At 72.0% G+C, this 104,809-nt stretch carries 97 protein-coding genes, 5 tRNA genes and 1 pseudogene; 81 read left to right on the top strand and 22 right to left on the bottom strand.

Features of this window, described 5'->3' with window-relative positions; genetic code table 11:
* Nucleotides 1-47 precede the first annotated feature (47 nt).
* The 3 genes from ACIA8O_RS37935 to ACIA8O_RS37925 are packed head-to-tail and all read right to left on the bottom strand — an operon-like array spanning nucleotide 48 to nucleotide 4,700.
* On the bottom strand, nucleotides 48-473 hold the full coding sequence (locus ACIA8O_RS37935; RefSeq protein ID WP_396298622.1) for a DUF742 domain-containing protein: 426 nt from the start codon (nucleotides 471-473) through the stop codon (nucleotides 48-50).
* Between the two features lie 53 nt (nucleotides 474-526).
* A complete protein-coding gene (locus tag ACIA8O_RS37930) occupies nucleotides 527-940 on the bottom strand; it encodes a roadblock/LC7 domain-containing protein (protein WP_345289569.1) in 414 nt (137 codons plus the stop codon).
* 10 nt (nucleotides 941-950) lie between these two features.
* Nucleotides 951-4,700 carry a nitrate- and nitrite sensing domain-containing protein gene (locus ACIA8O_RS37925; protein ID WP_396298621.1) on the bottom strand — a complete coding sequence of 1,250 codons (3,750 nt, stop codon included), beginning with the start codon at nucleotides 4,698-4,700 and terminating at the stop codon, nucleotides 951-953.
* A gap of 560 nt (nucleotides 4,701-5,260) precedes the next feature.
* On the opposite strand from ACIA8O_RS37925, the gene ACIA8O_RS37920 reads away from it, so the two are divergent.
* From ACIA8O_RS37920 to ACIA8O_RS37885, 8 genes are all read left to right on the top strand, one after another.
* The gene (locus ACIA8O_RS37920; protein ID WP_396298620.1) at nucleotides 5,261-5,455 is read left to right on the top strand and encodes a hypothetical protein; all 195 of its coding nucleotides are present in this window, start codon (nucleotides 5,261-5,263) and stop codon (nucleotides 5,453-5,455) included.
* Between the two features lie 129 nt (nucleotides 5,456-5,584).
* The gene (locus tag ACIA8O_RS37915) at nucleotides 5,585-6,385 is read left to right on the top strand and encodes a fumarylacetoacetate hydrolase family protein (protein WP_396298619.1); all 801 of its coding nucleotides are present in this window, start codon (nucleotides 5,585-5,587) and stop codon (nucleotides 6,383-6,385) included.
* The gene (gene gltX, locus ACIA8O_RS37910; RefSeq protein WP_396298618.1) at nucleotides 6,378-7,883 is read left to right on the top strand and encodes a glutamate--tRNA ligase; all 1,506 of its coding nucleotides are present in this window, start codon (nucleotides 6,378-6,380) and stop codon (nucleotides 7,881-7,883) included. Before ACIA8O_RS37915 ends, gltX begins: the two co-directional genes overlap by 8 nt.
* Nucleotides 7,884-8,089: 206 nt before the next feature.
* Nucleotides 8,090-8,161: transfer RNA gene (locus tag ACIA8O_RS37905), tRNA-Gln, on the top strand.
* Between the two features lie 29 nt (nucleotides 8,162-8,190).
* A tRNA-Glu gene (locus ACIA8O_RS37900) sits at nucleotides 8,191-8,263 on the top strand.
* Between the two features lie 18 nt (nucleotides 8,264-8,281).
* A tRNA-Glu gene (locus ACIA8O_RS37895) sits at nucleotides 8,282-8,357 on the top strand.
* Between the two features lie 70 nt (nucleotides 8,358-8,427).
* Nucleotides 8,428-8,503 (top strand) — tRNA-Glu (locus ACIA8O_RS37890).
* 48 nt (nucleotides 8,504-8,551) lie between these two features.
* A tRNA-Gln gene (locus ACIA8O_RS37885) sits at nucleotides 8,552-8,626 on the top strand.
* Nucleotides 8,627-8,736: 110 nt separating this feature from the next.
* Here the strand turns inward: ACIA8O_RS37885 and ndgR are convergent.
* Nucleotides 8,737-9,450, bottom strand: coding sequence for an IclR family transcriptional regulator NdgR (ndgR, locus tag ACIA8O_RS37880; RefSeq protein ID WP_030275730.1), 714 nt, complete (start codon nucleotides 9,448-9,450; stop codon nucleotides 8,737-8,739).
* A gap of 170 nt (nucleotides 9,451-9,620) precedes the next feature.
* Between ndgR and leuC the strand changes: the two genes are divergently transcribed.
* The 4 genes from leuC to ACIA8O_RS37860 all read left to right on the top strand — a co-directional run bounded on the left by leuC (nucleotide 9,621) and on the right by ACIA8O_RS37860 (nucleotide 12,952).
* The gene (gene leuC, locus ACIA8O_RS37875) at nucleotides 9,621-11,042 is read left to right on the top strand and encodes a 3-isopropylmalate dehydratase large subunit (RefSeq protein ID WP_396298617.1); all 1,422 of its coding nucleotides are present in this window, start codon (nucleotides 9,621-9,623) and stop codon (nucleotides 11,040-11,042) included.
* Nucleotides 11,043-11,047: 5 nt separating this feature from the next.
* Complete coding sequence (gene leuD / locus ACIA8O_RS37870) at nucleotides 11,048-11,644, top strand: 3-isopropylmalate dehydratase small subunit (RefSeq protein WP_396298616.1); 597 nt, start codon at nucleotides 11,048-11,050, stop codon at nucleotides 11,642-11,644.
* 134 nt (nucleotides 11,645-11,778) lie between these two features.
* Complete coding sequence (locus tag ACIA8O_RS37865; RefSeq protein ID WP_396298615.1) at nucleotides 11,779-12,060, top strand: hypothetical protein; 282 nt, start codon at nucleotides 11,779-11,781, stop codon at nucleotides 12,058-12,060.
* Nucleotides 12,061-12,193: 133 nt separating this feature from the next.
* Complete coding sequence (locus ACIA8O_RS37860) at nucleotides 12,194-12,952, top strand: HU family DNA-binding protein (RefSeq protein WP_396298614.1); 759 nt, start codon at nucleotides 12,194-12,196, stop codon at nucleotides 12,950-12,952.
* A gap of 126 nt (nucleotides 12,953-13,078) precedes the next feature.
* Here the strand turns inward: ACIA8O_RS37860 and ACIA8O_RS37855 are convergent, their stop codons facing one another.
* A complete protein-coding gene (locus ACIA8O_RS37855; protein WP_396298613.1) occupies nucleotides 13,079-13,837 on the bottom strand; it encodes a GntR family transcriptional regulator in 759 nt (252 codons plus the stop codon).
* Nucleotides 13,838-13,977: 140 nt separating this feature from the next.
* Between ACIA8O_RS37855 and ACIA8O_RS37850 the strand changes: the two genes are divergently transcribed.
* Both ACIA8O_RS37850 and ACIA8O_RS37845 read left to right on the top strand, forming a co-directional pair.
* The gene (locus tag ACIA8O_RS37850; RefSeq protein ID WP_396298612.1) at nucleotides 13,978-14,223 is read left to right on the top strand and encodes a hypothetical protein; all 246 of its coding nucleotides are present in this window, start codon (nucleotides 13,978-13,980) and stop codon (nucleotides 14,221-14,223) included.
* A complete protein-coding gene (locus ACIA8O_RS37845) occupies nucleotides 14,220-14,492 on the top strand; it encodes a hypothetical protein (RefSeq protein WP_396298611.1) in 273 nt (90 codons plus the stop codon). Before ACIA8O_RS37850 ends, ACIA8O_RS37845 begins: the two co-directional genes overlap by 4 nt.
* Before the next feature lie 7 nt (nucleotides 14,493-14,499).
* Here the strand turns inward: ACIA8O_RS37845 and ACIA8O_RS37840 are convergent, their stop codons facing one another.
* Together ACIA8O_RS37840 and cofC are read right to left on the bottom strand one after the other, a co-directional pair.
* Nucleotides 14,500-14,727 (bottom strand): hypothetical protein, encoded by a 228-nt coding sequence (locus ACIA8O_RS37840; protein ID WP_396298610.1) that lies wholly within the window; start codon nucleotides 14,725-14,727, stop codon nucleotides 14,500-14,502.
* A 91-nt stretch (nucleotides 14,728-14,818) separates the two neighbouring features.
* Nucleotides 14,819-15,556, bottom strand: a complete 738-nt coding sequence (gene cofC, locus ACIA8O_RS37835) for a 2-phospho-L-lactate guanylyltransferase (protein ID WP_396298609.1) — start codon at nucleotides 15,554-15,556, stop codon at nucleotides 14,819-14,821.
* Between the two features lie 158 nt (nucleotides 15,557-15,714).
* On the opposite strand from cofC, the gene ACIA8O_RS37830 reads away from it, so the two are divergent.
* The 3 genes from ACIA8O_RS37830 to ACIA8O_RS37820 all read left to right on the top strand — a co-directional run bounded on the left by ACIA8O_RS37830 (nucleotide 15,715) and on the right by ACIA8O_RS37820 (nucleotide 18,748).
* On the top strand, nucleotides 15,715-16,527 hold the full coding sequence (locus tag ACIA8O_RS37830) for a lysophospholipid acyltransferase family protein (protein WP_396298608.1): 813 nt from the start codon (nucleotides 15,715-15,717) through the stop codon (nucleotides 16,525-16,527).
* Entirely contained in the window at nucleotides 16,524-17,525 is a 1,002-nt protein-coding gene (locus ACIA8O_RS37825; RefSeq protein WP_396298607.1) for an NAD(P)H-dependent glycerol-3-phosphate dehydrogenase, read from the top strand. Before ACIA8O_RS37830 ends, ACIA8O_RS37825 begins: the two co-directional genes overlap by 4 nt.
* 83 nt (nucleotides 17,526-17,608) lie before the next feature.
* Nucleotides 17,609-18,748, top strand: a complete 1,140-nt coding sequence (locus tag ACIA8O_RS37820) for a D-alanine--D-alanine ligase family protein (protein ID WP_396298606.1) — start codon at nucleotides 17,609-17,611, stop codon at nucleotides 18,746-18,748.
* On the opposite strand, the gene ACIA8O_RS37815 is transcribed toward ACIA8O_RS37820, so the two are convergent.
* Together ACIA8O_RS37815 and ACIA8O_RS37810 are read right to left on the bottom strand one after the other, a co-directional pair.
* On the bottom strand, nucleotides 18,745-19,266 hold the full coding sequence (locus ACIA8O_RS37815) for a DUF3515 domain-containing protein (protein ID WP_396298605.1): 522 nt from the start codon (nucleotides 19,264-19,266) through the stop codon (nucleotides 18,745-18,747). The genes ACIA8O_RS37820 and ACIA8O_RS37815 overlap by 4 nt on opposite strands.
* A gap of 19 nt (nucleotides 19,267-19,285) precedes the next feature.
* Nucleotides 19,286-19,519 (bottom strand): Lrp/AsnC family transcriptional regulator, encoded by a 234-nt coding sequence (locus ACIA8O_RS37810; RefSeq protein ID WP_396298604.1) that lies wholly within the window; start codon nucleotides 19,517-19,519, stop codon nucleotides 19,286-19,288.
* A gap of 139 nt (nucleotides 19,520-19,658) precedes the next feature.
* Between ACIA8O_RS37810 and ACIA8O_RS37805 the strand changes: the two genes are divergently transcribed.
* The 3 genes from ACIA8O_RS37805 (at nucleotide 19,659) to thiD (ending at nucleotide 22,609) form a co-directional block, all read left to right on the top strand.
* A complete protein-coding gene (locus ACIA8O_RS37805; RefSeq protein ID WP_396298603.1) occupies nucleotides 19,659-20,630 on the top strand; it encodes a thiamine-phosphate kinase in 972 nt (323 codons plus the stop codon).
* Between the two features lie 134 nt (nucleotides 20,631-20,764).
* Nucleotides 20,765-21,790: a 6-phosphofructokinase gene (locus ACIA8O_RS37800; RefSeq protein ID WP_396298602.1), complete on the top strand. Its 1,026-nt coding sequence runs from the start codon at nucleotides 20,765-20,767 to the stop codon at nucleotides 21,788-21,790.
* 24 nt (nucleotides 21,791-21,814) lie between these two features.
* Nucleotides 21,815-22,609 carry a bifunctional hydroxymethylpyrimidine kinase/phosphomethylpyrimidine kinase gene (gene thiD, locus ACIA8O_RS37795; protein WP_396298601.1) on the top strand — a complete coding sequence of 265 codons (795 nt, stop codon included), beginning with the start codon at nucleotides 21,815-21,817 and terminating at the stop codon, nucleotides 22,607-22,609.
* Nucleotides 22,610-22,733: 124 nt separating this feature from the next.
* Here the strand turns inward: thiD and rpmB are convergent, their stop codons facing one another.
* Nucleotides 22,734-22,919, bottom strand: a complete 186-nt coding sequence (gene rpmB, locus ACIA8O_RS37790; RefSeq protein ID WP_082598345.1) for a 50S ribosomal protein L28 — start codon at nucleotides 22,917-22,919, stop codon at nucleotides 22,734-22,736.
* A 268-nt stretch (nucleotides 22,920-23,187) separates the two neighbouring features.
* Between rpmB and ACIA8O_RS37785 the strand changes: the two genes are divergently transcribed.
* The 10 genes from ACIA8O_RS37785 to mutM all read left to right on the top strand — a co-directional run bounded on the left by ACIA8O_RS37785 (nucleotide 23,188) and on the right by mutM (nucleotide 33,077).
* Nucleotides 23,188-24,816 (top strand): DAK2 domain-containing protein, encoded by a 1,629-nt coding sequence (locus tag ACIA8O_RS37785; protein WP_396298600.1) that lies wholly within the window; start codon nucleotides 23,188-23,190, stop codon nucleotides 24,814-24,816.
* A 196-nt stretch (nucleotides 24,817-25,012) separates the two neighbouring features.
* On the top strand, nucleotides 25,013-27,220 hold the full coding sequence (gene recG, locus ACIA8O_RS37780; RefSeq protein WP_396298599.1) for an ATP-dependent DNA helicase RecG: 2,208 nt from the start codon (nucleotides 25,013-25,015) through the stop codon (nucleotides 27,218-27,220).
* A 119-nt stretch (nucleotides 27,221-27,339) separates the two neighbouring features.
* On the top strand, nucleotides 27,340-27,846 hold the full coding sequence (locus ACIA8O_RS37775; protein ID WP_345285497.1) for a hypothetical protein: 507 nt from the start codon (nucleotides 27,340-27,342) through the stop codon (nucleotides 27,844-27,846).
* 127 nt (nucleotides 27,847-27,973) lie between these two features.
* Nucleotides 27,974-28,567, top strand: a complete 594-nt coding sequence (rsmD, locus tag ACIA8O_RS37770; RefSeq protein WP_396298598.1) for a 16S rRNA (guanine(966)-N(2))-methyltransferase RsmD — start codon at nucleotides 27,974-27,976, stop codon at nucleotides 28,565-28,567.
* Between the two features lie 38 nt (nucleotides 28,568-28,605).
* Nucleotides 28,606-29,091, top strand: coding sequence for a pantetheine-phosphate adenylyltransferase (gene coaD, locus ACIA8O_RS37765; protein WP_396298597.1), 486 nt, complete (start codon nucleotides 28,606-28,608; stop codon nucleotides 29,089-29,091).
* A 185-nt stretch (nucleotides 29,092-29,276) separates the two neighbouring features.
* Nucleotides 29,277-30,416, top strand: a complete 1,140-nt coding sequence (locus ACIA8O_RS37760; protein WP_396298596.1) for a cell division initiation protein — start codon at nucleotides 29,277-29,279, stop codon at nucleotides 30,414-30,416.
* A 154-nt stretch (nucleotides 30,417-30,570) separates the two neighbouring features.
* The gene (locus tag ACIA8O_RS37755; RefSeq protein WP_396298595.1) at nucleotides 30,571-31,215 is read left to right on the top strand and encodes a YceD family protein; all 645 of its coding nucleotides are present in this window, start codon (nucleotides 30,571-30,573) and stop codon (nucleotides 31,213-31,215) included.
* Nucleotides 31,216-31,217: 2 nt separating this feature from the next.
* Nucleotides 31,218-31,391, top strand: a complete 174-nt coding sequence (gene rpmF, locus ACIA8O_RS37750) for a 50S ribosomal protein L32 (RefSeq protein WP_030056747.1) — start codon at nucleotides 31,218-31,220, stop codon at nucleotides 31,389-31,391.
* A 20-nt stretch (nucleotides 31,392-31,411) separates the two neighbouring features.
* The gene (rnc, locus tag ACIA8O_RS37745) at nucleotides 31,412-32,197 is read left to right on the top strand and encodes a ribonuclease III (protein ID WP_396298594.1); all 786 of its coding nucleotides are present in this window, start codon (nucleotides 31,412-31,414) and stop codon (nucleotides 32,195-32,197) included.
* Nucleotides 32,198-32,222: 25 nt separating this feature from the next.
* A complete protein-coding gene (gene mutM / locus ACIA8O_RS37740; RefSeq protein WP_396298593.1) occupies nucleotides 32,223-33,077 on the top strand; it encodes a bifunctional DNA-formamidopyrimidine glycosylase/DNA-(apurinic or apyrimidinic site) lyase in 855 nt (284 codons plus the stop codon).
* Between the two features lie 22 nt (nucleotides 33,078-33,099).
* Here the strand turns inward: mutM and ACIA8O_RS37735 are convergent, their stop codons facing one another.
* On the bottom strand, nucleotides 33,100-34,023 hold the full coding sequence (locus ACIA8O_RS37735) for a hypothetical protein (RefSeq protein ID WP_396298592.1): 924 nt from the start codon (nucleotides 34,021-34,023) through the stop codon (nucleotides 33,100-33,102).
* A gap of 172 nt (nucleotides 34,024-34,195) precedes the next feature.
* Between ACIA8O_RS37735 and ACIA8O_RS37730 the strand changes: the two genes are divergently transcribed.
* The 7 genes from ACIA8O_RS37730 to smc all read left to right on the top strand — a co-directional run bounded on the left by ACIA8O_RS37730 (nucleotide 34,196) and on the right by smc (nucleotide 42,371).
* The gene (locus ACIA8O_RS37730) at nucleotides 34,196-35,539 is read left to right on the top strand and encodes a hypothetical protein (protein WP_396298591.1); all 1,344 of its coding nucleotides are present in this window, start codon (nucleotides 34,196-34,198) and stop codon (nucleotides 35,537-35,539) included.
* Between the two features lie 87 nt (nucleotides 35,540-35,626).
* Nucleotides 35,627-35,941 (top strand): WXG100 family type VII secretion target, encoded by a 315-nt coding sequence (locus tag ACIA8O_RS37725; RefSeq protein WP_396298590.1) that lies wholly within the window; start codon nucleotides 35,627-35,629, stop codon nucleotides 35,939-35,941.
* On the top strand, nucleotides 35,938-36,960 hold the full coding sequence (locus ACIA8O_RS37720; RefSeq protein ID WP_396298589.1) for a WXG100 family type VII secretion target: 1,023 nt from the start codon (nucleotides 35,938-35,940) through the stop codon (nucleotides 36,958-36,960). The genes ACIA8O_RS37725 and ACIA8O_RS37720 overlap by 4 nt, the downstream gene beginning before the upstream one ends.
* Complete coding sequence (locus ACIA8O_RS37715) at nucleotides 36,957-37,550, top strand: hypothetical protein (protein WP_396298588.1); 594 nt, start codon at nucleotides 36,957-36,959, stop codon at nucleotides 37,548-37,550. Before ACIA8O_RS37720 ends, ACIA8O_RS37715 begins: the two co-directional genes overlap by 4 nt.
* A gap of 45 nt (nucleotides 37,551-37,595) precedes the next feature.
* A complete protein-coding gene (locus ACIA8O_RS37710; RefSeq protein WP_396298587.1) occupies nucleotides 37,596-37,883 on the top strand; it encodes an acylphosphatase in 288 nt (95 codons plus the stop codon).
* Between the two features lie 451 nt (nucleotides 37,884-38,334).
* Nucleotides 38,335-38,538 carry a hypothetical protein gene (locus ACIA8O_RS37705; protein ID WP_396298586.1) on the top strand — a complete coding sequence of 68 codons (204 nt, stop codon included), beginning with the start codon at nucleotides 38,335-38,337 and terminating at the stop codon, nucleotides 38,536-38,538.
* Between the two features lie 239 nt (nucleotides 38,539-38,777).
* The gene (gene smc / locus ACIA8O_RS37700; RefSeq protein WP_396298585.1) at nucleotides 38,778-42,371 is read left to right on the top strand and encodes a chromosome segregation protein SMC; all 3,594 of its coding nucleotides are present in this window, start codon (nucleotides 38,778-38,780) and stop codon (nucleotides 42,369-42,371) included.
* Here the strand turns inward: smc and ACIA8O_RS37695 are convergent.
* Nucleotides 42,361-43,833 carry a purine-cytosine permease family protein gene (locus ACIA8O_RS37695; RefSeq protein WP_396298584.1) on the bottom strand — a complete coding sequence of 491 codons (1,473 nt, stop codon included), beginning with the start codon at nucleotides 43,831-43,833 and terminating at the stop codon, nucleotides 42,361-42,363. The two genes, smc and ACIA8O_RS37695, sit on opposite strands and share 11 nt — an antisense overlap.
* A 92-nt stretch (nucleotides 43,834-43,925) precedes the next feature.
* On the opposite strand from ACIA8O_RS37695, the gene ftsY reads away from it, so the two are divergent.
* Entirely contained in the window at nucleotides 43,926-45,113 is a 1,188-nt protein-coding gene (gene ftsY / locus ACIA8O_RS37690; RefSeq protein WP_396298583.1) for a signal recognition particle-docking protein FtsY, read from the top strand.
* A gap of 156 nt (nucleotides 45,114-45,269) precedes the next feature.
* Here ftsY and ACIA8O_RS37685 read toward each other — a convergent pair whose 3' ends face one another.
* On the bottom strand, nucleotides 45,270-45,944 hold the full coding sequence (locus ACIA8O_RS37685) for a bifunctional DNA primase/polymerase (protein WP_396298582.1): 675 nt from the start codon (nucleotides 45,942-45,944) through the stop codon (nucleotides 45,270-45,272).
* A gap of 508 nt (nucleotides 45,945-46,452) precedes the next feature.
* Between ACIA8O_RS37685 and ACIA8O_RS37680 the strand changes: the two genes are divergently transcribed.
* The 7 genes from ACIA8O_RS37680 (at nucleotide 46,453) to ftsH (ending at nucleotide 56,916) form a co-directional block, all read left to right on the top strand.
* Nucleotides 46,453-47,907 carry a hypothetical protein gene (locus ACIA8O_RS37680; RefSeq protein WP_396298581.1) on the top strand — a complete coding sequence of 485 codons (1,455 nt, stop codon included), beginning with the start codon at nucleotides 46,453-46,455 and terminating at the stop codon, nucleotides 47,905-47,907.
* A 228-nt stretch (nucleotides 47,908-48,135) separates the two neighbouring features.
* Nucleotides 48,136-49,455: an ammonium transporter gene (locus tag ACIA8O_RS37675; RefSeq protein ID WP_396298580.1), complete on the top strand. Its 1,320-nt coding sequence runs from the start codon at nucleotides 48,136-48,138 to the stop codon at nucleotides 49,453-49,455.
* A complete protein-coding gene (locus ACIA8O_RS37670; protein ID WP_396298579.1) occupies nucleotides 49,455-49,793 on the top strand; it encodes a P-II family nitrogen regulator in 339 nt (112 codons plus the stop codon). The genes ACIA8O_RS37675 and ACIA8O_RS37670 overlap by 1 nt, the downstream gene beginning before the upstream one ends.
* Before the next feature lie 215 nt (nucleotides 49,794-50,008).
* Entirely contained in the window at nucleotides 50,009-52,459 is a 2,451-nt protein-coding gene (locus tag ACIA8O_RS37665; protein WP_396298578.1) for a [protein-PII] uridylyltransferase, read from the top strand.
* Nucleotides 52,460-52,667: 208 nt separating this feature from the next.
* The gene (ffh, locus tag ACIA8O_RS37660; protein ID WP_396298577.1) at nucleotides 52,668-54,239 is read left to right on the top strand and encodes a signal recognition particle protein; all 1,572 of its coding nucleotides are present in this window, start codon (nucleotides 52,668-52,670) and stop codon (nucleotides 54,237-54,239) included.
* 72 nt (nucleotides 54,240-54,311) lie between these two features.
* Complete coding sequence (locus ACIA8O_RS37655; RefSeq protein ID WP_396298576.1) at nucleotides 54,312-54,848, top strand: GNAT family N-acetyltransferase; 537 nt, start codon at nucleotides 54,312-54,314, stop codon at nucleotides 54,846-54,848.
* A gap of 139 nt (nucleotides 54,849-54,987) precedes the next feature.
* On the top strand, nucleotides 54,988-56,916 hold the full coding sequence (gene ftsH, locus ACIA8O_RS37650; RefSeq protein WP_396298575.1) for an ATP-dependent zinc metalloprotease FtsH: 1,929 nt from the start codon (nucleotides 54,988-54,990) through the stop codon (nucleotides 56,914-56,916).
* A gap of 97 nt (nucleotides 56,917-57,013) precedes the next feature.
* On the opposite strand, the gene ACIA8O_RS37645 is transcribed toward ftsH, so the two are convergent.
* Nucleotides 57,014-57,919: an SAM-dependent methyltransferase gene (locus tag ACIA8O_RS37645; protein WP_396298574.1), complete on the bottom strand. Its 906-nt coding sequence runs from the start codon at nucleotides 57,917-57,919 to the stop codon at nucleotides 57,014-57,016.
* A 293-nt stretch (nucleotides 57,920-58,212) separates the two neighbouring features.
* Here ACIA8O_RS37645 and proS point away from each other — a divergent pair, with 293 nt between their 5' ends.
* From proS to ACIA8O_RS37555, 18 genes and pseudogenes are all read left to right on the top strand, one after another.
* Nucleotides 58,213-59,625: a proline--tRNA ligase gene (proS, locus tag ACIA8O_RS37640; RefSeq protein ID WP_396298573.1), complete on the top strand. Its 1,413-nt coding sequence runs from the start codon at nucleotides 58,213-58,215 to the stop codon at nucleotides 59,623-59,625.
* Nucleotides 59,626-60,084: 459 nt separating this feature from the next.
* Nucleotides 60,085-60,663, top strand: a complete 579-nt coding sequence (locus ACIA8O_RS37635; protein WP_396298572.1) for a hypothetical protein — start codon at nucleotides 60,085-60,087, stop codon at nucleotides 60,661-60,663.
* 534 nt (nucleotides 60,664-61,197) lie between these two features.
* Nucleotides 61,198-61,629: a 30S ribosomal protein S16 gene (rpsP, locus tag ACIA8O_RS37630; protein ID WP_396298571.1), complete on the top strand. Its 432-nt coding sequence runs from the start codon at nucleotides 61,198-61,200 to the stop codon at nucleotides 61,627-61,629.
* A 2-nt stretch (nucleotides 61,630-61,631) separates the two neighbouring features.
* A complete protein-coding gene (locus ACIA8O_RS37625) occupies nucleotides 61,632-61,871 on the top strand; it encodes an RNA-binding protein (RefSeq protein ID WP_030306741.1) in 240 nt (79 codons plus the stop codon).
* A gap of 138 nt (nucleotides 61,872-62,009) precedes the next feature.
* On the top strand, nucleotides 62,010-62,645 hold the full coding sequence (gene rimM / locus ACIA8O_RS37620) for a ribosome maturation factor RimM (protein WP_396298570.1): 636 nt from the start codon (nucleotides 62,010-62,012) through the stop codon (nucleotides 62,643-62,645).
* A 5-nt stretch (nucleotides 62,646-62,650) separates the two neighbouring features.
* Complete coding sequence (trmD, locus tag ACIA8O_RS37615) at nucleotides 62,651-63,469, top strand: tRNA (guanosine(37)-N1)-methyltransferase TrmD (RefSeq protein ID WP_396298626.1); 819 nt, start codon at nucleotides 62,651-62,653, stop codon at nucleotides 63,467-63,469.
* Nucleotides 63,470-63,622: 153 nt separating this feature from the next.
* Complete coding sequence (gene rplS, locus ACIA8O_RS37610) at nucleotides 63,623-63,973, top strand: 50S ribosomal protein L19 (protein WP_345285549.1); 351 nt, start codon at nucleotides 63,623-63,625, stop codon at nucleotides 63,971-63,973.
* A 77-nt stretch (nucleotides 63,974-64,050) separates the two neighbouring features.
* Entirely contained in the window at nucleotides 64,051-64,920 is an 870-nt protein-coding gene (gene lepB / locus ACIA8O_RS37605; protein ID WP_396298569.1) for a signal peptidase I, read from the top strand.
* Nucleotides 64,904-65,959, top strand: coding sequence for a signal peptidase I (lepB, locus tag ACIA8O_RS37600; protein WP_396298625.1), 1,056 nt, complete (start codon nucleotides 64,904-64,906; stop codon nucleotides 65,957-65,959). The genes lepB (ACIA8O_RS37605) and lepB (ACIA8O_RS37600) overlap by 17 nt, the downstream gene beginning before the upstream one ends.
* 237 nt (nucleotides 65,960-66,196) lie before the next feature.
* Nucleotides 66,197-67,108, top strand: coding sequence for a signal peptidase I (gene lepB / locus ACIA8O_RS37595; protein WP_396298568.1), 912 nt, complete (start codon nucleotides 66,197-66,199; stop codon nucleotides 67,106-67,108).
* 162 nt (nucleotides 67,109-67,270) lie between these two features.
* Entirely contained in the window at nucleotides 67,271-68,014 is a 744-nt protein-coding gene (lepB, locus tag ACIA8O_RS37590) for a signal peptidase I (protein WP_396298624.1), read from the top strand.
* A gap of 40 nt (nucleotides 68,015-68,054) precedes the next feature.
* Nucleotides 68,055-68,588 carry an NUDIX hydrolase gene (locus ACIA8O_RS37585; RefSeq protein ID WP_396298567.1) on the top strand — a complete coding sequence of 178 codons (534 nt, stop codon included), beginning with the start codon at nucleotides 68,055-68,057 and terminating at the stop codon, nucleotides 68,586-68,588.
* Nucleotides 68,585-68,911, top strand: a complete 327-nt coding sequence (locus tag ACIA8O_RS37580) for a DUF2469 domain-containing protein (protein ID WP_057232326.1) — start codon at nucleotides 68,585-68,587, stop codon at nucleotides 68,909-68,911. The genes ACIA8O_RS37585 and ACIA8O_RS37580 overlap by 4 nt, the downstream gene beginning before the upstream one ends.
* 194 nt (nucleotides 68,912-69,105) lie before the next feature.
* Complete coding sequence (locus ACIA8O_RS37575) at nucleotides 69,106-69,735, top strand: YraN family protein (protein WP_396298566.1); 630 nt, start codon at nucleotides 69,106-69,108, stop codon at nucleotides 69,733-69,735.
* Between the two features lies 1 nt (nucleotide 69,736).
* Entirely contained in the window at nucleotides 69,737-71,389 is a 1,653-nt protein-coding gene (locus ACIA8O_RS37570; RefSeq protein ID WP_396298565.1) for a YifB family Mg chelatase-like AAA ATPase, read from the top strand.
* Nucleotides 71,364-72,794 carry a DNA-processing protein DprA gene (dprA, locus tag ACIA8O_RS37565; protein WP_396298564.1) on the top strand — a complete coding sequence of 477 codons (1,431 nt, stop codon included), beginning with the start codon at nucleotides 71,364-71,366 and terminating at the stop codon, nucleotides 72,792-72,794. Before ACIA8O_RS37570 ends, dprA begins: the two co-directional genes overlap by 26 nt.
* A 273-nt stretch (nucleotides 72,795-73,067) precedes the next feature.
* Nucleotides 73,068-73,967, top strand: coding sequence for an RNA polymerase sigma factor WhiG (whiG, locus tag ACIA8O_RS37560; RefSeq protein WP_396298623.1), 900 nt, complete (start codon nucleotides 73,068-73,070; stop codon nucleotides 73,965-73,967).
* Between the two features lie 190 nt (nucleotides 73,968-74,157).
* Nucleotides 74,158-74,706 (top strand): annotated as a pseudogene (locus tag ACIA8O_RS37555) (TetR/AcrR family transcriptional regulator); the annotation flags it as partial.
* 181 nt (nucleotides 74,707-74,887) lie between these two features.
* Here ACIA8O_RS37555 and ACIA8O_RS37550 read toward each other — a convergent pair.
* Nucleotides 74,888-75,475 carry a M23 family metallopeptidase gene (locus tag ACIA8O_RS37550; protein WP_396298563.1) on the bottom strand — a complete coding sequence of 196 codons (588 nt, stop codon included), beginning with the start codon at nucleotides 75,473-75,475 and terminating at the stop codon, nucleotides 74,888-74,890.
* 809 nt (nucleotides 75,476-76,284) lie between these two features.
* Here ACIA8O_RS37550 and rpsB point away from each other — a divergent pair.
* The 6 genes from rpsB (at nucleotide 76,285) to rlmN (ending at nucleotide 82,064) form a co-directional block, all read left to right on the top strand.
* On the top strand, nucleotides 76,285-77,145 hold the full coding sequence (gene rpsB, locus ACIA8O_RS37545) for a 30S ribosomal protein S2 (RefSeq protein ID WP_396298562.1): 861 nt from the start codon (nucleotides 76,285-76,287) through the stop codon (nucleotides 77,143-77,145).
* Between the two features lie 131 nt (nucleotides 77,146-77,276).
* Complete coding sequence (gene tsf, locus ACIA8O_RS37540; RefSeq protein WP_396298561.1) at nucleotides 77,277-78,116, top strand: translation elongation factor Ts; 840 nt, start codon at nucleotides 77,277-77,279, stop codon at nucleotides 78,114-78,116.
* A gap of 273 nt (nucleotides 78,117-78,389) precedes the next feature.
* Nucleotides 78,390-79,145 carry a UMP kinase gene (pyrH, locus tag ACIA8O_RS37535; protein ID WP_396298560.1) on the top strand — a complete coding sequence of 252 codons (756 nt, stop codon included), beginning with the start codon at nucleotides 78,390-78,392 and terminating at the stop codon, nucleotides 79,143-79,145.
* A gap of 115 nt (nucleotides 79,146-79,260) precedes the next feature.
* On the top strand, nucleotides 79,261-79,818 hold the full coding sequence (frr, locus tag ACIA8O_RS37530) for a ribosome recycling factor (RefSeq protein WP_345285570.1): 558 nt from the start codon (nucleotides 79,261-79,263) through the stop codon (nucleotides 79,816-79,818).
* Nucleotides 79,818-80,867, top strand: coding sequence for a phosphatidate cytidylyltransferase (locus tag ACIA8O_RS37525; RefSeq protein ID WP_396298559.1), 1,050 nt, complete (start codon nucleotides 79,818-79,820; stop codon nucleotides 80,865-80,867). The genes frr and ACIA8O_RS37525 overlap by 1 nt, the downstream gene beginning before the upstream one ends.
* A gap of 96 nt (nucleotides 80,868-80,963) precedes the next feature.
* Entirely contained in the window at nucleotides 80,964-82,064 is a 1,101-nt protein-coding gene (rlmN, locus tag ACIA8O_RS37520; protein ID WP_396298558.1) for a 23S rRNA (adenine(2503)-C(2))-methyltransferase RlmN, read from the top strand.
* An 84-nt stretch (nucleotides 82,065-82,148) separates the two neighbouring features.
* Here rlmN and ACIA8O_RS37515 read toward each other — a convergent pair whose 3' ends face one another.
* The 4 genes from ACIA8O_RS37515 to ACIA8O_RS37500 form a co-directional block, all read right to left on the bottom strand.
* Nucleotides 82,149-83,297 (bottom strand): hypothetical protein, encoded by a 1,149-nt coding sequence (locus tag ACIA8O_RS37515; RefSeq protein WP_396298557.1) that lies wholly within the window; start codon nucleotides 83,295-83,297, stop codon nucleotides 82,149-82,151.
* A gap of 2 nt (nucleotides 83,298-83,299) precedes the next feature.
* The gene (locus ACIA8O_RS37510; RefSeq protein WP_396298556.1) at nucleotides 83,300-84,034 is read right to left on the bottom strand and encodes an ABC transporter ATP-binding protein; all 735 of its coding nucleotides are present in this window, start codon (nucleotides 84,032-84,034) and stop codon (nucleotides 83,300-83,302) included.
* A gap of 209 nt (nucleotides 84,035-84,243) precedes the next feature.
* Nucleotides 84,244-85,620 (bottom strand): aspartate aminotransferase family protein, encoded by a 1,377-nt coding sequence (locus ACIA8O_RS37505; RefSeq protein WP_345285580.1) that lies wholly within the window; start codon nucleotides 85,618-85,620, stop codon nucleotides 84,244-84,246.
* Complete coding sequence (locus ACIA8O_RS37500) at nucleotides 85,617-86,090, bottom strand: Lrp/AsnC family transcriptional regulator (protein WP_057232352.1); 474 nt, start codon at nucleotides 86,088-86,090, stop codon at nucleotides 85,617-85,619. The genes ACIA8O_RS37505 and ACIA8O_RS37500 overlap by 4 nt, the downstream gene beginning before the upstream one ends.
* 270 nt (nucleotides 86,091-86,360) lie before the next feature.
* Between ACIA8O_RS37500 and ACIA8O_RS37495 the strand changes: the two genes are divergently transcribed.
* The 3 genes from ACIA8O_RS37495 (at nucleotide 86,361) to ACIA8O_RS37485 (ending at nucleotide 90,585) form a co-directional block, all read left to right on the top strand.
* Nucleotides 86,361-87,806 carry a gamma-aminobutyraldehyde dehydrogenase gene (locus tag ACIA8O_RS37495; RefSeq protein ID WP_396298555.1) on the top strand — a complete coding sequence of 482 codons (1,446 nt, stop codon included), beginning with the start codon at nucleotides 86,361-86,363 and terminating at the stop codon, nucleotides 87,804-87,806.
* 204 nt (nucleotides 87,807-88,010) lie between these two features.
* Nucleotides 88,011-89,369 (top strand): aspartate aminotransferase family protein, encoded by a 1,359-nt coding sequence (locus ACIA8O_RS37490; protein WP_396298554.1) that lies wholly within the window; start codon nucleotides 88,011-88,013, stop codon nucleotides 89,367-89,369.
* A 64-nt stretch (nucleotides 89,370-89,433) separates the two neighbouring features.
* Complete coding sequence (locus ACIA8O_RS37485) at nucleotides 89,434-90,585, top strand: spermidine/putrescine ABC transporter substrate-binding protein (protein WP_396298553.1); 1,152 nt, start codon at nucleotides 89,434-89,436, stop codon at nucleotides 90,583-90,585.
* A 140-nt stretch (nucleotides 90,586-90,725) separates the two neighbouring features.
* On the opposite strand, the gene ACIA8O_RS37480 is transcribed toward ACIA8O_RS37485, so the two are convergent.
* A complete protein-coding gene (locus ACIA8O_RS37480) occupies nucleotides 90,726-92,381 on the bottom strand; it encodes a PucR family transcriptional regulator (RefSeq protein WP_396298552.1) in 1,656 nt (551 codons plus the stop codon).
* Between the two features lie 324 nt (nucleotides 92,382-92,705).
* Between ACIA8O_RS37480 and ACIA8O_RS37475 the strand changes: the two genes are divergently transcribed.
* From ACIA8O_RS37475 to ACIA8O_RS37435, 9 genes are all read left to right on the top strand, one after another.
* Entirely contained in the window at nucleotides 92,706-94,220 is a 1,515-nt protein-coding gene (locus ACIA8O_RS37475; RefSeq protein WP_396298551.1) for a gamma-aminobutyraldehyde dehydrogenase, read from the top strand.
* 42 nt (nucleotides 94,221-94,262) lie between these two features.
* A complete protein-coding gene (locus tag ACIA8O_RS37470; protein WP_396298550.1) occupies nucleotides 94,263-95,513 on the top strand; it encodes an extracellular solute-binding protein in 1,251 nt (416 codons plus the stop codon).
* A gap of 42 nt (nucleotides 95,514-95,555) precedes the next feature.
* Complete coding sequence (locus ACIA8O_RS37465) at nucleotides 95,556-96,701, top strand: ABC transporter ATP-binding protein (protein WP_396298549.1); 1,146 nt, start codon at nucleotides 95,556-95,558, stop codon at nucleotides 96,699-96,701.
* The gene (locus ACIA8O_RS37460; RefSeq protein ID WP_396298548.1) at nucleotides 96,698-97,621 is read left to right on the top strand and encodes an ABC transporter permease; all 924 of its coding nucleotides are present in this window, start codon (nucleotides 96,698-96,700) and stop codon (nucleotides 97,619-97,621) included. Before ACIA8O_RS37465 ends, ACIA8O_RS37460 begins: the two co-directional genes overlap by 4 nt.
* Entirely contained in the window at nucleotides 97,621-98,424 is an 804-nt protein-coding gene (locus ACIA8O_RS37455) for an ABC transporter permease (RefSeq protein ID WP_396298547.1), read from the top strand. The genes ACIA8O_RS37460 and ACIA8O_RS37455 overlap by 1 nt, the downstream gene beginning before the upstream one ends.
* A 55-nt stretch (nucleotides 98,425-98,479) precedes the next feature.
* Nucleotides 98,480-99,874 (top strand): NAD(P)/FAD-dependent oxidoreductase, encoded by a 1,395-nt coding sequence (locus ACIA8O_RS37450; protein WP_396298546.1) that lies wholly within the window; start codon nucleotides 98,480-98,482, stop codon nucleotides 99,872-99,874.
* A gap of 133 nt (nucleotides 99,875-100,007) precedes the next feature.
* Nucleotides 100,008-100,775, top strand: a complete 768-nt coding sequence (locus ACIA8O_RS37445) for a CDP-alcohol phosphatidyltransferase family protein (protein ID WP_396298545.1) — start codon at nucleotides 100,008-100,010, stop codon at nucleotides 100,773-100,775.
* 142 nt (nucleotides 100,776-100,917) lie between these two features.
* Entirely contained in the window at nucleotides 100,918-101,364 is a 447-nt protein-coding gene (locus ACIA8O_RS37440) for a hypothetical protein (protein WP_396298544.1), read from the top strand.
* Nucleotides 101,365-101,475: 111 nt separating this feature from the next.
* Nucleotides 101,476-102,999: a CoA-acylating methylmalonate-semialdehyde dehydrogenase gene (locus tag ACIA8O_RS37435; RefSeq protein ID WP_396298543.1), complete on the top strand. Its 1,524-nt coding sequence runs from the start codon at nucleotides 101,476-101,478 to the stop codon at nucleotides 102,997-102,999.
* Between the two features lie 125 nt (nucleotides 103,000-103,124).
* On the opposite strand, the gene ACIA8O_RS37430 is transcribed toward ACIA8O_RS37435, so the two are convergent.
* Nucleotides 103,125-103,769 carry a TetR/AcrR family transcriptional regulator gene (locus tag ACIA8O_RS37430; RefSeq protein ID WP_396298542.1) on the bottom strand — a complete coding sequence of 215 codons (645 nt, stop codon included), beginning with the start codon at nucleotides 103,767-103,769 and terminating at the stop codon, nucleotides 103,125-103,127.
* Between the two features lie 91 nt (nucleotides 103,770-103,860).
* Entirely contained in the window at nucleotides 103,861-104,577 is a 717-nt protein-coding gene (locus tag ACIA8O_RS37425) for a DUF4166 domain-containing protein (protein ID WP_396298541.1), read from the bottom strand.
* Nucleotides 104,578-104,809: the final 232 nt, after the last annotated feature.

Below are 104,809 nucleotides of genomic sequence, written 5' to 3'. Positions count from 1 at the left end.
CGACGACGATCTTCGCGGAGGTGGTGGCGCGGCTGGGGGCGGCCGCGTTAGAGCTTGCGAAGTCCACTGAGGACCCTTTCGAGCAGCGTGACGTCCGGCGTTCCGCCCGACTCTCCGGCGGCGGCGGGCTGGTGGATGGCGACGAGACCGGCCTCGGCCAGGTCGGCGACCAGGATGCGGGCGACCCCGAGCGGCACACCGGCCAGCGCGGAGATCTCCGCCACGGACTTGACGTCCCGGCACAGGTTGACGATGCGGGCGTGCTCCGGCAGCAGGCCGCCGGTGCGCTCGGCGGCCGTGGTGGTGGAGATCAGGGCCTCGATCGCCAGCTGGTACCGCGGGCGGGTGCGGCCGCCGGTCATCGCGTACGGGCGGACCAGCGGCTGCTGCTCGTACCCGTCGGACTGGCCGCCGTAGCCGCTGCCGTACCCGCTGCTGCCGTAGGAGCCGCCGGGTGTCGGGGGCGGGGTCATGAGGGTCCTCCTGGATGCTCTGGTCAGTTGCTGCTCTTCGGGTTGGCGGTCCGTCAGTGCAGCAGGCTGCCCTGGAGTTCGGCGCGGAGCGCGGGGGTGAGAACGGCTCCGGCGCGGTCCACCAGGAGAGCCATCTCGTAGCCCACGAGACCGATGTCGGAGTCGGGGGCCGCGAGTACGGCGAGGGAAGATCCGTCGCTGATGGCCATCAGGAAGAGGAAGCCGCGCTCCATCTCCACGACGGTCTGGTTGACCTCGCCGCCCTCGAAGATCCGGCTGGCGCCGGAGGTGAGGGAGGTGAGGCCCGAGGCGACGGCGGCGAGCTGGTCGGCGCGGTCGCGGGGGAAGCCCTCGGACATGGCGAGCAGGAGCCCGTCGGCGGAGACCACCACGGTGTGGGACACCCCAGGGGTGCTGTCCACGAAGCTGGTGATCAGCCAGTTCAGGTTCTGTGCGGCCTGGCTCATCTGGGTCAACTCAACGCTCCTGCTGGTTCGAGCCGTAACCGGGGTTGTCCTGCGCGCCGTGCCCCTGCGGGCCGAAGCCGTCGAAGCGCGGCGGACGGGTCGGCATGCCGCCGCCCTGCGAGGCCGCGTCGGCGCCGGCCTGGCGGCCCTGCTGGATGCCGCGGCGCAGGTTGGTCAGCCGGCCGCGCACCTCCTCGGGGCTGCGGGAGACCTGCGGGCCGGTCAGCGGCGACGCCTCGGCGGTGCCGGAGACCAGGTTGGCCTGCGGGGTCCGGCGGGGGAGGCCGGACATGGTCAGCCCGTCGGTCGAGGGCTCGCGGACCTGCTCCGCGCGCCGCCAGCGCTCGTCGTTGGCGGACGGGCGCCACGGCGCGTCACCCTGGCCGTCCTGGCCCGGGCCGGGCTGGCCGGGCTGCGGCCGGCCCTGCGGCGGCTGCTGCTGGGCGGGCCGGGGCTGAGCCGGGGCCTGCTGCTGCGGGGCCTGCTGCGGCGCCTGAGCCTGCGGGGCCTGGGCCTGGGCCTGGGCCGGAGCCTGCGGGGCCTCGGGCCGCTGGGCGGGCCGGGCCTGCTCGGCGAAGCCCGGAGCGGAGGTGCCGGGGCGCTGCGGCTGGTAGCCGCCCGGACGGCCCTCCTGGCCGCGGCCCGGCAACTCCTGGCCGGGGCCGGGCTGCTGACGGGGCGTCCGCTGCGGGGCCGGGGCGCCGAAGCCGTCCTCGGGCCGCTGCCACTGCACGGTGTCGTCGAGACCCGGGCCGGTCGGCAGCGCCATCGGCTGGGCCTGCGGGGCCACCTGCTGCGGCTGCTGCTGGCCCTGCGGCTGGAAGGCCTGCTGCTGCGGCACCGGGTTGGGCACGCTCGGCAGCACCGGCTCGACCAGACCGAGGCCCAGCGGGTCACGCGGGTCGATCTCGCTGGCCTCGAAGCGCGGCCGGGCGAACTGCGCGGTGGACTCGGCCGGTGCCTCCAGCGGGGCCGGAGCCTGCGGCTGGCCCTGCGGCTGGAAGGACTGCGGCTGCTGCGGCCGGTCCTGCTGCGGGGCGGGCGCCTGCGGCTGGCCCGGACCGAACGGACGGCCCTGCGGCTGCGGACGGCGTCCGGCCTCGGGGTGGCCGGCCCGGCCGTGCTGCGGCTGGTCGTTCCAGCCCTCGGCACCCTGGGCGGCCGGCTCGGGGCGCGGACGCTCCTGGCCGAAGCCCGGCTGCGGCTGGCCCTGGGGCTGACCCTGGCCCGGCCCGCGGCGGGGCAGACCCGCACCCGGACCACCCTGGCCGGGCGCACCCTGACCCGGCGCACCGGCACCCGGGGCACCGGAGGCACCCGGGGTACGGCGCGGCATCAGGCCCTCGGCCGGGTTCTCCCGGAGGGACTGGCCCGAGTCGCGGGTGGGCAGGCCGCCCGCCGGGGCACCGGCGGCGGGGCCGCCGAAGAGGTTGGGGGAGCCACCGGGCGCACCGGCCGGGGCACCCGGACGGCCACCGCCCTGCGGACCCTGGCCGAGCTGCGGCCGGCCGGCCGGAGCACCGCCGGGGCGGCCCTGCGGGCCCTGGCCGAGCGCGGCCGCGCCACGGCCGGCCAGCGCCTCGGCGGCACCGGGACGGCCCTGCTGACGCGGCGTCGGACCGACCCCGCGCTGCGGCGCCTTGCCCGGCCCGCCCGGACGGCCGCCGCCCCGGCGGTCGCCGGAGGTGGTGACGTCGAGCGGGAGCATGACGAGGGCGGTGGTGCCGCCGGAGTCGCTGGGGCGCAGCTGGATGCGGATGCCGTGTCGCAGGGACAGGCGGCCGACCACGAAGAGGCCCATGCGGCGGGAGACCGAGACGTCCACCACCGGGGGGTTGGCGAGGCGCTCGTTGATGTCCGCGAGGTCGTCGGGGGAGAGGCCGATGCCGGTGTCGTGGATCTCGATCAGCACCCGGCCGTCCGGCAGCGCGTGGCCGGTCACCCGGACGCGGGTCTGCGGGCTGGAGAACGAGGTCGCGTTCTCGAGCAGCTCGGCGAGCAGGTGGACGAGGTCGTTGACGACGCGGCCGGCCACCTCGGCCGACGGCACCGAGGCCAGCTCGATGCGCTCGTACTGCTCCACCTCGGAGGCGGCGGCGCGGAGCACGTCGACCAGCGGGACGGGACGGGTCCAACGGCGGCCCGGGTCCTCGCCCGCGAGGACGAGGAGGTTCTCGCCGTTGCGGCGCATGCGGGTGGCGAGGTGGTCGAGCTTGAACAGCGAGGCCAGCTGGTCCGGGTCCGCCTCGCGGCTCTCCAGCTCGGAGATGAGCGAGAGCTGACGCTGGATCAGGCCCTGGCTGCGGCGCGAGAGGTTGGTGAACATCGCGTTGATGTTGCCTCGGAGCAGCGCCTGCTCGGCGGCGAGGCGGACGGCCTCGCGGTGCACCATGTCGAAGGCGTGCGCCACGTGGCCGATCTCGTCGGCCGAGTCGACGCCGACCGGCTCGACGGTGACGTCGACGTCGTGCGGGTCGCTCTCGGAGAGCGTCTTGACCAGCTCGGGCAGCCGCCGCTCGGCGACGTCCTCGGCGGCGACCTGCAGACGGGTCAGCGAGCGCACCATCGAGCGGGCCACCAGGGCCGCGCCGGCGATGGCGACGATGAGCACCAGGGCGATCAGCGCGCCGTTGACCAGCGCCTGGGTGTCGGCCTCGTCCTGGAGGTCGCCGGCCCGGCCGTCGAGGTCCTCGAGCAGCTTCTTCTCGATCTTCTGCTCGGCGGTGATCTTCGCCGTGGCGCTGTCGTACCAGTCCTTGTAGTTGCGGGTCTCGGTCTGCTTGATGCCGTTCGGGTTGAGGACGGCCTTGCTGTACCGGTCCGCGTTGGCGATCTCCTGGTTGCGGGTCAGGCCCTGGCGCAGCACCTGCGCCTCGGAGTCGCCGTAGATGGCGGTGAAGTTGGTGAGGGCGTTGTCCTCGGAGGTCTTCAGGCGGATGCCGAAGGTCTCGTCGGAGGAGGACAGGTCCGGCCCGGTCGGGTTGGCGAGCGCCGCGCTGATCAGCGCGCGCTGCATCGAGGTGTTCTCCTTGGCCAGCGAGAACTGGTAGAGCGCACGGGTGATCTTGACCAGCTCGGTCGAGTTCGACGCGATCGCGATGTCCTGCGTGATGGAGAGCAGGTTCTTGATGATCACGTCGTAGTTGGTGATCGTCGCCTGGATGTTCTTGTGGTCCGTGTAGGCGTTGCTGCGGGCCTCGGAGAGCTGGTTGAGGTCACGGCGGACCTGGAGCAGCAGGGCCTTGCCACCGGCGAGGTCGAGGTCGTCGAAGTTGTCCGCGCTGGCCGCGAAGGCCTTGCTCAGGGTGTCCGAGACCTTGCGGGCGTTGGCGACGTCGTCGTCCTTCGCGCGCTCGGGGCCGCCGTTGGTCAGCGGGCCGGCGCTGAGGTCGCGCTCGCTCTGCAGGGCGTTGGCCAGGTCGGTGGCCTTGCGGGCCAGGTCGGCCAGGTTCGCCATCTGGGAGAGCTGGCGCGAGTTCTCCAAGGAGGACTGCACGCGCAGGCCGCCGAGCGCCAGGGCGACCACCACGGGGAGCAGCAGCAGCGCGATCAGGCGCGTGCGGATCTTCCAGTTGCGCATGGCGAACCGGCTCAGACCGGTGGCCCGGCGGCGGGTCAGCGAGGTGCGCAGGCGGGAGCGACCGCTCGGCTTCTCGTTCTGATCGGTGCCGTCGGCACCGTCCTTCGGCTCGGGCTCGCCGCCGCCGACTATCTGCTCACCGGGGCCCGTGAGCGGCGCTGCCTGGTGGGGGCCTGCCACGGGCTCACGCGACTCCGGGTCTCCCGCGGCGCCGCTGCCCCTCTTGAAACGTCCCTGCACTGGCGTCGCAACCTCTGGACCGGGCGCCCCTTCCCGCTGGCACGGTCAGGGGCGGTGTCGAGTTTTTCCGTCGCATTCCAGCACAGCGGGGGAACTCCAACAAGGGGCGTTACCTGTCGGTGTCCTAGACCACCCAGCGCGCGCACCGTCTCACTGACTGTGCGGTAACAGGCCGGGAATACGGCGCTTTTCGGACACTCGCCCGATACATGCCAAGTCAGCCCCCGATGGCGCGATGCGGAGGAGCTCCCGAAATGTCCGAGATATCGGCTTTGGGACGATGTTCGCGCCGCTGTGAAATGTCCATGATGCGGCATTTTCCCGCTAATTTGTGAGCAAAATCACAGCGGAATGTATAGCTAAGATCACGGCGCCTGTGGAAGAAGATCAGCTCTTCTCGAGGGCGACCGTCTACCCTTGTGCGCTGTGCCAGGCGTCAGCCTGCCCGGAATCACCCCCGCCGACTCCTCGGATCGGCCCCGAACCCAAGGTGTGACGCAATGTCCCAGCTCCCGAACGGCTCGACCGCCAACCCGCGCCGGACCACGCTGGCCTCGGTCGCCGACTTCGGCCAGCTGCTCGGCTCCCCGGCCGACCGCGCGGTCGAGTACGCCACCGAGCTGCCCGCCAGCACCGCGAACCCGCGCCGCACCGTCCTGATGACCGCGCCGGCCCCGCGCCGCCCGCAGGACTGACGAACTCTCACGCCCGAGGGGCGTCGGCCCGCCGTCCGGCGGTTCGGCGCCCCTCGCGTCATATCCTGGGAGCCGTTCCAGACAGGGCCCGGTCAGGCCGGTGCCCGACCGACCGAGAGGCTCTCCACCGTGCGCATTGCCAGGTTCTCCGTCCGGGAAGGAAGCCCTGCCGCCGGCAGCGTCTCCTTCGGTGTGGTCGAGGGCGATCCCGCCCAGCCCGAAACCCTGGTGGTGCACGCCCTGGCCGGCCACCCGATCGTGTCGCTCCAACTGAGCGGCGAGAGCTACCGGATGCAGGACATCCGCCTGCTCTCCCCGATCCTCCCCAACAAGGTGGTCGCGGTCGGCCGCAACTACGCGGCGCACGCGGCCGAGCTGGGCCACGAGGTCCCGGACGTCCCGCTGACCTTCTTCAAGCCGTCCACCTCGGTGATCGGCCCCACCGAGGCGATCGCCTACCCGCCGTTCTCCTCCGACGTCCAGCACGAGGCCGAACTCGCCGTCGTGATCGGCCGGATGGGCCGCGAGGTCCCGGTGGACCGGGTCAACGAGGTGATCTTCGGCTACACCTGTGCCAACGACGTGACCGCCCGCGACGTCCAGCAGCGCGAGGGCCAGTGGGCCCGCGCCAAGGGCTTCGACACCGCCTGCCCGCTCGGCCCGTGGATCGAGACCGACCTCGACCCGAGCGACCTGGCGATCACCTGCACCGTCAACGGCGAGCTCCGGCAGACCGGCCGGACCTCCCTGATGGTCCGTTCGATCGCCGAGCTGATCGCGCACATCTCCGAGGCGATGACCCTGCTCCCCGGCGACGTCATCCTCACCGGCACCCCGGCCGGCGTCGGCCCGATCGAGATCGGCGACGAGGTCGCCGTCACCGTCGAGGGCATCGGCACCCTCTCCAACAAGGTGGTCAAGCGTGGCTGACACCGTCCTGGACCCGACCGTCCGGGTCCGCTTCTGCCCCTCCCCGACCGGCAACCCGCACGTCGGCCTGGTCCGCACCGCCCTCTTCAACTGGGCCTTCGCCCGCCACCACGGCGGCACCCTGGTCTTCCGGATCGAGGACACCGACGCGGCCCGCGACTCCGAGGAGTCGTACGAGCAGCTGCTGGACGCCATGCGCTGGCTCGGCTTCGACTGGGACGAGGGCCCCGAGGTCGGCGGCCCGCACGCCCCGTACCGGCAGTCCCAGCGGATGGACGTCTACGCCGACGTCGCCACCAAGCTGCTGGTGGCCGGCAAGGCCTACCGCTGCTACTGCTCCACCGAGGAGCTGGACGCCCGCCGCGAGGCGGCCCGCGCGGCCGGCAAGCCCTCCGGCTACGACGGCCACTGCCGCGAGCTGACGGCCGACCAGGTCGAGGTGTACCGCCAGGAGGGCCGCCGGCCGATCGTCCGCTTCCGGATGCCCGACCACACCATCGCCTTCGACGACCTGGTCCGCGGCACCCTCAGCTTCGAGCCCGAGAACGTGCCCGACTACGGCATCGTCCGGGCCAACGGCGCCCCGCTCTACACCCTGGTCAACCCGGTGGACGACGCCCTGATGGGCATCACCCACGTGCTGCGCGGCGAGGACCTGCTCTCCTCGACGCCCCGTCAGATCGCCCTCTACGCCGCCCTGGCCGAGATCGGCGTCGGCAACGGCACCACCCCGCGCTTCGGCCACCTCCCGTACGTGATGGGGGAGGGCAACAAGAAGCTCTCCAAGCGCGACCCGCAGGCCAGCCTCAACCTCTACCGGGAGCGCGGCTTCCTCCCCGAGGGGCTGCTCAACTACCTGTCCCTGCTGGGCTGGTCGCTGGCCGAGGACCGGGACCTGTTCTCGATGGACGAGCTGGTCGCCAACTTCGACATCGCCAAGGTGAACTCCAACCCGGCCCGCTTCGACCTCAAGAAGTGCGAGGCGATCAACGCGCACCACCTGCGCGAGCTGGCCCCGGAGGACTTCGTCCGCCGCCTGGTGCCGTACCTCCAGGCCCCCGGCCTGCTCCCGGCCGAGCCCACCCCCGCCCAGCTCGACCTGCTGGCGAAGGTGGCCCCGCTCACCCAGGAGCGGATGGTGGTGCTCTCCGAGATCGTCACCATGGCCGGCTTCCTCTTCGTCGACCCGGCCGACTTCGCCCTCGACCCGGAGGACGCGGCCAAGGTGCTGACCGCCGACGCCCGCCCGGTCCTGGCGGCCAGCATCGCCGCGCTGACCGCACTGGCCGACTTCACCCCCGACCCGATCCAGGCCGCCCTGCGCGAGGCCCTGGTGGACGGCCTGGGCATCAAGCCCAAGTTCGCCTTCACCCCGCTGCGCGTCGCGGTCACCGGCCGCCGGGTCTCCCCGCCGCTCTTCGAGTCGATGGAGCTGCTGGGCCGCGAGGAGACGCTGCGCCGTCTGGGGGCCGCCCTGGAGGCCGTCCCGCAGGCCTGACCGGCCCGTGCCGGGGGGCTGCGTGACCAGCCGCGCAGCCCCCCGGCACCCTGCCTGCGGTTATGGATTTTGGAGCAGGGCCGGGAGTCGGGTAATGTTCTTTCTGCGCCGCCCGGGAGGGACAGGGCGAGGGACCAGAAGCCTCGTCAGGAAGCAACCAAGCGGTCGCAACGCCGAGTGAAACCCCGTCAGGGGCTCAACTCTGGTGGGGTATGGTGTAATTGGCAGCACGAGTGATTCTGGTTCATTTAGTCTAGGTTCGAGTCCTGGTACCCCAGCGCAGTACGAGCAAGACCCAGCAGTACAAGCCCCCGTTGTGTAGCGGCCTAGCACGCTGCCCTCTCACGGCAGTAGCGCCGGTTCGAATCCGGTCGGGGGTACGCACCACAAAAGAACAAGCCCCCGTTGTGTAGCGGCCTAGCACGCTGCCCTCTCACGGCAGTAGCGCCGGTTCGAATCCGGTCGGGGGTACCAGATCCTCTCCACTGTCCCCGTCGGACGAGTTCGCAACCCCGGCACGGACGAAGCACAGGATCGCCAGCTTGCCCCCGTTGTGTAGCGGCCTAGCACGCTGCCCTCTCACGGCAGTAGCGCCGGTTCGAATCCGGTCGGGGGTACCAGAGCGAAAGGCCGGTGGGCTTTCAGAGCCCACTGGCCCGTCGCTTTGTTGGGGTATGGTGTAATTGGCAGCACGAGTGATTCTGGTTCATTTAGTCTAGGTTCGAGTCCTGGTACCCCAGCCAGTAGGAAGCCCCGGAAATCCGGGGCTTTTTTGCATTTCCCGCGCAGGTGGCGCGGAAAAGGAGAACGGCCCCCGGAGGGGCCGTTCTGCATTTCGGACGGATGTCGGTGGTCAGCCTCTGCGGAGGGCCTCGGTGAGGCGGTTGGCCGCCTCGATGATGGCCTGGGCGTGCAGGCGGCCGGGGTGGCGGGTCAGGCGCTCGATCGGGCCGGAGACCGAGACGGCGGCCACCACGCGGTTGGAGGGGCCGCGTACGGGCGCGGAGACCGAGGCGACGCCGGGCTCCCGCTCGCCGATGGACTGGGCCCAGCCGCGGCGCCGGACGCCGCTCAGCGCCGTCGCGGTGAACCGGGCGCCCTGGAGGCCGCGGTGCAGGCGCTCGGGCTCCTCCCAGGCCAGCAGGACCTGGGCGGCGGAGCCGGCCTTCATCGGCAGCGTGGAGCCGACCGGGACGGTGTCCCGCAGACCGGACAGCCGCTCGGCGGCGGCCACGCAGATCCGCATCTCGCCCTGGCGGCGGTAGAGCTGGGCGCTCTCGCCGGTGACGTCGCGCAGGTGCGTGAGCACCGGCCCGGCGGTGGCGAGCAGGCGGTCCTCGCCCGCCGCGGCGGAGAGTTCGGCGAGCCGGGGGCCGAGGATGAACCGGCCCTGCATGTCCCTGGTGACCAGGCGGTGGTGTTCGAGTGCGACGGCGAGACGGTGGGCCGTGGGGCGCGCCAGACCGGTGGCGGCGACCAGCCCCGCCAACGTGGCGGGGCCCGACTCCAGTGCGCTCAGCACCAGAGCGGCCTTGTCGAGAACGCCGACGCCGCTAGTGTTGTCCATGCCCTAAGACTGCAGTCTCAGTCCGCGAGACGCAAGTTCAATTTCCCGAGAAACGCGCCACTCTTGGTGGAGCAGCCCGGAAGACACCCAGGATCCAGCCTTACCAGGCTGTCCACATCCTGGACAACAGAGACGAGCGGCCGGCAACGCGGCCGGCTGGAGGGAATCCGATGGGACGGACACTTGCGGAGAAGGTCTGGGACGACCACGTCGTCCGGCGCGCGGAGGGCGAGCCCGACCTGCTCTACATCGACCTGCACCTGCTCCACGAGGTGACCAGCCCGCAGGCCTTCGACGGCCTCCGGCTGGCCGGTCGCAAGGTCCGCCGGACGGATCTCACGATCGCCACCGAGGACCACAACACCCCGACGCTGGACATCGACAAGCCGATCGCCGACCCGGTCTCCCGGGTCCAGCTGGAGACGCTGCGGAGGAACGCCGAGGAGTTCGGCGTCCGCATCCACTCGCTGGGCGACGTCGAGCAGGGCGTGGTGCACGTGGTCGGCCCGCAGCTGGGCCTGACCCAGCCGGGCACCACCGTGGTCTGCGGCGACTCGCACACCTCGACCCACGGCGCCTTCGGCGCGCTGGCGTTCGGCATCGGCACCAGCCAGGTCGAGCACGTGCTGGCCACCCAGACGCTGCCGCTGGCCCCGTTCAAGACCATGGCGATCACGGTCGAGGGCGAGCTGCCCGAGGGCGTCACCGCCAAGGACCTGATCCTGGCCATCATCACCAAGATCGGCACCGGCGGCGGCCAGGGCTACGTCCTGGAGTACCGCGGCTCGGCGATCCGCAGCCTCTCCATGGAGGCCCGGATGACCATCTGCAACATGTCGATCGAGGCCGGCGCCCGGGCGGGCATGATCGCCCCGGACCGCACCACCTTCGACTACCTGGAGGGCCGTCCGCACGCCCCCAAGGGCGCCGACTGGGACGCCGCGGTGGAGTACTGGTCCACCCTGGCCACCGACGAGGACGCGGTCTTCGACGCCGAGGTGTTCATCGACGCCGCCGCGCTGACCCCGTTCGTCACCTGGGGCACCAACCCGGGCCAGGGCGCGCCGCTGGGCGCCAACGTGCCGAACCCGGAGGACTTCGAGGACCCGCAGGAGCGGACCGCCGCCGAGAACGCCCTGAAGTACATGGGCCTGGAGGCCGGCACCCCGCTGCGCGAGGTCTCGGTGGACGCCGTCTTCGTCGGCTCCTGCACCAACGGCCGGATCGAGGACCTGCGGGCCGCCGCGGCGATCCTGGACGGCCGTCAGATCGCCGACGGGGTAAGGATGCTGGTCGTCCCCGGCTCCGTCCGGGTCGCGCTGCAGGCGGTCGAGGAGGGCCTGGACAAGGTCTTCACCGCGGCCGGTGCCGAGTGGCGCCACGCCGGGTGCTCGATGTGCCTGGGCATGAACCCCGACCAGCTGGCGCCCGGCGAGCGCTGCGCCTCCACCTCGAACCGCAACTTCGAGGGCCGTCAGGGCAAGGGCGGCCGTACCCACCTGGTCTCCCCGCAGGTCGCCGCCGCGACCGCCGTGCTGGGCCGCCTGGCCGCCCCGGCCGACCTGTCCGACCGCGCTTCTGTGGAGGTCTGAGCGCCATGGAGAAGTTCACCACGCACACCGGCCGGGCCGTCCCGCTGCGCCGCAGCAACGTCGACACCGACCAGATCATCCCGGCGCACTGGCTGAAGAAGGTCACCCGTTCCGGCTTCGAGGACGGGCTGTTCGAGGCCTGGCGCAAGGACGAGTCCTTCGTCCTCAACCTGCCGGAGCGTCAGGGCGCCACGGTGCTGGTGGCCGGCCCCGAGTTCGGCACCGGCTCCTCCCGTGAGCATGCGGTCTGGGCGCTGCAGAACTACGGTTTCCAGGCCGTCATCTCCTCCCGCTTCGCCGACATCTTCCGGGGCAACTCGCTGAAGAACGGCCTGCTCACCGTGGTCCTGCCGCAGGAGACGGTGGACCGGCTCTGGGCGCTGACCGAGGCCGACCCGACCGCCGAGATCACCGTCGACCTGGAGGCCCGCGAGGTCCGCGCCGAGGGCGTGACCGCCTCCTTCGAGTTGGACGACAACGTCCGCTGGCGCCTCCTCAACGGCCTGGACGACATCAGCATCACGCTCCAGAACGAAGGCGACATCGCCGAGTTCGAGGCGACCCGACCCTCCTTCAAGCCGCGTACCCTGCCGGTCGCCTGAGGGTTCGAAACCTGACGCTCCACCGGATGGCCCACCCCTCTCCAGGGGTGGGCCATCCGTCTGTTCCGGGACCGAGTTGGGCTCCGGATAAACCCCCGCGCAGCGCAACTCCGCACAGATGGCACAATCGTTGCATGCACCGGCACCATGAACCTCCGTACGGGGATGGCGAACCCGCCACCTCGGAGGGGATGGAGACCCCGGAAGTCACCGCGCTGTACGCACTGGTGGCAGAGCGGTTGAAGCTGGCACACGACCGCGTTCATGCGCTGAACGTGTCAACCGAGGCAAAGACCGCTCTCACTCGTCAGCTCTTGATCGTCACCGAGACCGCCAAGCGTGATCTCCCGGGGGCGGCAAGGAGGTTGGCGCGCTTTGTCCAAGACCTCGACGAGGGGCACCCGCCGCTCGGATGAGGCGCCGAACGCGCAAATCCATTGCGACACTAGGGTGATTCGCGCGTTTGGTAATTGAAACTCCGCAGATACATACCTAACGTGCGAAAAGAACGGATGGAATCATCCGGCGCCCGTTTCCGAAGGGGAAGACGTGAACAAGGCTCAGCTTGTCGAAGCGGTGGCCGAGCAGCTGGGCGGTCGCAAGGCTGCCGCAGAGGCCGTCGACGCAGTGCTCGACACCATGGTGCGTGCCGTCGTGGCGGGTGACCGCGTGTCGGTCACCGGCTTCGGCACCTTCGAGAAGGTGGACCGCTCCGCGCGGTTCGCCCGCAACCCGCAGACCGGCGAGCGCGTCAAGGTCAAGAAGACGGCCGTCCCGCGCTTCCGCCCGGGCCAGGGCTTCAAGGACCTCGTCGCCGGCAGCAAGAAGCTGCCGAAGGACGGTCCGTCGGTGAAGAAGGCCCCCAAGGGTTCCCTCACCCCGGGCAAGACCGGCACCACCGCCGCGGTCAAGCGCGCCGCCACCAAGCGCGCCACCACCGCCGCTGCCGCCGCTCCGGCCAAGCGCACCGCCGCCAAGAAGACCACGGCCGCCGCCGCGGCTCCGGCCAAGAAGACCGTGGCCAAGAAGACCACCGCCACGGCCGCCAAGAAGGCCACCGCGGTCAAGAAGACGGCTGCCGCCACCAAGGCCGCCGCCTCCAAGACGGTCGCCACCAAGACGGTCGCCTCCAAGACGGCCGCCGCCAAGAAGGCCGCCCCGGCCAAGAAGACCACCGCGGCCAAGGCCACCCCGGCGAAGAAGACCACCGCCGCGGCCAAGAAGACCACCGCGACCGCGAAGAAGACCGCGCCGGCGAAGAAGACCACCGCGCGCAAGACCACCTCGCGCCGCTCCACCGCCAAGTAATTCCTGGCGGAGGGTCAGCCGACGGCGGGTCAACTGCCGTGAGCCGTGGCGGCTCGCATCCGGGGATTCCCCGGAAGCGGGCCGCCACGGCTCTTTCGTGCGCGGGTGCGCGGGGGCACCGGCCGCTCAGGAGTCCCGGCGGGGGATCGGGAGCTCGTAGGTGATCTCCCAGCGCGAGTCCGGGATCACCAGGTCCGCGGTCTCCACGGCCCGGCCGTCGGCGTCCAGGTGGGTGCGCTCGATCAGCGTCACCAGGTCACCGGCCGAGACGCCGAGCAGGATCGCCTGTTGTGCGGTGGCCCGGGCCGGGCGCGTGCGCTCGACCGCGCGCTCCACGTTCACCCCGATCGCCGCCATCCGCCGCACCACGCCCTGGCCGGCCAGCGGGCCGTACTCGGGGCAGATCACCGGGGAGCCCTCGGTGACGGACATCGGCTCCCAGCTGTTGGCGAGCAGCACCGGCTGACCGCCGATCAGGTACTCGTAGACGGTGTGCACCGTCGGGGCGCCGGGGTCGATCCCGAGGCGGGCGGCGATCCGCGGGCCGGCCGGGACGTTGGTCGAGGTGCTGGACTCCCAGCTGCCCTCCTCGCCGGTCTCCCCGAGCTGGGCGCGGAGCGAGACCGGGGCGCCCACCCGGGAGCGGAGCATCGGGCGCCGCGCCACCGGCTGCCGGACGTAGGTGCCGGAGCCCGCGCGGCCGGTCAGCAGCCCCTCGGTGATCAGCACCTCCTGGGCCCGCTGCAGCACGTTGTCGCCGACGTCGTACTCCACCGCGAGCTTGGCGCGGGACGGCAGCCGCTCGCCGACCTGCCACTCACCGCGGCCGATGCGGGCGCGCAGGTCGTCGGCGACGCGCTGGTACTGACGCTCAGCAGGTGACATCCGACGCTCCCGGGCGGCAGGCACGACCCTGCCGGTTCGACAGGGCGGGTGAATCAGCGTTGACAATCTAATGCATCAGGTGGAATCTAATTGTTTAGATTTACTTTGCGTGACCAGCTGCTCGCGGGGAGAGTCGTTGCGTGCGAACCACCAGGGTGTTCGACCTCGCCAATCGCCTGGCCGTGACCACGGGGGCCCGGGCGAGGGTCCGGCTGCGGGAGGGCGGTTGGCGGGTGTCCGTGGTGCTGCCCGGCGACCTCGGCGTCGAGGCCCAGCTCGCCGTCCTGGACCTCCTGGCCACCGCCGACCGGTTCGGTCACGACCGCACGGACGAGGCCCAGGGGATCTGGGCCGAGATCGACCACGAGCAGGGGAGACCGTCGTGAACAGCCCGTCGCCGTCCTACACCGTCGAGATCGAGGACGTCACCGCACCCGCCACCTTCACGCGCCTGCCGGACGCCCTGGCGGCGCTCTGGGAGGCGCTCAGGGTGCTGCCGCTGGGGTGGACCCAGTACGAGGCGTACCGGTACTTCCTCGGGCCGGGGGCGGTCGAGCGGGTGACCGAAAGCCTGGAGCGGGACGGCGAGTTGAGGCTCAGCTTCGCGATGGGCGGGCGGTCGCACCTGGTGTCGGTGGGGGTGCTGGAGGGCTGAACGTCCGTCAGCCCCGGTCCTCGGCCGGGTCAGGGAAGGTCTGCAGGGTGAGGAAGACGACGCGGCGGGCTTCGCCGGTGCCCTCGGTGCGGATGCGCAGGCGCTGGCCGGGGCGGAGCAGGCGCAGGCCGCCGGCGTCGAAGGCGGCGGCGTCGAAGGGGACCGGGGTGCCGTCGTCGAGGAGGACGGAGCCGCTGCGGGTCGCCGGGTCGAAGGTGTAGGAGGTGGCCTGCATGGGGGCAGCATAGCGAGGCGGGTCGTGGCGGGGCGGGGTGGCGTTGGTCCGTGGGACGGGCTCACGTGCAACGGGCTCCTGTGCCCCGGCCTCAGGGGTGGCTGTCTTCCGGCTCGCGCAGTTCCTCGCGCCCCTGGGCGCGCATCCTGCCGTACGCCTGTACTACGAGCGCGGCCGTGGTGTGCGGGCCGAGGCCGAGGGTGCGGGCCTCGTGGAGGTCCTCGCCGGTGTCGACGTCGCGGCGGACGGAGGGGACGCCGGGGAGGGTGAGTTCGGCGGCGCCGGCCGCCGCGTGGCGGGAGCGGGAGCCGTCGCCGAAGCGGGGGTCGAGGGGGAGACCGGGCGGGGCGGCGAGCAGGGTGGTGCCGAGGCCGGGGGAGTCGGCCAGGAAGCTGTGGCCGGGGTGGGCGGCGGCGGCCGCCAGGACCGCGGAGAGCTCGGCGGGCCGCAGGGCGGGCAGGTCGGCGGAGAGCGCGGCGACGGGGGAGTGCGGGGCGATCCGGCGGGCGTGCGAAGCGCCGTGCGCCAGGGCGGGGTTGAGGCCGCCGCCGGGTTCGCCGGTGACCACCAGGGCGCCGAGGCGGGTGAGTTCGGCCCCCGCCGCCGGGTCGGTGGTGACCACCAGGACCCGGGCCACCGCCGGGCAGGCCAGCGCGGCGGCCGCGGTGTCCAGCGCGAAGGCGAGCGCGAGCGCCGTCCTGCGCTCCCCGGCGAACGGGCCGAGCCGGCTCTTGGCCAGGGTGAGCCGCTTCACGGGCAACACCAGCGACCACTCGGGGTGGGGCGCGGGCGCGACGGCTGGTGCGGGGCGTACCGTGTCCTGGGTCATCGGCGCCATTCTGACGCCGGTGCCGTGACCCCGGCCAGGCGGCCTGCCCGTTCGCCGCCGGGAACGCGCTCGACAGCGGCCGGGCCAGCCGTGAGACTGGTCCGCCACGACGGACCCGTGGCACCAGGTGTGTGACGGACGAGGAAAGAGGAGCAGGGGTGGCCCGCTCGAACGCCCGGTTCGGCAACGCCGACTACGGGATCTGGTACCGCTTCGCGGCCGTACTCGTGAAGCCGGTCACCACGGCCCTGGTGAAGCCGGACTGGCGGGGCTGGGAGCACCTGCCCGAGAAGGGCGGCTTCCTCGCGGTGGTGAACCACAACTCGGTGATCGACCCGGTGGTCTACGCCCACTGGCAGTACAACAGCGGCCGCCCGCCCCGGATACTGGGCAAGTCCCAGCTGTTCTCGGTCCCGTTCATCGGCTTCATGCTGCGCAAGACCGGCCAGATCCCGGTGTTCCGCGAGTCCACCGACGCCGCCGAGGCGTTCCGCGCCGCGATCGAGGCGATCGACCGCGGCCAGTGCGTGCAGTTCTACCCCGAGGGCACCCTCACCCGGGACCCGGAGCTCTGGCCGATGACCGGCAAGAGCGGCGCGGCCCGGGTCGCGCTGATGACCGGCGCGCCGGTCATCCCGGTCGCGCACTGGGGCGCGCACGAGATCATCCCGCCGTACGGCCGGGGCGGGAAGGGCAAGTTCAACCTCTTCCCCCGGCACAAGGTGACGGTGGCCGCCGGGCCGCCGGTGGACCTCAGCAAGTACCAGGGCCAGGAGTTGACCGCCCAGGTGCTGCGGGACGCCACCGAGGACATCATGGCCGCGATCACCGAGGTGCTGGCCGGCATCCGCGGCGAGGAGGCACCGGCCGAGCGCTACGACATGCGCAAGGCCGCCCGCGAGCGGGCCGACCGGGCCGCCGCCAAGAAGGACCGGGCGGCCGGCAACAGCACCGAGGGGGCGGCCGAATGACCCGCTGCGCCGTCTTCGGCACCGGCTCCTGGGGCACCGCGTTCGCCGTGGTGATGGCGGACGCCGGCTGCGAGGTGACCCTCTGGGGCCGCCGCAAGGAGTTGGTGGACGCCATCAACACCACCCACGTCAACCCGGACTACCTGCCGGACACCCCGCTGCCGGCCAACGTCCGCGCCACCACCGACCCGGCCGAGGCGCTGGCCGGGGCGGACTTCGCGGTGCTGGCGGTGCCGTCCCAGACGCTCCGTCAGAACCTGGCCGACTGGGCCCCGCTGCTCGACGAGCGGACGGTGCTGGTCTCGCTGATGAAGGGCGTCGAACTCGGCACCACCAAGCGGATGTCCGAGGTGATCCAGGAGGTCGCCGGGGTCGGCCCGGCCCGGGTCGCGGTGATCAGCGGGCCCAACCTGGCCCGGGAGATCGCCGACAAGCAGCCCGCCGCCTCGGTGGTCGCCTGCGCCGACGAGGCCGTCGCCAAGCGGCTCCAGACGGCCTGTCACACCCCCTACTTCCGCCCGTACACCTCCACCGACGTGGTCGGCTGCGAGCTCGGCGGCGCGGTCAAGAACGTGATCGGCCTGGCGGTCGGCATGGCCGACGGCATGGGCCTGGGCGACAACACCAAGGCCACCCTGATGACCCGCGGCCTGGCCGAGATCACCCGGCTCGGCCTCACCCTGGGCGCCGACCCGTACACCTTCGCCGGCCTGGCCGGCATGGGCGACCTGGTGGCCACCTGCTCCTCCCCGCTCTCCCGCAACCACACCTTCGGCTTCAACCTCGGCCGCGGCATGACGGTCGAGCAGACCGTCGCCGCGACCAAGCAGACCGCCGAGGGCGTCAAGTCCTGCGAGTCGGTGCTCGACCTGGGCCGCCGCCACGGGGTCGACATGCCGATCGTGGAGGCCGTGGTGGACGTGGTGCACCACGGGCGGCCGACCCAGGAGGTGCTGGCCGGGCTGATGGCCCGCGCGGCCAAGCCCGAACGGCGGTAGGCCGGACGCCGCCGGGGGCCGACGATCCGACACCGTGCGGGTGTCCTGTGGCGAAACATCCGCACGGTAGTCTCAAATGCGATATGAGCATCGAACAGACCTCCCCGAACGCGGCCAAGCCGCGCGTTGCGATCGTCTTCGGCGGACGCAGCTCCGAGCACGGTGTCTCGGTCGTCACGGCCGCCAGCGTGCTCCGGGCGATCGACCGGAGCAAGTACGAGGTGCTGCCGATCGGCATCACCCATGAGGGCCGCTGGGCCCTGGTCGGCGACGAGCCGGGCCGGATGGCCATCACCGACGGGAAGCTCCCCGACGTGGACGGCATCGCCGAGTCCGCCGAGGGCCAGGTCGCGCTGCCGGGCAGCCCGGCCAGCCGCGAGGTGGTCTGGAGCGAGCCCGGCGCCGCGCCCAAGGTGCTCGGCGAGGTGGACGTGGTGCTGCCGCTGCTGCACGGCCCGTGGGGCGAGGACGGCACCATCCAGGGGCTGCTGGAGCTCTCCGGGGTGCCGTACGTCGGCTCCGGCGTGCTGGCCAGCGCCGCCGGGATGGACAAGGAGTTCACCAAGCGGATCCTGGAGTCGCACGGCATCGGGGTCGGCCGCTACACCGTGGTCCGCCCGCGCGACTGGGAGACCGAGGAGGGCCGCGCCGCCGCCCGCGAGCGGATCGCCGCGCTCGGCCTGCCGCTGTTCGTCAAGCCCTGCCGGGCCGGCTCCAGCATCGGCATCACCAAGGTCAAGGACCTGGCCGACCTGGACGCCGCGATCGACGAGGCGCGCCGCCACGACCCCAAGGTGATCGTGGAGCTCGGGGTGACGGGCCGTGAGATCGAGTGCGCGGTGCTGGAGTTCGAGGACGGCCCGCGCGCCAGCGTGGCGGCCGAGGTGCACGTCGGCGGCGGCTACGAGTTCTACGACTTCGAGGCCAAGTACATCGACTCCTCCGAGGTCGAGATCCCGGCCAAGCTGACGGAGTCCGAGCTGGCCGAGATCCGGCGGCAGGCGGTGGCGGCCTTCGAGGCGCTCGGCTGCGAGGGCCTGGCCCGGGTCGACTTCTTCCTGCTGGAGGACGGCAGCTGGGTGGTGAACGAGATCAACACCATGCCCGGCTTCACCCCCATCTCGGCCTACCCGAAGATGTGGGAGGCCACCGGCCTGCCGTACCCGGAGCTGATCGACCGTCTGCTGACCGCCGCGCTCAGCCGTTCGACCGGCCTGCGCTAGGCGGCCCGGGAGGGGATGCCCTCCGGAATGCTCGCTTTGATCGCGTCAGTCAGTGAGCTGAGCGGATCGGCGTAGTTCCGGTAGGCATCCCCGGGGACGGTCACCTCGACGTAGACGGCCCGCTGGGTGGTGGCGAAGCGGTAGCCGCCCTTGCCGTCCGGGGCCATGCCCCACTGGACGTCGTTCACCTCGGGGCCCTTGAGCGAGTTGTCCTCCACGTAGGCGTTCAGGTACGCGGGGCGCTCGACGCCGCAGCGCAGCACCGTGCGCCCCGAACTGTCCCAGGCGGCGGTGAAGGGCGAGGAGGGTGACGGGTCGTCACGCCTGTGGCCCATCAGGGTGTCCGGCAGGGCGCGGTCCAGCGCCTCGCAGTACCCGACCTCGCCCGCCCGGGGCTTCGGCGGCTCGACGTCCTGGGGCAGGCTCCAGCTCCAGCCGAGCAGCCCCACGCAGGTCAGCAGGGCGGCGGGTGGCACGCCCCAGCGGACGGTGGCGGGGAGGCTGCTGAATCGGCTCACCCGGTGATGGTAGCCAGGCTTACAGGTTGACCACCGGGCAGGTGAGGGTGCGCGTGATGCCCTCGATCTGCTGGACCTGGGCGACCACCAGGCGGCCCAGCTCGTCGATGGTGGAGGCCTCGGCCCGGACGATCACGTCGTAGGGGCCGGTGACGTCCTCGGCGGAGACCACGCCCTGGATCTTCTTGATCTCCTGGGCGACGGCGGTCGCCTTGCCGACCTCGGTCTGGATCAGGATGTATGCCTGTACCACGGGGGACCTCCAGAGCGGGGCGGACGGACCGGGGAGTCTGATCACCACGCTACCGCTGACCCCCGCCGCTGGGGAGCCCCCGGAGGGCGTACGCTGCGGGCGGACGGGGCGACCGGGCACAGTGGCGAGAGGACGGCAGATGCAGGGGACCGTGGGCGAGCTCGGCGAGTTCGGACTCATCAGGGAGCTCACCGCCCGGCTGCCGATGACCCCGGCGGTGGAGCTCGGGCCGGGCGACGACGCCGCCGTGGTGAAGGCGCCGGACGGCCGGGTGGTGGCCACCACCGACGTGCTGATCGAGGGCCGGCACTTCCGCCGTGACTGGTCCACCGCCTACGACGTGGGCCGCAAGTGCGCCGCCCAGAACCTCGCCGACATCGCCGCGATGGGCGCGGTGCCCACCGCGATACTGCTCGGCCTGGTGGCCCCCGCCGACCTGCCCACCACCTGGGCCACCGAGCTGATGGACGGTCTGCGGGACGAGTGCCAGGTGGCCGGGGCCACCGTGGTCGGCGGTGACGTGGTGCGCGGGGACACCATCACGCTGGCCATCACCGCGCTCGGCGACCTCCAGGGCCGCGCCCCGGTGACCCGTTCGGGCGCCAGGACCGGTGACGTGGTCGCGGTCACCGGCTGGCTGGGCTGGTCCGCCGCCGGTCTCTCGGTGCTGGCCCGGGGCTTCCGCTCGCCGCGCGCCTTCGTGGAGGCGCACCGCCGCCCCGAGCCGCCGTACCACGCCGGCCCGGCCGGCTCCGACCTCGGCGCCACCTCGATGATCGACGTCAGCGACGGCCTGGTGGCCGACCTCGGCCACGTGGCCCGGGCCAGCGGGGTGGACATCGACCTGCGGGCGGCCGACTTCGACGTGCCGGCCCAGATGGCGGACATCGGCCAGGCGGTCGGCATCGACCCGCTGGTCTGGGTGCTCTCCGGCGGCGAGGACCACGCGATCGTGGCCACCTTCCCGTCCTCCGTCCAACTGCCCGCCCGCTGGCGGGTGGTGGGCGAGGTGGTCCGCCCGGCCAGTCCGGGGCGGGGCGGGGTGGTGACGGTGGACGGCGCGCCGTGGGACCGGGCGGGCGGCTGGGACCACTTCGCGTCGGAGGACTGATCCTCCGTCAGGCGCGGGAATTCCGGTCGGGGCGGGGCGGGCGGATAGTGTGAGCCCGTCGGCAATGTCCGTTTCGTTGGGTGTTGTCCGGCTCGTACGAGAATCCGACTAACCCGGCGGGAGAGCACACCCCCATGCGCATCGGTGTCCTGACCAGCGGCGGGGACTGCCCCGGCCTCAACGCGGTGATCCGCTCGGTGGTGCACCGGGGCACCGACGTGCACGGCGACGAGATCATCGGCATCGAGGACGGCTTCCTCGGCCTGATCGAGGGCCGGGCCCGCCCGGTCTCGCACGACGACGTCACCGGCCTGCTCACCCTGGGCGGCACCATCCTGGGCTCCGCCCGGGTGCAGCGCGAGCGCATCCAGTGGGCGGTGGAGAACGCCCACGAGCTGGCCGAGAAGATCGGCATCGACGCGCTGATCGCCATCGGCGGCGAGGGCACGCTGACCGCCGCCCGGATGTTCAGCGACGCCGGCCTGCCGGTGGTCGGGGTCCCGAAGACCATCGACAACGACATCGACGCCACCGACGTGACCTTCGGCTTCGACACCGCCGTGCACGTGGCCACCGAGGCGATCGACCGGCTGAAGACCACCGCCGAGTCCCACCAGCGGGTGATGGTGGTCGAGCTGATGGGCCGTCACACCGGGTGGATCACGCTGACCGCCGGGATGGCCGCCGGCGCCCACGGCATCCTGATCCCGGAGAAGGCCTTCGACATCGAGGCCGTCTCCCGGATGATCGAGGAGCGCTTCCGGCGCGGCAAGAAGTTCGCCATCATCGCCGTCGCCGAGGGCGCCAAGCCGGCGCCCGGCACGCTCCGCTTCGACCACGGCACGGTGGACCAGTACGGCCACCAGACCTTCGGCGGGATCGGCAACCGACTGGCCATCGAGCTGGAGAACCTGCTCGGCAAGGAGGCCCGGCCGGTCATCCTCGGCCACACCCAGCGCGGCGGCACCCCGACCGCCCGGGACCGGGTACTGGCCACCCGCTTCGGCTGGCACGCGGTGGAGGCCGTCCACAAGGGCGCCTTCGGGCACTTCACCGCGCTGCGCGGCACCGACATCGAGCTGGTCCCGGTCGCCGAGGCCGTCCAGCAGCTGAAGACCGTCCCCGAGGACCGCTGGGCGGAGTCCGAAGCGGTGCTGTGAGGCGGGTTCGGTAGGTTGGCGCCCATGGTTGCTCCTCCTCGCGTACTCACCATCGCCGGATCCGACAGCGGCGGCGGCGCCGGCATCCAGGCCGACCTCAAGGCGATGCTCGCGCTCGGCGTGCACGGCATGAGCGTGATCACCGCCGTCACCGCCCAGAACTCGGTCGGCGTCCAGGGCTACTGGGAGCTCCCGGCCGAGGCGGTCCGGGCCCAGTTCCGCAGCGTGGTGGACGACATCGGGGTGCAGGCGGTGAAGACCGGCATGCTCGCCTCGGTGGAACTGGTGGAGACCGTCGCCGAACTGCTCGCCGGGGTCGGCGCCCCGGTGGTGGTCGACCCGGTCGGCGTCTCCAAGCACGGCGACGCGCTGCTCGCCGCCGAGGCGGTGGCCACCGTCCGGGAGAGGCTGCTGCCGGTCGCCACCCTCGCCACGCCCAACCTGCACGAGGTGACCCAGCTCACCGGCATCGAGGTGGCCGGCGAGCGGGACATGGACGCCGCCGCCGAGGCGCTGCTCGGGCACGGGCCGCGGTGGGTGCTGGTCAAGGGCGGTCACCTGGAGGGCGAGGCGGCCGACCTGCTGGCCGGGGCCGACGGCTCCCGGCACTGGTACCGGGCTCCCCGCCTGGACAACCGGCACACCCACGGCACCGGCTGCACGCTGGCCAGCGCGATCGCCGCCGAGCTGGCCAAGGGCGCGGAGATGCCGGAGGCGGTGGCCGCGGCCAAGGACTACATCACCGGCGCGATCCGCGGTGGCTTCGCGCTCGGCGCGGGCATCGGCCCGGTGGACCACGCCTGGCGTTGGCGTTCCTGAGACGCGCGGAAGGGCGGGCCCGAGGGCCCGCCCTTCCGTTCCGCCGTTCGGGCGGGAAAGACAGAAAGCCGACCCGCCCTAGGGCGAATCGGCGATCTGGAGGACCGGCTAACCGGTCTGCGCGTCAGCGCGAGACCTTACCGGCCTTGATGCACGAGGTGCAGACGTTGAGCCGCTTCGGCGTCCGACCGACCGTCGCACGAACCGTCTGGATGTTGGGGTTCCAACGACGGGGGGTACGGCGGTGCGAGTGGGAGATGCTGTTGCCGAAGCCCGGCCCCTTGCCGCAGACGTCGCAGTTGGCAGCCACAGGAGTCACTCCAAGACTTCAGATCATTTACGTTCGAAAACCCCGGCTGAGCGACCAGGGCCACTCACGTGGACCGAGCCGGTTCAAGGGGTGCGCCCGGGTTGTTCCAGGCAACCGGGAGAGCATACAACGAGCACTCCCGCTCAACGAAACTACCACGGCCCGGCCCATGATCGTCCCGCCGGTCACCGGCACCCACCGGCCCGTTCGCCGGATAACCTGCCAGCATCGCCCCATTCTTTCCGTCGCGTTCATCCGGAGGAGCCAGGTGCCGGCCACGCTAGACGCCACCACCGTCCGCACCTGGAGCCGCCTCGCGCTGACCGCCCTCGGTCAGGCCCGCGAGGAGATCGACGCCCTCAACGTCTACCCCGTACCGGACGGCGACACCGGCACCAACCTCTACCTGACCGTCGAGTCCGCCGCCGAGGCGCTCGAACAGGGCCCCGCCGAGAGCGGCCTGGCCGAGGCCACCGCCCTGCTCGCCCGCGGCGCCCTGATCGGCGCCCAGGGCAACTCCGGCGTCATCCTCGCCCAGTGGCTGCGCGGCCTCGCCGAGGTCCTCGCCCACGGCGGCGAACCCGCCAACCTCGGCAAGGCCCTGCGCCGGGCCGCCGACTCCGCCTACCAGGCCGTCGCCGAGCCGGTCGAGGGCACGCTGCTCACCGTCGCCGCCGCGGCGGCGACGGCGGCCGAGGACGGCGACGGCCGGGACGGGCTCACCGGAACCGCCGACACCGCCTACCGGGCCGCCCGGCAGGCGCTGCTGCGCACCCCCGGCCAGCTGCCGGTGCTCGCCGAGGCGGGCGTGGTCGACGCGGGCGGCCGCGGACTGGTCGCCGTGCTGGGCGCCCTGGCCGACGCGGTCGCCGGGAAGACCCCGATGGGCCCGGTCGCACTCCGTCAGGACCACGGGCTGCGCCCCGCCCCCGGCTGCGAGGGCCACCAGCGGCCGCCCGGCCCGGGCCACCCCGCCTTCGAGGTCATCTACCTGCTCGACGCTCCCGACGAGGCGCTGCCCGAGCTGCGGCGCGAACTGGGCGCGCTCGGGGACTCCCTGGTGGTGGGCGGCGGTGACGGCCTGTGGAACGTCCACGTCCACGTGGACGACGCCGGGGCCGCGGTCGAGGCAGGCGTGCGGGCCGGACGGCCGTACCAGATCCGGATCACCCACTTCGCCGAGGCCGCCGCCCGCGCCGGAGCCGGGGCCGACCGCTCCGACCGGGAGGCCGTCGCCGCCCGGGCCGTGCTCAGCGTGGTCACCGGCCCCGGGCTGGCCGAACTCTGCGAACAGGCCGGCGCCCACGTGCTGCTCGCCGACCCGGACCGGCCGCCCGCCAGCGCCGAACTCGCCGCCGCCGCGCGGCGGTGCGGCGCGCACGAGGTGGTGCTGCTGCTCAACGACCCCGAGCTGCGGGCCGCGGCGGGTGCCGCCGCCGACCAGCTCCGGCAGGAGGGCGTGCGGATCGCCGTGCTGCCCACCCGTTCGCCGGTGCAGGGGCTGGCGGCGCTCGCCGTGCACGAGCCCGCGCGGCGCTTCGACGAGGACGTGGTCGCGATGACCTCGGCGGCGGGGGCCACCCGGTACGCGGAACTCGTCGTCGCGGAGGGGGAGTCCTGGACCATGGCCGGGGTCTGCCAGGCCGGGGACGTGCTCGGCCTGATCGACGGCGACGTGGTCGCCATCGGCACCGACCTCGCGGACATCGGCGAGGAGGTCCTCGGCCGGATGCTCGCCGCCGGCGGCGAGCTCGTCACCCTGGTCCTCGGCGAGGGCGCCCCGCCCGGGCTGGCCGAACGCCTCGACGCCCACGCCCGCCGCCAACGCCCCGAGGTCGACACCGTCCGCTACGACGGGGGGCAGCAGGCGGTCCCGCTGCTCATCGGGGTCGAGTAGGACCGCGCGCGGTAGGGCAGCGACCTCAGGGGCGCGAGGAACTGCGCGAGTACGGAAGGCGGCCCAGCGCCGGATCGGGGCATGCGAGCCAGTTGCACGTGGTGCCGTCCCCCCGCGCGCAGTTCCTCGCGCCCCTGCGGGGCGCTCCCAGGCGGGGCGCTCCGTGTTGTCGCCGTGGTGGTGTCCAATAGGGACGGTGGGCGCACTCGACGAATCCCTGACCAAGCTGGTCGGCGACCGCACCGCCAAGGTGCTGGCCGACAGCCTCAAGCTGCGCACGGTCGGCGACCTGCTGCACCACTACCCGCGCAAGTACGTGGAACGGGGCCAGCTCACCAGCCTCGACGAGCTGGAGATCGACGAGCACGTCACCGTGCTGGCCCGGGTCGAGAAGGTCACCCTGATCCCGTTCAAGGCCCGCAAGGGGGACCGCCTCGAAGTGGTGGTCACCGACGGGCGGGGCCGGCTCAGCCTGGTGTTCTTCAACCAGGGCTGGCGGCAGAAGGACCTCCGCCCCGGCACCCAGGGCCTGTTCGCCGGGAAGGTCGGCGTCTTCAACGGCAAGCGCCAACTCGCCTCGCCGGACTACCAACTGATCGACGGTGAGGAGGGCGGCGAGGCGGCCGGCCGGTTCGCGGGCCGGCTGATCCCGGTCTACCCGGCCAGCGCCCAGATGCCCAGCTGGAAGCTCCAGCTCTGCGTCGAGCTGGGGCTCGACAAGCACCTGGCCGAGGTCGGCGAACCGCTCCCCGCCGAGCTGCGCGACAAGCACGGCCTGATCCCGCTCCCCGAGGCGCTGGAGCTGATCCACCGCCCGCGCAACCAGGCCGAGAAGGAGCGCGCCCAGGAGCGGCTGCGCTGGGACGAGGCGTTCGTCCTCCAGGTGGCCCTGGCCCAGCGCCGGGCCGCGGACTCCGCGCTGCCCGCGGTGGCCCGCCGCCCCTCCGCCGACGGGGTGCTGGCCGCCTTCGACGCCCGGCTGCCCTTCACCCTGACGGAGGGTCAGCAGAAGGTGTCGGCCGAGATCTTCGCCGACCTGGCCACCGAGCACCCGATGCACCGGCTGCTCCAGGGCGAGGTCGGCTCCGGCAAGACCCTGGTCGCGCTGCGCGCCATGCTCGCCGTGGTGGACGCCGGCGGCCAGGCGGTGCTGCTCGCGCCCACCGAGGTGCTGGCCCAGCAGCACCACCGCTCCATCGTCGAGATGATGGGCGACCTGGCCGAGGGCGGCATGCTCGGCGGCTCGGACCTGGGCACCAAGGTGGTGCTGCTGACCGGGTCGATGGGCACCGCCGCGCGCCGGCAGGCGCTGCTGGACATGGTCACGGGGGACGCCGGGATCGCCATCGGCACCCATGCGCTGATCGAGGACAAGGTCACCTTCCTGGACCTCGGCCTGGTGGTGGTGGACGAGCAGCACCGGTTCGGCGTCGAGCAGCGGGACGCGCTGCGCGCCAAGGGCAGCCAGCCCCCGCACCTGCTGGTGATGACCGCCACCCCGATCCCGCGCACCGTGGCGATGACGGTCTTCGGGGACCTGGAGACCTCCGTCCTGGACCAGCTCCCGGCCGGCCGCTCGCCGATCTCCACCCACGTGGTGCCCGCGCTGGAGAAGCCCAACTTCCTGGCCCGGGCCTGGGAGCGGGTCCGCGAGGAGGTCGGCAAGGGGCACCAGGCGTACGTGGTCTGCCCGCGGATCGGTGACGAGCCCGAGGACGCGCCGGCCAAGAAGAAGCGCAAGCCCGTCTCCGACGACCCGGAGGACGTGGGCGCCGCGAGCGACGAGCGCAGGCCCCCGCTGGCCGTGGTGGAGACGGCGCAGATGCTCACCAAGGGCCCGCTGGCGGGCCTGCGGGTGGAGATCCTGCACGGGCGGCTGGCGCCCGAGGCCAAGGACGACGTGATGCGGCGGTTCGCGGCGGGCGAGGTGGACGTGCTGGTGGCCACCACCGTGATCGAGGTCGGCGTCAACGTGCCGAACTCCACCGCCATGGTGATCATGGACGCCGACCGCTTCGGTGTCTCCCAGCTCCACCAGCTCCGTGGCCGGGTCGGCCGCGGCTCCGCCGCCGGGCTCTGCCTGCTGGTCAGCGACATGCCCGCCGGCTCCTCCGCCCGGGCCCGCCTCGACGCGGTGGCCGGCACCCTGGACGGCTTCGAGCTCTCCCGGATCGACCTGGAGCAGCGCCGCGAGGGCGACGTGCTCGGCCAGGCCCAGTCCGGCGTGAAGTCCTCGCTCAAGGTGCTCTCCGTCCTGGAGGACGAGGAGGTCATCGCCACCGCCCGCGAGGAGGCCGCCCGGCTGGTCGCCGAGGACCCTGACCTGACGGCCCATCCGGAGCTGCGCACCGCCCTGGAGAGCCTGCTCGACGAGGACCGCGCGGAGTACCTCGAAAAGGGCTAACTCCCCAGCTCCGCACGGCTCTTGGGCCCCCGGAATTGTCAGTGGTCCACGGCAGAATAGGAGTTGTTCAGGGCGCACCCCCAAGGTGCGTACCTGGCACGACACCTGGGGGTTCTGCCTTGGCATTCCGTCATCTCAACGAGCTTCCGCTGGGCGACAAGGTCTTCCGCATCGAGCTGGCCAGCGAGGACGACCGCGAGGTCACCCTCACCCTGACCGGCTGGCGTGAGGGGGCGGCCGCCAGCCCGCTCGCCTCGGGCAAGCTGCGCCTGCCGGTCGAGGAGGTGGCCAACCTGCGGATCGCGCTCAACCGGGCCCTCCGCGCCCTGGCCATCGTCGCCGACGTCTCCGAGCCCATCCCCGACCGCGACGTGCTCCGCGAGCTCTACCCCGGCCACGGCGCCCCCTGGGTGCCCCAGCACGAGGAGGAGCTGACCCGCCGCTTCCACGAGGGCGAGACCATCGCCCGGATCGCCGCCCGCTTCGGCCGCACGCCCGACTCCGTCCGCACCAAGCTCCGCGAGCTCGGCCACGACCCGCGCAAGCCCGAGTACTGCCCGCCCGACGGCTGCCTCTCCTGGTCCCGCTACGCCTCCCCGGCCATCGTCGGGGGCGAGGGCTCGTAATCCCGGGGGCGCGGGGAACTGCGCTGCCGACCCACTACGGCGGTAGTGGGTCGGCCGAACAGTTCCCCGCGCCCCGCTCGTGGTTAGGTGGTGGTCACGCCTTCCCACGAGAGGACCGCCCCACCTCATGACCCGCGTGATCGCCGGCACCGCCGGAGGCCGCCGCCTCGCCGTCCCGCCCGGCCGGACCACCCGCCCGACCTCGGACAAGGCCCGGGAGGCGATGTTCTCCACCCTCCAGGCGCTGCGCGGCACCCTGCACGGAGCCCGGATGCTCGACCTGTTCGGCGGATCGGGCGCGGTAGGCCTGGAGGCGCTGAGCCGCGGCGCCGAGCACGTGCTGCTGGTCGAGGCGGACGCCTCCGCCGCCCGGGTGATCCGGGAGAACGTGAGGACCATCGCGCTCCCGGGGGCCGAGGTCCGCGCCGACAGGGCCGAGCGGGTGATCGCGGGTCAGGCGCCACAGGCGCCCTACGACTTGGTCTTCCTGGATCCGCCGTACTCCGTCACGGACGACGAGGTGCGGGAGATGCTGATCACACTCCTGGCCGGGGGCTGGCTCGACGAGGACGTACTCGTCACCGTGGAACGCAGCACCAGGGGCGGCGAGTTCGGCTGGCCCGAGGGCTTCGAGCCGGTGCGTTCGCGGCGGTACGGCGAGGGAACCCTCTGGTACGGTCGCGCCGCCTCCGGCCCCGACGACGACGTCGAGGGCCGGTAGTCCCCCCACCCACCCTGTCCCTCAAGGGAGTCCACGCCATGCGCCGAGCGGTCTGCCCGGGTTCGTTCGACCCGATCACCAACGGCCACCTCGACATCATCGAGCGGGCCTCCAAGCTCTACGACGTGGTGCACGTCGCGGTGCTGATCAACAAGAACAAGCAGGGCATGTTCACCGTCGAGGAGCGGATCGAACTCATCCGGGAGACCACCGCCCACCTCGGCAACATCGAGATCGAGGCCCACCTCGGCCTGCTGGTGGACTTCTGCCGGGACCGCGGCATCCCGGCGATCATCAAGGGCCTGCGGGCGGTCAGCGACTTCGACTACGAGCTGCAGATGGCCCAGATGAACCACGGCCTGACCGGCGTCGAGACGCTGTTCGTGCCGACCTCGCCGACCTACAGCTTCCTCTCCTCCAGCCTGGTCAAGGAGGTCGCCTCCTACGGCGGCGACGTCTCCCACCTGCTGCCCGAGGGCGTCAACCGCCGGCTGGTCGAGCGGATCGCCGAACGGAACAAGTGAGGCCGGCCCGAAACCGGACAGAGCTGGCGAAGCGTCACATTCCTTCCCGGCAGTGACACCGGCGTTGTGAGCTGCGCCCGCTCTGGCCGTACAGTCTGTTACTCCTGCCCGATGGCGATGCCGTGCCGTGGGGCGCTGCCTCCGCCGCAGCCCGGCGGCACACGGAAAGACGAAGCCCCGTGGACGTGCAGAACAGACTCGACGCGATCGTCGCGGCGGTGGAGAACGCCCGCTCGATGCCCATGTCGGCGTCCTGCGTGGTGAACCGGGCCGAGTTGGTCGGCCTGCTCCAGCAGCTCCGCGACGCGCTGCCCGCCGAACTCGCCCAGGCCCAGTCGGTGATGGCCGACCACGAGCAGGTGGTGGCGGACGCCCAGGCGCAGGCCGACCAGATCATCCGCGGCGCGCACGACGAGCGCGGCTCGATCGTCTCCGACACCGAGGTGGTCCTGCGCGCCCAGGCCGAGGCCGACCGCATCCTGGCCGAGGCCCGGGCCGAGGTCGAGACCAAGCGCAGCGAGGCGGACGACTACGTCGACTCCAAGCTGGCCAACTTCGAGGTGGTGCTCACCAAGACGCTGGGCGCCGTCGGCCGCGGCCGGCAGAAGCTGCGCGGCGACGCCAGTGTCTTCGAGCAGCCCTTCGACGAGGAGGCCCAGGACGGCGAGGAGTTCCGCTCCCGGGTCAGCCCGAGCCCCGAGGTCGACGAGTACGTCGACGTGAAGCTCGCCACCCTGGAGACGGTGCTCAGCAAGACCCTGGAGGCCGTCGGCAAGGGCCGCGACAAGCTCCTCGGCAAGGCCCCGATCGACGAGCTGGGCGCCTACCTGGCCGCCGCCGACCAGGCCCAGCAGCTCAAGAACCGGGCCGAGGCGGTCGCGGCGGGCTTCGCCGACGAGGAGGAGCAGCCCTGGTACAAGGCCGAGGTCCCGCAGCAGCAGAGCTGGCCCGAGCCCACCCCCGCGGCGGCCGGCTGGCAGGCCCCGGAGGAGGGCCAGTACGGGGCCGGCCAGTACGCCGAGGTCTACGGCGGCGGCTACGACCCGGCCGGGCAGTCCCCGGCGGACCCGTACGGCTACCCGCAGCAGCCCCAGCCCGGCTACCAGACCCAGGGTTTCGACCCCGCGTACGGCGGCTACCAGCAGCCCGCCGCGTACCAGGGCCAGGAGCAGCAGTACGACGCCTACGGCTACCCGCAGCAGCAGGTGCCCCAGCAGCAGGTCCCGCAGCAGATGCCCCAGCAGCAGGCGAGTCTGGACGAGACCAGCTTCTTCGACACCAGCATGATCGACATGACCAGGCTCCGGGAGCTCGGCGGTCGGTGAACGGAAGGCGAAGTTGGGCCAGGCCGGAGTGTCCGGTAGTCTGACCACTCCGGCCGCTCCAGAGCTGGGCCCGTTCGGCTGCCTGGAAGCCGCCGACCAGAACCGATCCGCGCCGCGCAGGTAGTGCGTGCCGCCAGCAGGAAGTCAGGACACCTTGAACCGCCTCGACCACCGCGACCCGCTCGTGTTCGACACGCATGAGCTCGGTCGTCGCGCGGGCTCGCTGCGCAAGGTCTCCCGCACCCTGCCGGCGCCCGCCGACCTCGGCATCGAGGACGTCATCGGCGTCCCGGCCGGCAGCGAGATCGAGCTGGACATCCGCCTGGAGTCGGTGGTCGAGGGCGTGCTGGTGACCGGCACCGCGACCGCCCACGTCGAGGGCGAGTGCGTGCGCTGCCTGGAGCCGGTGGAGGACGACCTGGAGGTCGACTTCCAGGAGCTGTACTACTACCCGGAGTCCGACGAGCGTCACCGCGCCCGGACCGCCGGCGCGGAGGACCTCGACGAGGACTCCGAGGACGAGACTTACCGTCTGGAGGGCGACTTCTTCGACCTCCAGCCGGTGCTGCGTGACGCGGTGGTGCTCGCACTGCCGCTGCAGCCGGTGTGCCAGGAAGACTGCCTGGGCCTGTGTTCCGAATGCGGAGCGCGCCTGAGCGACGACCCGGCTCACCACCACGATGCCGCCGACCCCCGGTGGGCGGCTCTGCAGGGACTCTCCGCCGCCCCTGGCGACGAGGGTGACGGGATCAAGACCAGCGGTACCCGTGAGGGTCTCGCCGAGAACCAGGAGAAGTAGCCGTGGCTGTTCCGAAGCGGAAGATGTCGCGCAGCAACACGCGCCACCGCCGGTCCAACTGGAAGGCCGTCGTTCCGGCCCTCGTGGCGTGCGACCGCTGCCACGAGCCGAAGCTGGGCCACATCGCGTGCCCGAGCTGCGGCACGTACAACCGTCGCCAGGTCCTCTCGGTCTGATCGGCGGGGTGCACGGATCGATGTCGGAGAGCATTTCCACCCGCAAGTCGGCTCCTGCCAACGGGAGCAAGGCCGGCGGTCCGGCTTCGACCGAATACGACGTCCTGGAAGGGCGCCTCGGGTACACGCTCGAGCGCGCCCTTCTGGTGCGTGCCCTCACCCACCGCAGCTTCGCCTACGAGAACGGTGGGCTGCCGACCAACGAGCGCCTCGAGTTCCTCGGTGACTCGGTGCTCGGGCTGGTCGTCACGGACACCCTCTACCGCCTCCACCCGGAGGTCGCCGAGGGCACCCTGGCCAAGCTGCGCGCCGCTGTGGTCAACTCCCGCGCGCTGGCCGAGGTCGGCCGGGGCCTGGAGCTCGGCGCCTTCATCCGCCTGGGCAAGGGCGAGGAGGGCACCGGCGGCCGGGACAAGTCCTCGATCCTCGCGGACACCGTCGAGGCCGTCATCGGCGCCATCTACCTGGACCAGGGGCTGGACGCCGCGACCGACTTCGTCCACCGCCTGTTCGACCCGCTGATCGAGGAGTCCTCTCAGCTGGGCGCGGGCCTGGACTGGAAGACCAGCCTCCAGGAGCTCACCGCCACGGTGGGCATCGGAGTGCCGGAGTACGTGGTCGCCGAATCCGGGCCGGACCACGAGAAGACCTTCAGTGCGACCGCCCGGGTGGCCGGCGAGGACTTCGGGCAGGGCAGTGGCCGCTCGAAGAAGGAAGCCGAGCAGAAGGCCGCCGAGAGCGCCTGGCGGGCCATCAAGGCCAAGTACGCCGACCAGCTCAACCCCGGTAGCACCTCCAGCAGCTGACCCTTCGTCACGTAGAGGCGGCCCCGTGCCCGAGCTCCCCGAAGTAGAGGTGGTCCGGCGCGGCCTGGCCCGCTGGGCCGCCGGCCGCACCGTGGCCGAGGCGCAGGTGCTGCACCCGCGCGCCGTCCGCCGCCAGCCCGGCGGGGCCGACGAGTTCGCCGCCCGGCTGACCGGCGCGACCCTGGGCGACCCGCAGCGCCGGGGCAAGTACCTCTGGGTGCCGCTCGGCGGCGACCAGGCGCTGATCGGGCACCTCGGGATGAGCGGCCAACTGCTGGTCCAGGACCCGGCGGTGCCGGACGAGACCCACCTGCGGGTGCGGCTGCGGTTCACCGACGGCGGGCGCGAGCTGCGCTTCGTCGACCAGCGGACCTTCGGCGGGCTGGCGGTGGAGGAGGCCGAGCCGGGGGACCCGGAGTCCACCCCGCTCTCCATCCGGCACATCGCCCGCGACCCGCTGGACGAGCGCTTCGACGACGAGCTGTTCGTCACCGCGCTGCGCACCAAGCGGACCACCGTGAAGCGGGCGCTGCTCGACCAGACGCTGATCAGCGGGGTCGGCAACATCTACGCCGACGAGTCGCTCTGGCGCTCCAAGCTGCACTACGAGCGGGCCACCTCGACCCTGACCCGCCCTCAGGTGCGGACCTTGCTGGAGCACGCCCGTGACGTGATGGGCGCGGCGCTGGCGGTTGGCGGCACCACCTTCGACAGCCTGTACGTCAACGTGAACGGCGAGAGCGGGTACTTCGCCCGGGAGCTGGACGCGTACGGGCGGGAGGGCGAGCCGTGCCGGCGGTGCGGGACCGCGATGCGGCGGGAGCCGTGGATGAACCGGTCGAGCTACTTCTGCCCGAAGTGCCAGCGCGCTCCGCGCTGAGGCCGCGGAGCGCGCCGGCCGGTCAGGCCCGCTTGGTGAGTTCGGGTTCGACGGCCTGGTCCTCGGTCAGGTCCTGTTCGCCCTGGCCGTAGTGGGCCACGCCGACGGCGCTGACCACGGCGAGGACGAAGCCGAAGGCGGCCAGCCAGCCGAGGCCGGCCCGGGAGGAGTCGCCGAGCCAGATGACGCCGACGGCGCCGGGGATCACCGTCTCGCCGACCACGAGGGCGGCGGTGGCGCCGTTGACCGAGCCGATCTGCAGGGCGACGGTGTGGAGGTACATCCCGCCGATGCCGCCGACCAGGATGGCGTAGAGGGCCGGGTCGGTGAGCAGCTTCACCAGGTCGAAGGGCTCGACGCCGTTCAGGATGCGCACGCCGACGCCGAGGGCGCCGAAGCCGAGGCCGGAGAGCAGGCCGGCCACGATCGCGCCGCCGGCGCCCATCAGGCGGACCACCACCGCACCGATCACGATCAGGGCGATGGTGACGCCGAGCAGCCACCAGTGGACGGCCATCTCGGCGTGGTGGCCGCCCTCGGGGCCGGCCGCCACGGCGAGCAGGACCAGCGCGGCGCAGAGCACGGCGATCGAGGCCCACTCGGGGCGCTTGAGGCGGATGCCGAGCAGCTTGATGGAGAGCACCGCGGTGATCACCAGGTTGGCGCTGATGATGGTCTGCGAGAGGAAGAGCGGGAGCAGCCGGGCGGCCAGGGCGCCGAGGCCGAAGCCGATCAGGTCGAGCACCGTGCCGAGGATGAACTCCCAGGTGACGGCGGCCTTGGCGGTGGAGGAGAGGTTGGGGCCGCCGTGCTCGGTGACGCCGGCGGAGCGGCCCTTGGCGGCGGCCTCCTCGCGGGCGGAGCGGCGTGAGCCGACCGCCTGGAGTACCGAGCCGGTGCCGTAGCAGGCGGATGCCGCGACGGCGGTGACGAGGCCCAGGATCACCGGGTGCTCCGATCGTGGATGGTGCGGACGTGCTTGATCAGCCCTAACTATGCCGGGCCCGCCGGGCGCCGGGGTCCACCGGTAGGAGGAGTGGTGTCCGGCCCGACCGGCGGGGGAGACCGGATGCCCCGGGATGAGCGGTATGTCCGGTTTCCGGGGGTAGGTTCGGAGCATGAGGACCTTCGCGCTCCACCGGCCGGGCCGTGCTCCGGTCGTCGCCCTGCTCGCCGCGCTGCTGGCCGCCCTCGTCCTGCTGCTGCCGGCCGGCCCCGCCGTGGCCGCCGGGGGGATCGAGGAGGCGGCGAAGGCGCTGAAGCAGGGTCAGGTGTACGTCGATCCGGCGATGGCCGGGCGGTACTCGGCCGGGCAGGCCGCCGCGCTGACCGCGCGGATCAAGGCGGCCGACAAGCCGGTGTTCGTGGCCGTGGTCCCGGCGGACGAGCAGTACCCGGCGTTGACGACGGCCAAGGACCTGCGGACCAGGGTCGGGGTGACGGGCGTCTACGCGATCTGGCGGGGCGAGGAGTTCAAGGCCTTCTCGGACCCGGCGGCGCTGTCGGGCGCGGCGGCGGCCTCGATCTCCGGGGCGGCGTTCCGGGCCCACCCGGGCGACATCGCCGGCACCCTGGACGACTTCGCCGGGCAGGCGCTCGGTCAGGTGAAGGGCAAGGGCGTGGCCTCCTCCGGCGGCGGTGTCGGGGTGGCGGCGATCGTGGTGCCGGTGGCGCTGCTGGCGCTGGCCGGCGGCGGGGGGTTCCTGCTGCTGCGCCGGTCGAAGCGGAAGAAGGCGGAGAAGGCGCGGGCCGAGCTGGCCCAGCTGCGGGTGGTGGTGGACGAGGACATCACGGCCTTCGGCGAGGAGCTGGACCGGCTGGACTTCGCCCCCGGCGCCCCGGAGGCGGACGACGCCCAGCGGGCGGACTACGCGCACGCGCTGGACTGCTACGACCGGGCCAAGCGGGAGATGGACCGGGCCGAGCGCCCGGACCAGGTCCGCCCGGTGACGGAGGCGCTGGCCGACGGCCGGTTCGCGCTGGCCACCCTGACGGCCCGTCGGGAGCAGCGGCCGCTGCCGGACCGCCGTCCGCCGTGCTTCTTCGACCCGCGGCACGGCCCCTCGGTGAAGGACGCGGACTGGGCCCCGGCGGGCGCGGCCCGCCGCTCGGTACCGGTCTGCGCGGCCGACGCGGCCCGGCTGACGGCGGGTCAGGAGCCGGAGATCCGCACGGTGCAGACGGAGCACGGCCGGGAGCCGTACTGGAACGCCGGGCCGGCCTACAGCCCGTGGGCGGGCGGGTACTTCGGCGGCGGGATGCTGCCGGGCCTGCTGGTGGGGACGGCGCTCGGCTCGATGCTGGCCACCCCGTCCACCGCCTGGGCGGACACCGGTGCGGCCGGTTCGGGCTGGGAGGGCGGTGACTCCTCCGGAGCCGACTTCAACCCCTCCGACTACGGCGGGTTCGACGGTGGCGGCGGCGGGGACTTCGGTGGTGGAGGGGACTTCGGGGGCTTCTGAGTCGGGTGGTGTGAAACCCCTTGCCCGCAGGACGGCGTCTGGCTATCAGTACGATGATCAGCCAAGTACGGAGCAAGGGGCACCACCATGGGGGACAAGGGCTTCCGGGTAGAACCGGGCGCACTCAGGCAGTACGCGGCACTCGTCGAGGCGCAGGCGGAACGGATCGCCGAGATCCAGTCCCGCCTCGCCTCGGTGTCGCTGAATTCCAACGACTTCGGCAAGCTGCCGGACGCACAGAACCTGTACGAGGCCTACCAGGAGCACGCCGAGGCCGAGCGGGAGAACCTCACCGACCTCACCGAGATCCTGGCGGACACCGCCGGCGGTCTCCAGGACACGGCCGACAACTACGCCAACCACGACGTCGCCATCGCGTCGGTCTACGGGGGCGGCCAGTGATCCCCGGGACGGACGTCTCCTTCGCCGAGGCCGGTGCCGCGTACAAGTGGACCCGGGACTTCGTCAGCACGCCCTTCGAGGCGCTGCCCAGCTTCACCAACCCGGTCTCCGAGGGCCTGGACGCCGGGCTGGACGAGTTCGTCAAGGGAGCCCTGGACTTCCTCGGGCTGATGGACATGCTGGAGGAGGTCACCGGCGAGCTGGAGACCCTCACCAACGCCGCGCAGGAGTGGCAGGCCCAGGCGAAGGCCATGCAGGAGGTCGCCAACGAGCTGCGCGAGGGCGGCATGACGCTCTCCACCCAGTGGGAGGGCGCGGCCTCCGCGGCCTTCGGCGGCCACATGGGCAGGGTGGTCGAGGCCATCGAGGCCACCGCCGCCGACATGAACGAGACGGCGAAGATCATCAGTCAGGCCGCCGAGGCCTGCGAGCTGGCCGAGAACCTGGTCATCGGGCTGATCCGGGAGGCGATCGAGGTCCTGATCGCCACCATGGCCGCGATGATCCTGGTGGACATCATCACCCTGGGCGCCGCCACCGTGGTCAACGCGCTGGTGGTCGAGGCCGAGGTGTCGATCTACGTGCTGCGGATCGCCTCGGTCTCCCGCAAGCTGGCCACGACCCTCGGCAAGCTGATGGACGCGGTCCGGAAGATCCAGACCGCCGGGAAGTCCTTCAAGAACATCAGGGAGGGCCTCAAGGCGGCCAAGGCGGTCCGCAAGATCGGTGGCGTCGGGAACCGCTTCGGCACCGCGCGTGACCTGCTGACCAACCCCAACATCGGTACCCTCGGGGAGTTCGCCACCGCCCAGGCGGTGAAGGTCGGCTTCGGCGCGGTCAAGGGCGGCATCGCCACCGGTGTCGGGCTCGGCATCGGCGCGGGCGACTTCGGCGGGGAACTCACCGACGCGGCCAAGGACGACGCCGCGATCGACGCGGCCACCGGCGCGCTGGACGGCGGCGAGCACGCGAAGCCCTACCGGGTGCCGCAGACCAGGGTCGAGGAGGCCTTCGGATGAGCACGTACACCGAGCCGCGGCCGCTGGGCGGCGAGTCCTACCGCCCGCTGTTCGCCCCGCACCTCCAGCCGGGCGAGCAGATCCACGCGGTGGCCAAGATCCAGCTCACCGACCTGATCCGTCGCGTCCCGCGCAAGTACCGGCCGGGTGACGACAGCATCAGGGCGCTGGCCGCCGTCGGTGCGCTCTTCGACCTGGTGGCCACCATCGCCGAGCTGCTGTACGAGTCGGTCTTCGGCTTCTTCCGGGTGATGCGCCGGATCACCCGGGGCCGGGGGCTGCAGGGTGGCTGGGGCAGTCAGGCCGGGCAGTTCGTGGTCATGGTTCGGCACGGTTACCAGGGGGCCGAGCCGATGGACAACGACCGGGTGTTCGCGGCCTTCACCGATCGCCGCATCCTGATCGCCGATCACCTGGTCGGTGTGGGCCTGCGGCCGCTCGGTGAGCTGCCCTACGGCCGGGTCCGCCGGGTCGAGGACCGCACGGGTGGCATCTCCGACCGGGTCGACCTGCACTTCGCCGACGGCTCGCTGGCCGCCCTCTCGCAGACCCAGGACGAGGCCCGCGCGCTGGTGGCGCTGTTCCGCTGATCCCGGCGGACGGCTCGTCGCCGCGCATGGCCTAGGGTCGTGGCCATGCACAGCGACGAGCCCGTCCGCTGCACCGCCTGGGTGCGCGGCAAGGTCCAGGAAGTCGGCTTCCGCTGGTGGACCAGGGCCAGGGCGCTGGAGATCGGCGGCCTCACCGGCTACACCAGCAACCTCGGCGACGGCCGGGTCCAGGTGGTCGCCCAGGGCGCGCGGCACGACTGCGAGCGCCTCCTGCACCTGCTGCGCGGCCCCGGCACGCCGGGTCGGGTGAGCGGTGTCACCGAGATATGGGGGGCCACCGCCGACCGGTACGAGGGCTTCGAACTCCGGTGAGCCCCGGCGCCGCCCGGCGGCCGCGGGGGGTGCCGGGGTGTGCACGGAGGACACCGGCGTGACACCGAGGTGACACCGAGGCACGACTGTCGGTGTCGTGCGGTTGCCTTCTGGGCAGACTCGTGGTTGACTCCGCAGCGAGCAGTGATCCATCTGACACAACGGTGGGTTGCCAGCCCGGCCGCACAGCGTGTCCACTCCCGCGTGCAGGTGACAGGGTGGCGGTAGCGTGCGGTGATCGTGTTGACCCGTACCGTCTTTGGTGAGACGCTGAAAGCCCGCGCACCAATATGCGTTCTCCCGGCAGGGTCATGCCGTCGTGAGCCCAGCTCACGCGGCTCTCCCGTAGTGCCCAGCCAGCACTACCGGCCCGCGGACGGGTGCGTGACACCCCTTCCCCCAAGACCTGTACCTATACGGTTCGGTCACTCAGCGTGGAGGACCATTCATCATGGCAAAGGCGCTTCTCGGGTACGTCGGCGGCCCCGACCCGCGAATGCTCTCCGAGATGCGACGGCTTCAGCAGCGCGTCCAGGACCTGGAGTCCGAGCTCAACCGGATGCAGGCTGAGAACGACGCACTCACCGCTGTCGTTGACGAGCACTCGCTGCTCAGCAGCATCGAGCTGGACCAGCGGGAGCCCGCGCTCACCTGATCCTGCCCGATCGCCGGAGTTCGACGCTGCTGCGCACGAGATCCCCGATGGGGTCGCAGCTACAAGAGGGACGCCGAGACGGCGTCCCTTCGTCGTTCCCGAAACCTTTTGCCGATGAGATTGCCCGCCTCCGGCGTGGTCAAACCACCGCCTGTCCGTTCTCCGCGAGGGGGGACGGATACAGTCGGCCATCCGGGAGGTGAACCCCGGGCGGCCGGCGAGGTGAGGAGAACGGGCGCGTGCACCTGAAGAGTCTGACGCTGCGCGGGTTCAAGTCCTTCGCCTCCGCCACCACGCTGCGCTTCGAACCCGGCATCACCTGCGTGGTCGGCCCCAACGGCTCCGGCAAGTCCAACGTGGTGGACGCGCTCAGCTGGGTCATGGGGGAGCAGGGCGCCAAGTCGCTGCGCGGCGGCAAGATGGAGGACGTCATCTTCGCCGGCACCAGCGGCCGTCAGCCGCTCGGCCGCGCCGAGGTCAGCCTCACCATCGACAACACCGACGGCGCGCTGCCCATCGACTACTCCGAAGTCACCATCACCCGCACGATGTTCCGCAACGGCGGCAGCGACTACGCCCTCAACGGCGAGACCTGCCGGCTGCTCGACATCCAGGAGTTGCTCTCCGACTCCGGCATCGGCCGCGAGATGCACGTCATCGTCGGCCAGGGACAGCTGGACTCCGTGCTGCACGCCGACCCGATGGGCCGGCGGGCCTTCATCGAGGAGGCCGCCGGGGTGCTCAAGCACCGCAAGCGCAAGGAGAAGGCGCTGCGGAAGCTGGACGCGATGGCCGCCAACCTCAACCGGGTGCAGGACCTGGTCGCCGAACTGCGCCGCCAGCTCGGGCCGTTGGGGCGGCAGGCGAAGATCGCCCGGCGGGCGGCCGGGATCCAGGCCGACCTGCGGGACGCCCGGCTGCGGCTGCTCGCCGACGACCTGCTGACGCTCCGCCGGGCGGTGGAGGCCGAGATCGCCGACGAGCTGGCGCTGCGGCTGCGCCGCTCCACGGTGGAGCAGGAGCTGGACCGGGCCCAGCAGCGGGAGGCGGTGCTGGAGGCCCAGGTCGAGCAGCTCGGCCCGCGGCTGGAGGAGGCCCGGCAGACCTGGTACCGGCTCTCCGCGCTCGGCGAGCGGACCAGGGGCACCATCGGCCTGGCCGAGGCCCGGGTGCGGCACGCCCTCACCGCCGGACAGGGCGAGGAGCGGCGCGGGCGGGACCCGGAGGAGCTGGAGCGGGAGGCCGCCCGGGTCCGCGAGGAGGAGGCGGCGCTCGCCGAGGCGCTGGAGGAGGCGCGGTACGCGCTGGCCGAGGCGGTCGAGCGGCGGGACGGGCTGGAGCGCGAACTCGCCGCCGAGGAAGGGCGGTTGAAGGCCGCCGCGCGGGCCATCGCGGACCGCAGGGAGGGCCTGGCCCGGCTCCAGGGGCAGGCCGCCGCCGCGCGCTCCAAGGCGGCCGGGGCCGAGGCCGAACTGGCCCGGCAGGCCGAGGCCAGGGACGGCGCGGTGGAGCGGGCCGAGGCCGCCCGGCAGGAGTACGCCGCGCTGGAGGCCGAGGTCGGCGGCGCGGACGGTGGTGACGAGGAGGCCGAGGCGGCGCACCAGGGGGCGAAGGAGCGGGCCGCCGGGGCCGCGGCCGCCGTCGGCGCCGCACGGGAGGCGCTGGCGGCGGCCGAGAAGGAGCGGGCCGGGCTGACGGCCCGTCACGAGGCGCTCTCACTGGGCCTGCGGCGCAAGGACGGCAGCGGCGCGCTGCTCGACGGCGGGCTCGTGGGCGTGCTCGGCCCGGCCGCCGCACTGCTGGCGGTGGAGCCCGGCTACGAGACGGCCGTCGCGGCCGCGCTCGGGGCGGCGGCCGAGGCGGTCGCGGTGGACGGGGTGGCGACGGCGGCGGCCGCGCTGCGGCTGCTGCGCGGTCAGGACGCCGGGCGGGCGGCGCTGCTGGTCGGCGGGGCCGCTCCGGTGGAGGGCGCTCCGGGGAGCGGTCCGCGGTGGGCTGCCGGGCTGGTGTCCGCGCCGGAGGAGCTGCGGCCCGCGGTGGCCGGGCTGCTGGCCCGGACCGTGGTGGTGGACGACCTCGACGAGGCCGTCCAGCTGGTGCTGCGCGAGCCCGGACTGACGGCCGTGACCAGGGACGGCGACCTGCTCGGGGCGGGCTTCGCGCAGGGCGGGGCGGCCGGGGCGCCGAGCCTGCTGGAGACCCGGGCCGCGGTGGCCGAGGCGGCCGAACGGATCGCCGAACTCGACCTGAACTGCGAGGAGTTGGCCGAGGCACTGGCCGGGGCCACCGAGCTGCGGCGCGAACTCACCGCCGAGATCGAGGAGTCGGCGGCCCGTCGACGGGCCGCCGAGAAGCAGCGGGCGGCCACCGCCGGGGCGCTCGGGCGGCTCGGCGGGCAGGCCCGGGCGGCGGCGGGCGAGGCCGAACGGCTGGCCGCCTCCGTCACCCGGGCCGAGGAGGGCCTGGCGCAGGCGCTGGCCGCCGCCGAGGAGCTGGCCGAACGGCTGGCGGTGGCCGAGGAGTTGACGGACCCGGGCGAGGACGAGCCCGACCCGGCGCGGCGGGACGAGCTCGCGGCGGGGGCCGCCGAGGCCCGGCAGGGCGAGCTGGAGGCCAGGCTCTCGGTGCGCACCCACGAGGAGCGGGTGCGCGGGCTGAACGGCCGGGCCGACCAGCTGGACCGGGCCGCCCGGGCCGAACGGGAGGCCCGGGCCCGGGCAGCCGAACGGCGCGAACGGGCCCGGCACGAGGCCGGGGTGGCCGGAGCGGTGGCCGCCGGGGCCCGGCAGTTGCTGGCCCGGCTGGAGCTCACGCTGGCCCGGGCCGAGGCGGAGCGGGCCGAGGCCGAGCAGGACCGGGCCGCCCGGGAGGCCGAACTGCGCGCCGGGCGCGAGCACGGCCGCGAACTCAAGGGCGAGCTCGACAAGTTGGTGGACGCCGGGCACCGCGACGAGGTGCTGCGGGCCGAGAAGCGGCTGCGGATCGAGCAGCTGGAGACCAAGGCGCTGGAGGAGTTCGGCATCGAGGGCGCCGAGCTGCTCGCCTCCTACGGGCCGGACCAGCTCGTCCCGCCCGCGCTGCCGGAGGAGGGGCAGGAGCCGGGCGAGCCCCGCCCGTACGTCCGGGCCGAGCAGGAGAAGCGGCTGCGGGCCGCCGAGCGGGCGTACCAGCAGCTGGGGAAGGTGAACCCGCTGGCGCTGGAGGAGTTCGCGGCACTGGAGGAGCGGCACCAGTTCCTCGGCGAGCAGCTGGACGACCTCAAGCGCAGCCGCAAGGACCTGATGGACATCGTCCGGGACGTGGACGAGCGGGTGGAGCAGCTCTTCACCTCGGCGTACCACGACACCGCGGCGCAGTTCGAGGGCGTCTTCTCCCGGCTCTTCCCGGGCGGGGAGGGGCGCCTGGTGCTGACCGACCCCGGGTCCATGCTGACCACGGGCGTCGAGGTGGAGGCCCGGCCGCCGGGGAAGAAGGTGAAGCGGCTCTCGCTGCTCTCGGGCGGGGAGCGCTCGCTGACGGCGGTGGCGCTGCTGGTCTCCATCTTCAAGGCCCGGCCCAGCCCGTTCTACGTGATGGACGAGGTGGAGGCGGCGCTGGACGAGACCAACCTGCGCCGGCTGATCGCCATCATGGAGGAGCTGCGGGAGAGCTCCCAGCTGATCGTGATCACCCATCAGAAGCTCACCATGGAGTCGGCCGACGCGCTCTACGGCGTCACCATGAAGGGCGACGGGATCTCCCAGGTGATCAGCCAGCGGCTGCGCGAGGAGCACCGCGAGCGGAAGCCGCGCGCGGTGCCCCGGCGGCCGGGGGAGGCCGCGGTCAGTCCCTGACCAGGGCGCGCGGGCCGGTGGCCGCCGGCTCGGTCTCCACGGCGGTGGTGCGGGCCTGCGGCAGGGCCGCGTAGACCGCCGCGCCGACCAGGACGGTGACCACCCAGGCCAGGCCGTTGGTGCCGATCCAGCTGTTCGCCCAGGGGCCGGCGAACCAGACGTCGTCCGCGCTGAGGGCCGCCCGGGTGAACATCAGGCCGGTGCCGATCGCCAACAGCCAGGCGGTGAGCGCCTGCCAGCAGAAGCCGCCCCTGAACCAGTAGGCGGAGCGCGGGGTGGTGTCCAGCAGGGCGGTGGCGTCGTAGCGGGTGCGGCCCTGGCGGTGACGGCGCAGCATGTCGACGCCGTAGACGCCGATCCAGGCCGAGAAGGAGACGGCCAGGATGGTCAGGAAGGTGATGAAGGAGCCGTAGAAGCTCTTCGCCACCAGCATCAGCAGCAGGCCGCCGACCAGGCTGATCACCGCGTTGATGGAGACCGCCCAGGCGCGGGGGAGCTTCACGCCCATGGTCTGGGCGGTGAAGCCGGCCGAGTACATCGAGAGGCTGTTGATCAGCACCATGCCGATCAGCGCGATCAGCAGGTAGGGGACGGCCAGCCAGGTCGGCAGCAGGTCGCCGATGAAGGCCACCGGGTCGGAGGCGGAGGCCAGGTCCGGGGTGCCGACCGCCATCACCGCGCCCATCAGCACCATCGGGACCACCACGATCCCGGCGCCGCCGATCGCGGTGCCCACGATGCCCCGCGCGCTCGCCCCGCGCGGCAGGTAGCGGGCGAAGTCGGCGCCGGACGGGGCCCAGCTGAGCCCGCCGGCCGCGATGGTGCCGATGCCCGCGACCACCATCGCGGTGGTGCCGGCCGGGCGGGCGAAGACCTCGGACCACTCGACGGTGGCCACCAGGTAGCCGAGCACCAGGACGGAGAAGATCCCGAACAGGTAGGCCGACCAGCGGTTGCACCAGAGCAGCGCGTTCCGGCCGAGGCCGGAGACCAGGAAGGTGGTGCCGACGAAGAGCAGCAGGGTGACGACGACGAGGGGCGTGCTGCTCCTGATCCCGAAGAGCAGGTCGAGGACGGAGAGCAGGGCGTAGGCGCCTGTGACCGCGTTCACCGTCTCCCAGCCGAACCGGGCCACCCAGGTCACCGCGCCCGGCACCAGGTTCCCCCGGACGCCGAAGACCGCCCGGGAGAGCGTCATGGCGGGGGAGCCGCCCCACTTCCCGGAGACGGTCAGCAGGCCGACGATCCCGTAGGCGAGGACGGCGGCGGAGACGGCGACCAGCAGGACCTGCCAGAGGTTCAGGCCGTTCAGGACGATCAGACCGGCGCCCATGGTGAGCAGCAGCACGCTGATGTTGGCGGCGAACCAGGTGTGGAACAGCTCGCGGACCCGCCCCTGCCGCTCGTCGTCGGGCACGGGTTCGATGCCGCGGGTCTCCACGGCCTGGTGGTTCTCGGTCATGGGACACAAAGGTACGGTCTGTCCGGCTTACGTCATAAGAGGCGTATGTCCTCGTTCACTGCGGTGGGGGCGTCGCGGATACTGGGTCCGTTATGGAATACGTGATCCTTGCCGTAGTCATCGCGGTCGTCGCCATCGGCGCCGTCGCGGGCCTCGTCGTCAGCGGCAGACGACGTAAGCAGCTGCCTCCCAAGGCCGAGGCACCCGTCATCACGCCCCCGCGCGAGCCGCAGGTCGGCGAGGAGTCCGCAGCGTCGGCGCCGGAGCCGGTCCGCACCGTCGAGGAGGTGACCCTCCCTCAGGAGATCGAGGCCCCCGACGAGGCCCTGACCGCCCCCGAGCTGGAGGTCCCCGAACCGACCGCGGGCCGTCTGGTCCGTCTGCGCGGCCGGCTCTCCCGCTCGCAGAACTCGCTCGGCAAGGGCCTGCTCACCCTGCTCTCCCGGGACCGCCTCGACGAGGACACCTGGGAGGAGATCGAGGAGACCCTGCTCACCGCCGACGTCGGCGTGAAGCCCACCCAGGAGCTGGTCGAGAACCTGCGCACCCGGGTCAAGGTGCTCGGCACCCGCAGCCCCGAGGAGCTGCGCGGCCTGCTCCGCGAGGAGCTGGTCGCCCTGATCGGTGCCGACGCCGACCGTCAGCTGAAGACCGCCAAGCACGAGGACGGCCGCCCGGCCGTCGTGCTGGTCGTCGGCGTCAACGGCGTCGGCAAGACCACCACCTCCGGCAAGCTCGGCCGGGTGCTGGTCGCCGACGGGCGCAAGGTGGTGCTCGGCGCCGCCGACACCTTCCGCGCCGCCGCCGCCGACCAGCTGCAGACCTGGGGCGAGCGGGTCGGTGCCGCCACCGTCCGCGGGCCCGAGGGCGGGGACCCGGCCTCGGTCGCCTTCGACGCGGTCAAGGAGGGCATCGCGGAGGGCGCCGACACCGTGCTCATCGACACCGCGGGCCGGCTGCACACCAAGACCGGTCTGATGGACGAGCTCGGCAAGGTCAAGCGGGTCGTGGAGAAGCACGGGCCGGTGGACGAGGTCCTGCTGGTCCTCGACGCCACCACCGGGCAGAACGGACTGGTCCAGGCGCGGGTGTTCGCCGAGGTGGTGGACATCACGGGCATCGTGCTCACCAAGTTGGACGGCACCGCGAAGGGCGGCATCGTCATCTCGGTGCAGCGGGAACTCGGCGTGCCGGTCAAGCTGATCGGGCTCGGCGAGGGCGCGGACGACCTCGCCCCGTTCGAGCCGGGCGCCTTCGTGGACGCGCTGATCGGCGACTGAGCTCCGCACCGGGAGAAGTGGTCACACCAGGGGCGCGGGGAACTGCGCGCAGGGGAACGGCAGCACGTGCAACCGGCTGATGGAGCCTCAGTTGCAGGTGAGTGGCCTTCCGCCTCGCGCAGTTCCTCGCGCCCCCGGTGTGACCACTGGCGTCTGCTAGGCCGTGACCGGCGTGCGCTCCCGGGTGCGGTGGCAGGCGTAGGCGATGGTGCCGAGGAGGAGGCGGGCCTCCGGGGGGCAGGCGGCGGACTCGCGGGAGGGGCGGCGGAGCCAGCGGGCCGGGCCGAGGGGGCCGAGGACGGTGGGCGGGGCGGCCACGTAGGTGCCCTCGCCGTGGCAGGCCAGGTCGAGGGTGGTGTCGTCCCAGCCCATCCGGTAGAGCAGGTCGGGGAGGCGCTGGGCGGCGCCGGGGGCGACGAAGAAGAGCAGCCGCCCGGTCGGCAGGCCGAGCACCGGCCCGACCTGGGTGCCCATCCGTTCCAGCCGGACCAGTGCCTGGAGGCCGGGCTGCGCCGGGACGTCGAGCACGTCGAAGGAGCGGCCGGCGGGCAGCAGCAGCGCGGCGGGGGAGGAGCCGTCCCGGAGCACGTCCAGCCCGGCGGTGCCGGTGCCGGAGGCCGGGTCGACGGCGGGGCCGAGCCCGAGGTGCAGGCCGGGCGCCGCGCAGTGGACGGTGCCGCAGTCGCAGCGGCCGTCGGCGGGGGTGGCGGAGCCGGTGCCGACCGCCACCGCCCAGCCCCAGCGCCCGGTGTACTCAGCGGCGGCCTCGTACGCGGTGCCGCGGGTCCGGCGGCGGGTGCCGAAGCGGAGTTCGCCGAAGAGGGTTTCCATGCCTCCCCCAACAGGTTCGGAATGCCGGTGGTTACGGGGCGCGTCGTCGGACGGACCGCCGGACGGGTCGGCGGAGGGACCGGCGGACCGTGGCGGTGCGTCGATTGTGCGACGTGAAGCGGGTCGTGCGTCGGCGGCGCGCAGCAGGCGGAGTGCTCCGATTCGTGGGTGCCGGGCGAGCAGGCCGCTTGCGCCCCCACTGCGGATGCCGGATCGTCGGAGCTGCACGGGACTCCCCTTCCTGGTCCGGCTGCTGCCGGGTCGTCAAGATCCCTGGCGGCACGGCGAGTTGGGCGGGCGTGGTGCCGGTTACCAGTGAAGCGCCCCCGGCCGTCGCGTAGTTCACTCGCAGGGGTGGCGAAAGGTGGCGATTATCCGGGCACGCTCCCCGGGGCGGTGCTTGTCGCGTTACGTTCAGCACACGGAACGCAGCGGGCCGCTCACCCAGGGCGGGGAGTGCGAAGACGATCGGGGCCCCGAGGGGCCGGGCGGGATGGGGCGCTTACCCATGGCAGAGAAGCAACCGAACGAGAAGCTGACCTCCTGGTTCGGCCGCAGTGGCTGGTCCAAGGGGGAGTTGGCGCGGCAGGTCAACCGCCGGGCCCGGCAGATCGGCGCCCATCACGTCTCCACCGACACCTCCCGGGTCCGCCGTTGGCTGGACGGCGAGCAGCCCCGTGAGCCGATCCCGAAGATCATGTCGCAGCTGTTCTCGGAGCGCTTCGGCTCGGTGGTCTCGATCGAGGACCTCGGCCTGCGCACCGCCGTGCCGGTCTCCACCGTGGACAGCGGGGTCGACCTGCCGTGGAGCGCGCCGCAGACGGTGCAGCTGATCAGCGAGTACTCCCGCAGCGACCTGATGCTCAACCGCCGTGGCTTCCTCGGCACTTCGCTGGCCCTGACGGCCGGCACCGCCCTGATCGAGCCGATGCAGCGCTGGCTCACCCCCAACCCGGCCGGCACCCCCACCCCGATCCTGGCCGCCGCCAACGGCGGTGAGCAGTTCACCGGCCGCCTCTCCGAGCCGGAGCTCCAGCTGCTGGAGCAGACCACGGTGATGTTCCGTCAGTGGGACGCGCAGAACGGCGGCGGTCTGCGCCGCAAGGCGGTGGTCGGCCAACTCCACGAGGTCACCGATCTGCTGCAGGAGACCTACCCCGAGCAGACCACCAAGCGGCTGTTCCGGCTCACCGCGGAACTCGCCCACCTGGCGGGCTGGATGTCGTACGACGTCGGCATGCACCCGAGCGCGCAGAAGTACTACGTGCTCGCCCTGCACGCCGCCAAGGAGGCGGGGGACCGGCCGTTCGGCGCGCAGATCCTCACCGACATGAGCCGCCAGATGATCCACCTCAACCGGGGCGAGGACGCCCTGGAGCTGATCCACCTGGCGCAGTACGGCAGCCGGGACACCGCCAGCCCGCGCCAGCAGTCGCTGCTGTTCGCCATGGAGGCCCGGGCCTACGCCACCATCGGAGAGGTGAACCGCTGCGCCCGCGCGGTCCGGATGGCCGAGGACACCTTCAGCGACACCCGGTTCGACGACAACTCGCCCGGCTGGCTGAAGTTCTTCACCGAGGCCGAGCTGAACGGCGAGAACTCGCACTCGTACCGCGACCTGGCGTACCACGCCAACCGCAGCCCGCTCTACGCCTCGATGGCCGAGCCGGTGATGCAGCGCGCGGTGGACCTCTTCCGGCAGGACAAGGAGCACGTCCGCAGCTACGCCTTCAACCTGATCGGCATGGCCAGCGTGCACCTGCTGCAGAACGAGCCCCGGCAGGCCGTCGCGGTGGCCGAGGAGGCGGTGGCCATCGCCACCAAGGTCCGCTCCGAGCGGCTGAACACCCGCATCCGCAAGACCACCGCCAACGCGCTGCAGAACTACGGCGACCTGGACGCCGTCACCCAGCTCTCCGACCGGGTGGTGGAGAACATCCCGGAGTTCGTCCAGAGCAGCTGAGCCCTCCCGGAGCCCGGGACCTGCGGACCTCACAGCCGCGGGTCCCCCGCACGCAGTACTCGTTCACCTCCTCGTAACGCCGCCGTGGTGCTCGTCACGGCGGCGAAACACCGAGCCGCACTGGCCGAAATCCGCCTTCGGCACTCTCCTCCTCAACGCCGACACCCCGGGTGGCACGGGACAGGTATCCCGGGTGTGGAGCGGCACTGCACCCACGAGGAGACGCCGATGCCGGACGGCTTCAGCGCTGGCGACACCGCCTTCGTATTCATCTGTGCGGCCCTGGTCATGGTGATGACCCCGGGCCTGGCCTTCTTCTACGGAGGCATGGTCAGGGTCAAGAGCACCCTCAACATGCTGGTCATGAGCTTCGTCTCGCTCGCGATCGTCAGCGTGCTCTGGGTCCTCTACGGCTACTCGCTGGCCTTCGGCCCGGACTCGGGCGCCGGTCTGATCGGCAACCTCGACTACCTGGGCATGCGCGGCATCGGCCTGAACGACCTCACCGGCACCATCCCGGTCACCGCGTTCTCCGCCTTCCAGCTGATGTTCGCGATCATCACCCCGGCGCTGATCAGCGGCGCCATCGCGGACCGCGCCAAGTTCGCCGCCTGGGGCCTGTTCGTGGCGCTCTGGGTGTCGGTGGTCTACTTCCCGGTCGCGCACTGGGTGTTCTTCTTCGACGGCGGCAACGGCGGCTGGCTCGGTGACCGCAACGGCGTGATCGACTTCGCCGGCGGCACCGCCGTCCACATCAACGCCGGTGCGGCGGGCCTCGCGCTCTGCCTGGTGCTCGGCAAGCGGATCGGCTTCAAGAAGGACCCGATGCGCCCGCACAGCCTGCCGCTGGTGATGCTCGGCTCCGGCCTGCTCTGGTTCGGCTGGTTCGGCTTCAACGCCGGCTCGGCGCTGGCCGCCAACGGCGTGGCCGGGATGGCCTTCGTCAACACCCAGGTGGCCACCGCCGCCGCGGTGATCGGCTGGCTGGCCTACGAGAAGATCCGGCACGGCGCGTTCACCACGCTGGGCGCCGCCTCCGGCGCGGTGGCCGGCCTGGTCGCCATCACCCCCGCCTGCGGCTCCGTCAGCCCGCTCGGCGCGGTGGCCATCGGTGTCATCGCCGGTGTCGCCTGTGCCGCCGCGATCAGCCTCAAGTACCGCTGGGGCTTCGACGACTCGCTCGACGTGGTCGGCGTCCACCTGGTCGGCGGCGTCATCGGCTCGCTGCTGGTCGGCCTCTTCGCCACCGGCCACGTCGGCCAGACCGCGCAGGGCCTGTTCTACGGCGGCGGCGTCGGCCAGTTGGGCAAGCAGGCGATGGGCGTGGTCGTGGTCGGCCTCTACTCCTTCGTGCTCTCCTGGCTGCTCGGCAAGGCGATCGACAAGACCATCGGCTTCCGGGTCTCCGAGGACGTCGAGGTGGCCGGCATCGACCAGGCCGAACACGCCGAGTCCGCCTACGACTTCAGCGCCGTCGGCGCCAGCCTGGGCCGCACCTCCGCCTCCACTGTCACCGCCGCTCCGAAGAAGGCCGAGGTCGACGCCTGATGAAGCTCATCACCGCAGTCATCAAGCCGCACCGTCTGGACGAGGTCAAGAACGCCCTGCAGGCCTTCGGGGTGCACGGACTGACCGTCACCGAGGCCAGCGGGTACGGCCGTCAGCGGGGCCACACCGAGGTCTACCGGGGTGCCGAGTACACCGTCGACCTGGTCCCCAAGGTCCGGATCGAGGTCCTGGTCGAGGACGACATGGCCGACGACGTGGTCGAGGTCGTGGTGAAGGCCGCCCGCACCGGCAAGATCGGCGACGGCAAGGTCTGGAGCGTCCCGGTCGACACCGCCGTCCGGGTACGGACCGGCGAACGCGGCCCCGACGCGATCTAGCGGGACCGGGACGACCGGCATCATTCGAGAGCAGCAACCGACGGTCCCAGGCGGGCCGGTGACCCTGGTGGTCGCCGGTCCGCCGGACGCGTATCCGGACGCGTGTCCGGACGCCTCCCCGGACGTGTGTCCGGGGCCGGGCGGGTCCGGTCGAGTCCGGCCGGGTCCGGCCGGGGACAGCAGCCAGCCGCAGGCAAGACGGACGGGGAACCGACGTGACCACCACCGACCAGCCTTCCGACCACGCAGCCGCCCGCGCCCGGTTGCTCGACGAACCCGGTCTGACCGGAGCCGTCCGCCGCAAGGCGCTGGCCCGGCTCGCCGACGACTGGCTGGCCGGCCTGTACGCGGCGGCCGGCGCACCGTCAGGGACCGCCCTGGTGGCGGTCGGTGGCTACGGCCGCGGCGAGCTCTCCCCGCGCAGCGACCTGGACGTGCTGCTGCTCCACCGCGGCCCGCTCGACCCGGCCCTGCCCGAACGGATCTGGTACCCCGTCTGGGACGGCGGCGCCGCCCTCGACCACGCCGTCCGCACCCCCGCCGAGGCCCGCGCGGTGGCCGCCGACGACCTCAAGGCCCAGCTCGGCCTGCTGGACGCTCGCCACCTGGCCGGGGACGCCGAGCTGACCGCCGAACTGCGCTCCGCCGTGCTGTCCGACTGGCGGGCCGGAGCCCCCGGGCGGCTGCCCGAGCTGCGTGCCTCCTGCCTCGAACGGGCCGAGCGGCACGGCGAGTTGGCCTTCCTGCTGGAGCCCGACCTGAAGGAGGCCCGGGGCGGCCTGCGGGACGTGGTGGCGCTCAACGCGATCGCGGCCAGCTGGCTCGCCGACGCCCCCCGGGACGGCCTGGAGGCCGCCGCCGAGCGGCTCGCCGACGTCCGCGACGCCCTCCACCTGACCACCGGCCGGGCCACCGAGCGGCTCGCCCTCCAGGAACAGGACCAGGTCGCCGCCCGGCTCGGCGTGCTGGACGCCGACACCCTGCTGCGCCAGGTCTACGAGGCGGCCCGCACCATCTCCTACGCGGCGGACGTCACCTGGCGGTCCGTCGAACGGGTGCTGGCCGCGCGCGGCGGGGGCGGGCGGGTCCGCCGGAGCCGGCTGTTCACCTTCGGCGGGGCCGGGCGGGGCAACGGAGCGGTGGCCCGAGGTGCGGTGGAGCGCAGCCCGCTGGCCGAGGGCGTGGTCGAACAGGACGGCGAGGCGGTGCTCGCGCAGTCCGCGAAGCCGGCCCAGGACCCGGTGCTGCCGCTGCGCGCCGCCGCGGCCGCCGCCCAGGCCGGGCTGACCGTCTCCTACGCCACCGTGCGGCGCCTGGCCGCCGAGGCCGCCCCGCTCCCGGTGCCCTGGCCGGACGAGGCCCGGGCCCAGCTGGTCACCCTGCTCGGCGCGGGCGAGGCGGCCGTACCGGTCTGGGAGGCGTACGAGGCCGAGGGCCTGATCACCCGTCTGCTGCCGGACTGGGAGCGGGTGCGCTGCCGCCCGCAGCGCAACGCGGTGCACGTCTGGACGGTCGACCGGCACCTGATCGAGACCGCGGTGCGGGCCGCCGCGATGACCCGCCGGGTGGCCCGGCCCGACCTGCTGCTGGTGGCCGCACTGCTGCACGACATCGGCAAGGGCTGGCCCGGCGACCACTCCGAGGCGGGCGAAGTGATCGTCCGGGACGTGGCCGCCCGGATGGGCTTCGACAAGGCGGACGTGGAGACCCTGGCGCTGCTGGTCCGCCACCACCTCACCCTGGTGGACACCGCCACCCGGCGGGACCCGGACGACCCGGCCACCGTGGAGCTGATCACCGAGGTGACCGGCACCCTCTCCCACCTGGAGCTGCTGCACGCGCTCACCGAGGCGGACGCCACCGCCACCGGCCCCGCCGCCTGGAGCGCCTGGCGGGCCTCGCTGGTCTCCGGCCTGGCCGGGCGGGCCGCCGCACGGCTGACGGGCGCTCAGGAACCGGCCGCGGAGCTCGGCTGGGCCTCGGGCCCGACCGCCGAGCAGGAACGGCTGGCGGTCGAGGCGGCCCGCACCGGCGAGCCCGCGCTCACCCTGCTGGCCCACGCCGTGACCGCCGGGACGGGCCCGGCGGACGGCGCCACCGAGCCGATGGGCGTCGAGCTCACGCTGGCCCTGCCGGACCGGCCCGGCCTGCTCGGCACGGTGGCCGGGGTACTGGCGCTGCACCGCCTGACGGTCCGTTCGGCCGGGCTGCGCGAACTGGACCCGGCGGGGGCCGGGCCGGTGCTGCTGCTGGGCTGGACGGTGGCGGCCGAGTACGGCGAACTCCCGGAGGCGGCCCGGCTCCGGGCCGACCTGCGGCGGGCCCTGGACGGCTCGCTGGACGTGACCAGGAAGCTGGCGGAGCGGGACGCCGCCGCGCCGCGCCGCCGCGGGATCGCCACCCCGCCGCCGGTGGTCACGGTCGCCCCGGGCGGCGCGTCCAGCTCGGCGACGGTGCTGGAGGTGCGCGCGCACGACGCCCCCGGACTGCTGCACCGGATCGGCCGGGCGCTGGACGGGGCGGGCGCCCGGGTCCGCACCGCGCACGTCTCCACCCTGGGCGCGGAGGCGGTGGACGCCTTCTACCTGACCGATCCGGCGGGCGGTCCGCTGACCGCCGAGCGGGCCCGGGAGGTGGCGGCGGCGGTGCAGGAGGCACTGTCCTGAGCGGGCGGTCCGAGGGGTGTTCCGCCGCTGCTCCGACGCCCCCTCCCCGGACCTCCCCGCAGGGCCTCCCCCAGGACCCCTCCCGGGGCCCTCCGACGACCCCTCCGGGGATCGCTTCCGACCGGGTGGGGACCGTTGGAGTGGGGGCCGGATACCCTGGGGGCGACGACAGTACCCGTACCGATGCCGCAAGGGACCCGCGACCGACGTGTTCGACACTCTCTCCGACCGCCTCGCAGCGACGTTCAAGAACCTCCGGGGCAAGGGCCGCCTCAGTGAGGCGGACATCGACGCCACCGCCCGCGAGATCCGGATCGCCCTGCTCGAGGCGGACGTCGCGCTGCCCGTGGTGCGCGCCTTCATCGCGCGGATCAAGGAGCGCGCGGCGAGCGCGGAGGTCTCCGGCGCGCTCAATCCGGCGCAGCAGGTCATCAAGATCGTCAACGAGGAGCTCATCGCCATCCTCGGTGGCGAGACCCGCCGCCTGAAGTACGCCAAGTCCGGCCCGACCGTGATCATGCTGGCCGGTCTCCAGGGTGCCGGTAAGACCACCCTGGCGGGCAAGCTCGGCCACTGGCTCAAGGCGCAGAAGCACACCCCGCTGCTGGTGGCCTGCGACCTCCAGCGCCCCAACGCCGTCACCCAGCTCGAGGTGATGGCCGACCGGGCCGGCGTCGCCTTCTACGGCCCGCAGCCGGGCAACGGCGTCGGCGACCCGGTGCAGGTGGCCCGCGACTCGGTCGAGTACGCGAAGCAGAAGCAGTTCGACGTGGTCATCGTCGACACCGCCGGCCGCCTCGGCATCGACGCCGAGCTGATGCAGCAGGCCGCCGACATCCGGGCCGCGATCAACCCGGACGAGGTCCTGTTCGTGGTCGACGCCATGGTCGGCCAGGACGCGGTCACCACCGCCCAGGCCTTCCTCGACGGCGTCGACTTCACCGGTGTGGTGCTGTCCAAGCTGGACGGCGACGCCCGCGGTGGCGCGGCCCTCTCGGTCGCGCACGTGACCGGCCGTCAGATCATGTTCGCCTCCAACGGCGAGAAGGTCGACGACTTCGACGCCTTCCACCCGGACCGGATGGCCTCGCGCATCCTCGGCATGGGCGACATGCTCTCCCTGATCGAGAAGGCCGAGCAGACCTTCTCCCAGGCCGAGGCCGAGAAGATGGCCGCCAAGCTGCGCGGCGGCCCGAAGCAGTTCACGCTGGACGACTTCCTGTCCCAGCTGGAGCAGGTCCAGAAGATGGGCTCGATCTCCAAGCTGCTCGGCATGCTCCCCGGCATGGGCCAGATCCGGGACCAGATCAACAACATCGACGACAAGGACGTCAACCGGGTCGGCGCGATCATCAAGTCGATGACCCCGGTCGAGCGGGCCGAGCCGGAGCTGATCAACGGCTCCCGCCGGGCCCGCATCGCCAAGGGCTCCGGCGTCCAGGTCGGCGAGGTGAAGAACCTGGTCGAGCGGTTCTTCGAGGCCCGCAAGATGATGTCCGCGATGGCCTCCGGCAAGGGCATGCCCGGCATGCCGGGGATCCCTGGCATGGGCGGCGGCAAGAAGTCCGCCAAGAAGGCCCAGCCGGCCAAGGGCAAGCGCAAGAGCGGCAACCCGCTCAAGCGGGCCCAGGAGGAGGCGGCCGCGGCGGAGCGCAAGGCGCTCGGCGCGGGTGCCGGTGCGGGCGACGGCGCGCAGGCCCCCGGCGGTGCCTTCGGGCTCGGTGCGGGCAAGGGCCCGGCCGACTTCGAGCTCCCCAAGGAGTTCAAGGACCTGCTCTGACCCGCTGCGGACGTCCCGTCCGCAGGCGAGTTTCCGACGGCCCGTCACCTCTTCCGGTGGCGGGCCGTCGCCATGCCCGATGATGGTTCCGTGCGAGTGGAGATCAGGGCCCCGAGGGCGGCAGACGCAGGACCGTACGCGGCGGCGGTCCGCCGCTCCGCCGAGCACGTCGGGCGGTGGAACCCGGTGGAGCCGGACGGCCTGCCCGAACTGCTCGACCGCCAGGGCCCCGGCCTGCGCACCTTCCTGATCCTCGACCGGGAGACCGGCGGCCTGGTCGGCAAGTGCAACGTGGCCAACATCGTGATGGGCCGCTTCTGCAACGCCGCGCTCGGCTACGACTCCTACCTCCCGTACGCGGGGAAGGGGTTGATGAGCGAGGGCATGCGGCTGGTGGTGGACCGCTGCTTCGCCGGGCAGGTGGACGGCGGCCTCGGGCTGCACCGGCTGGAGATCAACGTCCAGCCGGAGAACGAGCGCTCGATCGCGATGGCGCGGCGGCTGGGGTTCCGGCACGAGGGGTTCACGCCGCGGATGCTCTTCCTGAGCGGGGCCTGGCGGGACCACGAGCGCTTCGCCCTGACGGCGGAGGAGTGGCCGGGGGTCTGAGGCGCCGGGCCTGAGGCGCCGGGTCTGAGGTGCCGAGTCCGAGGCGCCCGGGTCTGAGCGGTCGTCAGGGCCGTGGAGCGCTGTGGGGTGCGGCGTTGCGCCTTGGTCGGCCCGTCCGGATGTCCGTATTGTCCGATGGGTGAGCAATCCCGTACCGCCCCGTCAGACCCCCGACCAGCCCTGGCGGTCCGAGGGCGCCCCGCCACCGCCGACGCCGAAGAAGAAGATGCCCGGCGGCTGGGCCGGCATGCTCCTCACCGCGCTCGCCGTCTTCCTGCTCGCCGAGCTGCTGCTGAACACCTTCGGCGGCTCGGGCGGCACCACCATCTCCTACACCGAGTTCCGCAACCAGCTCGGCAAGGGCAACATCACCCAGATCTACTCCAAGGGCGACGCCATCGAGGGCACCCTCAAGGCCGCCGCGCCCAAGCCGGACGGCGCCAAGGGGAACTACACCGACTTCACCACCCAGCGCCCGGCCTTCGCCGACGACGGCCTCTGGAACACCCTCCAGCAGCAGGGCGTCACCGTCACCGCCGAACCGGTGGTGCAGCAGCGCAGCTTCCTGGCCAACCTGCTGATCTCGCTCGCCCCGATGCTGCTGCTGGTGGTGATCTGGGTACTGCTGGCCCGCCGGATGGCGGGCGGGATGGGCGGCGCCGGCGGCTTCGGCCGGAAGGCCCCGCCGAAGCCGGTCAACCCGGAGGAGGGCAAGCGCACCACCTTCGCCGACGTGGCCGGCATCGACGAGGTGGAGGCCGAACTCAGCGAGGTGGTCGACTTCCTGAAGAACCCCCAGGAGTACCGCAAGCTCGGCGCCAAGATGCCGCGCGGCGTGCTGCTCACCGGCCCGCCCGGCACCGGCAAGACCCTGCTCGCCCGGGCCGTCGCGGGGGAGGCGAACGTACCGTTCTTCTCCGCCTCCGCCTCCGAGTTCATCGAGATGATCGTCGGCGTCGGCGCCTCGCGGGTCCGGGAGCTCTTCGCCGAGGCGCGGAAGGTGGCACCCGCCATCATCTTCATCGACGAGATCGACACCATCGGCCGCCAGCGCGGCGGCGGTGGCGGCATGGGCGGCCACGACGAGCGCGAGCAGACGCTCAACCAGATCCTCACCGAGATGGACGGCTTCTCCGGCTCCGAGGGCGTCATCGTCATCGCGGCCACCAACCGCGCCGAGATCCTCGACCCGGCGCTGCTGCGCCCCGGACGCTTCGACCGCCGGATCACCGTCAGCCCGCCCGACCGCGACGGCCGGGTGGAGATCCTCAAGATCCACACCCGGACGGTGCCGCTCGGTTCCGACGCCGACCTCACCCAACTGGCCAAGGTCACCCCCGGCATGACCGGCGCCGAACTCGCCAACCTGGTCAACGAGGCCGCCCTGCTCGCGGTCAAGCGCAAGCAGGACCGGGTCGGGGCCGACGACCTCTCGGACGCCCTGGAGAAGGTCCAACTCGGCGCCGTCCGCCCGCTGGTGATGCCGCAGGGGGAGCGGGAACGCACCGCGTACCACGAGAGCGGCCACGCCCTGCTGGGCATGCTCCAGCCGGGAGCCGACCCCGTCCGCAAGATCACCATCGTGCCGCGCGGCCGGGCCCTGGGCGTCACCCTCTCCACCCCCGACACCGACCGCTACTCGTACACCGAGCCCTACCTGCGCGGCCGGATCATCGGCGCGCTCGGCGGCATGGCGGCCGAGCAGGTGGTCTACGGCGTCATCACGACGGGCGCGGAGAGCGACCTGGAACAGGTCACCAACATCGCACGGGGGATGGCCGGCCGCTGGGGCATGAGCGAACGGGTCGGCCGGCTCACCGCCGTCCCCAGCGACACCCAGGGCGCCTACGGCCTCTCCGCCGCGCCGACCACCCTGGACGCGGTGGACGAGGAGGCCCGCCGGATCGTCGCCGAGTGCTACGAGGAGGCCGTCCGGCTGCTGAACGTGCACCGGGGCCAGCTGGACGCGCTGGCCGCGGCGCTGCTGGAGGCCGAGACCCTCGACGAGGAGGCCGCCTACCGGGCGGCGGGAGTGACCCGCAACACCAAGGAGCTGGACCGCAGCTGACGGTCCGTGGAACGTGTGCCCCGGCCCGGGAAGGGGCCGGGGCACACTGCTGCCGTGGGTGGCGTGTGTGCACTGTGCGGGCTGGTTCCGGTGAGAGTCAGACCCGCTCGCCGACCACGTAGCGGAAGAGGTTGGTCATCCGGACCGAGCCGTCCGGGCGAACGAACGGGTGCAGCGCCTCCTCCAGCTCCTTCGCCACCAGGGTCTGCCCCGACTCCGCCAGGGCGGCGTCGAACAGCCCGGTGGAGAGCAGCCCGCGCACCGCGCTCTCCAGGTCCGGGTAGGCGAACGGGCAGGCGACCCGGCCGCCCCCGGCCGGGCGCAGACCAGCGCGGAACAACAGCGACTCGAGACCCCCGGGCGCACTCAGCGCGAACGGCCCCGGCAGCAGCCCGGTCCGCACCCCCTGGCCCGAACCGGCCGGCCGCTGCCCCACCTCCAGCACGGAGGCGCTCTCGCACCGCTCCGACGGACCCCAGGCCGCCAGCACAAGCTGACCGCCCGTCAGCACCCGCCGGGCTGCGGCCTCCACCAGCAGGCCGGGGGCGCGCGTGGTCTGCAACTGCTCGAAGACCGTCACCAGGGAGTGCGCCGAGCGGGCGACGGGTGCCGCCGTCCGGGTGCCGGGGCGGCCGTCCGGGCTGACTCCCGGGCTGGCTTCCGGACGGGCGGTCGCCGTGGGTGCCTGGTGCACCGTCAGGCCCCGTGCCGTCGCCAGCTCGCGCAGTTCGGGGTCGGCCTCGGTGCCGGCCACCTGCGCGCCGCGCTCGGCGGCCAGCAGCAGGGCCAGCCCGGAGCGGCAGCCGAGGCCCAGCAGACTGGTCGCCGGGCCGACCTCCAAACGCTCGTACACGGCCTGGTAGAGCGGCACCAGCATCCGTTCCTGGATCTCCGCCCAGTCACGGGCCCGGCTCGTCCGGACGGGGTGGCCGTCCGGTTCGGAGGAACGTAGCCAGTCCGGAGTCGCCTCCGAGGTCGTGCCGGTCAACTGCGCCGAAGCCATCTCGGCCTCCATCCGGTCCTTGGGTCACCACAGGGTCGTCGCATCGATAACCAACCCCCCAAAGTCCCGCCCCGACACCAGCGAACAGCCGCCGGGCCCCGGCGTCCAGAGGGGTGCAGGGTGGTGTCCCGCCACATGGGTGATGCGCCCCCGGTGCGCCCTCCGGAGCACCGTCGGCCGGGCAGCCGCTCCCCTCGCCGGGCTACCCGCCGGTCACGTGGCCGACGGCCGGGCACGGCTACCAGGTGAAACGGATTCACGGTCCGGGGCCCACTCCCCGTACCATCTGCCCCATGGCTAAGGCACCCGTGCTCACTCCCCAGGCGGACGACTTCCCGCGTTGGTACCAGGACCTCATCAACAAGGCCGAGCTGGCCGACAACGGCCCGGTCCGCGGCACCATGGTCATCCGACCGTACGGCTACGGCCTGTGGGAGCGGATGCAGCAGGAGATGGACGCCCGGATCAAGAAGGCGGGCGCGCAGAACGCCTACTTCCCGATGTTCATCCCGCAGTCCTACCTGACCAAGGAGGCCGAGCACGTCGAGGGCTTCGCCCCCGAGCTCGCGGTGGTCACCCACGGCGGCGGCAAGGAGCTCGAGGAGCCGGTCGTCGTCCGGCCGACCTCCGAGACCATCATCAACGAGTACTTCTCCAAGTGGGTGCAGAGCCACCGCGACTTGCCGCTGCTCATCAACCAGTGGGCCAACGTGGTCCGTTGGGAGCTGCGTCCGCGCGTCTTCCTGCGCACCACCGAGTTCCTCTGGCAGGAGGGCCACACCGCCCACGCCACCTACGAGGACGCCCGCGACTACGCGTCGATGATCCACACCCAGGTCTACGGCGACTTCATGACCAACGTGCTCGGCATCGACGTGGTGCTCGGCCGCAAGACCGCCAAGGAGCGCTTCGCCGGCGCCATCAACACCCTCACCCTCGAGGGCATGATGGGCGACGGCAAGGCGCTGCAGATGGGCACCAGCCACGAGCTGGGCCAGAACTTCGCCAAGGCGTTCAACACCACCTACCAGCTGCAGGGCGCCGAGCGCGAGCACGTCTGGCAGACCTCCTGGGGCGTCTCGACCCGTATGGTCGGCGGCCTGATCATGTCCCACGGCGACGACAACGGGCTGCGCGTCCCGCCGCGCCTGGCCGCCGTGCAGGCCGTCGTGCTCGCCATCAAGGGCGACGACGCGGTGCTGGCCAAGGTCCGCGAGATCGGTGCCCAGCTGGAGGCGGCGGGCGTGCGGGTGGTCGTGGACGACCGCACCGACACCCCCTTCGGCCGCCGCGCCGTGGACTGGGAGCTCAAGGGCGTTCCGGTCCGCATCGAGGTCGGCCCGCGAGACCTGGAGAACGGCACCGCGATGCTGGCCCGCCGCATCCCCGGCGGCAAGGAGCCGGTCTCGATCGACGGCCTGGCGGCGATGCTGCCCGGCATCCTCGAGGAGGACCAGGAGCTGTTGCTCCGTCAGTCCCGCGAGCGCCGGCTGGCCCGCACCGTCGAGGTCACCAACCTCGACGAGGCGGTCGAGGCCGCGGCCACCGGCTGGGGCCGGATCTCCTGGGCCGAGCTCGGCCCGGAGGGCGAGGCCAAGCTGGCCGAGCAGGGCGTCTCGGTCCGCTGCATCGTCGCCGCCGACGGCTCCGTGCCGGCGACGGACGACCAGGAGGGCAACGTCGCGATCGTGGCCCGGGCCTACTGAGCCCCAGGCCGAGTCCGGGGCAGGGGCCCGGGGCAGGAGTCCGAGTCCGAGTTCGCGCTCGGTCCGGAACCGGTCCCAGGTCTCGTCCCAGGCCTGCTCTTCGCAGCACTCCGAACGTGACTTATGCAGTGCGAATGTTCTACCGCCGACTGACTGTCTGGTGAGACTACTGACCGGTCAACTCCCGGTCATGGTGAACTAGCGGTACGGTATACGGCCCGTGGCCCTGTCAATTCTCGACACCGCCACGGGCCGTTCGCCGCAAGGGGAGCAACCGCTCCCGGGCGATAGCCGAGAGCCTGGCGAGGTTCGCCGGGCCCAAAGTTGCAGGGGGTTGGTCTTGCGTCAGATACAGGCCGCGCAATTCGCGCACGGCAGTGCATTCCTGAAAGTTCGCTGGGAATTCCCCGTGAACGGAAACTCGCGGAACATCGGCTCTCACTGCATCGTTGGTCTAGCGTGAGCACGACACAGCCTCTCGTCCTGGCGGCCGAACTGGCCGCCGCCTGGAGCGACATCCAGGCCCACCACCAGGACCTCCCCGACCTCGCCTCGCCCGAGGCGCTGATCGGTGAGTCCTCCTCGGCCTGCGGCACCCAGCTCGGTTTCGAGCGACTGCTGCACGAAGCCGCCCACGGCCTCGCCGCCGCCCGGGACATCCGGGACACCTCGCGAGCCGGCCGCTACCACAACCGCCGCTTCCTGATGCTCGCCTCCGAGCTCGGCCTGGCGCACCCGATCGAGCCGCACGCCAGCAGCGGCTTCTCCCAGGTGACCATGTTGACGGAGACGCAGGAGCGGTACTCCGAGACGATCGAGCGTCTGGACCGCGCCCTCGGCGCGCACCAGCTCGCGGTCAACGGAGAGGGCGGGCACCGCGCGTTCCGCGGGCCGGCAGCTCGGCACGGTTCCTCCGGTGGCGGCGTCCGCGTCAAGGCGATCTGCGGTTGCGGTCGCAACGTCCGGGTGGTGCCGTCGGTGCTCGCCCAGGCGTCGATCGTCTGTGGCGCCTGCCAGCAGCCGTTCCGGATCGCCTGAGCAGTAAGGCAGTAAGCAGGGGCGTTCCACCGCAGCCGGTCGGGGGGTGGCCATCCGTTGCCAGGCGGATGAGCCGAACGTACCGCGCTGTTCGCACGTGGGGCCGGTGGCCCCGGTAGTTCCGCAGTACCGAAGGTCCTGCTGGTTCGGAAGTCCCGCAAGTCCTGTTAGTCCTGCAGTCCCGTAGTACTCGCAGTGCCGTACAACCTGCACTGCTCGTGGTGTGCAGTGCCTGTCGTGCCGAGATTCGGCTCAACCGGGGGCGGGGGCCCTCGGTCGGGCCGACCGGCGCGGGCCGGCGGGTGCGGGGCAGCGGGTGTGGGGCAGCAGTTCGGGCCCGCGACCGCGGGTCGGCAGGCCCGGGCCCTGGTCGGGCGTTCCCTCGGCGTGTGGCAGAATGGACAGCTGAGTACTCGGCAGCCGAGCAGGACCCCTCTCTCCTACGGCTGGCGTGTCCCTTGAACGGCCCACCTCGCAACCCCACGCGACGGTAGTGGCTGCTCACCCACGTCAACACCAGGAGAATCCACTCCCGTGGCAGTCAAGATCAAGCTCAAGCGTCTCGGCAAGATTCGCTCCCCGCACTACCGCATCGTCGTCGCCGACTCGCGCACCAAGCGTGACGGTCGCGCGATCGAGGAGATCGGCATCTACCAGCCGACCTACAACCCCTCGAAGATCGAGGTCGACACCGACCGCGCCCAGTACTGGCTGTCCGTCGGCGCCCAGCCGACCGAGCCGGTCCTCGCCATCCTGAAGCTGACCGGCGACTGGCAGAAGTTCAAGGGCCTGCCGGCTCCGGAGCCGCTGAAGGTTGCCGAGCCGAAGGTCGAGGACTTCTCGCACCTCTTCGCGAAGGCCGTCGCCGGCTTCGAGGACAGCACCACCGGTGTTGCCATCACCCCGAAGGCCAAGAAGGCTGACAAGGCCGAGGCTGAGGCCGACGCCGCTTCCACCGAGGCCTGATCGTGATCGAGGACGCCCTGGACCACTTGGTGAAGGGCATCGTCGAGCACCCCGACGAGGTGCAGGTGCGTTCGCGCAACCTGCGTCGGGGCAACACCATCGAGGTGCGCGTACACCCCGATGACCTCGGCAAGGTGATCGGCCGGGGCGGCCGCACGGCTCGCGCTCTGCGCACCGTGGTCGGCGCCCTCGGCGGTCGCAACGTTCGCGTCGACCTGGTCGACGTGGACAGCATTCGCTGACGTTCGATCGTCAGGTTTCAGGGACCGGCCGGGACGCATGTCGTCCCGGCCGGTCCTTCTGCGTACCGGGGGCGCCCGCACGGGTGCCGCTCGCGTGTTCATCGCTTCAAGGACCAAAGGATCAGGAGAACGATCACCGTGCAGCTCGTCGTCGGCAAGATCGGCCGCGCCCACGGCATCAGGGGGGACGTCAGCGTCGAGGTCCGGACCGACGAGCCGGAACTGCGGCTCGGGCCCGGTGCGGTGCTGCTCACCGACCCGGCGTCGGTCGGCCCGCTGACCATTGAGTCGGGCAAGGTGCACAGCGGTCGGCTGCTGCTCCGCTTCGCGGGGGTCAAGGACCGGAACGCGGCCGAGGCCCTGCGCGGCACGATGCTGATCGCGGAGGTCGACCCGGAGGAGCGCCCGGACGATCCCGAGGAGTACTACGACCACCAGCTGATCGGCCTCGATGTGGTGATGCTGGACGGCACCCTGGTGGGCGAGCTCACCGAGGTGGTCCACCTGCCGTACCAGGACCTGCTCACCGTCACCAAGCCGGACGGGACGGAGGTGCTGGTGCCGTTCGTCTCGCGGATCGTGCCGACCATCGACCTGGAGAACCAGCGCGCGGTCATCGACCCGCCGCCCGGGCTGATCGACCCGGCGGACGCCGAGGTGGTCCGTGCGGACGCGGCGGACGCCGCGGACCCGGAGGTGGCCGGGGAGACGGAAGCTGACGGTGCGTCGACCGGTTACGCGCCCGACGAGGCGGCCGGCGGGGCTCGCGCATGAGCGAGATGCGCATCGACGTCGTCACGATCTTCCCGGAGTACCTGGAGCCACTGAACGTCTCCCTGGTCGGCAAGGCCCGGGCCCGGGGGCAGCTCGACGTTCACCTGCACGACCTGCGGTCTTGGACCACCGACGTGCACCGGACCGTGGACGACACCCCGTACGGTGGCGGCCCCGGCATGGTGATGAAGCCCGAGCCGTGGGGCGCCGCCCTGGACGCGGTGCTCGCCCAGGGGCCCGAGGGCGAGGTGCCGACCCTGGTCGTGCCGACCCCGAGCGGGAAGCCGTTCACCCAGGAGCTGGCCCAGGAGCTGGCGGGCCGTCAGTGGCTTGCTTTCGCGCCCGCGCGCTACGAGGGCATCGACCGCCGGGTGATCGAGGAGGCCGCCACCCGGATGCCGGTGGTCGAGGCGTCCATCGGTGACTACGTGTTGGCCGGCGGCGAGGTCGCGGTGCTGGTGATGGTCGAGGCGATCGCCCGGCTGCTGCCCGGAGTGCTCGGCAACGCGGAGTCCCACCGGGACGACTCCTTCGCGCCGGGTGCCATGGCGGACCTGCTCGAAGGGCCCGTCTACACCAAGCCCGCCGAGTGGCGCGGCCGCGAGGTGCCGGAGGTGTTGCTCAGCGGCCACCACGGCAAGATCGCCCGCTGGCGCCGCGAGCAGGCCTTCACCCGCACTCTGGCCAACCGGCCCGACCTGGTGCAGCGCTGGCAGTACGGCGACTTCGACAAGAAGGAGCGCGAGGCGCTCAGCATCCTGGGGCTGACCTGGGACCAGGAGCTCGGCCGATTTCGGTCCACGGCGGAGGCTGTGGAAGAATAGGCGACTGTTGTCTGCCGTTGGGCTGCCTCCGTGGGAGCCAGTGGATCGGTGCCCCCGCCACGGGGGGATCATCGAAGACCGAAACGGCCCGCAGCACACCCCATTGTGACGAACTTCCGTGGGCGGCCCGTGGCGCCTGCGATGGAGAGCAACATGAGCAACAAGCTCGCTGCTGTCGACGCGGCCTCGCTGCGTTCCGACATCCCGGCCTTCCGCGCCGGTGACACCCTGAAGGTTCACGTCCGGGTCATCGAGGGCAACCGCTCCCGTGTCCAGGTCTTCCAGGGCGTCGTCATCCGTCGTCACGGCTCCGGCATCGGTGAGACCTTCACCGTTCGCAAGGTCTCCTTCAACGTCGGCGTGGAGCGCACCTTCCCGGTGCACACCCCGGTCGTCGAGAAGATCGAGGTCGTGACCCGTGGTGCGGTCCGCCGCGCCAAGCTGTACTACCTGCGTGACCTGCGCGGCAAGGCCGCGAAGATCAAGGAGAAGCGCGACCGCTGATCCTCCGGCCTCCGGCTCGTCCGGAGGCCCGGAACGCTCGGTCGGGGTCGAGTCCCTTCGGGATAGGCTCTGCCCCGATGAGCACGCAAGAACCTGTCGCGGACCGCGACGGCACGGCCGTACCCCAGGGTGCGGACTCGCCGTCGCGGTCCGCGTCCGTTTCGGCCCCCGCCACGGAGCCGGAGCCGGATCCGGATCCGTCGGAAGCCGAAAGAGCCGGAGCAGCAGCAGCCGACGGAACGGATGGCCCTGACGGGTCCGACGAGCCTGACGATTCGTCAGCCGGCTGGTCGACATGGGACCTCCTGCGGATCGGCGTGGTGTGCCTGCTGGTCCTGCTGCTGGTGAACGCCTTCGTGGTCCGCCCGTTCTCCGTCCCGTCCCGGTCGATGGAGGGCATCCTGCAACCGGGCGACCGCCTGCTGGTCAACCAGCTCGCCTACGCGTTCGGCGGGGAGATCGAGCGCGGGGACGTGGTGGTCTTCGACGGGACGGGTTCGTTCCTGCCTTACGCCGACGAGACACCGCCTGTGCGACGCTTCCTGTCGGCCGCGGGGCTGAGCCCCGGTGACGGCTCCGTGTACGTGAAGCGTGTGGTCGGCATCGGGGGTGACCGAGTGACGTGCTGTGGAACGGACGGGCGGCTCAGGGTCAACGGGGTGCCGTTGGACGAGTCGGCCTACCTGTACGCGGGTGACGCCCCGTCAGCGGTGAGGTTCGACGTCGTGGTGCCCGCCGGGAAGCTCTGGCTGATGGGCGACCACCGGAGCGCCTCCCGCGATTCGCGTGACCACCTCGGTGAGCCCGGCGGTGGTTTCGTGCCCGAGTCGAAGGTGATCGGGCGGGCGGACTGGATCGTCTTCCCGATCGGTCGCTGGACCTCCCTCGACCGCCCTGTGAGCTTCGCCCCGGTGGAGGGGACTGGTGGCCATGGGGGAGCGAGGTAGGGGACGCGCCTCCGCCTCGCCGCCCGGCGCCGGCATATCTGCCGGGATCGGAGCCACGGCCGGGACGGGCGCGCTGGGAGACGGCCCGCAGACCACGTCTGCCACAGGTGGGACAGCGTCCGCCTCGGCACCTGCGCCGCGCGGCCGGGCCGAACGGCGCCGCAGCGCGCGCCGGGCCGCCCGACGCCGTAGGCGGTCGCTGCTGCGCGAGGTGCCGTTGATCGGGGTGGTGGCCGTGCTGATCGCCCTGGCGCTCAAGACCTTCGCCGTCCAGGTCTTCGTGATCCCCTCGGGCTCGATGGAGCAGACCATCCAGATCGGCGACCGGGTGCTGGTCGACAAGTTCACACCGTGGTTCGGCAACGAGCCGTCCCGGGGTGAGGTGGTCGTCTTCAAGGACCCGGGCGGCTGGCTCGAACCCCTGCCCCAGGCGAAGGACGAAGGCGCCGTGCTGAGGACCGGCAAGCGACTGCTCTCGCACGTCGGTCTGCTGCCGTCCGACGACGAGCAGGATCTGATCAAGCGGGTGATCGGTGTCCCGGGGGACACCATCGAGTGCTGTGAGGCGACGGGCCGGCTGACCGTCAACGGCGTTCCGCTGGACGAGCCCTACCTGGCGCCGGGCAATGCGCCGTCGAAGCAGCCGTTCAAGGTCACCGTCCCCCCGGGGCGGCTCTGGGTGATGGGCGACCACAGGGAACTCTCCGCCGACTCGCGCTACCACCTCGGTGAGGCCGGTCAGGGCACCATCCCCATGGACAACGTGCTGGGACGGGCCTTCGTGATCGCGTGGCCGCTTCAGAGAATGAGTCAACTCGACGTTCCCGAGACTCTGTCGGCGCTTCCCGTGCATGCGGGGGCGGGGGAGCGTAGCGTTCCGGGGGCGGGCGGAGGAACGAGCGCACCTGACGGGACGAATCTCGCGGGTGCTCAGCCGGATCCGGCGAAACCTCCGCTCGTTATGGGTGTGTTGGGCTTCCTTCCGGCCCTCGTGCGGCCAAGGCGTGCGAGGGACCGGGACGGGCCATCCGTCCGCTGATTCGCGGGTACTGCCGTGTGGGAGCCCGGACGTGCTGGTCGGGAGTGGTAGAGAAGTGCTGGAGTGCTCGGTGCACGGTCCGATTGCCTCCGGCAGCACGGTCGGTGAGTCGGTGTCAGACCCCGCTTCGGCGGGCAGGGCTGATGCGGGCTGACGGCCCGTCGCGGAACGTGGTGCCCGCTGTGCGGCACTGTGAGCGCGGACGCGTGGGCGTCCGCACAGCTGGGAGGAGATGTTGTGGGGGATCTGGTGATCGGTGCCCGCTCTGGGGGCCCTGAGCCCGAGGGCGAGGGCCCCGAGCAGTTGGACGGCTCCGATCGACCCGGGCAGGCCGCTTCCGCGGCCTCGAACTCGACCGAGGAGACGCCGGAAGGCGGCGGGAAGAAGCAGGCCAAGCAGCGCTCGTTCTGGAAGGAACTGCCGATCCTGGTCGGCATCGCGCTGATCCTGGCACTGGTGATCAAGACCTTCTTCGTGCAGGCCTTCTCGATCCCCTCGGGCTCGATGCAGAACACCCTGCAGATCGGTGACCGGGTGCTGGTTGACAAGCTGACGCCCTGGTTCGGGGCCGAGCCCGAGCGCGGAGAGGTCGTGGTCTTCCACGACCCGGGCGGCTGGCTGAGCGACGAGCCGACGCAGCAGAGCGACAATGCCATCGTCCGCGGCATCCAGGAGGCGCTGAGCTTCGTCGGCCTGATGCCTTCGGCCAATGAGAAGGACCTCATCAAGCGGGTCATCGCGGTCGGTGGCGACACCGTCGAGTGCGAGGGCACCGGGCCGGTCAAGGTGAACGGGATCGCGCTCGACGAGCCCTACATCTACCCGGGCAACACGCCGTGCGGCGACAAGCCGTTCGGCAAGGTGAACGTCCCCGAGGGTCGCATCTGGGTGATGGGCGACCACCGGGCGGACTCGCTCGACTCGCGCTTCCACCAGGACCAGCCCGGTGGCGGCACGGTGCCCGTGGACAACGTGGTCGGCCGCGCCTTCGTGGTCGCGTGGCCCATCGGCAACTGGGCCACTCTTCCGGTCCCGGACACCTTCGACCAGAAGGGCCTCGCGGCTGCCGCACTGCCGTACGCGCCGCCGGTGGCGGGCGCGGCCGTCGCACTGCCGGCGGTCTGGTGGCTGCGGCGGAAGCGCGGCTGAAGGCTGATCCGGCTGCTTCCGGGCAGCGCTCGGCTCTTGCGCGGGCCGTGGTACCGGCGAGTAATCTGCTCGCACGTGCCACGGCCCGTCGGCTTTTCCGGCCCCGCCGCGGCCTGCCCGTGCTGAGTGCGGGCCGACCAGGAGGTGGCGACGTTGAGCGGTGTGATGAGCCCGGTGGCCCCGGTCCCGGCGGGGAAGAAGCCCGGACGACGTCCGGCGGCCTTCGTCCAGGGGCTGGTGATCGGCCTCGGCTTCCTGCTGATGGTCGGCTGCTTCGCGGTGATCGCGGTGCAGTACCGGCCGTACCGGATCCCGACGCAGTCGATGGAGCCCACCTTGCGTGCGGGGGACACGGTGGTGGCCCGGTCGGTGCCGGCCGACAGCATCGGCCGGGGCGATGTGGTGGTCTTCCGGGACGCGCTGTGGGGCAACAGCACGATGGTCAAGCGGGTGGTCGCGACCGGCGGCGACACCGTGGTCTGCTGCGACGCCCAGCACCGGCTCACGGTGAACGACCACCCGGTCGACGAGCCCTACGTGGCTGATCCGAAGCTCGATGACCAGCGATTCTCCACGACCGTCCCCGAAGGACGCCTGTTCCTGCTGGGCGACCACCGGCTCGGCTCGCTCGATTCGCGGACCCACCTCGACCTGGCGGGCGGTACGGTGGCGGCGACCGAGGTACTGGGACGGGTGGACGCCACGGTCTGGCCGGCCGGCCGTGCGGGAGTGAGCGAGCGTACGGCTGCCTTCGACGGCCTGCCGGGTCGGTCCGCGGCCGAGGCCGGGCCGATCGGGCCGCTCGCGCTCGGAACGGTGCTCGGCGCGGCGCTGATCCTGCTGGCCTCGTTGGTCGGGGGAGTGGCGTCGCTGGTTGGGCGGCGGAAGCGAGCCGGGAGGAGCTGAGCCGCGAGGCCGTGCCGGGGCGGTGACGGAGGAGTCGGCGATGACGCTGGAGCGGCGTCGAGCGGCGCGGGTGCTGCTGCTCGACGGTGAGGACAGGCTGCTGCTGTTCCGCGGTGTGGATCCCGCGGTCCCTGGTGTGTACTGGTGGTTCACGCCGGGAGGGGGAGTCGAGCCCGGTGAGGAGCTGCGGGACGCGGCCCTGCGAGAGCTGGCCGAGGAGACCGGGCTGACCGGGGTGGAGCTCGGACCGGTGGTGGCGTTCGACACGGTGACCTTCTCCTATCTGGGAAGGGGGTACGAGCAGGACCAGTGGTTCCACCTGGCGCGGACCGCGAGCACCGAGCTGCGGGTCCCCGAAACGGACGAGGCCGAGCACGCCCAGCTGCTGACTGCCCGTTGGTGGACGGTGGCCGAACTCCGGGAGACCGGGGAGACGGTCTATCCGGTGGAGCTGGCCGATCTGGTGGAGCGGTTGCTGGCCGATGGTCCGCCAGTCCGGCCGGTAAGGCTCTGCGGACGAGCGGGGTGGTCCACAATGGGGTGGACGTATCGAGCTGAGGGGACCCCTGGATGAGTGCCGAAGACCTCGAGAAGTACGAGACCGAGATGGAGCTCAAGCTCTACCGGGAGTACCGGGATGTCGTCGGCCTGTTCAAATACGTGATCGAGACCGAGCGGCGTTTCTACCTGACGAACGACTACGAGCTTCAGGTCCACTCGGTGCAGGGCGAGGTCTTCTTCGAGGTCTCGATGGCGGATGCCTGGGTCTGGGACATGTACCGGCCTGCCCGGTTCGTCCGCAAGGTGAGGGTGCTGACCTTCAAGGACGTCAATATCGAGGAACTGGCGAAGAGTGATCTGGAGCTCCCGTCCGACGACGCGTCGTTCGGGAACTGATCCGCGGCAGCGGTCGAACTGCTGCCCGGAACGAGACATTGGACCGCTGACCACCGGTCTGTCCAGGGTGAATTCTCGGCACCACTCTTCCGAGTGAGCTCCGTTGTCCACAGCCCCGGGTTTTCCACAGGCTGAGAGCACTTCCGACCCGTCGTCTGTCCGTCACGGCAACCTCCGGCATGGAGGTGATTGCCGTGCAGAGTTCCAACACCGGCCTCGGCCGGTACGGCGAAGAAGTCGCGGCCCGCTGGCTCACCCAGGGCGGTCTGCAGATCCTGGAACGCAACTGGCGCTGCGCCGAGGGCGAGTTGGACATCGTCGCCCTCGACGGGGACACCCTCGCCGTCTGCGAGGTGAAGACGCGCTCCGAGCGTGGCTTCCAGCAGCCCCAGGAGGGCATCGACCAGACCAAGGCCGAGCGCCTGCGCCACCTCGCCGAGCGCTGGTTGGGCGAGCGCTGGCCCGAACACTTCGACCGGCTGGCGAGGGCGGTCGAGGCGGCTTCCGGATCATCGGACGGACCGTCAGCCGGCCAACCGGCCGGGGCTCCACCGTCCGGAGCCGGCGCCGAGGGAGGAGCCGGTGAAGCCGAGTCGCCGGGGACGGGGGCGCGTACGGGCTCGGGCAAGGCCACCGGCGGCAAGACAGGCAGCACCAAGGGCGGCCGCGCGAAGGCAGTGAAGGGCGGCAGCCAAGCGGCTGGACCGGAACAGTCGATCCGGTCGGTCCCGCTGCCGCCCGGTGGCGTCCGCATCGACTTGGTGGCGGTGGTCAACCGCCTCAAGGGCGCGGCCCTGGTCGAGCACCTCAGAGGGGCGGTCTGAGATGGCCTTCGCCCGCACCTGCTCGGTGGCCCTGGTCGGGGTGGACGGCGTGGTGGTGGAGGTTCAGGCGGACCTGGAGCCCGGCCTGGCCGCCTTCGCCCTGGTGGGGCTGCCCGACAAGGCGCTCTCCGAGGCGAGGGACAGGGTGAGGGCGGCCGTGGTCAACAGCGGGGAGACCTGGCCCCAGCGGAAACTGACGGTGGGTCTGAGCCCGGCCTCGGTCCCGAAGGGCGGCAGCGGCTTCGACCTGGCCGTGGCCTGCGCGGTGCTGGCCGCCGCCGAGAGGCTCGAACCTGCCGCCATCGCCGACCTCCTGATCATCGGTGAGCTCGGTCTGGACGGACGGGTCAGGCCGGTCCGGGGAGTTCTTCCCTCCGTCCTGGCGGCCGCCGAGGCCGGCTACCGGCAGATCATCGTGGCCGAGCAGACCGCTGCCGAGGCTTCCCTCGTCCCCGAGGTCTCGGTCCAGGGTGTCCGCAGCCTTCGCCAACTCATCGCCCTGCTGACCGGTGCCCCGGCCCCTGACGAGCCTGCGTCCCAGACGGACGGGCGCCGCGACCCTTCGGTGGCCGGGCTGCTCCTGCCGGGAGCCGGCATCCGGGGGCTCACGGCCGAGAAGGCCGCCTTGCTCGACCTCGCTGACGTGTCCGGGCAGCAGGAGGCCCGCCAGGCCTTGGAGATCGCCGCCGCCGGAGGTCACCACCTCTACCTGAAGGGGCCGCCGGGCGCGGGCAAGACGATGCTCGCCGAACGGCTCCCGGCCCTGCTGCCGCCGCTGACCCAGTCGGAGGCACTGGAGGTGACGGCAGTGCACTCGGTCGCCGGTCTGCTGCCCGTGGACCGGCCGCTGATCGACAGCCCGCCGTACTACGCGCCGCACCACTCGACCACGATGCCCGCGATCGTCGGCGGGGGGAGTGGGTTTCCCAGGCCGGGGGCGGTCTCCTTGGCACACCGGGGGATCCTCTTCCTCGACGAGGCACCGGAGTTCCCCGTCCGGGTGCTCGATGCGCTGCGGCAGCCGTTGGAGTCCGGCGAGGTGACCATCGCCCGGTCGGCCGGGTCGGTCCGGTTGCCCGCCCGGTTCCAACTCTGCCTCGCGGCCAATCCCTGTCCCTGCGGCCGGCATTCGCGTCGTGGCGAAGGGTGCGAGTGCACACCCACGATGGTGAGCCGCTATCAGGGCAGGCTCTCCGGGCCGCTGTTGGACCGAGTGGACCTCCAGGTCCAGGTGGCGCCGGTGACCAGGGCCGAGTTGATGGGTCGTGAGGGGAGGGCCGAGAGTACGAAGGAGGTGGCCATCCGGGTGCTGGCAGCTCGCGAGCGCGCCGCCGCCAGGATGGCCGAGACGCCGTGGCGCACCAACGCGGAGGTCCCCGGCCACACTCTCCGCACCCGATGGCAGGTGGCGCCGGGCGCCCTGATCGACGCGGAGCGGGAGCTGGAGCGAGGCCTGCTCACCGCCCGCGGACTCGACCGTGTGCTCCGGGTCGCCTGGACGGTTGCGGACCTGTGCGGACACCCCAGCCCGACCAGGGTCGACGTCCGGACCGCGCTGCAGCTGCGGACGGGCGTCCAACGCGGCCTCCCCGCCGCGGATCGGCCCGCCCACCCCGAAGGAGAGCCGGGTGACCACTTCGAGCTCGAGCCCTGACACCCGTCGCGGCCTTCCCAGCCGAGCCGTCCCCAACTCCGCCGACACCGTGGAGGTGCAGGTGAACCGCATCCGGCCCACCGTCGCCGAGCCCGAATCCGTGCCCCAAGCCGAGTCCCGGTCAGAGCCCCGGCCCAAGCCCAACTCCGAGCCCCACTCCGGGCCTCGGGCCGAGTTCGATCCCGGGAGCCGGACCGACCAGCAGCCCGAGCGCGAGCACACCGCCGAGGACTGCGCCAGCGACGGCACACATCCCCCTTCCTGGCAGGACAACCCCGAGCGACGCGCGAGGGCCGCGCTCTCCCGCCTCATCGAACCGGGCGACGCCGTGATCGGCCGTTGGCTCGGTCAGGTGGGCGCGGTCAGCCTGATCGAGGCGATCCACCGCCGGGCGGAGCCCGGGTACTTGGACATGGACGCCGACCGCCTCGCCGCCTACCAGGCCCGGCTGCCGCTCATCGACGTCGACGGAGACCTGGAACGGGTGCGGTCACTCGGTGGGCGGTTCATCATTCCGGGCGACACCGAATGGCCCTCCCAACTCGACGACCTGGGGGACGGCCGGCCGATCGGCCTCTGGATCCGAGGCTCGGGCTCCCTCCGGATGCTCGCCCTGAGGTCGGTCTCGATGGTCGGAGCCCGGGCCTGCACCTCCTACGGAGCCCACGTGGCGGGGGAGCTCGCCGCCCAACTCGCCGAGCGGGGCTGGGTGGTCGTCTCCGGAGCGGCGTACGGGATCGACGCGGCCGCACACAGAGGCACGCTCGCGGTCGGCGGCGTGACCCTCGCGGTGCTGGCCAGCGGGGTGGACGTGGCGTACCCGGCGGGCAACTCCGAACTGATCGCCCGGATCGCGGCGCAGGGGCTGCTGCTGAGCGAGCTGCCCCCGGGTGAACACCCCAACCGGTTCCGCTTCGTCCTGCGGAACCGTGTCATCGCTGCCCTCACCAGGGGCACCGTCGTGGTGGAGGCGGCCCTGCGCAGCGGTGCCCTGAGTACGGCCCGCCGGGCCCGTGACCTCAACCGGCACACCATGGGCGTGGCCGGCCCGGTCACCTCCGAACTCTCGGCCGGGGTCCACGCGCTGATCCGCAGCGGCGCGGCCACCCTCGTCACCGACGCCGCCGAGGTCAACGAGCTCATCGGGGCGATCGGCGACGACCTCGCGCCGCGCCGGTCCGGGCCGGTTCTTCCGCGGGATCTGCTGACGCCGAACGTGGCCAAAGTGCTGGAGGCGGTTCCGGCCACCGCGGAGGGCGCGCCGCTCGAAAGACTGGCTCGGCAGGCAGGGCTCTCGCAGGACGAAGTCCAGCAGCGGCTGTACGAGTTGGGGTCACTCGGCTTCGTCGAGAGGTGCGGAGCCCACTGGCGGCTGGCACGTCGGGCGAGGTCCGGTCGGGGGTGACGACCGGCCGGACCGGCGGAGCGCGACGCGCCGAGCGCAACCACCGGATCGAGGGACGACCGAGTGGCGGTAGCACTGTGCAGCGACTCGATCACGCTACGCTCCCAGTGGCTTCCCTATCAGCACATGACTCGGCAGAACGGCGCAGACCAACGTATGCCCACACACATTCCCGGACACAGGGTGACCGGTGGCCTCCGGTCCTCGGGAGGGCCAGGGCCGGGGGCCGAGGTGCGCCCGGCCGCCGAGGGACCGGCCAAGGCAGCAGGCGTGATGGGTGTGACCCGGCAGGCTGGCCGGGCACACACCAGGGGGAACGTGGAGGAGACGGCGGCCCAGCCGGGAGCCCGGCCGCCGGCCGCACGGCGGCAGCAGGCGTCGGTGGTTCCCCCCGAGGGCACGGCCACTGACGAACGGTCAGCCCTGGAGGTGCTCTGGCGCTCCTACAAGGAGTCCGGCGACGCCAGGCTGCGGGAGCAACTGATCCTGCACTACTCGCCATTGGTCAAATACGTGGCCGGCCGGGTCGGGGTCGGGCTCCCCGCCAACGTCGAGCAGGCGGACTTCGTCTCCTCCGGGGTCTTCGGCCTGATCGACGCGATCGAGAAGTTCGACATCGACCGCGCGATCAAGTTCGAGACCTATGCCATCAGCCGCATCCGCGGCGCGATCATCGACGAACTCCGGGCGTTGGACTGGATCCCACGCTCCGTCAGGCAGAAGGCCAAGGCGGTCGAGCGGACCTACGCCACGCTGGAGGCACGGCTGCGCCGCACTCCCCACGAGCCGGAGGTCGCGGCCGAGATGGGGATCGCGATCGAGGACCTGCATGCGATCTTCAGTCAGCTCTCGCTCGCCAACGTGGTGGCGCTGGACGAGCTGCTGCACCCGGCCGGGGACGGAGGTGACCGGCTGAGCCTGATGGACACCCTGGAGGACACCGGAGCCGACAACCCCGTCGAGATCGCGGAGGACCGGGAGCTGCGCCGGCTGTTGGCCACGGCGGTCAACACCCTCCCGGAGCGGGAGAAGACGGTGGTGACCCTCTACTACTACGAGGGGCTCACGCTCGCCGAGATCGGGCAGGTTCTCGGCGTCACCGAGAGCCGGGTCAGCCAGATCCACACCAAGTCGGTGATCCAGCTCCGGGCCAAGCTCTCCGAGATCTGCTGACGGGGCGGCAGGAACCGCCGACGAACAGGTGGCGGCAGGGCCACAGCCAGGGCTGTCCAGTGACAGGGCGCGCGCCGGGTGGTGTGCGCCGGGTTCCCCGGGGCGTGCTCGGACGGATTCGCGAGGCACCGTCACCGGAGCACGCCCGGCTCCGTACAGTAGGAGCGTGCCTAAGATCCGGGCGGCCACCGTGGCCGAGCATCGCCAGCTGCAGCACGCGGCGCTGCTCGACGCTGCCCGCACCCTGCTCACCGAGGGGGGCATGGAGGCGCTGACCTTCCCCGCCCTCGCGGCCCGGGCCGGTCTCGCGCGCTCCTCGGTGTACGAGTACTTCCGTTCGCGGGCGGCGGTCGTGGAAGAGCTCTGCGCCATCGACTTCCCGCTCTGGGCCGCCGAGATCGAGGCGGGGATGGCCGCCTCCGACGCTCCGGAGGAGAAGGTCGAGGCCTACGTCCGTGGGCAGCTCGCGCTCGCGGCGGACCCCCGGCACCGGGCGGTGGTGGCGATCTCGGCACTGGAGCTGAGCGACGAGGCACGGGAGCGGATCCGGGCGGCCCACCACACCCTGGTGGATCTGGTCGTACGGGCCTTGGAGGATCTCGGGCACGACCAGCCCAGGGTGGCGGCCGCGCTGCTCCAGGGGGTGGTCGAGGCCGCCGTCCGCCAGGCCGAGCGGCCGGGCGGCCCGGGCCCCGGTCCGGTCTCCGACTCCGCCGTCTCGATGGTGCTGCACGGCGTCTGCCCGGCCCACCGTGCAGTGGCCGCCGACCCCGCTGGCTCCGCCAGCCCCGTCGGCTTCGCCGATTCTGCTGACTCCGCAGGCGCGCAGCACACCGACGCCCCGCTCGCGGACTGACGGAGACCGCCCTCGACGGGCGGCCCCACACGGTCATCCGCTCCGACCGCTCACCACGACCGCCTCACCGCACGTCGAGCGGCAGCAGCCGCGCCCGCCCGGTGCCCAGCAAGGCCAGCGGATCGAGGTAGCGCTTCCCGCGCAGCAGCCCCCAGTGCAGACAGCCGCTGGCGCAGTGCCCGGTCCCGGTGGTCAGCTCGCCGATCGGCTGTCCGGCCGAGACCGCTGTGCCGACCGGGACACCGGTGACCGGCAGGTAGGTGGTGCGCAGGGCCGGGCTCCCCGAGCCGGGGTGAGTGACCGTCACCACCGGACGGCCACCCACCATCCCCGAGAACGAGACCACACCGGGAGCGGCCGCCCGGACGGTGTCGCCGACCGAGGCCGCCAGGTCGACGCCCCGGTGGCCGGCTGCCCACCGCACCGGCGGCGGGTCGAACCGCTGGAGCAGTCCGCTCCGCCCGCCCACCGGCCAGGCCCGCCCGGGCCCCGGCCCGACGGCAGGGTGGCCCGCCGTGACGGCCACGGGCAGGGCCACGGCCCCGGCCACGCCCACGCCCACGCCCACCGCCTCCCGCGTCGCGCCGCGGGCCGTCGGTGGTTCCACCCCGACCAGCAGCACCGCGGTCAGCAGGACCGCCAGCAACAGCACCAATCGCCGGTCAGGCCTCCCGGGCGGCCCGGATCCGGGCCCGCCGGGTCCACCGGGCGCCAGGACGAGCCCACCGGAAAGGGACACGGCATGGGCCAGCCCCGGAGAGGAGGCCCCGGCACGGCGGCGGAGGCGGAAGCGGTTGCGCCGGCCTGGCCGGGAAGAGGGGAACGGGAGCGGCATCACACGACAGGTGGAAGGAACGGAGGAAACGGTCATGCCGTGCAGGGTCCCGACCGCTACCCGCCCCCGGCCACCACCCGGCTCCGCCCTGTGGACAAGGCCGCCCCTGTGGACAGCCGCCGTCGCCCACAGGAGTGAACCCGAAATGGCCGGACGGTCTGCGCAGCCCGGCTGCCCGCCCGCCTGCAGCAGCCCACAGCCCGCCCAGAGCCCGCCCGCAGCCCGCAGCCCGTCTGCCTCCCGCCCCCCCGGCTGCCCTCCAGCCTCCCCCGCCCTCCTCCTCGCGCTCCCTCCGGTCCGTTCCCCACAGCGCCGGAGTCGCTCCTCGCTCGGGGCTTCCCGTACACTTCACACGCGACCCGGTCTCCCGGGTCGACTTCGCACGCCCCGCCACCGGCGGCCAGGCCACCCGCGAGGAGGCCGCCAGCCCGGTGCGAGTGCCGCTCGGTCCGCCGAGCCCGGTGCGGTCAGGACTCCGGTCCCGACCGACGCCAGGCCGAGCGGCTCGGCACGTCCGGGGCGTCAGGCGTGACGGTCGCCCGACCGTCGCGGGACAACCGAGAACCCCTGGCACCCCGCGGTCCGCACGGACCCGGCGCGCCGGGCAGAGCACAAGGAGCACGGCCATGGCCGTCGTCACGATGCGGGAGCTGCTGGAGAGCGGCGTCCACTTCGGTCACCAGACCCGTCGTTGGAACCCGAAGATGAAGCGCTTCATCTTCACGGAGCGCAACGGCATCTACATCATCGACCTCCTGCAGTCGCTGAACTACATCGACCGCGCCTTCGAGTTCGTCAAGGAGACCGTTGCCCACGGCGGCAGCGTCCTCTTCGTCGGCACCAAGAAGCAGGCCCAGGAGGCCATCGCCGAGCAGGCCACCCGCGTGGGCATGCCCTACGTGAACCAGCGCTGGCTCGGCGGCATGCTGACCAACTTCTCGACCGTCTACAAGCGCCTGCAGCGCCTGAAGGAGCTCGGCGAGATCGACTTCACGGACGTGGCCGGCTCCGGCCTCACCAAGAAGGAGCTCCTGGTCCTCCAGCGCGAGCACGACAAGCTGGAGAAGACCCTCGGCGGTATCCGCGACATGCAGCGCGTTCCCAGCGCCGTCTGGATCGTGGACACCAAGAAGGAGCACATCGCGGTCGGCGAGGCCCGGAAGCTCAACATCCCGGTCGTCGCCATCCTCGACACCAACTGTGACCCGGACGAGGTCGACTACAAGATCCCCGGCAACGACGACGCGATCCGCTCCGTCACCCTGCTGACCCGCGTCATCGCCGACGCCGTCGCCGAGGGCCTGAAGTCCCGCGCCGGTGTCGCCAAGGGCGATGTCAAGGCCGAGCCGGGCGCCGACCAGCCGCTCGCCGACTGGGAGAAGGACCTCCTCGAGGGCGAGAAGAAGGCCGAGGAGACCCCCGCCGCTGCCGAGGCCACCGAGGCCCCGGCCGCCGAGGCTCCGGCCGTCGAGGCCGAGCAGGCCTGACGTACCAAGGGTGAGGGGCACCCGCCGGTACGACACCGGTAGGTGCCCCTCTCTCCCGTGCCGGGGCCCGGTCACCACCTCCCCGGCACCACTCCCCGCAGACACGCGAGACGCGAGAAGAGATTCACACCATGGCGAACATCTCCGCCGCGGACGTCAAGAAGCTCCGTGAGCTCACCGGCGCCGGCATGATGGACTGCAAGAAGGCTCTGGACGAGGCCGAGGGCAACGTCGAGAAGGCCGTCGAGCTGCTCCGCATCAAGGGTCAGAAGGGCGTTGCCAAGCGCGAGGGCCGTGACGCCTCCAACGGCGCCGTCGCCTCCCTGATCGCCGAGGACAAGAAGTCCGGCGTTCTGGTCGAGCTGAACTGCGAGACCGACTTCGTCGCCAAGGGCGGCAAGTTCGTCGAGGTCGCCGACGCGATCGCCGCCCACGTGGCCGCCACCTCCCCGGCCGACCTGGACGCCGCCCTGGCCTCCGAGATCAACGCCGGCCAGACCGTCCAGCAGTACGTGGACGAGGCCAACGCGACCCTGGGCGAGAAGATCGTCTTCCGTCGCTTCGCCCAGTTCGACGGTGACGGCTTCGTCGCGGTCTACCAGCACAAGTCCGACCCGGACCTGCCGCCCACCATCGGCGTCCTGGTCGAGCTGGACAAGCCGAACGCCGAGATCGCCAAGGACGTCGCGCAGCACATCGCCGCCTTCGCGCCGAAGTACCTCTCCCGCGAGGAGATCCCGGCCGAGGACCTCGAGAACGAGCGCCGCGTCGCCGAGGCCACCGCTCGCGAGGAGGGCAAGCCCGAGGCTGCCCTGCCGAAGATCGTCGAGGGTCGCGTCACCGGCTTCGTCAAGGAGAACTCCGTCCTGGAGCAGGCCTTCGCGAAGGACAACAAGAAGACCGTCGCCAAGGTTCTCGAGGAGAACGGCGTCACCCTCAAGCGCTTCGCCCGCTTCCGCGTCGGCGCCTGAGACCCGTTCCCAGCGCTTCCCGCCTAAGGTAGGAACCGCCCGGCCGCCCACCACAGGCGCGGCCAGGAACGCGCCGAACTGGCTCGACCAGCGCCACGAAGTCAACGGGCGGGCCACGTCGGCACCATGAACGACGAGGAGGCCATTGCCGTGCAGGAGACCGTACCGGTTCCCGCGGCAGTGGCCTCCTCGCGTGTACGCGCAGGTGAAGGGGCCCGGCAGCGCCCGCCGGTGGCCCCGCCTGCGGACCAGTAGGTGGAGAAGGAGAAGTCGATGACGGAGACGCAGGAGACCGGGCAGGACGGCGGCCGCCGCCGGGTACTGCTCAAGCTGTCCGGTGAGGCGTTCGCCGGTGGCGGTGGCCTCGGCGTCGACCCGGACGTCGTGCACAAGATCGCCCGCGAGATCGCCACGGTGGTCCGGGGCGGCACCGAGGTGGCGGTCGTGATCGGCGGCGGCAACTTCTTCCGGGGTGCCGAGCTCCAGGTCCGCGGCATGGACCGGGCCCGCTCCGACTACATGGGCATGCTCGGCACCGTGATGAACTGCCTGGCGCTCCAGGACTTCCTGATCAAGGAAGGCATCGAGACCCGGGTCCAGACCGCCATCACCATGGGCCAGGTCGCCGAGCCGTACCTCCCGCTGCGGGCCGTCCGGCACCTGGAGAAGGGCCGCGTGGTCATCTTCGGTGCGGGTATGGGCATGCCGTACTTCTCCACCGACACCACCGCCGTGCAGCGCGCCCTGGAGATCCACGCCGAGGTGCTGCTGATGGGCAAGAACGGCGTCGACGGCGTGTACGACTCCGACCCGCGCACCAACCCCGAGGCGGTCAAGTTCGACTCGCTCGACTACACCGAGGTCATCGCGCGTGACCTCAAGGTGGCTGACCTGACCGCCATCACGCTGTGCAAGGACAACGACCTGCCGATCCTGGTCTTCGAGCTGCTGGCGGAGGGCAATATCGCCCGCGCGGTGAAGAGTGAGAAGATCGGCACACTCATCAGCCAGGACTCCACCCGGGCCTGAGCGGTCGGCAGCCGACGGTCCGTCAGCCGGCGGGCCGTCACCTGAGCAGCAATCAGCCGTCCGGGGCACCTACCGGTACGGGACAACAGCAGATGTACGGGACAGGGAGCAGACAGTGACCGAAGAGATCCTCTTCGAGGCCGAGGAGAAGATGGAGAAGGCCGTCCAGGTCGCGAAGGACGACTTCGCGGCCATCCGGACCGGCCGGGCCCACCCGGCGATGTTCGCCAAGATCGTCGCCGACTACTACGGCGCGCTGACGCCGATCAACCAGCTGGCCTCGTTCTCGGTGCCGGAGCCCCGGATGGCGGTCGTCACGCCGTTCGACAAGACCGCGCTCAAGAACATCGAGACCGCGATCCGCGACTCCGACCTGGGCGTCAACCCGTCCAACGACGGTTCGATCATCCGCGTGGTGCTGCCGGTCCTCACCGAGGAGCGCCGCCGCGAGTACATCAAGCAGGCCCGCGGCAAGGGCGAGGACGCCAAGGTCTCGATCCGCTCCATCCGCCGCAAGGCCAAGGACGGCATCGACAAGCTCGTGAAGGACGGCGAGATCGGCGAGGACGACGGCCGCCGCGCCGAGAAGGAGCTCGACGACGTCACCGCCCGCCACGTGGCGCAGATCGACGAGCTGCTGAAGCACAAGGAAGCCGAGCTGCTCGAGGTCTGATGCACGACGCTCCCGGGCGCCCGGCCTCGGCGCCCGACCGCTCTGCTGCGACCGCCCCCGGGCCGGAGTCCTCCGGTCCGGGGGTCGGTGCACCCCAAACGGGTCACGCGCGGCAGCGCCCGGTGTACCGACCGGGCACCCCGGCACAGACTCCTGTCATGCCGCACCACCCCACCCCGACGTCCGCCCCAGGGCAGGAGACAGCCGTGGCCCAGCCCGACCAGCAGCCCCGCAAGCAGCGGGGCGGCCGCAACCTCCAGGCTGCGATAGGGGTCGGGGTCGGCCTCGGTGCGGTGATCGTGGCCTCGCTGTTCTTCGTGAAGGTGCTCTTCCTCTTCGTGGTGATGGCTGCGGTCGGGGTCGGCATCTGGGAGCTCACCAGCCGGCTCGCCGAGCGCAAGCAGGTCAGCGTCCCGCTGGTCCCGCTGGTGGCGGGCGGCATCGCCATGCTGGCCGCCGGCTACTGGGCCGGGCCCGAGTGGGCCGCCGCCGCGCTGGCGCTGACCGGGCTCGCGGTGATGGTCTGGCGGATGTCGCAGCCGCCGGAGAACTACCTGCGCGACATAACGGCGGGCATCTTCACCGCCTTCTACGTGCCGTTCCTGGCCACCTTCGTGGTGATGATGCTGGCGGCCGAGGACGGGCCCTGGCGGATCCTGCTCTTCCTGGTCGTCACCATCTGCAGCGACACCGGGGCCTACGCGGTCGGCTACAAGTTCGGCAGGAACAAGCTGGCCCCCGCCATCAGCCCGGGCAAGACCCGGGAGGGCCTGGCTGGCGGCATCGGGCTGTCGATGATCGCGGGCGCACTGCTGATGCAGTACGTGATCGACGACGGCGTCTGGTGGCAGGGCCTGATCCTGGGCGCCTGCGCGGCCGTCACCGCCACCCTGGGCGACCTGGCCGAGTCGATGATCAAGCGCGACCTCGGCATCAAGGACATGGGTACCCTGCTCCCCGGCCACGGCGGCATCATGGACCGCTTGGACTCCCTGCTCCCGACCGCCCCGGTGGTCTGGCTCCTGCTCGCCGCCTTCGTCGGCAGCTGACGGGCACCGCCGCGGAGCACCGCTGACGCACCCTCAGGAAGGGCCCCGGACGCCGTAGCGTCCGGGGCCTTTTCGATCTGAGACACTGGATGAATCATGCCTAAGCCCGGAGAACTCACCTTCGTCGCGCCGCGTGGCGCCAAGCCCCCGCGACACCTCGCCGACCTCTCGGCTGCCGAGCGGAAGGCGGCCGTCGCCGAGCTGGGCGAGCAGCCGTTCCGCGCGAAGCAGCTGTCGAACCACTACTTCGGCCGGCTCTCGGACGACCCCTCGCAGTGGACGGACATGCCCGCCGCCAGCCGGGAGAAGCTGACCGAGGCGCTGCTGCCGGACCTGATGTCGGTGGTCCGGCACGTGTCCTGCGACAACGACGAGACCCGCAAGACGCTGTGGAAGCTGTTCGACGGCGTGCTGGTCGAGTCGGTGCTGATGCGCTACCCGGACCGGGTGACGATGTGCATCAGCTCGCAGGCGGGCTGCGGGATGAACTGCCCGTTCTGCGCGACCGGCCAGGCCGGGCTGACCCGGAACCTCTCCACCGCCGAGATCGTGGAGCAGATCGCCGCGGGCATGCGTTCGCTGCGCTCCGGCGAGATGCCGGGCGGTGAGGCGCGGCTGTCCAACGTGGTCTTCATGGGCATGGGCGAGCCGCTCGCCAACTACAACCGGGTGCTGGCCTCGATCCGCCGGCTGACCGACCCGGCGCCGGACGGCTTCGGCCTCTCCCAGCGCGGCATCACGGTCTCGACCGTCGGCCTGGTCCCGGCCATGTACCGGTTCGCGGACGAGGGGCTCTCCTGCCGCCTCGCGCTCTCGCTGCACGCGCCGGACGACGAGCTGCGCGACGAGCTGGTGCCGGTGAACACCCGCTGGAAGGTCGAGGAGGTGCTGGACGCCGCGTGGAACTACGCGGAGAAGTCCGGCCGCCGGATCTCCATCGAGTACGCGCTGATCAAGGACATCAACGACCAGGCGTGGCGGGCCGACCTGCTCGGCCGTCTGATCAAGAACCACCGGGTGCACGTGAACCTGATCCCGCTGAACCCGACGCCGGGTTCGAAGTGGACCGCCTCGCGGCCCGAGGACGAGCGGGAGTTCGTCCGCCGCCTCCAGTCGCACGGCGTGCCGACCACGGTCCGGGACACCCGAGGCCAGGAGATCGACGGCGCCTGCGGGCAGCTGGCGGCGGCGGGCTGACGGCCGGTCAGGCAGCGACGGGGAGGGCCCGGTGGACGGAGCGTCCACCGGGCCCTTCCGTACGTCAGGGGTCGGGCGTCGGGGTCAGGAGAGCGCGCCGGCCGCCAGGGCGGCGGTCAGACCGCCGGTCAGCAGCAGGACGGTCCCCGCGGTGAGCACCCGCAGCACGGCGGCGCCGAACAGCAGCCCGGGGGCGGCGCCGAGGCGGAGCAGGGTGGAGCTGACGGACCGTCGGGAGTGGCGGACCTCGTTGGCCCGGGCGGCCACGGCGGCGGCCGCGCAGGAGATCACCAGGACGGCGGCCAGGCCGGTCAGCGCCTCGCCGGTGCCGGGGCGGTCGCCCCAGTGGCGGAAGGCGGTGAGCACGGCGGCCGCGGTGAGGGCGAGCACCGCGAGCGGGGCGGCGAGCCGGCGGGCCTCGGCGGTGAGGCCGCGGCCGGCCAGCAGGCGGATCGGGGCCGGGCGGCCGAGTGCGAGCACCCGGCCCGCCAGCGCGAGCAGGGGTCCGGTGAGCAGGGCCAGGCCCAGGGCTGCCATGGCCCAGCCGGTGAGCGCGGCGTGGCTGGTGTCGCCGAGGCCGCCGGGCAGGTCGACCGGGCGGCCGTCGGCGGCGGCGCCGGGCCGCAGCCCGTACAGCTCCAAGGCGGTGCCGGCCACCAGGAGGCCGAGGCCGGTGGCGGTCAGGGCGGTGGGGAAGCCGGTGCGGGCGGTGGGCCCGCCGCCGGTGGGCAGCGGGTCGGCGGCCGGGACGGCGAGGGCGGCGCACAGGCCCGCGGCGAGCGGGACGAGGGCCAGCAGGGTGAGCGGGGCGGCGGCCGGGAGCGGGGTGCCCATGCCGAGGTCGGCGGCGAGCGAGGGTCCGGCGATGTCGTTGCGCAGCACCAGGAAGGCGAGCAGGGCGAGCAGGCTGCCGAGGGTGCAGGCGAGGGCGATCTCGCCGGCGATCAGCAGCCGGATCCGGACCGGGCCGGCCCCGGCGGCGGTGAGGCCGTTGATCCGTTCGGGCCGGGCGGCGGGCACCGCCCGGGCGGCTGCGGCGGCGAACCAGCCGACGGCGGCCAGCGGCGGCAGGCACCAGAGCAGCCGGGGGAGCGCGTCGGTGCCGGGGGTGCCGAGGGCGCGGCCGAGGGCGCGCAGCAGCAGCGCCGCCACCAGGGCGGCGGCGGTCGCGGTGAGCAGCCAGCGGAGCAGGTCGGAGGCCCGGTAGCCGCGGGCGAGGCGGAGGTAGAGCATGCTCAGCGCCCCGCGGGAACGGTGCCGGCCTGCTGCCCCCGGCCGACCGGGACGGCCGGGCCGGTGAGCCGGCCGTCGGCGAGCGCGACGGTGCGGTCGGCGTACCGGGCCAGTTCCGGGTCGTGGGTGGCGAGCACCAGGGTGAGCTGGTGGGAGCGGGCGGCGGTGGCCAGTATCCGCAGCACCTGGTCCTGGGCCTCGCGGTGCAGCGGGGCAGTGGGGTCGTCCGCGAAGACCACCGGGGGCAGCGGGGCGAGGGCGCGGGCCACCGCGATCCGCTGGCGCTGGCTCTGCACCAGCTCGGCCGGGCGCTGCTTGGCGTGCTCGGCCACGTCCAGCCGCTCCAGCCACTCGGCGGCCGCAGTGTGGGCGGCCTTGTGGCCGACGCCGGAGAGCAGCAGGGGCAGGGCGACGTTCTCGCGGGCGGTGAGCTCCGGCACCAGGTGCGGTTCGGAGCCGACGAAGCCGAAGCGTTCGCGGCGCAGCCGCTCGCGGCCGGCCCGGCCGAGGGTGTGCACGGGGGAGCTGTTGAACCAGACCTCGCCCTCGTCCACCGGGAGCAGGCCGGAGAGGCAGCCGAGCAGGGTGCTCTTGCCGGAGCCGCGGGGCCCGGTGACGGCGAGGACCTCGCCCTCCCGGACGCCGATCGAGACGCCGCGGAGGGCGGGGGTGCCGTGGTGGGACTTGACGATCCCCCGGGCCCAGAGCACGTCGTTGTCGGGCGGGGCCGCTGACATGAGGTCCATCCTGTGCCGAACGCGGATATGACAGTCGTCAGATTAGAACGACCGGGGCGGGTCGGGGATGCGGCACACTGAGCCGTTCAGGGGGCATTCCGGTCCGAAGAGTGACGAATCCGGCGTGTTGATCACCGGAAAACGCCGGAGGCGGCCCCCGGAAGGAGGCCGCCTCGGGCGGAGGGTGGGACGGAGGGCCGGTCAGGCCGTCAGATCTTCGCCCACGCGTCGGTCAGCGTCTGCCGCAGGATCTGCTCGATCTCGTCGAAGGTCGACTGGTCGGAGATCAGCGGCGGCGCCAGCTGGATGACCGGGTCGCCACGGTCGTCGGCGCGGCAGTAGAGGCCGTTGTTGTACAGCTCCTTGGAGAGGAAGCCGTACAGCACGCGCTCGATCTCGTCGTCGTTGAACGACTCCTTGGTGACCTTGTCCTTCACCAGCTCGATGCCGTAGAAGTACCCGTTGCCGCGGACGTCGCCGACGATCGGCAGGTCGTGGAGCTTGCCCAGGGTGCCGAGGAACTTCGACTCGTTGTCGAGCACGTGCTGGTTCAGGCCCTCGCGCTCGAAGATGTCGAGGTTGGCCAGCGCCACCGCGGAGGAGACCGGGTGGCCACCGAAGGTGTAGCCGTGCAGGAAGGCGTTGTCGCCCTTGTAGAACGGCTCGGCGAGGCGGTCCGAGATGATGGTGGCGCCGATCGGGCTGTAGCCCGAGGTCATGCCCTTGGCGCAGGTGATCATGTCGGGCTGGTAGCCGAACTTGTCGGCGCCGAACATGGTGCCGAGGCGGCCGAAGGCGCAGATGACCTCGTCCGAGACCAGCAGCACGTCGTGGCGGTCGCAGATCTCGCGCAGGCGCTGGAAGTACCCGGGCGGCGGCGGGAAGCAGCCACCGGCGTTCTGCACCGGCTCGACGAAGACGGCGGCGACGGTGTCGGCGCCCTCGAACAGGATGGCCTGCTCGACCTGGTCCGCGGCCCAGCGGCCGTAGAACTCCGGGTCGACGGTGCCGTCCGGGCCCGCGAGGTACTCGGGAGCGCGGTAGATGTTGGTGTTCGGCGCCTTGTGGGTGCCCGGCACCAGCGGCTCGAACGGGGCCTTCAGGCCCGGCAGGCCGGTGATGGAGAGGGCGCCCTGCGGGGTGCCGTGGTACGCGATGGAGCGCGAGATGACCTTGTGCTTGGTCGGCTTGCCGGTCAGCTTGAAGTACTGCTTGGCCAGCTTCCAGGCGGTCTCGACGGCCTCGCCGCCGCCGGTGGAGAAGAAGACCTTGTTCAGGTCGCCCGGGGCGTAGTTGGCCAGGCGCTCGGCCAGCTCGATCGCCTTCGGGTGGGCGTAGCTCCACACCGGGAAGAAGGCGAGCTCCTTGGCCTGCTTGGCGGCGGCCTCGGCCAGCTCCTCGCGGCCGTGACCGGCCTGGACCACGAACAGGCCGGCGAGGCCGTCGAGGTACTTCTTGCCCTTGTCGTCCCAGACGTAGACGCCCTCACCACGCACGATGGTGGGGACGGGGTTCTTCTCGTACGACGACATGCGGGTGAAGTGCATCCACAGGTGGTCGTAGGCGGTCTTGGAAAGGTCCGTCATCTGGTGCCCCAGGTGTAGGTCTGTTTCCGGAGCTTCAGGTAAACGAAGCTCTCGGTGCTCCGCACGCCGGGAAGGGCGCGGATGCGCTTGTTGATCAGTTCGAGCAGGTGCTCGTCGTCCTCGCAGACCAGCTCGGCCAGCAGGTCGAACGAGCCTGCGGTGCAGACCACGTAGTCGACCTCGTCGAGGGCGGCCAGCGCGTCGGCGACGGGCTCGATGTCACCTTCGACGTTGATCCCGACCATCGCCTGCCGGGTGAATCCGACGGTGAGGGGGTCGGTCACGGCGACGATCTGCATCACGCCCTGGTCGAGCAGCTTCTGGACCCGCTGGCGCACGGCCGCCTCGGACAGGCCGACGGCCTTGCCGATGGCGGCGTACGGGCGGCGCCCGTCCTCCTGGAGCTGCTCGATGATCGCCTTGGAGGCGGCGTCGAGGGGAACGCTGGCGTTCCGGTCGCGGTTGGCCACGTCGCCACTGTGCCTGATCGTTTCGTCAGGCGCAACTGCTCTCGCTGCTGATTTCGTCGTGGTTTCCGGTTTGGCCTGCGGATTACGTGGGTCTTCCATTGATGGGCTGTCGAGAACGTAAGCCCACCGGCTACTCTGGTCAGGTACACGCGCAGGCGGGTACGCACCCAACCGTGGACCGGCGCTTCCCAGCCGGCCGCCCGGCGCCCGGAGGTACCCTGGCGCCGGTGTCCCTGCAACGTGGCAGGCCCCGACCGAGGAGAGACTTCCGTGAGCGAGCTTCAGACGCTGCGCAACTACGTCAACGGTGAGTTCGTCGATGCGGCCGACGGCCGCACGCTCGACGTGATCGACCCGACCACCGGCGAGGTGTACGCGACGTCCCCGCTGTCGGGCGCGGCCGACGTGGACGCCGCCATGGACGCCGCCGCCGCGGCCTTCCCGGCCTGGCGCGACGCCACTCCCTCCACCCGGCAGAAGCTGCTGCTGAAGATCGCCGACGCGGTCGAGGCGCGCGCCGACGAGATCGTGGACGCCGAGGTGCGCAACACCGGCAAGCCGCGCGGGCTGACCCTCTCCGAGGAGATCGGCCCGATGGTCGACCAGCTGCGCTTCTTCGCCGGCGCCGCCCGTCTGCTGGAGGGCAAGGCCGCGGGCGAGTACATGGACGGCATGACCTCGATCGTCCGCCGCGAGCCGGTCGGCGTCTGCGCCCAGGTCGCGCCGTGGAACTACCCGATGATGATGGCCGTGTGGAAGTTCGCCCCGGCCATCGCCGCGGGCAACACCGTGGTCCTCAAGCCCTCCGACACCACCCCGGCCTCCACCGTGCTGCTGGCCGAGATCATCGGAGGCGTGCTTAAGGACCTGGAGCTGCCGGCCGGCATCTTCAACGTGATCTGCGGCGACCGCGAGTCCGGCCGCCTGATGGTCGAGCACTCCACCCCGGCGATGGCCTCCATCACCGGCTCGGTCCGGGCCGGCATCCAGGTCGCCGAGTCGGCCGCCAAGGACGTCAAGCGGGTCCACCTGGAGCTGGGCGGCAAGGCCCCGGTCGTGGTCTTCGAGGACGCCGACATCGCCGAGGCCGTCGAGGGCATCTCGGTCGCCGGCTACTTCAACGCCGGCCAGGACTGCACCGCCGCCACCCGCGTGCTGGTGCACGAGTCGATCCACGACGAGTTCGTCGCCGCGCTGGCCAAGGCCGCCGCGGAGACCAAGACCGGCGGCGTGGACGACGAGGACGTGCTCTACGGCCCGCTGAACAACGCCAACCAGCTCAAGCAGGTGGCCGGCTTCATCGAGCGCCTGCCCGCCCACGCCAAGGTCGAGGCCGGTGGCCACCGGGTCGGCGAGGTCGGCTACTTCTACGCCCCGACCGTGGTCTCCGGCCTGAACCAGGACGACGAGATCATCCAGAACGAGGTCTTCGGCCCGGTCATCACCGTGCAGAAGTTCTCCGACGAGGACCAGGCCGTCGGCTACGCCAACGGCGTCGAGTACGCGCTGGCCTCCTCGGTCTGGACCAAGGACCACGCCCGCGCCATGCGGATGTCCCGCCGCCTGGACTTCGGCTGCGTCTGGATCAACACCCACATCCCGCTGGTCGCGGAGATGCCGCACGGTGGCTTCAAGAAGTCCGGCTACGGCAAGGACCTCTCCTCGTACGGCTTCGAGGACTACACCCGGGTGAAGCACGTGATGACCGCGATCTAGCGGGTCGTCACCATCGGGCGCAGCATGACCGCGATCTGGCGGGTCGTCACCACCAGGCGCAGCATGACCGCGATCCGATGATGCGCCGAGGGGCGCGGGGCCACCGGCTCCGCGCCCCTCGTTTGTCAGGGTGTCGGGCGACGCGGCGTCCGCCTGACAGGATGCAACTGCACGTCAGGCGCCGGTTTCCCTACGCTTACCGGCATGAGCATCCCCACTGCTGATCCGGCCGCCGGGCAGGCCGTCAAGGCCGCCGACCGCGCGCACGTCTTCCACTCGTGGTCCGCCCAGGCGCTGATCGACCCCCTCGCGGTGGCCGGTGCCGAGGGCTCGTACTTCTGGGACTACGAGGGCAACCGCTACCTCGACTTCTCCTCCCAGCTGGTGAACACCAACATCGGCCACCAGCACCCCAAGGTGGTCGCCGCGATCCAGCAGAAGGCCGCCCAGCTCTGCACCATCGCCCCCGGCTTCGCCGAGGAGTCCCGCTCCGAGGCGGCCCGCCTCATCGCCGAGCGCACCCCGGGCGACCTGGACAAGATCTTCTTCACCAACGGCGGCGCCGAGGCGAACGAGAACGCCATCCGGATGGCCCGGCTGCACACCGGCCGCCACAAGGTGCTCGCCACCTACCGCTCGTACCACGGCGCCACCGCCAACGCGATCACGCTGACCGGTGACCCCCGCCGCTGGGCCAACGAGACCGGTGTCTCCGGCATCGTGCACTTCTGGGGCCCGTACGCCTACCGCTCCAACTTCCACGCCGAGAACGAGGCCCAGGAGTGCGAGCGCGCGCTCGCCCACCTGGAGCAGACCATCGCGTTCGAGGGTCCCGGCACCGTCGCCGCGATCATCCTGGAGACCGTGGTCGGCACCGCGGGCATCCTGATCCCGCCGGCCGGCTACCTGGCGGGCGTCCGCGAGATCTGCGACCGGTACGGCATCGTCTTCATCCTGGACGAGGTGATGGCCGGCTTCGGCCGCACCGGTGCCTGGTTCGCCGCCGACCACTGGGGCGTCACCCCGGACCTGCTGACCTTCGCCAAGGGCGTCAACTCCGGCTACCTGCCGCTCGGCGGCGTGGCCATCTCGGCCGAGATCGCGGCCACCTTCGCCGAGCGGGTCTTCCCCGGCGGCCTCACCTACTCCGGCCACCCGCTGGCCTGCGCCTCCGCCGTCGCGACCATCAACACGATGGCGGAGGAGGGCATCGTGGAGCACGCCAGGCACATCGGCGAGACGGTGCTCGGCCCCGGCCTGCGCGAGCTGGCGGAGCGTCACCCCTCCATCGGCGAGGTCCGCGGGCTCGGCGTGTTCTGGGCGCTCGACCTGGTGAAGAACCGCGAGACCCGCGAGCCGCTGGTGCCGTACAACGCGGCCGGCCCCGCCAACGCCCCGATGGCCGAGCTGGCGGCCGCTTGCAAGAAGCGCGGCCTGTGGCCGTTCGTGAACATGAACCGCTTCCACGTGGTCCCGCCGTGCACCGTCAGCGAGGAGGAGGCCAAGACCGGCCTCGCCGTCCTGGACGAGGTGCTCAACCTCACCGACGCGCACACCGTCTGACGTATCGTTCGGCACGGCCCCGGGCGACCAGCCCGGGGCCGTCCCCTTGCCCGGAGAACCACTGATGACCTTCACCCGCCGCGCCCTGCTCGGCACCGCCGGCCTGCTGAGCCTCTCCGCCTGCGGCATCCCCGCCGCGTACGTCCCGGAGGAGCGCCGCGCGGGGCCGGACCGGTCGGAGCAGGACAAGGCGCTCCAGTTCTCCAACTGGACGCAGTACATCGACACCGACGACAAGGGCGGGCGCCCCACCCTGGACGCCTTCGCCAAGGACGCCGGGATCGAGGTCACCTACACCGAGGACATCAACGACAACGACGAGTTCTTCGGCAAGATCAGCCCGGTACTGGCCCAGGGCGGGGACCCGGGCCGTGACCTGATGGTGGTCAGCGACTGGATGGCCGGACGGTACGTCTCGCTCGGCTGGGTCCAGCAGTACGAGGCCGCCAACCTGCCGAACGTCACCGAGCACCTCGACCCGCAGCTGGCCTCCCCGGCCTGGGACCCGGGGCGCCGGCACAGCGTGCCGTGGCAGTCCGGCATCACCGGGATCGCCTACAACCGCAAGGCGCTGGGGCGCGAGCTGAAGTCGACCGCCGACCTGTGGGCCCCCGACCTGAAGGGGAAGGTCACGCTGTTCGCCGGGATGGACGAGGCGATCGGCATGCTGATGCTCGCCCAGGGCGCGGACATCTCGAAGTTCACCGCGGACGACGCGCACCGGGCGATGGCACTGGTCCAGAAGATGGTCGACACCAAGCACGTTCGGCGGTTCACCGGCAACGACTACACCAGCGACCTCGCCTCGGGCGCGGCGGTCGCCTGCCAGGCGTACTCCGGCGACGCGATCCAGCTCAAGGCGGAGAACCCGGACATCGAGTTCGTGGTGCCCGAGGAGGGCGGCGAGCTGTGGGCCGAGAGCCTGATGGTGCCGAACCGGGCCGCTCACAAGACCAACGCCGAGCTGCTGATCGACTACTACTACCAGCCCGAGGTGGCGGCGGAGCTGGCGGCGGCGGTGCAGTACATCTGCCCGGTGCCGGCCGCGCGGGAGGTCCTGGCGAAGAGCGAGGACCCGGAGGTGGCGGCGCTCGCCGAGGAGCCGTTGATGTTCCCGACGGACGAGATGCGGGCGCGGCTGCGGACCATGCGGGACGTCACCGCCGACGAGCGGCCCGGCTTCCACAAGATCTGGGGCAACGTCGCCGGCGTCTAGCAACGAGGCTGCGCCACCAGGGGCGCGGGGAACTGCGCGCGGGGGAACGGCAGCACGTGCAACTGGCTCGCCTGCCCCGATCTAGCGCTGGTCCGCCTTCCGGACTCGCGCAGTTCCTCGCGCCCCCGGAGTAACCACTTTCAGCGCCTCACGGCGTCGAGCGCGAGCAGGGCGACGTGCAGCGACAGGCAGGACTCCACCTGGTCGAGGTCGACGGCGAGGATGCGTTCGACCTTGTGGAGGCGGTCGTAGAAGGACGGCCGGGAGAGGTGGGCGGCGTCGGCGGCGGCGGACTTGTTGCGGCCCTGCTCCAAGTAGATCCGCAGCAGCTGCACCAGCTGGCCCCCGTGTTCGGCGTCGTAGGCGAGCAGCGGCCCGAGCTCCCGCTCGACGTACGTCTGCAGCCGCGCGTCGTCGCGGAGCAGGTGCAGCAGGCCCCGCAGCCGCACGTCCGGCAGCCGGTAGTACGAGGCCGCCCGCCCGCCGGGTGCGTCGTGCAGGGCGGCGTCCGCGACCTGGGTGGCTTCGAGCAGGGTGCGCCGCGCGTCCCGGACCGAGCCGACCGAGGAGCCGACCGCGATCACGGGTTCGGGGGCGGGTGCCGCGGCGTCACGTGCGCCCTCCGCCACCAGCTTCCGCAGGGCCGCTGCGAAGGACTCCAGCGCCGTGTGCTCGTCCTGCCCGGAGCCGAGCGCGATCAGCAGTCCGACGCCTTCGTCGTCCAGGGCGCCGACCAGCGCGGAGAGCCGGCCGGTCCGCACCGCGGTGGCGGCCAGTTCGGTGAAGTCCCGCAGCCGGGCCTGCGCCTCCAGGGCGGCCGGGATCGGCCCGCGCCGCTGCCGCAGGACCACGCCGACCAGCCGCCGTCCGTCCAGCGGGACGCCCAGGGCCGCCGCCCGCAGGGCGACCTCACTGACCGTCAGGGCGTGGGTGAGGATGCCGGAGAGCAGGGTGCGGTGGGTCTGCCGCTCCAGGGACTCGCGGTCGCGGACCACCAGCCGGTTCAGCGCGAGGGTCGCGGCGCCGCGTTCGAGCAGCATGGCGTGCGGGTGGGCGGTGTCGGCGGGCAGCGGGCCGGGGTCGGCGACCAGCACCAGGCGGCCCCAGTCCTGGCCGCGCGCCCCGACGGTGGTGACCAGCCAGCCGCTGCGCGGGTCGTGGCCGGTGCGGCCGGTGGGGTGGACGCCGCGGGAGCGGCGCTCCCAGCCCTCCAGCAGTTCGGTCTCCGGGCGGCCGGCGGTGTCGTGGGCCAGTACCTGGTGGGCGAGGTTCTCCAGCACCACGGGCGCGCCGGCCATCCGGGCCACCTGGCGGACCACCTCGGCGGGCTCGGCGCCCTCGGTGGCGAGTTCGTTGAAGACCTGGTGGACCGCCTCGGAGGTGCGCAGTTGCTCCAGCTGGGCGTTGACCACCAGGGCGTGCACGGCCTCGGTGACGGCGACGAAGCGGAGTTCGCGGCGGAGCGCGACGAGGGGGAGGCCGCGTTGTTCGGCGGCGTTCACCAGGGCGCGGGGGAGGGTGTCGAAGTAGCGGCGGCCGAACTCGACGACCAGGCCTGCGGCGCCGATCTCGGTGAGCTCGCGGACGTAGCGGGCCAGGCCGTCGCGGTCCTCGGGCAGGGCGATGCCGGTGGTGAGGACGAGTTCGCCGCCCTGGAGCATGCCGGCCACGTCGGGGAGCTCGCTGACGTGCACCCAGCGGACGGGGCGTTCGAGGTGTTCGGCCCCGGCCACGACCTGCGGCAGGCCGCGCCGCATCACGTCGAGGTCGAGCACGCGGGCGACGGTGGGGAGCACGGCGGCACCTTCCGGTGGGGGCGTCAGGGTGTCAGGTGAATCATGCATCGACCGGACGACCTGTCGCCTTTCCACCCTGTAAGGCCTCTGCGGCGGAGGCTGCCGGAGTGAGCCTTGTCACCCTTCGGGGTGAGCGGGCAAGGTCAGCGGGTCGGCAGCACCGACCCGCCGGCCGGGTCGTGGCATGAATGTGGGGTTGCCCTTGGAATCCGTCGCGTAACCAGAACGCAACGGCGGATTCCCTTGTAGCGGCAACGGGCGGGTGTCAGGATCACCGGACCCCGCTGATCCCTGGCCGACTCACCGGGCACCTGGAGGACACTGATGGATCTGACCGACTTCGGCGCGGGCGCGCAGTACATCGCCGGCCGGCTCACCGGGGGCACCGGCACCGAGCCCTTCCAGGTCGTCAACCCGGCCACCGGGAAGACCGTACAGACCGTCACCCTGGCCTCGCACGAGGACGTGGACACCGCCGTCGCCGCCGCGCGGGCCGCGCTCCCGGAGTGGTCGGCCGCCACCCCCGGCGCCCGGTCCGAGGCGCTGCTGAAGCTGGCCGCGGTGCTGGCGGAGCACGCCGGGGACCTCGCCCGGGTGGAGACCGCGCAGACCGGCAAGCCGATCAAGCTCTCCACCGAGTTCGACGTGCCCGGCACGGTGGACAACACCTCCTTCTTCGCCGGTGCGGCCCGCAACCTGGAGGGCAAGGCGGCCGGTGAGTACTCCGGTGACCACACCTCCTACGTGCGCCGCGAGGCGATCGGCGTGGTCGGCTCGATCTCGCCGTGGAACTACCCGCTGCAGATGGCGGCCTGGAAGATCCTCCCGGCGATCGCGGCGGGCAACACCATCGTGCTCAAGCCGGCCGAGCTGACCCCGCTCACTTCGCTGATGTTCGCCCGGGCCTGCACCGAGGCGGGCATCCCGGACGGCGTGGTCAACGTGGTCACCGGTGCGGGCCGCGGCGCGGGCGAGCACCTGGTCTCGCACCCGGACGTCGCGATGGTCTCCTTCACCGGCTCCACCCCGGTCGGCAAGCGGGTGGCCGAGCTGGCCGTGGCCGGCGTCAAGCGCACCCACCTGGAGCTCGGCGGCAAGGCCCCGTTCGTGGTCTTCGACGACGCCGACCTGGACGCCGCCGTGCACGGCGCGGTGGCCGCCTCGCTGATCAACTCCGGCCAGGACTGCACCGCCGCCACCCGCGCCTACGTGCAGCGCCCGCTCTACGACGCCTTCGTCGCCGGGGTGGCCGAGCTGTACGGGCAGGTCCGGATCGGCGACCCGCTGAACCCGGCCACCGACCTCGGCCCGCTGGTCTCGTACGCCCACCGGGACCGGGTGGCCGGCTTCGTCGAGCGCGCCCGCTCGTACGCCACCGTGGTCACCGGCGGCCCGGCCCGGGTGCTCGGCCACGACGGCACCGACCTGAGCGTCGGCGCGTACCACCTCCCGACCCTGATCACCGGTGCCCCGCAGGACAGCGAGGTGGTGCAGGGCGAGATCTTCGGCCCCGTCCTGGTGGTGCTGCCCTTCGACTCGGACGAGGAGGGCCTGCGGCTGGCCAACGACACCCCGTACGGCCTGGCCGCCTCCGCCTGGACCACCAACGTCCACCGCTCGCTGCGGGCCACCCGGGAGATCAAGGCCGGGTGCGTCTGGGTCAACGACCACATCCCGATCATCAGCGAGATGCCCCACGGCGGCTACAAGGCCTCCGGCTACGGCAAGGACATGTCCCAGTACTCGCTGGACGAGTACACGCAGGTCAAGCACGTCATGTTCGACACCACCGCGGTCGCCAGGAAGGACTGGCACCGCACGGTCTTCGGAGACAGATAACCCCCGTCTGTTCCGCCGCCTTCTCCCCGAAGGGTGCCCCGCATGGAGTTCCACGAGATCACCGACGGTCTGTCGGCCCCGGTCCGCAAGGCCTGGGAGCGCAGTCTGACCAACGGCCGGGCCGCGATGACGCGGCGCCGGCTGCTCCAGGCCACCGCGCTGATGGCCGGCACCGGCACCCTGGCGGCCTGCGGGATACCCGCGGCCAAGTCGGGTTCGGCCGAGGGCAGCCCGGCGGCGGAGCCGGACTCCTCCGACACCGACAAGACGCTGAACTTCTCCAACTGGCCGCTCTACGTCGACGTCGACCCCAAGGACGAGACCAAGCGGCCCACCCTGGACGCCTTCACCGCGGCGACCGGCGTCAAGGTGAAGTACACCGAGGACGTCAACGACAACGTCGAGTTCTTCGGCAAGGTCAAGCCGCAGCTGGCGGCCGGCCAGGACACCGGCCGGGACCTGGTGGTGCTCACCGACTGGATGGCCGGCCGGCTGATCCGGCTCGGCTGGGCGCAGAAGCTCAACCAGGCCAACCTGACCAACGCGCTGACCAACCTGGAGGGCCGCTTCCGCGCCCCCGACTGGGACCCGGGCCGCCAGTACTCCTACCCCTGGACCTCCATCCAGACGGTGATCGCCTACAACAAGAAGGCCACCAAGGGGAAGGCCGTCACCTCCGTCGCCCAGTTGCTGGACGACCCGGATCTGAAGGGCCGGGTCACCTTCCTCTCCGAGATGCGCGACACCATCGGCATGGTGCTGCTGTCGATGGGCAAGGTGCCGGGCAAGTTCACCGCCGACGACTTCGACGCCGCGGTCGCCCGGGTGCAGAAGGCCGTGGACAACAAGCAGATCCGCAAGTTCACCGGCAACGACTACGGCCAGGAGCTCTCCTCCGGGGACATCGCGGCCTGCATCGCCTGGGGCGGTGACCTGATCCAGCTGAAGGCCGACAACCCGGACATCGAGTTCGTCATCCCGGAGCAGGGCTACCTGGCCTCCACCGACAACCTGCTCGTGCCGGCCAAGGCCCAGCACAAGAAGAACGCCGAGCTGCTGATCAACTTCTACTACCAGCAGGAGATCGCGGCGCAGCTCACGGCGGGGATCAGCTACGTGTCCCCGGTGGCGAACATCCAGCCGGAGCTTGCGAAGATCGCACCCGAGGTGGCCGAGAACCCGCTGGTCGTGCCGACCCGCGAGATGGCCGCCAAGGTGCACACCTTCCGCAGCCTGACCGAGGCCGAGGAGACCGCCTTCGAGGACAAGTTCTCGAAGTTGATCGGCGCCTGACCCACCCCACTCGGCTTCTGAACCCCCGACAGAGAGACCCCCATGACCAAGCAGCTGCGCGAGGCGGCGACGGCCGGCGGCGACGTACGCCTCACCGGCATCGGCAAGACCTACGGCACCTTCACCGCCGTCCATCCGCTGGACCTGACCGTCCCGCAGGGCTCCTTCTTCGCCCTGCTCGGCGCCTCCGGCTGCGGCAAGACCACCACCCTGCGGATGATCGCCGGCCTGGAGGAGCCCACCAGCGGCACCGTCCTGATCGGGGGTCAGGACGTCACCGCGCTGCCGCCGTACAAGCGGCCGGTGAACACCGTCTTCCAGAGCTACGCGCTCTTCCCGCACCTGGACATCTTCGAGAACGTCGCCTTCGGCCTGCGCCGCCGCGGCCGGAAGGACGTCAAGAAGCAGGTCGAGGAGATGCTGGAGCTGGTCGAGCTCGGCCCGATGGCCCGGCGCAAGCCGCACCAGCTCTCCGGCGGCCAGCAGCAGCGCGTCGCGGTCGCCCGCGCACTGATCAACCACCCGCAGGTGCTGCTGCTCGACGAGCCGCTCGGCGCCCTCGACCTCAAGCTGCGCCGCCAGATGCAGCTGGAGCTCAAGCGGATCCAGACCGAGGTCGGCATCACCTTCGTGCACGTCACCCACGACCAGGAGGAGGCCATGACCATGGCCGACACCATCGCGGTGATGAACGGCGGCCGGGTCGAGCAGCTCGGCGCCCCCGCCGACCTCTACGAGAACCCCGCCACCACCTTCGTGGCCAACTTCCTCGGCCAGTCCAACCTGATCCCCGCTCAGGTCACCGGCCGCTCCGGCGGCTCGGTGCTGCTGGACGCCGACGGCGCCCGGCTCGCCCTGCCCGAGGCCCGCTGCGCCACCACGGCCGGCCGGGTTCACCTGGGCGTGCGCCCGGAGAAGATCACCATCGGGGCGGCCGGCACCGAGGTCGCCGAGGGCCGCAACCGGCTCACCGGCACGGTGCTGGACTCCGCCTTCATCGGCGTCTCCACCCAGTACGTGGTGCGCACCGCCGGCGGCCAGGAGATCGCCGTCTTCGAGCAGAACATGGACCGCGACACCCGGATCACCCCCGGCGCCGAGGTCGTCCTGCACTGGAACCCGGCGCACTCCTTCGGCCTCGACGCCGACCAGGCGATCGACGCGGGCACCGGGGAGGAGGCGGCGTGACCGGCACCACCGAGGCGGCACCGCCCCAGGTGATACCGCTTCAGGAGCGGCCCGCCAAGCGGAAGCTGACGGCCTACTGGCTGCTGCTGCCCGGCCTGGCCTGGCTGGTGGTCTTCTTCGTGGTGCCGATGGTCTACCAGGCCTCCACCTCGCTGCAGACCGGCTCGCTGGAGCAGGGCTTCCGGCTCACCTGGCACTTCTCCACCTACTGGGAGGCGCTCGGCGAGTACAAGTGGCACTACCTCCGCTCGTTCGGCTACGCCGGGGCGGCCACCCTGCTCTGCCTGGCGATCGGCTACCCGCTGGCGTACACCATCGCCTTCAAGGCCTCCAAGCGCTGGCGCAACGTCATCCTGATCCTGGTGATCGCCCCGTTCTTCACCAGCTTCCTGATCCGCACCCTGGCCTGGAAGACCATCCTCTCGGACGGCGGCCCGGTGGTGGAGGCGCTCAACGCCCTGCACCTGCTGAACGTCACCGACGCGCTCGGCCTGACCACCGGTCAGCGCCTGCTCGCCACCCCGCTCGCGGTGATCTGCGGCCTGACGTACAACTTCCTGCCGTTCATGATCCTGCCGCTCTACACCTCGCTGGAGCGGATCGACCCGCGGCTGCACGAGGCGGCCGGCGACCTGTACGCGAAGCCGTTCACCACCTTCCGCAAGGTCACCTTCCCGATCTCGCTGCCGGGCGTGGTGGCGGGCACCATGCTCACCTTCATCCCCGCCTCGGGCGACTACATCAATGCCCAGCTGCTCGGCTCGCCCAGCGAGCAGATGATCGGCAACGCGATCCAGAAGCAGTTCCTGAACGTGCTGGACTACCCCACGGCCGCCGCGCTGAGCTTCATCCTGATGGCCCTGATCCTGGGCCTGGTGACGGTCTACATGCGCAAGGCCGGGACGGAGGAACTGGTCTGATGAACCGTCCCGTGAAGTGGCTGCGCCGCAACCTGGTCACCCTGGCCGGGCTGCTCGCCCTGGCCTACCTGATCCTGCCCAACCTGGTCGTGCTGGCCTTCTCGTTCAACAAGCCCGCGGGCAAGTTCAACTACGAGTGGAACCAGTTCTCCACCGACGCCTGGACCGACCCCTGCGGCGTGGCCGACATGTGCGGCTCGCTCTCGCTCTCGCTGCGGATCGCGGTGCTGGCCACCCTCGGCGCCACCGTGCTCGGCACCATGGTCGCCTTCGCGCTGGCCCGTTACCGCTTCCGCGGCAAGGGCACCGCGACCGGCCTGATCTTCCTGCCGATGGCCATGCCCGAGGTCGTGATGGCGGCCTCGCTGGGCACCCTGTTCCTCAACATGCGGATCCCGTTCGGCTTCACCACGATCCTGATCGCGCACATCATGTTCTGCCTCAGCTTCGTGGTGACGGCGGTCAAGGCCCGCGTGATGAGCATGGACCCGCGCCTGGAGCAGGCGGCCCAGGACCTCTACGCCACCCCGTTCCAGACCTTCCTCAAGGTCACCCTGCCGCTCGCCGCCCCCGGCATCGCGGCCGGCGCGCTGCTCAGCTTCGCGCTCTCCTTCGACGACTTCATCATCACCCAGTTCAACTCGGGACCGACCACGGTCACCTTCCCGATGTTCGTCTGGGGCGCCTCGCAGCGCGGCATCCCGGTGCAGGTCAACGTGATCGGCACCGCGATGTTCATCGCCGCGGTGGTCCTGACGGTGGTCGGCCAGTGGGTCGGCAACCGTCGGAAGGCGCGAGCCTGACACTCTGTACACACCCTGAAAAACCGTCAATCCGCAGAAAGTAGCTGATAGGCAGATGGATTCTGCCCGTGCCCTCAGTGATGCCCGTCCCACCCCGTTCTGGCTCGAGGACCCGGGCCGGCCGGAGGCGCTCGCGGCCCTGGTCGGCGACACCCGGTGCGACCTGCTGGTGGTGGGCGGCGGCTACTCCGGCCTGTGGACCGCACTGATCGCCAAGGAGCGGAACCCCTCGCTCGACGTGGTGCTGATCGAGGGTCACGAGATCGGCTGGGCGGCGTCCGGGCGCAACGGCGGGTTCTGCGCCGCCAGCCTCACCCACGGATTCGGCAACGGCCTCCAGCGCTGGCCCGGTGAACTGGCCGAGCTGGAGCGCCAGGGCATGGCCAACCTCCAGGCCATCGAGGACACCCTCAAGCGCTACTCCATCGACTGCGAGTGGGAGCGCACCGGCGAGATCGACATCGCCACCCAGCCGCACCAGCTCGCCGAGCTGCGCGAGGTGGCCGAGGCGGTCGCCGAGTACGGCACCGACCTCACTTTCCTGGACGCCGACGCCCTGCGCGAGCAGGTCGACTCGCCCACCTTCCTGGGCGGCCTCTGGGACAGGGACGGCGTGGCCATGCTCCACCCGGCCAAGCTGGCCTGGGGCCTCAAGGACGCCTGCCTCTCCCAGGGCGTGCGGATCTTCGAGCGCACCAAGGGCCTCTCGCTCGCCGAGTACGGCAGCGGGATGGCCGTCCGCACCCCGTACGGCCGGGTCTTCGCGCGCAAGGTCGCGCTCGGCACCAACGTGTTCCCGTCGCTGGTCAAGCGGGTCCGCCCGTTCATCGTCCCGGTGTACGACTACGCGCTGATGACCGAGCCGCTCACCGACGAGCAGCTCGCCTCGATCGGCTGGACCGGCCGCCAGGGGCTCAGCGACAGCGCCAACAAGTTCCACTACTTCCGGCTCTCCGCGGACAACCGGATCCTGTGGGGCGGCTACGACACCATCTACCACTTCGGCAGCAAGGTGCAGTCGGAGCACGACCAGCGCCCGGAGACCTTCCGCACCCTGTCGCGGCAGTTCTTCCAGACCTTCCCGCAGCTGGACGGCATCCGCTTCACCCACGCCTGGGGCGGCGCGATCGACACCTGCACCCGCTTCTCGGCGTTCTTCGACACCGCCTACAAGGGCCGGGTCGCGTACGCCGCCGGGTTCACCGGCCTCGGCGTCGGCGCCACCCGGTACGGCGCCGAGGTGATGCTCGACCTGCTCGCCGGCGAGACCACCGAGCGGACCACGCTGGAGATGGTGCGCAGCAAGCCGCTGCCGTTCCCGCCCGAGCCGGTGCGCTGGGCCGGGATCGAGATGACCAAGTGGTCGCTGGACCGCTCCGACCGGCGCGGCGGGCACCGCAACCTCTGGCTGCGCACGCTCGACAAGCTGGGCCTGGGCTTCGACAGCTGACGGTCCGTCCGTCCGGGCGTCCGTGGGGGAGGGGCATTCCGTTTCGGCGGGGTGCCCCTCCGGCGCGTTCCGGCCCTGCTCTAGCCTGGCGCCGTCCCGCCCCTGGACGTCCGTCCCCTCCGAAGGAGCCACCATGGCCCCCGCCCCCTCCCTGGCCGAACTGCGCGAGGTCTGCCAGCCCGCCGCCAAACTGGCCAGCCGCAACGGCGAGCACTGGGCCGGCCGGCTCTACATGCGCGGGATCTCCCTGCGCGTCACCCGGCAGCTGGTCCGCACCCGGGTCAGCCCCAACACCCTGACCTGGCTGATGGTGGTCTGCGGCGTCGGCGCCGGGGCCGCCCTGCTGATCCCCGGCCTGGCCGGCGCGCTGCTGGCCGCCGTGCTCTTCCAGGGCTTCCTGCTCTTCGACTGCGTGGACGGCGAGGTCGCCCGCTGGAAGCGCCAGTTCTCCACCGCCGGCGTCTACGTCGACCGGCTCGGCGCCTACCTGGCCGACGCCGCCCTGCTCGCCGGAGCCGGCTTCCGGGCCGGCCAGAACGACTTCGGGGCCTGGTCCACGATCGGCTTCGCCACCGCACTGGGCGTGGTCCTGCTCAAGGCCTCCACCGACCTGGTGGACGTGGCGCGGGCCCGCAGCGGCCTGGCCGTCGCCGAGGACACCGCCGCCCAGCCGCGCTCCCAGGGCGTCGCCACCCTGCGGCGGCTCGCCTCCGCCTTCAAGGTGCACCGCCTCACCAACGGCATCGAGGCCTCGCTGCTGCTGCTCGCCGCCGCGGTCGCCGACACGGTGACCGCCGACCTCACCCCCACCCGGGCCGCGGTCGCGCTGCTCGCCGCCGTCACCTGGGTGATGGTGCCCGCCCACCTCGCCTCGATCCTGGCCTCTTCCCGGCTGCGCTGACGGTCCGTCTTTTCCTGCCCCGTCCCGTCTCCTCCCCGTCTCCTCCTGTCTCGTCCCGCTCGTTGCGGGGAGGCGTGTAAGACCCGGCGCTCGCGCCCCTCTTCCACTCCTGACGGATGTCCGGAGTTTCGAGGAGAGCGCGATGGAGACCACCCCGCTGGACTGGCTGGTGTCGGCCGCCGACGACCCGGCGGCCTGCCGGGCGGAGTGGGAACGCGGCGGGCGCGGCGTCATGCTGCTGCCCGCCGGCCGGCACTGGGACGTGCTGCTGGTGCCCGGCCTGCTCGGCCGGGCCGCCCACCGGGTGCTCGCCGGTACGGGCGGCCCGGTCTTCGCCGACTTCGGCGACGCCCGGGTCGGCTTCCTGGTACCGGTCGGCACCGCGGCCCGCTGGATCGGCACCGGCGTGGCCGGCGCCGGCCACGGCACCCGGGTCGCCCTGCCGTACCCGGTGGGCGGCGGGAGCGGGCTGCGCTGGCTGACCCCGCCGGACGGCTCGGGCCGGCTCACCGACCCGGTGCTGCTGGAACTGGCGTTGCACGAGGCCGCCGCGCTGGTGCGTCAGCCCCGCGTGCATGACGACCTGTAAGGCTGAATCTCCATTGCCCGTCAGCCTGTTCGTTGAGACGGGCCCGGTCGGTCAGCAGACTGGAGAACGAGCGCGGTAGTTCCGTGATCGGACTTCGGAGGCATGAGGACCTTGAGCAAGCACATCATTCACTGGATCGACGGCGCTCCCGTCGCCACCGCCGGCTCCGCCCCTCGGCGCGGCGACATCTTCGACCCGGCCACCGGTCTGGTCACCGGCCAGGTCGACTTCGCCGGCATCGAGGAGGTGGACCAGGCCGTCGCGTCGGCCGTCTCGGCCTTCTCCGAGTGGCGCCACGCCTCGATCGCCAAGCGCACCCAGGTGCTGTTCGCGTTCCGCGAGCTGTTCAACGCCCGCAAGGACGAGCTCGCCTCGATCATCGTCGCCGAGCACGGCAAGGTGCACTCGGACGCGCTCGGCGAGCTGGCCCGCGGCCAGGAGGTCGTCGAGTACGCCTGCGGCATCCCGCAGCTCGTGAAGGGCGGCTTCACCGAGCAGGCCTCCACCGGCATCGACGTCTACTCGATCCGCCAGGCGCTCGGCCCGGTCGCCATCATCTCCCCGTTCAACTTCCCGGCCATGGTGCCGATGTGGTTCTTCCCGATCGCCATCGCGGCCGGCAACACCGTCATCCTCAAGCCCTCCGAGAAGGACCCGTCCGCCGCCAACTTCATCGCGCAGATGTGGAAGGAGGCCGGCCTCCCGGACGGCGTCTTCAACGTCGTGCACGGTGACAAGGTGGCCGTCGACCGCCTGCTGGAGCACCCGGACGTCAAGGCCGTCAGCTTCGTCGGCTCCACCCCGATCGCCCGGTACGTCTACGAGACCGGCACCCGCTACGGCAAGCGCGTCCAGGCCCTCGGCGGCGCCAAGAACCACATGCTGGTCCTCCCCGACGCCGACCTCGACCTGAGCGCCGACGCCGCCATCAACGCCGGCTTCGGCGCGGCCGGCGAGCGCTGCATGGCCGTCTCCGTCCTGGTCGCGGTCGACCCGATCGGCGACGAGCTGGTCGACAAGATCAAGCAGCGGATGGCCACCCTCAAGGTCGGCCCCGGCTGCAACGGCGACAGCGAGATGGGCCCGCTGGTCACCGGCCAGCACCGCGACAAGGTCACCTCCTACGTCGAGTCCGGCCTCGCCGACGGCGCCGAGCTCGCCGTGGACGGCCGCAAGCACGCGATCTCCGAGACGGACACCGCCGGTACCCCCACGGCCGACGGCTTCTGGCTCGGCCCCACCCTGTTCGACCACGTCAAGCCCGGCATGTCCGTCTACAACGACGAGATCTTCGGCCCGGTGCTCTCGGTGGTCCGGGTCTCCTCCTACGAGGAGGGCCTGGCGCTCATCAACAACAACCCGTACGGCAACGGCACCGCCATCTTCACCAACGACGGCGGCGCCGCCCGGCGCTTCCAGCACGAGGTCGAGGTCGGCATGGTCGGCATCAACGTGCCGATCCCGGTCCCGGTCGCCTACTACTCCTTCGGCGGCTGGAAGGCCTCGCTCTTCGGCGACGCCCACGCCTACGGCCCGGACGGCGTCCAGTTCTTCACCCGCGGCAAGGCCGTCACCTCGCGCTGGCTGGACCCCTCGCACGGCGGCATCAACCTGGGCTTCCCCACCAACTCCTGACCGGAGCCCGGTGACCGGGTGACACGACGGCGGCCCGCCCCCTCGTTGAGGGGGCGGGCCGCCGTGCTGCCGTGCTGCCGTGCTGCCGTTCTGCCGCGCCGCCGTGCCGCTTGGGTGACGCGGGGTCAGCCCTCGCGACCGGCCCGGGCGGCGCCCCGCTTGAGCGTGGCCTTGAGCGCCTTGGCGGCGACCGGCCCGAGCCCGTCCACCACCTCCACCAGCGCGCCCATCCGGTCCAGCGCGTCGAAGGCGGCCGACGCCCCGTCAGGGTCCACCCCCTCGTACAGCTCCAGACCGACGAAGGAGGCGGAGACGGCCCGGGCCAGCCCCGGTACGTCCAGGGCCTCGGCCAGCGGGTGGCCCAGGAAGATCCGTTCCAGCACCCGCTCGATCTCCGCGCTCCACAGCCCGAGCGCCTCCGCCGAAGCGCTCGCCAGTGCCGGGTACGCGGCGGCCCCCGCGAGGAAGTGCCCCAGCAGCGCCACGTTCCCCCGGTCCCGCTCCTCCTCGTGCAACTCCCGGCCGAGCCGGAGCAGCTCGCGCAGCGAGCCGGCCTCGTCGAGCCGGGGCCGGTAGCGCTCCAGCCGCAGCCCGGTCTCCCGGAGCGCCGCGGCGGCGAGCAGCCCCTCGACCGTCTTGAAGTGGTAGAAGACCAGCGCCTGATTGGCCCCCGCCTCGGTGGCGATGCTGCGAGCCGAGACACCCGCGATCCCGTGCCGCCTGATCGCGGAGACGGCCGCTTCCATCAGTCGTTCACGCGTGTCGCTCATGCCGAGCAGCGTAGTGGGAGCGGGACCCGCCCCCGCCTGACGCCGCGTGAGGCCCGCGGCCGCTGACCGCCGCCCTCCCTTACGCCCACCGTCAACTGCGCGCCTGCTCCCGAACGGGGCGGACGTACGTGGGCACCCCGGCCCCGTCCGCGACGGGCACGTACTCGGTGGTGAACGACCCCCGGTACCCCATCACCGGCCCGACCACCGGATTGGTGACCCGCACCTCGATCCGGAACCGCCCCGCCGCCTCGTCGAACCACTCGTGCACCCGGGCGCGCCCCGTCAGCACCCCGGGACACCGGGGCGAGCCCGGCAGCGCGGCCACGCGCTGGTCCCCCGAGGTGATCACCAACCCGCCGGCCGGACTCACCCGGAACTCCAGGTCGACCGCGAGGTGCTGATGCGTACCCAGGTAGTCGACGACGGTGTTCGGCCGCTCCGAAGCGATCATCGTCGCGTCGAACCGTCGGGGCCGGGTGAACTGAAAGGTCCGGACGAAGGTGACCGTCTCCCGGTCGAACCCGTCCCGGTAGGCGTAGTTCGCGATGGTGAAGGCGACGTCGCGCCCGCTCTCCGGAAAGAGGATGTTGCAGCCGCTTCCCAGCCGGAGGACCTGTTTCACGAAGCGGGACCCATGCCACACCTGGTCCATCCGGCCGGTACCGATGCACGCGATCCGGTCCTGACTGGAGAACCCGAAGCGTCGCTGGAGCTCGGGGTGCAGCCGGTCGAAGTCCGAGCCGAGGGCCTTCCGGAAGATCGACGTGGCAGTGGCAGTGGTGGCGGTGGCGGTGCTCCGGGGCATGGGTGCTCCTTGCAGGGCCGGCGGAGGCTCTTGAGCGATCGCTCAAGAGCGGGTGTCGCCATGCTGGCAGACCTTGAGCGATCGCTCAAGAGGGAAGCCGGCTGAGTTCCCTCGCAGGATGTTTGCCTTTGGCTGATGCCGGGGGTAGTGTTCCCTAGTCGCTCGGCAGGGAGCACCGGACACGCGTTCTTGTGTGGACGGTCCCGGGGCGGCCAATCCTTGGAACACCACT

Source organism: Kitasatospora sp. NPDC051853 (genome assembly GCF_044452665.1).
Lineage (GTDB): Bacteria > Actinomycetota > Actinomycetes > Streptomycetales > Streptomycetaceae > Kitasatospora.
Note: the sequence above shows the minus strand (reverse complement) of the source record. Positions and strands in the feature narration are given on the sequence as shown.

Bases quoted from the DNA above. Each gene is read 5' to 3' on its own strand.
- ACIA8O_RS37515 (WP_396298557.1), bottom strand. From the start codon at position 83,297: ATGCTCTACCTCCGCCTCGCCCGCGGCTACCGGGCCTCCGACCTGCTC.
- ACIA8O_RS37510 (WP_396298556.1), bottom strand. From the start codon at position 84,034: ATGTCAGCGGCCCCGCCCGACAACGACGTGCTCTGGGCCCGGGGGATC.
- thiD (WP_396298601.1), top strand. From the start codon at position 21,815: ATGGTTGCTCCTCCTCGCGTACTCACCATCGCCGGATCCGACAGCGGC.
- ACIA8O_RS37655 (WP_396298576.1), top strand. From the start codon at position 54,312: ATGCCCGATGATGGTTCCGTGCGAGTGGAGATCAGGGCCCCGAGGGCG.
- lepB (WP_396298569.1), top strand. From the start codon at position 64,051: ATGAGCACGCAAGAACCTGTCGCGGACCGCGACGGCACGGCCGTACCC.
- ACIA8O_RS37935 (WP_396298622.1), bottom strand. From the start codon at position 473: ATGACCCCGCCCCCGACACCCGGCGGCTCCTACGGCAGCAGCGGGTAC.
- ACIA8O_RS37430 (WP_396298542.1), bottom strand. From the start codon at position 103,769: ATGAGCGACACGCGTGAACGACTGATGGAAGCGGCCGTCTCCGCGATC.
- proS (WP_396298573.1), top strand. From the start codon at position 58,213: ATGGCTAAGGCACCCGTGCTCACTCCCCAGGCGGACGACTTCCCGCGT.
- ACIA8O_RS37675 (WP_396298580.1), top strand. From the start codon at position 48,136: ATGCCGGACGGCTTCAGCGCTGGCGACACCGCCTTCGTATTCATCTGT.
- ACIA8O_RS37670 (WP_396298579.1), top strand. From the start codon at position 49,455: ATGAAGCTCATCACCGCAGTCATCAAGCCGCACCGTCTGGACGAGGTC.
- ACIA8O_RS37825 (WP_396298607.1), top strand. From the start codon at position 16,524: ATGACCCGCTGCGCCGTCTTCGGCACCGGCTCCTGGGGCACCGCGTTC.
- ACIA8O_RS37865 (WP_396298615.1), top strand. From the start codon at position 11,779: ATGCACCGGCACCATGAACCTCCGTACGGGGATGGCGAACCCGCCACC.
- rpsB (WP_396298562.1), top strand. From the start codon at position 76,285: ATGGCCGTCGTCACGATGCGGGAGCTGCTGGAGAGCGGCGTCCACTTC.
- ACIA8O_RS37505 (WP_345285580.1), bottom strand. From the start codon at position 85,620: ATGACGGACCTTTCCAAGACCGCCTACGACCACCTGTGGATGCACTTC.
- ACIA8O_RS37680 (WP_396298581.1), top strand. From the start codon at position 46,453: ATGGCAGAGAAGCAACCGAACGAGAAGCTGACCTCCTGGTTCGGCCGC.
- ACIA8O_RS37425 (WP_396298541.1), bottom strand. From the start codon at position 104,577: ATGCCCCGGAGCACCGCCACCGCCACCACTGCCACTGCCACGTCGATC.
- ACIA8O_RS37725 (WP_396298590.1), top strand. From the start codon at position 35,627: ATGGGGGACAAGGGCTTCCGGGTAGAACCGGGCGCACTCAGGCAGTAC.
- lepB (WP_396298625.1), top strand. From the start codon at position 64,904: ATGGGGGAGCGAGGTAGGGGACGCGCCTCCGCCTCGCCGCCCGGCGCC.
- ACIA8O_RS37580 (WP_057232326.1), top strand. From the start codon at position 68,585: ATGAGTGCCGAAGACCTCGAGAAGTACGAGACCGAGATGGAGCTCAAG.
- ACIA8O_RS37695 (WP_396298584.1), bottom strand. From the start codon at position 43,833: ATGACCGAGAACCACCAGGCCGTGGAGACCCGCGGCATCGAACCCGTG.
- ACIA8O_RS37705 (WP_396298586.1), top strand. From the start codon at position 38,335: ATGGCAAAGGCGCTTCTCGGGTACGTCGGCGGCCCCGACCCGCGAATG.
- ACIA8O_RS37570 (WP_396298565.1), top strand. From the start codon at position 69,737: ATGGCCTTCGCCCGCACCTGCTCGGTGGCCCTGGTCGGGGTGGACGGC.
- ACIA8O_RS37840 (WP_396298610.1), bottom strand. From the start codon at position 14,727: ATGCAGGCCACCTCCTACACCTTCGACCCGGCGACCCGCAGCGGCTCC.
- ftsY (WP_396298583.1), top strand. From the start codon at position 43,926: ATGGAATACGTGATCCTTGCCGTAGTCATCGCGGTCGTCGCCATCGGC.
- rlmN (WP_396298558.1), top strand. From the start codon at position 80,964: ATGCCTAAGCCCGGAGAACTCACCTTCGTCGCGCCGCGTGGCGCCAAG.
- rsmD (WP_396298598.1), top strand. From the start codon at position 27,974: ATGACCCGCGTGATCGCCGGCACCGCCGGAGGCCGCCGCCTCGCCGTC.
- tsf (WP_396298561.1), top strand. From the start codon at position 77,277: ATGGCGAACATCTCCGCCGCGGACGTCAAGAAGCTCCGTGAGCTCACC.
- ACIA8O_RS37445 (WP_396298545.1), top strand. From the start codon at position 100,008: ATGGCCCCCGCCCCCTCCCTGGCCGAACTGCGCGAGGTCTGCCAGCCC.
- ACIA8O_RS37525 (WP_396298559.1), top strand. From the start codon at position 79,818: ATGCACGACGCTCCCGGGCGCCCGGCCTCGGCGCCCGACCGCTCTGCT.
- ACIA8O_RS37585 (WP_396298567.1), top strand. From the start codon at position 68,055: ATGACGCTGGAGCGGCGTCGAGCGGCGCGGGTGCTGCTGCTCGACGGT.
- ACIA8O_RS37920 (WP_396298620.1), top strand. From the start codon at position 5,261: ATGTCCCAGCTCCCGAACGGCTCGACCGCCAACCCGCGCCGGACCACG.
- ACIA8O_RS37470 (WP_396298550.1), top strand. From the start codon at position 94,263: ATGGAGTTCCACGAGATCACCGACGGTCTGTCGGCCCCGGTCCGCAAG.
- ndgR (WP_030275730.1), bottom strand. From the start codon at position 9,450: ATGGACAACACTAGCGGCGTCGGCGTTCTCGACAAGGCCGCTCTGGTG.
- ACIA8O_RS37645 (WP_396298574.1), bottom strand. From the start codon at position 57,919: ATGGCTTCGGCGCAGTTGACCGGCACGACCTCGGAGGCGACTCCGGAC.
- ACIA8O_RS37800 (WP_396298602.1), top strand. From the start codon at position 20,765: ATGCGCATCGGTGTCCTGACCAGCGGCGGGGACTGCCCCGGCCTCAAC.
- ACIA8O_RS37455 (WP_396298547.1), top strand. From the start codon at position 97,621: ATGAACCGTCCCGTGAAGTGGCTGCGCCGCAACCTGGTCACCCTGGCC.
- rplS (WP_345285549.1), top strand. From the start codon at position 63,623: ATGAGCAACAAGCTCGCTGCTGTCGACGCGGCCTCGCTGCGTTCCGAC.
- ACIA8O_RS37465 (WP_396298549.1), top strand. From the start codon at position 95,556: ATGACCAAGCAGCTGCGCGAGGCGGCGACGGCCGGCGGCGACGTACGC.
- cofC (WP_396298609.1), bottom strand. From the start codon at position 15,556: ATGACCCAGGACACGGTACGCCCCGCACCAGCCGTCGCGCCCGCGCCC.
- ACIA8O_RS37930 (WP_345289569.1), bottom strand. From the start codon at position 940: ATGAGCCAGGCCGCACAGAACCTGAACTGGCTGATCACCAGCTTCGTG.
- ACIA8O_RS37855 (WP_396298613.1), bottom strand. From the start codon at position 13,837: ATGTCACCTGCTGAGCGTCAGTACCAGCGCGTCGCCGACGACCTGCGC.
- ACIA8O_RS37710 (WP_396298587.1), top strand. From the start codon at position 37,596: ATGCACAGCGACGAGCCCGTCCGCTGCACCGCCTGGGTGCGCGGCAAG.
- ACIA8O_RS37475 (WP_396298551.1), top strand. From the start codon at position 92,706: ATGGATCTGACCGACTTCGGCGCGGGCGCGCAGTACATCGCCGGCCGG.
- ACIA8O_RS37450 (WP_396298546.1), top strand. From the start codon at position 98,480: ATGGATTCTGCCCGTGCCCTCAGTGATGCCCGTCCCACCCCGTTCTGG.
- ACIA8O_RS37820 (WP_396298606.1), top strand. From the start codon at position 17,609: ATGAGCATCGAACAGACCTCCCCGAACGCGGCCAAGCCGCGCGTTGCG.
- ACIA8O_RS37485 (WP_396298553.1), top strand. From the start codon at position 89,434: ATGACCTTCACCCGCCGCGCCCTGCTCGGCACCGCCGGCCTGCTGAGC.
- trmD (WP_396298626.1), top strand. From the start codon at position 62,651: ATGCGCATCGACGTCGTCACGATCTTCCCGGAGTACCTGGAGCCACTG.
- rnc (WP_396298594.1), top strand. From the start codon at position 31,412: ATGTCGGAGAGCATTTCCACCCGCAAGTCGGCTCCTGCCAACGGGAGC.
- ACIA8O_RS37805 (WP_396298603.1), top strand. From the start codon at position 19,659: ATGCAGGGGACCGTGGGCGAGCTCGGCGAGTTCGGACTCATCAGGGAG.
- whiG (WP_396298623.1), top strand. From the start codon at position 73,068: ATGGGTGTGACCCGGCAGGCTGGCCGGGCACACACCAGGGGGAACGTG.
- ACIA8O_RS37440 (WP_396298544.1), top strand. From the start codon at position 100,918: ATGGAGACCACCCCGCTGGACTGGCTGGTGTCGGCCGCCGACGACCCG.
- ACIA8O_RS37490 (WP_396298554.1), top strand. From the start codon at position 88,011: ATGAGCATCCCCACTGCTGATCCGGCCGCCGGGCAGGCCGTCAAGGCC.
- pyrH (WP_396298560.1), top strand. From the start codon at position 78,390: ATGACGGAGACGCAGGAGACCGGGCAGGACGGCGGCCGCCGCCGGGTA.
- ACIA8O_RS37715 (WP_396298588.1), top strand. From the start codon at position 36,957: ATGAGCACGTACACCGAGCCGCGGCCGCTGGGCGGCGAGTCCTACCGC.
- ACIA8O_RS37685 (WP_396298582.1), bottom strand. From the start codon at position 45,944: ATGGAAACCCTCTTCGGCGAACTCCGCTTCGGCACCCGCCGCCGGACC.
- leuD (WP_396298616.1), top strand. From the start codon at position 11,048: ATGGAGAAGTTCACCACGCACACCGGCCGGGCCGTCCCGCTGCGCCGC.
- leuC (WP_396298617.1), top strand. From the start codon at position 9,621: ATGGGACGGACACTTGCGGAGAAGGTCTGGGACGACCACGTCGTCCGG.
- coaD (WP_396298597.1), top strand. From the start codon at position 28,606: ATGCGCCGAGCGGTCTGCCCGGGTTCGTTCGACCCGATCACCAACGGC.
- ACIA8O_RS37730 (WP_396298591.1), top strand. From the start codon at position 34,196: ATGAGGACCTTCGCGCTCCACCGGCCGGGCCGTGCTCCGGTCGTCGCC.